The organism is Actinopolyspora mortivallis, assembly GCF_003001495.1.
In the GTDB taxonomy this organism is placed as follows: domain Bacteria; phylum Actinomycetota; class Actinomycetes; order Mycobacteriales; family Pseudonocardiaceae; genus Actinopolyspora; species Actinopolyspora mortivallis_A.
The window spans coordinates 1-95,460 of the sequence record NZ_PVSR01000010.1; the positions used below are offsets into that span (position 1 = coordinate 1).

At 69.9% G+C, this 95,460-nt stretch carries 81 protein-coding genes; 42 read left to right on the top strand and 39 right to left on the bottom strand.

Annotation, left to right across the window (positions count from 1 at the left end; all coding sequences use genetic code 11):
* Positions 1-10 precede the first annotated feature (10 nt).
* Together CEP50_RS08675 and CEP50_RS08680 are read right to left on the bottom strand one after the other, a co-directional pair.
* Positions 11-856 (bottom strand): arginase family protein, encoded by an 846-nt coding sequence (locus CEP50_RS08675; protein WP_106113428.1) that lies wholly within the window; start codon positions 854-856, stop codon positions 11-13.
* A gap of 76 nt (positions 857-932) precedes the next feature.
* Entirely contained in the window at positions 933-1,610 is a 678-nt protein-coding gene (locus CEP50_RS08680; protein ID WP_106113429.1) for a haloacid dehalogenase type II, read from the bottom strand.
* Between the two features lie 94 nt (positions 1,611-1,704).
* On the opposite strand from CEP50_RS08680, the gene CEP50_RS08685 reads away from it, so the two are divergent.
* Entirely contained in the window at positions 1,705-2,286 is a 582-nt protein-coding gene (locus tag CEP50_RS08685) for a TetR/AcrR family transcriptional regulator (protein WP_106113430.1), read from the top strand.
* 120 nt (positions 2,287-2,406) lie between these two features.
* On the opposite strand, the gene CEP50_RS08690 is transcribed toward CEP50_RS08685, so the two are convergent.
* Positions 2,407-3,090, bottom strand: coding sequence for a FadR/GntR family transcriptional regulator (locus tag CEP50_RS08690; RefSeq protein ID WP_106113431.1), 684 nt, complete (start codon positions 3,088-3,090; stop codon positions 2,407-2,409).
* Positions 3,091-3,321: 231 nt separating this feature from the next.
* Here CEP50_RS08690 and CEP50_RS08695 point away from each other — a divergent pair, with 231 nt between their 5' ends.
* Both CEP50_RS08695 and CEP50_RS08700 read left to right on the top strand, forming a co-directional pair.
* Positions 3,322-4,545 (top strand): MFS transporter, encoded by a 1,224-nt coding sequence (locus tag CEP50_RS08695; protein ID WP_374957090.1) that lies wholly within the window; start codon positions 3,322-3,324, stop codon positions 4,543-4,545.
* Positions 4,546-4,908: 363 nt separating this feature from the next.
* Positions 4,909-7,791, top strand: a complete 2,883-nt coding sequence (locus tag CEP50_RS08700) for an ATP-binding protein (RefSeq protein ID WP_106113433.1) — start codon at positions 4,909-4,911, stop codon at positions 7,789-7,791.
* Between the two features lie 76 nt (positions 7,792-7,867).
* Here CEP50_RS08700 and CEP50_RS08705 read toward each other — a convergent pair whose 3' ends face one another.
* From CEP50_RS08705 to CEP50_RS08715, 3 genes are all read right to left on the bottom strand, one after another.
* Positions 7,868-8,848, bottom strand: a complete 981-nt coding sequence (locus tag CEP50_RS08705) for an EamA family transporter (protein WP_181188288.1) — start codon at positions 8,846-8,848, stop codon at positions 7,868-7,870.
* A gap of 403 nt (positions 8,849-9,251) precedes the next feature.
* Positions 9,252-10,757, bottom strand: coding sequence for a S8 family serine peptidase (locus CEP50_RS08710; RefSeq protein WP_106113434.1), 1,506 nt, complete (start codon positions 10,755-10,757; stop codon positions 9,252-9,254).
* Positions 10,758-11,547: 790 nt separating this feature from the next.
* The gene (locus CEP50_RS08715; RefSeq protein WP_106113435.1) at positions 11,548-13,044 is read right to left on the bottom strand and encodes a potassium/proton antiporter; all 1,497 of its coding nucleotides are present in this window, start codon (positions 13,042-13,044) and stop codon (positions 11,548-11,550) included.
* 272 nt (positions 13,045-13,316) lie between these two features.
* On the opposite strand from CEP50_RS08715, the gene CEP50_RS08720 reads away from it, so the two are divergent.
* Positions 13,317-13,772: a DUF4442 domain-containing protein gene (locus CEP50_RS08720; RefSeq protein WP_106113436.1), complete on the top strand. Its 456-nt coding sequence runs from the start codon at positions 13,317-13,319 to the stop codon at positions 13,770-13,772.
* 156 nt (positions 13,773-13,928) lie between these two features.
* On the opposite strand, the gene CEP50_RS08725 is transcribed toward CEP50_RS08720, so the two are convergent.
* The 3 genes from CEP50_RS08725 to CEP50_RS08735 form a co-directional block, all read right to left on the bottom strand.
* Positions 13,929-15,542 (bottom strand): long-chain fatty acid--CoA ligase, encoded by a 1,614-nt coding sequence (locus CEP50_RS08725; RefSeq protein WP_106113437.1) that lies wholly within the window; start codon positions 15,540-15,542, stop codon positions 13,929-13,931.
* A gap of 192 nt (positions 15,543-15,734) precedes the next feature.
* Positions 15,735-16,949, bottom strand: coding sequence for a PucR family transcriptional regulator (locus CEP50_RS08730; RefSeq protein WP_106113438.1), 1,215 nt, complete (start codon positions 16,947-16,949; stop codon positions 15,735-15,737).
* A gap of 114 nt (positions 16,950-17,063) precedes the next feature.
* Positions 17,064-17,372, bottom strand: coding sequence for a YrhK family protein (locus CEP50_RS08735; protein ID WP_106113494.1), 309 nt, complete (start codon positions 17,370-17,372; stop codon positions 17,064-17,066).
* Between the two features lie 385 nt (positions 17,373-17,757).
* Here CEP50_RS08735 and CEP50_RS08740 point away from each other — a divergent pair, with 385 nt between their 5' ends.
* Positions 17,758-18,198, top strand: a complete 441-nt coding sequence (locus tag CEP50_RS08740) for a peptidase inhibitor family I36 protein (protein ID WP_258175067.1) — start codon at positions 17,758-17,760, stop codon at positions 18,196-18,198.
* 146 nt (positions 18,199-18,344) lie between these two features.
* Here CEP50_RS08740 and CEP50_RS08745 read toward each other — a convergent pair whose 3' ends face one another.
* The 4 genes from CEP50_RS08745 to CEP50_RS08760 form a co-directional block, all read right to left on the bottom strand.
* The gene (locus tag CEP50_RS08745) at positions 18,345-19,508 is read right to left on the bottom strand and encodes a glycosyltransferase family 4 protein (protein ID WP_181188289.1); all 1,164 of its coding nucleotides are present in this window, start codon (positions 19,506-19,508) and stop codon (positions 18,345-18,347) included.
* A complete protein-coding gene (locus tag CEP50_RS08750) occupies positions 19,505-20,431 on the bottom strand; it encodes an alpha/beta fold hydrolase (RefSeq protein WP_258175070.1) in 927 nt (308 codons plus the stop codon). The genes CEP50_RS08745 and CEP50_RS08750 overlap by 4 nt, the downstream gene beginning before the upstream one ends.
* A 50-nt stretch (positions 20,432-20,481) precedes the next feature.
* Entirely contained in the window at positions 20,482-21,666 is a 1,185-nt protein-coding gene (locus CEP50_RS08755; RefSeq protein ID WP_106113440.1) for a glycosyltransferase, read from the bottom strand.
* 64 nt (positions 21,667-21,730) lie between these two features.
* Positions 21,731-22,651: a hypothetical protein gene (locus tag CEP50_RS08760; RefSeq protein ID WP_106113441.1), complete on the bottom strand. Its 921-nt coding sequence runs from the start codon at positions 22,649-22,651 to the stop codon at positions 21,731-21,733.
* A gap of 778 nt (positions 22,652-23,429) precedes the next feature.
* Between CEP50_RS08760 and CEP50_RS08765 the strand changes: the two genes are divergently transcribed.
* The 11 genes from CEP50_RS08765 (at position 23,430) to CEP50_RS08815 (ending at position 34,662) form a co-directional block, all read left to right on the top strand.
* Positions 23,430-24,170, top strand: a complete 741-nt coding sequence (locus tag CEP50_RS08765; protein WP_106113442.1) for a DUF4232 domain-containing protein — start codon at positions 23,430-23,432, stop codon at positions 24,168-24,170.
* Between the two features lie 135 nt (positions 24,171-24,305).
* Positions 24,306-24,794, top strand: coding sequence for a PRC-barrel domain-containing protein (locus CEP50_RS08770; RefSeq protein ID WP_106113443.1), 489 nt, complete (start codon positions 24,306-24,308; stop codon positions 24,792-24,794).
* On the top strand, positions 24,791-25,297 hold the full coding sequence (locus CEP50_RS08775) for a hypothetical protein (protein ID WP_106113444.1): 507 nt from the start codon (positions 24,791-24,793) through the stop codon (positions 25,295-25,297). Before CEP50_RS08770 ends, CEP50_RS08775 begins: the two co-directional genes overlap by 4 nt.
* A gap of 206 nt (positions 25,298-25,503) precedes the next feature.
* Entirely contained in the window at positions 25,504-25,764 is a 261-nt protein-coding gene (locus CEP50_RS08780) for a hypothetical protein (protein WP_026152045.1), read from the top strand.
* A gap of 3 nt (positions 25,765-25,767) precedes the next feature.
* On the top strand, positions 25,768-26,019 hold the full coding sequence (locus CEP50_RS08785; RefSeq protein WP_106113445.1) for a hypothetical protein: 252 nt from the start codon (positions 25,768-25,770) through the stop codon (positions 26,017-26,019).
* Between the two features lie 175 nt (positions 26,020-26,194).
* Entirely contained in the window at positions 26,195-29,107 is a 2,913-nt protein-coding gene (locus tag CEP50_RS08790; RefSeq protein ID WP_106113446.1) for an FtsK/SpoIIIE domain-containing protein, read from the top strand.
* A complete protein-coding gene (locus CEP50_RS08795) occupies positions 29,100-29,519 on the top strand; it encodes a hypothetical protein (protein ID WP_106113447.1) in 420 nt (139 codons plus the stop codon). Before CEP50_RS08790 ends, CEP50_RS08795 begins: the two co-directional genes overlap by 8 nt.
* 137 nt (positions 29,520-29,656) lie before the next feature.
* Complete coding sequence (locus CEP50_RS08800) at positions 29,657-30,688, top strand: NADP-dependent oxidoreductase (protein ID WP_106113448.1); 1,032 nt, start codon at positions 29,657-29,659, stop codon at positions 30,686-30,688.
* A gap of 144 nt (positions 30,689-30,832) precedes the next feature.
* Positions 30,833-32,377, top strand: coding sequence for an FAD-dependent oxidoreductase (locus CEP50_RS08805; protein ID WP_106113449.1), 1,545 nt, complete (start codon positions 30,833-30,835; stop codon positions 32,375-32,377).
* A 123-nt stretch (positions 32,378-32,500) separates the two neighbouring features.
* Positions 32,501-33,412: an ABC transporter ATP-binding protein gene (locus CEP50_RS08810; RefSeq protein ID WP_106113450.1), complete on the top strand. Its 912-nt coding sequence runs from the start codon at positions 32,501-32,503 to the stop codon at positions 33,410-33,412.
* Positions 33,409-34,662, top strand: a complete 1,254-nt coding sequence (locus CEP50_RS08815; protein ID WP_106113451.1) for an ABC transporter permease — start codon at positions 33,409-33,411, stop codon at positions 34,660-34,662. The genes CEP50_RS08810 and CEP50_RS08815 overlap by 4 nt, the downstream gene beginning before the upstream one ends.
* Before the next feature lie 117 nt (positions 34,663-34,779).
* Here the strand turns inward: CEP50_RS08815 and CEP50_RS08820 are convergent, their stop codons facing one another.
* The 3 genes from CEP50_RS08820 to CEP50_RS08830 form a co-directional block, all read right to left on the bottom strand.
* On the bottom strand, positions 34,780-36,084 hold the full coding sequence (locus CEP50_RS08820; protein ID WP_106113452.1) for a citrate synthase: 1,305 nt from the start codon (positions 36,082-36,084) through the stop codon (positions 34,780-34,782).
* Between the two features lie 961 nt (positions 36,085-37,045).
* A complete protein-coding gene (locus CEP50_RS08825; RefSeq protein WP_106113453.1) occupies positions 37,046-38,008 on the bottom strand; it encodes a carbohydrate kinase family protein in 963 nt (320 codons plus the stop codon).
* Positions 38,005-38,676 carry a TetR/AcrR family transcriptional regulator gene (locus CEP50_RS08830; protein WP_106113454.1) on the bottom strand — a complete coding sequence of 224 codons (672 nt, stop codon included), beginning with the start codon at positions 38,674-38,676 and terminating at the stop codon, positions 38,005-38,007. Before CEP50_RS08830 ends, CEP50_RS08825 begins: the two co-directional genes overlap by 4 nt.
* Before the next feature lie 177 nt (positions 38,677-38,853).
* Between CEP50_RS08830 and CEP50_RS08835 the strand changes: the two genes are divergently transcribed.
* Positions 38,854-39,993, top strand: coding sequence for an acyl-CoA dehydrogenase family protein (locus CEP50_RS08835; RefSeq protein ID WP_106113455.1), 1,140 nt, complete (start codon positions 38,854-38,856; stop codon positions 39,991-39,993).
* 66 nt (positions 39,994-40,059) lie between these two features.
* Here the strand turns inward: CEP50_RS08835 and CEP50_RS08840 are convergent, their stop codons facing one another.
* Positions 40,060-40,989, bottom strand: a complete 930-nt coding sequence (locus CEP50_RS08840) for an aldose 1-epimerase family protein (protein ID WP_106113456.1) — start codon at positions 40,987-40,989, stop codon at positions 40,060-40,062.
* A 58-nt stretch (positions 40,990-41,047) separates the two neighbouring features.
* Positions 41,048-41,701: a pyridoxamine 5'-phosphate oxidase gene (pdxH, locus tag CEP50_RS08845; RefSeq protein ID WP_106113497.1), complete on the bottom strand. Its 654-nt coding sequence runs from the start codon at positions 41,699-41,701 to the stop codon at positions 41,048-41,050.
* 454 nt (positions 41,702-42,155) lie between these two features.
* On the opposite strand from pdxH, the gene CEP50_RS08850 reads away from it, so the two are divergent.
* Entirely contained in the window at positions 42,156-43,301 is a 1,146-nt protein-coding gene (locus tag CEP50_RS08850) for a citrate synthase 2 (RefSeq protein ID WP_106113457.1), read from the top strand.
* Here the strand turns inward: CEP50_RS08850 and CEP50_RS20550 are convergent.
* Positions 43,220-43,864: a hypothetical protein gene (locus CEP50_RS20550; protein WP_258175082.1), complete on the bottom strand. Its 645-nt coding sequence runs from the start codon at positions 43,862-43,864 to the stop codon at positions 43,220-43,222. The genes CEP50_RS08850 and CEP50_RS20550 overlap by 82 nt on opposite strands.
* 130 nt (positions 43,865-43,994) lie before the next feature.
* Positions 43,995-44,621: a hypothetical protein gene (locus CEP50_RS20555; RefSeq protein WP_258175084.1), complete on the bottom strand. Its 627-nt coding sequence runs from the start codon at positions 44,619-44,621 to the stop codon at positions 43,995-43,997.
* Positions 44,622-45,008: 387 nt separating this feature from the next.
* Here CEP50_RS20555 and CEP50_RS08865 point away from each other — a divergent pair, with 387 nt between their 5' ends.
* The 6 genes from CEP50_RS08865 (at position 45,009) to CEP50_RS08890 (ending at position 50,010) form a co-directional block, all read left to right on the top strand.
* Positions 45,009-45,848, top strand: coding sequence for a helix-turn-helix domain-containing protein (locus tag CEP50_RS08865; protein WP_106113458.1), 840 nt, complete (start codon positions 45,009-45,011; stop codon positions 45,846-45,848).
* Positions 45,845-46,036, top strand: a complete 192-nt coding sequence (locus tag CEP50_RS08870; protein ID WP_106113459.1) for a DUF397 domain-containing protein — start codon at positions 45,845-45,847, stop codon at positions 46,034-46,036. Before CEP50_RS08865 ends, CEP50_RS08870 begins: the two co-directional genes overlap by 4 nt.
* 139 nt (positions 46,037-46,175) lie before the next feature.
* Positions 46,176-46,385, top strand: a complete 210-nt coding sequence (locus tag CEP50_RS08875) for a DUF397 domain-containing protein (RefSeq protein ID WP_106113460.1) — start codon at positions 46,176-46,178, stop codon at positions 46,383-46,385.
* Between the two features lie 139 nt (positions 46,386-46,524).
* The gene (locus CEP50_RS08880) at positions 46,525-47,544 is read left to right on the top strand and encodes a cytochrome c oxidase assembly protein (RefSeq protein ID WP_258175086.1); all 1,020 of its coding nucleotides are present in this window, start codon (positions 46,525-46,527) and stop codon (positions 47,542-47,544) included.
* A 77-nt stretch (positions 47,545-47,621) separates the two neighbouring features.
* Complete coding sequence (locus CEP50_RS08885) at positions 47,622-49,589, top strand: cytochrome c oxidase assembly protein (RefSeq protein ID WP_106113462.1); 1,968 nt, start codon at positions 47,622-47,624, stop codon at positions 49,587-49,589.
* A gap of 127 nt (positions 49,590-49,716) precedes the next feature.
* Positions 49,717-50,010, top strand: coding sequence for a DUF2218 domain-containing protein (locus CEP50_RS08890; RefSeq protein WP_106113463.1), 294 nt, complete (start codon positions 49,717-49,719; stop codon positions 50,008-50,010).
* Between the two features lie 299 nt (positions 50,011-50,309).
* Here CEP50_RS08890 and CEP50_RS08895 read toward each other — a convergent pair whose 3' ends face one another.
* From CEP50_RS08895 to CEP50_RS08910, 4 genes are all read right to left on the bottom strand, one after another.
* On the bottom strand, positions 50,310-52,886 hold the full coding sequence (locus CEP50_RS08895) for an ABC transporter permease (RefSeq protein ID WP_106113464.1): 2,577 nt from the start codon (positions 52,884-52,886) through the stop codon (positions 50,310-50,312).
* Between the two features lie 6 nt (positions 52,887-52,892).
* A complete protein-coding gene (locus CEP50_RS08900; protein WP_181188290.1) occupies positions 52,893-53,696 on the bottom strand; it encodes an ABC transporter ATP-binding protein in 804 nt (267 codons plus the stop codon).
* Positions 53,697-54,027: 331 nt separating this feature from the next.
* Positions 54,028-56,295, bottom strand: coding sequence for a heavy metal translocating P-type ATPase (locus CEP50_RS08905; protein ID WP_106113465.1), 2,268 nt, complete (start codon positions 56,293-56,295; stop codon positions 54,028-54,030).
* Positions 56,296-56,376: 81 nt separating this feature from the next.
* The gene (locus CEP50_RS08910) at positions 56,377-57,123 is read right to left on the bottom strand and encodes a hypothetical protein (protein ID WP_146134767.1); all 747 of its coding nucleotides are present in this window, start codon (positions 57,121-57,123) and stop codon (positions 56,377-56,379) included.
* Between the two features lie 12 nt (positions 57,124-57,135).
* Between CEP50_RS08910 and CEP50_RS08915 the strand changes: the two genes are divergently transcribed.
* Positions 57,136-57,882 carry a sigma-70 family RNA polymerase sigma factor gene (locus CEP50_RS08915; protein ID WP_106113467.1) on the top strand — a complete coding sequence of 249 codons (747 nt, stop codon included), beginning with the start codon at positions 57,136-57,138 and terminating at the stop codon, positions 57,880-57,882.
* A gap of 44 nt (positions 57,883-57,926) precedes the next feature.
* Here the strand turns inward: CEP50_RS08915 and tnpB are convergent, their stop codons facing one another.
* From tnpB to CEP50_RS08935, 4 genes are all read right to left on the bottom strand, one after another.
* Positions 57,927-59,249 carry an IS607 family element RNA-guided endonuclease TnpB gene (gene tnpB, locus CEP50_RS08920; RefSeq protein WP_219905397.1) on the bottom strand — a complete coding sequence of 441 codons (1,323 nt, stop codon included), beginning with the start codon at positions 59,247-59,249 and terminating at the stop codon, positions 57,927-57,929.
* Positions 59,246-59,815, bottom strand: coding sequence for an IS607 family transposase (locus CEP50_RS08925; RefSeq protein WP_106113468.1), 570 nt, complete (start codon positions 59,813-59,815; stop codon positions 59,246-59,248). The genes tnpB and CEP50_RS08925 overlap by 4 nt, the downstream gene beginning before the upstream one ends.
* A gap of 30 nt (positions 59,816-59,845) precedes the next feature.
* Entirely contained in the window at positions 59,846-61,981 is a 2,136-nt protein-coding gene (locus CEP50_RS08930; protein ID WP_106113469.1) for an FUSC family protein, read from the bottom strand.
* A 138-nt stretch (positions 61,982-62,119) separates the two neighbouring features.
* Entirely contained in the window at positions 62,120-62,713 is a 594-nt protein-coding gene (locus tag CEP50_RS08935; RefSeq protein ID WP_106113470.1) for a TetR/AcrR family transcriptional regulator, read from the bottom strand.
* 114 nt (positions 62,714-62,827) lie between these two features.
* On the opposite strand from CEP50_RS08935, the gene egtA reads away from it, so the two are divergent.
* Genes egtA through egtD form a run of 4 tightly spaced genes read left to right on the top strand, consistent with a single transcriptional unit; the run spans position 62,828 to position 67,311 of the window.
* The gene (gene egtA / locus CEP50_RS08940) at positions 62,828-64,171 is read left to right on the top strand and encodes an ergothioneine biosynthesis glutamate--cysteine ligase EgtA (protein WP_106113471.1); all 1,344 of its coding nucleotides are present in this window, start codon (positions 62,828-62,830) and stop codon (positions 64,169-64,171) included.
* Positions 64,168-65,514: an ergothioneine biosynthesis protein EgtB gene (gene egtB, locus CEP50_RS08945; protein ID WP_106113472.1), complete on the top strand. Its 1,347-nt coding sequence runs from the start codon at positions 64,168-64,170 to the stop codon at positions 65,512-65,514. Before egtA ends, egtB begins: the two co-directional genes overlap by 4 nt.
* A gap of 14 nt (positions 65,515-65,528) precedes the next feature.
* Complete coding sequence (egtC, locus tag CEP50_RS08950; protein ID WP_106113473.1) at positions 65,529-66,335, top strand: ergothioneine biosynthesis protein EgtC; 807 nt, start codon at positions 65,529-65,531, stop codon at positions 66,333-66,335.
* 4 nt (positions 66,336-66,339) lie between these two features.
* Positions 66,340-67,311 carry an L-histidine N(alpha)-methyltransferase gene (egtD, locus tag CEP50_RS08955; protein ID WP_181188291.1) on the top strand — a complete coding sequence of 324 codons (972 nt, stop codon included), beginning with the start codon at positions 66,340-66,342 and terminating at the stop codon, positions 67,309-67,311.
* A 157-nt stretch (positions 67,312-67,468) separates the two neighbouring features.
* On the opposite strand, the gene CEP50_RS08960 is transcribed toward egtD, so the two are convergent.
* From CEP50_RS08960 to CEP50_RS08990, 7 genes are all read right to left on the bottom strand, one after another.
* A complete protein-coding gene (locus CEP50_RS08960) occupies positions 67,469-67,690 on the bottom strand; it encodes a zinc finger protein (protein ID WP_106113474.1) in 222 nt (73 codons plus the stop codon).
* A gap of 204 nt (positions 67,691-67,894) precedes the next feature.
* Positions 67,895-70,699, bottom strand: a complete 2,805-nt coding sequence (locus CEP50_RS08965) for an aconitate hydratase (protein WP_106113475.1) — start codon at positions 70,697-70,699, stop codon at positions 67,895-67,897.
* Positions 70,700-70,967: 268 nt separating this feature from the next.
* Positions 70,968-71,738: a sirohydrochlorin chelatase gene (locus CEP50_RS08970; protein ID WP_106113476.1), complete on the bottom strand. Its 771-nt coding sequence runs from the start codon at positions 71,736-71,738 to the stop codon at positions 70,968-70,970.
* Positions 71,735-72,058 (bottom strand): nitrite reductase small subunit NirD, encoded by a 324-nt coding sequence (nirD, locus tag CEP50_RS08975; protein WP_106113477.1) that lies wholly within the window; start codon positions 72,056-72,058, stop codon positions 71,735-71,737. The genes CEP50_RS08970 and nirD overlap by 4 nt, the downstream gene beginning before the upstream one ends.
* On the bottom strand, positions 72,055-74,595 hold the full coding sequence (gene nirB / locus CEP50_RS08980; RefSeq protein WP_106113478.1) for a nitrite reductase large subunit NirB: 2,541 nt from the start codon (positions 74,593-74,595) through the stop codon (positions 72,055-72,057). The genes nirD and nirB overlap by 4 nt, the downstream gene beginning before the upstream one ends.
* Positions 74,592-76,025, bottom strand: a complete 1,434-nt coding sequence (locus CEP50_RS08985) for an FAD-dependent oxidoreductase (RefSeq protein ID WP_106113479.1) — start codon at positions 76,023-76,025, stop codon at positions 74,592-74,594. The genes nirB and CEP50_RS08985 overlap by 4 nt, the downstream gene beginning before the upstream one ends.
* Positions 76,010-78,100: a molybdopterin oxidoreductase family protein gene (locus CEP50_RS08990; protein WP_258175092.1), complete on the bottom strand. Its 2,091-nt coding sequence runs from the start codon at positions 78,098-78,100 to the stop codon at positions 76,010-76,012. The genes CEP50_RS08985 and CEP50_RS08990 overlap by 16 nt, the downstream gene beginning before the upstream one ends.
* Positions 78,101-78,310: 210 nt before the next feature.
* Here CEP50_RS08990 and CEP50_RS08995 point away from each other — a divergent pair, with 210 nt between their 5' ends.
* From CEP50_RS08995 to CEP50_RS09020, 6 genes are all read left to right on the top strand, one after another.
* Complete coding sequence (locus CEP50_RS08995) at positions 78,311-79,138, top strand: SIR2 family NAD-dependent protein deacylase (protein ID WP_258175094.1); 828 nt, start codon at positions 78,311-78,313, stop codon at positions 79,136-79,138.
* Positions 79,139-79,207: 69 nt separating this feature from the next.
* Positions 79,208-79,810, top strand: a complete 603-nt coding sequence (mobA, locus tag CEP50_RS09000) for a molybdenum cofactor guanylyltransferase (RefSeq protein WP_106113480.1) — start codon at positions 79,208-79,210, stop codon at positions 79,808-79,810.
* Positions 79,811-80,083: 273 nt separating this feature from the next.
* A complete protein-coding gene (locus CEP50_RS09005; RefSeq protein ID WP_106113481.1) occupies positions 80,084-81,229 on the top strand; it encodes an AAA family ATPase in 1,146 nt (381 codons plus the stop codon).
* 71 nt (positions 81,230-81,300) lie between these two features.
* Entirely contained in the window at positions 81,301-82,182 is an 882-nt protein-coding gene (locus tag CEP50_RS09010) for a DUF58 domain-containing protein (RefSeq protein ID WP_019854450.1), read from the top strand.
* The gene (locus tag CEP50_RS09015; RefSeq protein ID WP_106113482.1) at positions 82,179-83,159 is read left to right on the top strand and encodes a VWA domain-containing protein; all 981 of its coding nucleotides are present in this window, start codon (positions 82,179-82,181) and stop codon (positions 83,157-83,159) included. Before CEP50_RS09010 ends, CEP50_RS09015 begins: the two co-directional genes overlap by 4 nt.
* Positions 83,160-83,239: 80 nt before the next feature.
* A complete protein-coding gene (locus CEP50_RS09020) occupies positions 83,240-83,959 on the top strand; it encodes an MgtC/SapB family protein (RefSeq protein ID WP_106113483.1) in 720 nt (239 codons plus the stop codon).
* Between the two features lie 33 nt (positions 83,960-83,992).
* Here CEP50_RS09020 and CEP50_RS09025 read toward each other — a convergent pair whose 3' ends face one another.
* Positions 83,993-86,896: an FAD-binding and (Fe-S)-binding domain-containing protein gene (locus tag CEP50_RS09025; RefSeq protein WP_106113484.1), complete on the bottom strand. Its 2,904-nt coding sequence runs from the start codon at positions 86,894-86,896 to the stop codon at positions 83,993-83,995.
* Between the two features lie 230 nt (positions 86,897-87,126).
* Here CEP50_RS09025 and fabG point away from each other — a divergent pair, with 230 nt between their 5' ends.
* The 3 genes from fabG to CEP50_RS09040 all read left to right on the top strand — a co-directional run bounded on the left by fabG (position 87,127) and on the right by CEP50_RS09040 (position 89,754).
* A complete protein-coding gene (gene fabG / locus CEP50_RS09030; protein ID WP_106113485.1) occupies positions 87,127-87,831 on the top strand; it encodes a 3-oxoacyl-ACP reductase FabG in 705 nt (234 codons plus the stop codon).
* 49 nt (positions 87,832-87,880) lie between these two features.
* Positions 87,881-88,648, top strand: coding sequence for an enoyl-ACP reductase FabI (gene fabI / locus CEP50_RS09035; protein WP_019854445.1), 768 nt, complete (start codon positions 87,881-87,883; stop codon positions 88,646-88,648).
* A gap of 65 nt (positions 88,649-88,713) precedes the next feature.
* Positions 88,714-89,754, top strand: a complete 1,041-nt coding sequence (locus tag CEP50_RS09040) for a ferrochelatase (protein WP_219905398.1) — start codon at positions 88,714-88,716, stop codon at positions 89,752-89,754.
* Between the two features lie 65 nt (positions 89,755-89,819).
* Here CEP50_RS09040 and CEP50_RS09045 read toward each other — a convergent pair whose 3' ends face one another.
* Complete coding sequence (locus CEP50_RS09045) at positions 89,820-90,596, bottom strand: hypothetical protein (RefSeq protein ID WP_181188296.1); 777 nt, start codon at positions 90,594-90,596, stop codon at positions 89,820-89,822.
* A 448-nt stretch (positions 90,597-91,044) separates the two neighbouring features.
* Positions 91,045-91,248 (bottom strand): cold-shock protein, encoded by a 204-nt coding sequence (locus CEP50_RS09055; RefSeq protein ID WP_106113488.1) that lies wholly within the window; start codon positions 91,246-91,248, stop codon positions 91,045-91,047.
* A 320-nt stretch (positions 91,249-91,568) separates the two neighbouring features.
* Here CEP50_RS09055 and CEP50_RS09060 point away from each other — a divergent pair, with 320 nt between their 5' ends.
* From CEP50_RS09060 to CEP50_RS20090, 4 genes are all read left to right on the top strand, one after another.
* Entirely contained in the window at positions 91,569-92,009 is a 441-nt protein-coding gene (locus CEP50_RS09060; protein ID WP_106113489.1) for an NfeD family protein, read from the top strand.
* 22 nt (positions 92,010-92,031) lie between these two features.
* Entirely contained in the window at positions 92,032-93,168 is a 1,137-nt protein-coding gene (locus tag CEP50_RS09065) for an SPFH domain-containing protein (RefSeq protein ID WP_445596575.1), read from the top strand.
* Between the two features lie 298 nt (positions 93,169-93,466).
* Complete coding sequence (locus CEP50_RS09070) at positions 93,467-94,474, top strand: TerC/Alx family metal homeostasis membrane protein (RefSeq protein ID WP_106113491.1); 1,008 nt, start codon at positions 93,467-93,469, stop codon at positions 94,472-94,474.
* A gap of 2 nt (positions 94,475-94,476) precedes the next feature.
* Positions 94,477-94,638, top strand: a complete 162-nt coding sequence (locus CEP50_RS20090) for a hypothetical protein (protein WP_181188293.1) — start codon at positions 94,477-94,479, stop codon at positions 94,636-94,638.
* A gap of 453 nt (positions 94,639-95,091) precedes the next feature.
* Here the strand turns inward: CEP50_RS20090 and CEP50_RS09080 are convergent.
* Positions 95,092-95,460, bottom strand: a 369-nt coding sequence (locus tag CEP50_RS09080; RefSeq protein ID WP_146134769.1) for an FCD domain-containing protein, incomplete at its 5' end; no start/stop codon positions are given.

The following is a 95,460-nucleotide window of genomic DNA, read 5'->3' on the forward strand; positions in this document are numbered from 1 at the left end:
GCCTCGGGGGTCACCGGGCTCCGAGCTCGCGCAGCAGCGGGGACAGCGCCTCCACCAGTTCGGCCGCCCCCGAACTCGCCTCCACAGTGGACGAGGAGCCCGGTTCCGCGACCTGGAACTCGGCCACCTCCAGGCCCACCGGTTCGCGGTCGGCGAGCAGCTCCGCGACCGCCTCCAGCTGGTCGAGGGTCATCCCGCCCGGAACCCGCTGCTCGGTGGACAGGATGCCCGGCTCCAACACGTCGCAGTCCAGGTGGAGGTAGACCGGGTGGTCCGCGAGCAGCTCCTCCAGCCGTCCCGGCATGTCCGGCCCCACCGGCACCGTGGCCACCACCCCGTCGTCGAGCAGCCGTTGTTCCGGCGGGTCGGGATCGCGGACGCCACCGAGCACCACGTTGTCGGCGGGCAGTCCCGCCCCCAGTCCCGAGTCCCACATCCCCGTGGCCCCGGCCAGCGCCATGCCTCCGAGATAGCCGGTCGCGGACGTGGCCGGGGTGTTGAGGTCGGGGTGGGCGTCCAACCACACCACCCGCACGTCGGGACGGTGGCGGACGAGCACGGGCAGGGTGGCCAGGGCGGCGGCGCACCTGTTCATCGCCGTGACCGGGGTCAGCCCCGCGTCCAGCAGTTCCTCGTAGCGGCAGGCCAACCGGCGCAGCTCGGGGGAGGCCGCGGCCAGCTCGGTCTCCCAGGAGGTGTTCAGCACCGGCCTGGACTGTCCGATAAGGACCGAGTTTTGCCCGGTGTGCCGGGCCAGTTCGGAGCCGAGCACCCGAGCTCCGAGCATTCCGCGCTCGTTGCGGTCCCCGGCTCGTCCCCGGAACACGGTCAGTGCGGACGTCGCCCCGCGCGCCATCGGCCCTCCCGACGAAAAAACGTTCGACTCCCCGACAACGCGCGGCCTGTCGCTTCCTCCGCCTCACGTCACCCGGTCACCGCGCGGGCAACCCGAGCAGCCGCTCGGTCAGGGTCACGAGATCGTCGGCGGTGGCGTCGGCCGGGGTGAACACGTCGCCGTACTCGCCTTCCAACCTACTGCACCAGCCGGCGGAACATCCGGCCCGCTTGGCCCCGTGGCAGTCCCAGGCGTGCACCGCGACCAGCGCCATGTCACGCGGCGCCACTCCCAGCCGGTACGCCGTCGCCCGGTAGATCGCCGGAGCGGGTTTCCAGAGCCCGGCCTGCTCGGCCGTGACCACCTGGTCGACATGCCGCGCCAGGCCCGCCCGCTCCAGGAAGTTCGCGGTGGCCTCCGGATCCCCCACGGTGAGGCAGCCGACGCGGACGCCCTCCTCGGACAGCCTCCGCAGGGCGGGTTCGGCGTCGGGATGGGCGGGCATCTCGGCGAAGCCGTCGAGCACGTACTCGACGTCCTGCTCGCTGGCGGTGTGTCCGGTGTCGGTGCGCAGTGCCTGGCGCGCCACGTCGCGAAACGCGCCGAAGTCCCCGCTGAGCCCCAGCGCCATCGAGTCGCGCTGGAAACGCATGAACCACGCCTGCAACAGCTCCGGGGGTTGGCCGATCTCGGAGAGCCGGGCACGTAACGGTTCGATGGTGAGCAGTGTCTCGAGGACGTCGAAGGCAACGGCGCGCGGTCGGGTGCTCGTCATGGTCTCTCCCTCTCGTGTCGGAGTCCGTACGGCGCTACACTGGGAATACTTACCGGTTTGTATAGTCGACTCGAAGGATAGCGGACCTCCTGCCATGAACACCACCACGGGTGAACGCGGCCCCACCGCGGACCGGATCCTGCACGCCGCCTCCCGGCTGTTCTACGAACACGGGATCCGCGCGACCGGGGTGAACGCCGTCGCGAAACAGGCCGGGGTCACCAAGGTGACCCTGTACGCGCACTTCGGCTCCAAGGACGGGTTGGTCACCGAACACCTGCGGGCCCGCGACCGCGCCTGGCGCGCCACCCTGGCCCGGTACCTGGTCCACCGAACCACCCCGGAACAACGGCTCTCCGGGATGTTCGAGGCCTACGAGCAGTGGACCGTGGTCGACCGGTTCCGCGGATGCGGTTTCGTCAACGCCGCCGTGGAGCTGACCGAACCACTGCACCCGGGCAGGGAGATCATCGAGGAGCACAAGGAGGGCATCCGCACGGAACTGCGGGAGATCGCCGAGGCCGCCGGATGCGCGAACGCCGACGAGGTGACCGAGGAGTGGTTCCTGCTGCTGGAGGGAGCGGTGGTGCGCTGCACCCTGCGCCACGACGTGCTGCCGCTGCGACAGGCCCACGAGGCGGCCCGGAGACTGCTGCCCACCGGAGAAACCGGCTGAGCGGAGGTTTCCCAACCACCGGAGGCGGGGCGCACACGCAACGGGCGAGGCGGCGGGAGAGGACCGGATCCGCCGATTCCGACCCGATCCCCGACACCGTCCGAGGCACGATTCACCGGCTCACTCCGCCTGCTCAAGCGCGTCGAGCGACGTCCGCAGCATGCGGTACGTCGCTTCACGCGCGCCGGTCACGTCGTGGGCGCGGATGGCGTCGACAACGTTCCGGTGTGACTCGTGACCGCAGGTGGGAAGGTCGACATCGGCGTGGACCCGGTACAGCCCCTCCCGCAGCCGAACGAGAAAGTACCGGTACAGCTCGCTCAGCACCGGATTACGAGCCACGGTGACGATGGTCAAGTGGAACTGGGAGTCCTCGAGGGCGAAGCGCTGTGAGTCGCTGTCGTTCTCGGCCGAGTCACGACGTCGCAGGGCTTGTTCCAGTTCGGCGAGATCGTCCTCGGTGCGGCGGGCGGCGGCCATCCCGGCCGCCTGCACGTCGTAGGCCATCTGGACCTCGAAGATGTCACGGATCTCGGCTTGGTCGATCCCGTTCAGCATGGCGGCCGGGCTGGCACTGCTGCGGACGAAGGTTCCCGCTCCGTGGCGCACTTCCAGCATCCCCATACGCGCCAGCTCACGGATCGCCTCGCGCACCACCGGTCGCGACACGCGCAGCTGTTCGGCCAGCATCACTTCACCGGGGATCTTCGACCCCACCGGCCACCGACCGCTGTGCAGCTCGTCGTACAGCTGAGCCGTGACCTTCTCCGACGTCGAACTGCCCCCGACGGCTTCGAGCGCCATGACTTCCTCCTCACTTCGCCGGACCCGTTCAGCGTAAGTCACCTAGTGGTCAGAGGACAGTTGTTAGACATGTGTCCTGTCGTGTGCCATCCTCCGGGGCGTCACCACGACAAGCAGGATCCCGGTTCGGGCCACCACGGGAGACGTCGGCCCCGCCCGATCGCGACGACCACGGAAACCCGGAGAGGCAGAAACCGCTGCCCCTCCCGAACGCGTGAACTGGACAGTTCGGTGAACAGCACGGGAAACGAAACAATCACGAACAGGGCGGGCTCGCCCCCGACCAGCGACCGACTCCCCGTGGGGAAACTGTTGGCGTTCACGCTGGGTGGATTTCTGGCCATCGTGACCGAGACGATGCCCGCGGGACTGCTGCCCCAGATCGCACACGGGCTCGACATTCCGGCCGAGTTGGCGGGCCAACTGATCACGGTGTACGCGATCGGTTCGGTGGTGGCCGCGGTCCCCGTCATCGCCGCGACCCGGGGGGTGTCCCGCCGCCCCCTGCTGTTGTGCGCCGTGGGTGGACTGTTCGTCTTCAACATGGTCACGGCGTTGTCGAGCGTCTACGGAGTGGTCCTGCTCGCCCGGTTCGCCGCCGGCATGGCGGCCGGTGTCGTCTGGGGGCTGCTGGCCGACTACAGCCGACGGCTGGTCTCCGAGCATCTCCAGGGCCGGGCGCTGGCGCTGGTCAGCGTTGGCCAACCAGTCGCACTCACCTGCGGAGTTCCCCTCGGTACATGGCTCGGCTCGTTGTTCGACTGGCGCGGCGTGTTCTGGATCATGTCCGGACTCGCGGCGGGGCTGTTGGTCTGGATCCGCGCACTGGTGCCCAACCTGCCCGGCCAGGCCGCTCAGAAACGCCTCCCGTTGCACAGGGTCTTCGTCACACCGGGGGTCCGTCCGGTGCTGTGTGTGGTGTTCCTGTGGATCCTGGCGCACAACATCCTCTACACCTACGTCGCTCCCTTCCTCAACAGCGCTCATCTGGGCGGACATGTCGATGTGATGCTGTTCGTCTTCGGGGCTTCGGCCATCGTCGGAATCTGGGCGACGGGCATGCTCGTCGACCCCAGACTGCGTCTGACAACGCTGGTGAGCCTGGCAGGATTCGCGTTCGCGGCCCTGGTTCTCGGGATCGCCGGTCAGGTACCTGCCGCAGTGACGGCAGGCATCGTCGTCTGGGGCGTGACTTTCGGCGGGGCCCCCACACTGCTGCAAACCGCGAACGCCGACGCGGCCGGTGACGGCGCCGACGTCGCGCAGTCGATGTTCGTCACCGTCTTCAACCTCGCCGTCGCCGGTGGCGGCGTGCTCGGCGGACTGTTGGTGAGAACGGCAGGTGCTTCCGCCCTCCCGTGGGCCTTGTTCGTGTTGGCGGCCCTGGCGCTCGCCACAACCGCGTTCGCGCGCGAGCACGGTTTCACACCCGGCCACCGCACCACGCACAGCTGAACGGCGACCAAGAACGCGTCCTGACACGGCCGACCGAGTCAGGCGTCCACAACGGACCCGTACGGTCACGACCTCCGTACGCCGTGACGGCGGTGGTGCGGACGCGACGGTTCGTCGCGCTGCTCCACCGCCCCCGTGCGGAAAACACCGTGCTCGTTCGGTCGCTCCTTCTCCGTCCGGCGAACACCGAGCCGCTTCCGGCCGGGTCCCCGGAGAATCCTGTTCGCCGACGACCGTCGAGAACGGGAAGAACGGGAAAAGAATTCACTCTTAAGTCCGACGCAGCTCACTCCTCCGAGTCATACGCTTCCCAGCACTTCGCGGGGCCAGACCCGACGTCGCGCGGACACGGAAGGGGCTCGCATGTCGATCCGTGACACCCGTTCGTCCCACTGCCCCACTCCCTCGAACCCACCACCCCCACTGGTCGGACGCGCCGAGGAACTCCACACCCTCGTCGAGTTCGCCACCGCCCCACCAGCAGTGGTGCTGCTGGAGGGGGAAGCCGGGGTCGGCAAGACCCGCCTCGTGCACGAAACGCTGCGGGCCCCGGAGATCCACCACCACAACAGGACCGTCGGCGCGTGCCGGCCGCCCCGCGAACCCTTCCCCTACGGCCCGGTCCTGGACGCCCTCCGCTCCCTCGGCCCCCTGAACCCTCCGACCCCGTTGAACCCGGTGACCGGCGCCCTGCGCCCGCTGCTTCCCGAACTCGACGCCTGGCTGCCCCCCGCCCCCGAACGACTCGGTGACCCGGCCGCGGAACGGCACCGCGTGTTCCGGGGGATACACGCCCTGCTCCAGGCACTCGGCCCGGTCGTGCTGGTGGTCGAGGACCTGCACTGGTCCGACGAGCACACCGCCGAACTGCTGCGCTTCCTCGCCCACACCCCGCCGACGAATCTCGTCCTCGTGCTGACCTACCGCGGCGAAGAACTGCACGGTCCCCCACTCGGGGTCGCCTACCGTCCTCCGTGGAACACACGCGGCACCGTGCTGAGTCTGCGACCACTCACCACCGAACAGGTCGGGGCGCTGGCCGCCCACGTGCTGGGAACCGACAGCGTCTCCCCCGAACTCGCCCGGAAGCTGCACACCCAGACCGCCGGCATTCCCTTCGTCCTGGAGGAAACCCTGCGGGAGGTCGAGGGGACGGCACCTCCCGACGCCCTCCCCCGAGACCGCCACCCCTCCGAGGGCCACGTCGAGGTCCCGGCACTGCTGCACGACTCCCTGCTGGAGCGCATGGCCCTGCTTCCCGGGGACGCCCTGCGTCTCGTCAAAGCCGCCGCCGTGCTGGACGAACCGGCCGACGCGCGCACGCTCGGACGGATGGCCGAGGTCACCACGGCCGAACGCGAACTCGTCCACGCGTTGCGGGCCAACGTGCTCTACGAAACCCCGGACGGGACCTACACGTTCCGCCACCATCTGGCCCACCGCACCGTCTACAGCGGCCTCACCGGCCCGGAACGGACCGAGCTGCACGAGAGGGCCCTGCGTCAGCTGGCCGACCGCGAGCCGCAGCCGCTGGCCCGGCTGGCCCTGCACAGCAGGGCCAGTGGACGTGTCCGGGACTGGCTGCGCTACGGCGAGGCCGCCGCCGACCGGGCCAGTTCCGAAGGGGACACGGGCACCGCCGTGGAACTGCTCACCGAGATGCTCTCCGCCACCACTCCCTCCCCGCGCACGCTGGAACGTCTCGCGGTCAAGTACGGCCACCTCGCCCCCGAGGAACCACACCGCCCCGGCACGACGGTGGTGCTGGAGAAACTGCTCGCCTCCCCGGTGTTGTCCCGATCCGCCCGGGGGCGGGTACGCCTCGGGCACGGAAAGATCCTGCTGCGCACCGGCTCCCTGCACGCGGCACGCTGCGAACTGGAACTGGCAGTGCGTGAGCTGCACGAACACCCCGAGCACGCCGTCGAGGGCATGTTCGCCCTCTCCCACGTCCACCCGTCCACCACGTGCGCCGGGGAGGGACGTCGTTGGTTGGAGCGGGCCGGACAGAGCCTCGCCGAGCTCCACGAAACTCCCGGGGTCGCCGGTGTCCCGACCGAGATGCCGGCTGCCCTGCTGTACCACGGCGAGCCGGCGGACGAGTGGATCGACCTGCTCGACAGGACCACACGCAGCACCGCCGAACACCACGCGGCGGCGCTGGCACACGCCCGGAACGCGGAGGTGCTGCTCTTCCTCGGGCAGTACCACCGCTGCGCGGAACAGCTGTGGAAGTCGCGCGCACACGCCCGGAACCACCCGAGGAGGACCTTTCTGGACAGTGTGCTGGACGCGGTCGAGATCGGACTGCGCTGGTTCACCGGACGGTGGGAGGGGCTGGCGGAACAGGCGAGCGAACTGCTGCGGGACAGCCCACGGGAACACCCCCCGGCCGCCCAGGCCTCGCTGGTTCTCGGGCTGCTCGCCACCGCCCGCGCGGACTGGAGACGGGCCGAACACTTCCTCGGCCCCGCCCGGGTGCAACCGCCGGACGGGGCCGTCACCCCCGTCATGCTCACCGCCTGTGCCGCCCGAGCGCGCATGTGGCTGTCCCGGCAAGACCTTCCGGAGGCGACACGGGAGACCGATCGCGCACTGGCCCTGGTGGAGGACAAGGAGGCATGGGTCTGGGCCTGCGACCTCCTTCCCGTGGCGGTCGAGGCCCACACCAGGGTCGGCGACCTTCGGCGGGCCCGAGCAGTGGTCGAACGCTTCCGCGCCGCGACCTCCGCCCGGTCCTCCCCGCTCTTCTCCGCCGCCGCTGCCGCCGCCGAGGCGGTGATCCACGAGGCACGCGACGAGATCCACCCGGCGGTCGAACGCTGGAGAACCGCCCATCGTCGTTACGGCGCGCTGCCCCGGCCGTACAGCGCCGCGCTCGCCGCGGAAAGGCTCGTGCGGCACTCCCCGGAGGGCCTGGGAACCCCCACCACGGGCATGGTGGAGACGGTTCGGGTCCTCGAACGGCTCGGAGCCACCGGGGACGCCGCCCGTTGCAGGCACCTGTGGCGTGCCCGGGGCAGCGGCACCCTGCCACGACGGGGGCGGAGGGGCTACGGAGACCGGCTCTCCCCTCGGGAACAGGAGATCGTCGAACTCGCGGCCCGGGGCCACACCAACCGGGAGATAGCCGCGAACCTGTTCCTGTCCCCCCGCACCGTGGAACAGCACGTGGCCAGGGCGATCCGCAAACTCGGGCTGCGGAACCGTACCGAGCTGCTGCGCGACGACGACGCCCGGACGTAGGTGGCGCACGGAGGACGAGTCCGTCGCGGAGCAGGACGGTGATCCGGAGACCCTCCGTCCGCGAGCGGACGGGCTCTCACATCGGTTCGGCCACCGGCTCGCTGACGCGTTCGTTGTTCTCCGATGTCCGGCGCTGTGCGGCGTAGGCTCCCAACAGGACGAGTACTCCGCCCACGATCTGCACGGCACCGAGGTGTTCGCTCAGCAACCACCATGCCAGCACGGTGGCCACCACGGGTTCCAGATAGGCGATCGCTCCGGCTACGGGGGCGGACAGCTTACGGACGGCCAGGATCCCGGTCAGGTACGCGAACACACAGCTGAACAGCACGATCCATCCCACGCCGAACAGGGCGGGCACCGCCTGACCGGCCAGTTCGATCCGTCCCCCGAGAACCGACCAGTCGATCGTCCACGGAGCGACGACGGCAGTGATCACCCCTGTCGCGATCAGGAGGCCGTAGGAGGCCAACGCGCGCGGATCCACCTCGCCGCCGGTGTCGGCCAGCAGGAAGAACGCGGCCTGGCAACAGGCGGCCCCGAAAGCGAGCAGTATCCCGACGGGGTCCAGGGTCAAACCGGCCCAGACCTCGACCACCGCGGCCAAACCGACCACGGCGATCACCACCCCGACAGCAGAGCTCCTGGCGACGGGTCTGCGTCGCACGAACCTGGTCCATCCCAGAACCAGCACCGGCGCCAGGAACTCGATGAGCAGGGCGACCCCGACCGGAATCTTGGCGACCGCGACGAAGTAGAACCCCTGCACCCCCGCGATGGCGATCAGACCGTACCCGAGCAGAAGCCTCGGAGCCCGGCGCGGGATGTCGAAGTGTCGGATCGCGAAAGGAAGCATCAACAGCGCCCCTCCCGCCAATCGCAGCCAGGTGACCTGCAACGGCCCCAGACCCGCGTTGATCAGCGCCTTGGCGACCGGCCCCGAGCCACCGAAGCAGAAGGCCGAGGCCACCGCCATGATCACCCCGACGGTCCTGGGACTGTAGGTCCTCGCCGGAAGGCCACCGCCCGCCGCGTGTTCGCGTGAGTCAGCCCGCACGTCCACTCTTCCTTTTCCCGTGTCCCCACACTCTCCGCCTTCGTCTGTCACCTTCCCCCGGGGGAATACACTCATAAAAAAACCAACCAAGTGGTTTGTCAAGAGTTCGGCGACTGTCGCAGCGCTTCGACCCGCTCTCGCTCGCTCCCACTACGCGAACCGTCGAAATCTCCCAAATCCAAGGGAAAGCCGAACAGCTTGACCCGAACCCCACGGACTACAGGAACCAGCGAGAACATCAAAACAAACCGAACGGTTTTTGGTGGATCAGCACCACCCTGCTACACTCCATGGCTTTCGAACACCGCCCCGAGCAGAACGGGCGCAGGCCCCACGACACGTGTGAACGGAGGGCCCTCGGGAGGGCCCTCCGTTCGTCCGGTCACTCAGTGCCCGTCAGGCTTCAGGCGAAGCAGTACACGCTGCCGAAGTCGTAGCACTGGATCTGGTGGGTGGTGGAGTCGGTGGCTCCCTCGTCGTCGGTCACCGTCAGAGTGGCGGTGTACTGACCACCGGCGTAGTCGTGGGTGACCGTGCTTCCGGTGGCGGTGGCACCGTCACCGAAGTCCCAGGCGTAGCTCGCGATCGAGCCGTCGGAGTCGGTCGACCCGCTGGCGTCGAACTCACAGCCGTAGCCGCAGTTCACGGTGAAGGAGGCCTGCGGAGCGTTGTTGCCGGGGTTCTCCGGATCGTCACCGCTTCCCTCACCGACGTACAGCAGCTTGTTCGGCGAGCCGGCACCGATACCCGAGATCTTGCCGGAGCTGGCGTTGTTCACCAACGTGTCACGTACCTGTGCCGGCGAGGCCGAGGGAGTGTCGGCCAGCACCAGCGCGGCCGCTCCGGTCACGTGCGGGGCGGCCATGGAGGTCCCGCTGATCGTGTTGGTGTCGCTGTCACTGCCGATCCAGGCCGAGGTGATGTTACTGCCGGGGGCGTAGATGTCCAGACAGCTGCCGTAGTTGGAGTAGCTCGCCTCGCCGTCCTGGCGGTTGGTGGCGCCCACGGTCACCGCTTCCTCGACCCTGGCGGGGGAGTAGTTGCAGGCGTCGGCGCTCGAATTCCCGGCGGCGATCCCGTAGGTCACCCCGGAGGAGATCGAGTTCCGCACCGCGTCGTCCACCGCGCTGCTGGTCGAACCACCGAGACTCATGTTCGCGACCGAAGGACCGTCGGCGTTCTGGGTCACCCAGTCGATACCGTCGATCACCCCGGCGTAGGAACCGCTTCCCTGGCAGTCCAACACCCGGACACCGACGAGGTCGACGTCCTTGGCCACGCCGTACTCGGCTCCGCCGACGGTGCCCGCCACGTGCGTGCCGTGGCCGTTGCAGTCGTTGGCCACGGAGTCGTTGTCGACGAAGTCGTAACCGTGGCTCGCCCTGCCCTCGAAGGTGTTGTGACTGACCCGGACACCGGTGTCGATCACATAGGCGGTCACACCGCTGCCCTCGTTCGGGTAGGTGTAGGAACCGTCCAACGGCAGGTCCCGCTGGTCGATACGGTCCAGACCGTACGACGGCGGATCCTGCTGGGTGCCGAAGGCATGGACCCGCTGGTTCTGTTCGACGTACTTCACCCGCGAGTCGGCCGCCAGCCGTTCGGCGGCGTTCTCGTTCATGGACACGGAGAAACCACGCAGTGCGGTCTCGTAGGTCCGCTCGACGCTGCCCCCGTAACGCTGGGCCAGGTCGGTCGCCGCCGCGCTCACTCCACCGGGGCCGTTGGCCGCGGCGTCCTCGAACACGACGATGTAGTTGTCGGCGATGGCCGCCTGGGCGTCGGCCTTCCGGATCTCACCCTCCGCTGCCTGCGCGGGTAGCGCGGTGGCCACACCGAAAGAGGTCGCCACGGCGGCACCGAGACACAGACTGGCGAGTCTGCTGTGCCCCCTGTTCGGGTGTTGCATCGTTCCTCCTGACGGTTACGTCACCGGGACTGGTGACGGGAACGGTTCGGTCCACCCGCGTCGGTCACCACGGGTTCTGTGACCTCGGAAAACGCGAATGAACAGTGGCCCAAACGATCCGACCGCGGGATACGGAGAACAATCCGTACACGGATAAGGGGACACACGTACGAAATGGGCCGCCCGTTCACAGAATTCCCGGACAAGGCGCCCGGAGTCACGCCGACAGCCTCGAACACCGTTCCGAACGGGAGGACGCCGCACCGGCACCGAGGACGGTGAGCTGCGAAAACCTTCCTCACGAACGTCGGAAGGAAACCACGAGAACTTCGTCCGGATCCGTTGTCAGTTTTCCCGCTCCGCGGGGCAACTGGGAAATACGGCACACGAACGACGTTCTCCGACGGAACACCGTGCGGTGGGCACCTCGCCCACCGCACAGCCTCCGCGTGGAACGCGGCGTCCAAGCTGGGGAGGAATCCACGTTCCGGGGCATGACCGGTTCACCACGGAGAGACTCCGTCAGGAATCAGTCAGTCGCCCCGGTCACCACGAGTAAAGCGAAATCACCTGCCATGCGAAAACATTTCAAATATTCTTTCGCGTACGATGCCATCAATACCTCCGTGAACGGGTTCACCGAACAGCACGAATCACCGGACACAAGAAACGAACGGTTTCAAACTAACACCACGATCAACTTTTCTCCACGGAGTTCATCCGATGGTGTCAACTAACTTCCTGAAAGAGTGAAAGCGCCCCGGAAGCGCACCGCCATCCTGGTGCGTGTTCAGAGCAGATCCCCGTATTCACCGAACCAGTAGGCCAGTTTCCCCCTCCTGCCCACGGCACGCAGCCTCCGCTCGGTCGCCTCCCGCTGGGCCGAGGTGGTCACGACCAGCAACTGGTCCCCTTCCTCCACTCTGCTCTCGGGACGGGGAACGAACACCTTCCCCCCACGGATCACCAGTGCGAGCACACTGGGTTCGGGCAACTGCAACTCCAGCACGGTGACGTAGTGCAGTCTCGATCCGGGCGGAACGGAAACCGTCAGCAACTCGGCGTCGAGCACGTCCAACGGAGCCGACTCCACCTGGACCTCCCTGGTCGCCTCCGGACGAGTGAGCCCGAGTTTCCTGGCCAGCGTCCGCAGGCTCGGTCCCTGAACCAGGGTGAGGAACAGGACGAGCACGAAGACGATGTCCACGAGGCGGTCACTGCCCCGCACCCCGGCCACCACCGGAAAGGTCGCCAACACGATCGGCACCGCCCCCCGCAGCCCCGCCCACGACAGGAAGAGCTGTTCCCGCCAGGGAAAACGGAATCCGGTCAACGAGGCGAGCACCGCCAGCGGACGGGCCACCAGCAGCAGCACCACACCGATCACGAGCGCGGACAACACCTCACGGTGCAGCTCGCTGGGGGTGACCAGCAGGCCGAGCAACACGAACAGCCCTATCTGGGCCAACCACCCCAGCCCCTCCGCGAAGGAGCGCGTCGCCGAGCGGTGGGGCAGACCGGTGTTGGCCAGCACCATCCCGGCCAGATAAGCGGCGATGAACCCGCTGGCCCCGGCTGCCCCGGCCGCCGCGAAGGACAACACCCCCAGACCGAAAATGGCGAGTGGGTACAGCCCCGAGGCCGGCAGGGCCATCCGGGGCAGTGTGAGCGAACCGATCGCCCCCACCAGCAGGCCGATCGCCGCCCCCGCCGCGAGCTGGTAGAGCAGGGAGCCGATCAGGTACCAGGGCTGCGTCTCCAGGGGAGTGGAGCTGAGCAGCACCACCAGGATGACCGTGGGAGCGTCGTTGAACCCGGACTCGGCCTCCAACAGCCCCCGGGTCCGTCGCGGGATCGGCAGCACACGCAGCACCGAGAAAACGGCAGCGGCGTCGGTGGAGGACAGGATGGCCCCCAGCAGCAGTGCCAGCTGCCAGTCGAGTCCCAGGAGCACGTGCGCTCCCAGCGCGGTCACCCCGACGCTGACACCGACCCCCAGCGTGGCCAGCACACCGGCGGGCGCGAGCAACCGCCCCACGTCGGACCACTTGGTGGTCAGTCCGCCTTCCACCAGAATGACGGCCAGCGCGGCGGTTCCCAGGTTCTGCGCGATCTGTGGGTCGTCGAGTTCCACCCCCAGCACGTCCTCGCCGAGGATCACTCCCACGGCGAGGAAGAGCAGCAGGCTGGGTAGTCCCAGTCGGGCCGCGAACCTGGTCGCGACGATGCTCGCCAGCAGAACGAGGCCGCCCGCGAACAGCGCCAGGTAGAGCTCGTCCAGGCTCATCTCGCCCCCGCTCTCGCGCGTCCCCTGTCACAGGGGCACAGCGTGCCGTCGCTCCGGACCGGGTGGGCCCCAAGTACACCAAGAGCGTCGGCCACGCGCGGACCAGAGGACGGAGGGGACCTGTCAGGACGTTACCGACTCATTTCCCGCGGGACCCCCGGGTCGGTCCTCCCGCCGAGTCCCGTGCGAGGGAACCATGAGCGAGCGGGGACGCCGGGCACTGCCCCGACTCCCCTGGCAAACACTGCTACTGATTAGTAACATCATGCGGCATGACTGCTGACTACGCCTGGGTGGCGGACGCGATGGCCCGGACCGTGCCGTGGATCTCCAAGGCGGGTATCGAGTTCCTGGAGACCGGGCCGGAAAGAATGCTGTGTGCCCTGCCCGACGTGCCGGAGCAACGCAACCACGTGGGCGGGCCGCACGCCGCCGTGATGTTCGGACTCGCCGAGACCGCCTCGGGAGCCGTCACCATGGCCGCCTTCACTCCCCTGCTGGAACGAGCCGTCCCGCTGGTGGCCAGTTCCGAGATCCGTTACAGGAAACTCGCCCGTGGCAGGCTGACGGCGGAAGCGATCCTGGGCAGGGACACCGCGGCTGTTACCGCCGAGCTGGAGTCCGGAAGCCGCCCGGAGTTCCCGGTGCACTGCACGATTCGTGACTCGGGTGAGGAGGTCACCGGGGAGGTGACCGTGAACTGGACCCTGCGCCCCCATCACGCGTGAGCCGTGTGAGCCGGGCGTTCCAGCAGTCGTGAGGACTCCGTCAGCGGCGGGATCCCCGGAGCGACCCCGTCACCTCAGCGGAGGTCACGAAGAGAGACGTACGCCCCCGGCACCGGCTGGAGCCGGACCGGGGGCGGCCCTGTCTTCGGCGTGGGTTCACGCCCCGCCGAGCAACTGTTCCCGCAGGGTCTTCTTGGAGAACTTCCCCGTGCTCGTCTTGGGCAGTTCGTCCACGAACCACACCTCGTCCGGCAGCCACCACTTGGCGACCCGTTCCCGGAGGTGGTCGTAGACCTCCTGCTCGGTCAGCCGGGCTCCCTGCTCCACGACCACACACGCCACGGGGCGCTCCGTCCAGGTGGGGTCGGGCTTGGCGATCACCGCCGCCTCGGACACCCGGGAGTCCGCCATGATGGCGTTCTCCAGCTCGACCGAGGAGATCCACTCGCCTCCGGACTTGACCAGGTCCTTCGTCCGGTCCACCAGGCTGACGAAGCCGTGCTCGTCCATCGTGGCCACGTCACCCGTGCGCAGCCATCCGTCCTCGGTGAACGCGTCCGTACCCTCGTCGCCGTAGTAGGCCGAGGCGATCCAGGGTCCGGCAGCCTGCAGCTCACCCGGGGTGGCCCCGTCCCAGGGCTGTTCCCGCCCGGTGTCCAGGTCCACGATGCGCAGCTCCACCAACGGGACCGCCTGCCCCTGGGTGGCCCGCACCCGCACCAACGACTCCGCGTCCAGTCCCTCGTGGTGGCTGCGGGGGGTGGCCGCCGAGGCCAACGGGCTGGTCTCGGTCATTCCCCAGGCCTGGGTGATGGGAATACCGATGGCCTCGCGCCAGCCCTCCGAGAGCGCGGGAGGAATCGCGGAGCCGCCGCCCACCACCACGCGCAGACTGGACAGGTCGTGGTCGCCGAGCATCGGCAGCATCCCCATCCAGATCGTGGGGACTCCCGCCGTGGAGGTCACCCGGTGTCGTTCCAGCATCCCCAGCAACGCGTCCGGCTTCATCGCCGGGCCGGGGAAGACGATCGAGGATCCGGCGAACACGGCGGCGTAGGGCAGCCCCCAGGCGTTGACGTGGAACATGGGCACCACCGGCAGGATCGTGTCCCGTTCGCTCAGGCCGACCGCGTCCACCGTCAGACTCACCAGGGAGTGCAGCACCGTGGAACGGTGCGAGTAGACCACGCCCTTCGGGTTGCCGGTGGTGCCGGAGGTGTAGCACATGGCCGCCGCCGCGTTCTCGTCGTGGACCTCGAAACGGCCCCGGAACGGCTCGGCCGCGGCCAGCAGTTCCTCGTAGTCCCGGATCCTGGGGTCGTCCGGGATCTCGGCGTCGGCGCCGTCGTCGATGACCACGAAGTAACGGACCGTGCTGAGCCTGTCCGCCAGCGGCCAGAGCATGGGCAGCAGGGAGCGATCCACGAAGATGACGTCGTCCTCGGCGTGTTCGACGATGTAGGCCACCTGGTCGGCGAACAGCCTGATGTTGAGCGTGTGCAACACCCGTCCCGTGCAGGGGACACCGAAGTACAGCTCCAGGTGGCTCTGTGTGTTCCACGCGAAGGTAGCGACCTTGGCCTCCTGCGGGATTCCGAGCTCGTCCAGCACCGTCGCGAGCCGCCGTACCCGCGCACTCCATTCGCCGAAGGTGTTGCTCACCTCACCCCGCAGGGTGGTCGTCACGATCCTCTTGTCGTGGAAGTTCCGCTCCGCCCGGTGAAAGATGTGGGGGATGGTCAGCGGACGGTCCTGCATCAATGCCTGCATATCGCGCTCTCTCGTTCTTCCGCGGTGCCAGCCGCCTGGAGTCGAACCGACACAGACCGAACCCGGAACCTGTGACGACGGACACACAACTTGTATCAACCGATCGGGGGTATTGGCACTAGGCCGCAGGTCCACTCGTACGGGGGAATCGTTGTGCACGCAACACAAGGAACAGTCCGTGCTCGCCCGTCCTCACCAACGAGTCCGCATCCGCAGGGCGTACAGCGCCAGCCGGAGCCACACGGTCTCCTCCACCCCGCTGACCGGCCTGCCCAGCAGTCCCTCCAGCCGGTGCAACCTGTTCAGCACGGTGTTGCGGTGGCAGTAGAGGCGGGCGGCCGTCCGCTTGGCCGAGCAGTCGGAGTCCAACCAGCTCTCCAACGTGTCCAGCAGCGGTTCACGTTCCGTCGCGGGCAGCCGCAGCACCGGTCCGAGAGCACGCTCCACCAGCCGCTCGGCCAGTTCGGGACACCGAACCAGCACGGCCCGGGGAAGTCTGTCGTCCAACCAGGCCGTCCCCGTGTCCCCGGGTGGGAGAGTGCGCAGCGCCAGCACGGCCAGTTCCCGCGCCCAGGGGATGGAACCACCCCGACAGACCGTGGGCGAGAGGCCCATCCCGCAGGGCAGTACCGACCGCAGCGCCCCGGGGACCTCCTCGACGCGGTGATGTTCCGTCGAGACGAGCCCCACCAGCATCCCGGCCTGGGCCTGCCACACCGACGACATGCCGCACCGCTGCAACACCTGCTCCGGGGCAGGCACCTCACTCACGTCCGCCGGGATCTCGGCGGCGACCACCAGATAGGGCCCGGACACGGAGAGCCCCAGCGTACGCAGCGCGGACTCCACCGACTCGGGATCCGTGCCGCTGCCGCGCAGCAGCCCGTCGACGAGCACCTGCCGTCGCTGCTCGTCCACCCGGAGCATCTCCAGCTCGGCGTCACGGTAGGCGTTGGACACCGCCAACGAGACGGCATCCACCACGTTCCACACCGACGTCCCGACCTCCAGGAGGGTTTCCGGAGCGAATCCCGGCTCCTTGCCCGCCGTCTCCAACGCGCTGGACCAGACCACCCGCCCGCCGAGACGGAAGGAGCGCAGCACCAGGTCCAACGCCACCCGCTGACGGGCACGTCGCTCCCCGGTACGGCGGGCGGCGTCGTAGGGGTCCTCCCCTTCCGGCACCCGCTGACCCAGCAACTGCAACACCCGACGGAGATTGGCCCGACAGGAGTCACGCAGATCGGACTCGCTGACTCGTTGTGCCTCGTAGTACTCGGGGTTCTCCACGATGATGTCGCCGACCAGACGGTCCGTGACGGATTCCAGGTCGGCGAGGGTGGCACGGGCCAGCCGGGCGGCCGCCTCCGAATCACCCGGACCGGCGCGGGAGTCACCGGCGCTCATGCGCCGGAAGCCTAGGACTCCCGACCGCCGCGGACAAGGCGGAGTCCGCACGGTCCCGCCCACGGAACCGGCCGGGTCCCCACCACGGGACTCCTCGGCCCGCCCGGACGAGGATCAGAAGTCCTGCGCCGACTCACCGGGCGAACCGGTGTGCATCCTCCGCAGGTGCAGCTGTCGGCTCAGCCGGATCACGGGACGAACGGCGAGCTCGATGCTTCCGACGAGGAACAGCCAGGTTCCCGTGGTGCTCGTGGACTCCCAGAAGAACAGCACGCTGCCCGCCGCGAACCACAGCGCCACGAGGATGTCGTTGACGATGCTGAGCGCCTCGTAACGCCTGCGGACCAGCAGTTCCTCGTGCCCGATCCGCAGCACCAGCGGGGTGGACGAGGAGGGATCGGAGTACTGGTTCATTCCTGTCATCCTCACACCGCGCGGAGGTTCCCCGCCGGTCTCGCGGCCGGTGTCCCCCCCGCTCGGACGAATCCTCCCCTGGGCTTCCCCGACCGGACCCGGCCTCGGGGTGATCCACGAGGTCTCCGTCCCCGCTCTTCCCGGAAACCGTGATCCGTACCTTTCCACCTCGCCGGAAAGTGTGGGGAACATTCCTCACCCTGTGGACACCGCGTCGTCGAAACACCCGTTCGGGTAAAACGCTGTTCGCGCCGAGCTTTCCGCGGGAACGAAAAAACACTCTTACGGGGTGAATCCGGCCGTTTCGCTGGCATCCGGGATCACGAATTCGCCAGCTTGGTGACGGATTCTTCGTCAGACACCGATCCCGGAAACGGGAGAAAGGAACCCTTCGATGTCGCTGCACGCACGAGTCCTCACCGCCGTGTCCCCCACGGTCCTCCGACGCGGAGCCCGGCCCCGACCGAGGATGCGCAGAACGTTTCCCTCGCTCGTGCTGGCGCTGCTCGCCGCCGGGGCGGGGCATCCGGCCACGGCGGACCCGGACACACCCGAACGCGCACCCTGTGAGGCGGGGGTGTTCTGCGCCTGGTCCGAGTACGAGTACGCGGGGAAAACCCACTCCGCCGACCTGCGCACGACCAACATGGAGGAATGCGTTCCGCTGGACGGCGAGCTGCGAGCACGTTCCTTCGTCAACCGCATGAACCGTCCGGTCACCGTCTACCAGGACGCCCGGTGTTCCACCACCGGTGATTTCAGCACCTACCCGGAGGGCAGTTTCGTCCCTCGGGCTCCGTTCCTCGTCCGGGCGATCAAGGTGTGGAGCCACTGAGGACACTCGCTCCGGTGGGTGCGGCGCGGATCCCTCCCGGCCAGGGAACGCACGACGGGGAATGACCGTCCGACTCCTCCCACGCTCCCGCCAGACCCCGCCGCACGCACCGGCATCCGAACACCCCGATGGCCGGGAACGATTCCTCAGGAAACCAGCCGGCGGATCGACTCGTAGAGTGCACGGGCCGAGGACTCCCAGGTGTACCGGGCGGCATGGGCGTGCGCGGATTCCACCGTCTCCGCACGCAGCTCCGACTGTTCGAGACGACGGACCGCCGAAACGAAACCGGAGCTGGACTCCGGGTCGAAGAACTGTGCGTGCCCGCCCGTCACCTCCCGGAAGATGGGGATGTCACTGCACACCACCGGGGTCCGCGCGTTCATGGCCTCGATCAACGGAAGACCGAAACCCTCGTCCCTGGAGGCGGTCACCAGAGCCGCGGCCCGCCGCAGCAGGTCCCGGTAGTCCTCCTCCGCGATCCCGTTCCAGAAGACCACGTCGCCTCCCGGGGGCACCATCGCTCGCAGCGCACGCTCCCGGGAGGGATCGATCCTGCTCAACAGGTGGAGACGGTATCCGGGAAGCTCCCCCATGGCCGAGACGAGGGTGCCGACGTTCTTGTACGGCATGAACGAGCCCATGTACACCAGAGCGGCGGGTTCCCGCACGTCCCCGGAACGAGGCTCCGTGCGCGCGGACGCGGTGCTCGCGGGGGCCGTCTCCGTGGGAGCGTTGGGCACCACGACGACCGGACGCCGGGTCAGCCGGTGTCGCGCGATCAACCGCCTGGTGGTCTCGCTCACCGTGACCACCAGATCCGCCCTGTTGAGCAGCACCCGTTGTGGCCACCAGGCCTGGTGGAACAACCACCACACGATCCGCACCGGCAGCGGCAGGAACCCCGGCGGTTCCGGATGCCGGTAGTAGATGAGGTCGTGCAGGGTGAGCAGCAGGGCGTAGCGCCGTCGGAACCCCCCTATCACCTGCATCGGACTGAACACCACGTCGGCGCCGAGGCGGTGCAGCCTGCGCGAGAGCCACAGCTCCCGGACCGAGAACGGACTGTTGATCAGCTCGTACGGAACGCCGGAGGGCAGCAGACGAAGCTGGGCGGGATCGTGGATCAGTACGGTGACCGGATGGATCCGGTGCAACCGGTCGACCAGTCCGGCGGTGTACCGGCTTATCCCGTCCGGAAAGTCGGTCCGGGTCCAACGGGCGTCGACGAAAACCCGTCCGGGAGTCCCGTCCCGTTCCCGGCGGTTCCCCCCGGAGGCCGGGACGGGCTCGTGCGGTGGTGTGCTCACGGTTCGTCCAGAAACGTTCGGATCTCGCGGGCGGCCTCGCCGGCGGCCTCGTAGTGCACCAGGTGTCCGACCTCGTCCAGGACCCGCAGTCGTCCGGAGGGAAGACGACGCACCAGCTCGCGCTGTCGACGGAGCGGGGCGATCTCGTCCGTCTCACCGGCCACCACCAGAGTCGGTGTGCTCAACCGCGCGACGTGCTCACCCACGGAGTCCGTGATCGAGGAGCGATGGGTCTCGGCGACCAGTGCCGGACTGTGGAAGCTGCTGAAGTGTCGTAGGTGACTGTCGTGCACGAAGCGGCGCACCCGGGGGTCGCGGCTGCGGAGCAGGGCACGGCTCATGGCAAGCACGATCCCCCTGTTGGCCAGCAGCCACCTGCCCCACCGTTCGGGCATCGCCGCGGCCAGTCGGTAGTAGAGGGAGGTGACCGGAACCAACAACCGCGCCGAGCCGTGGAACTCCGAACTCGCTATCGGGTTGACCAGCACCAACCTGCGCACCAGCTCCGGAGCTTCGGCGGCCACGGCCGCCGCCACCACGGATCCGAAGGAATGCCCCAGCAGGTCCACCTCTCCCACGGAGGAGCGCAGCTGACCGAGCAACTCCACCACGGCGCGGGCGTAACCGGCGGAGTCGTGCCTGTCCGAGGTCATCGGGCCCGAGTCCCCGAAGCCGGGAAGATCCGGAACGAGCACGTCGCGTTCCGGCAGGGCCCCGGCGAGCAACTCCAGGCCGTGGTGGGTGCCCCGCAACCCGTGCAGCATGAGCAGACTGGGCGAGCGGCTCGCCTCGTCCGGCGACGGCTCGCTTCCCTCGGGACCGGACTCCTGCCGCCGGGAGCCCGGCCTCGGTGCCTCGGCCGGATAGCGCCAGACTCCGACGGCGCTTCCCCGGACGGTGACCCGGAAATCCGGGGCGTCCACGGTGTCACCCCGCCGTGTCGTCCCCTCTCGACGTCCCACGCCGGAGTGCCTCAACTCGCCATCTCGGTGTGGATCCGCACCGGATCCTCCTCCCGGCCGGGGTCGATCAGATGTCGGTAGACCGATTCGAATCGGGCCAGCACCGCGTCGATGTCGTGTGCCTCGGAGATGATGTGCTCGCTGAAGGCTCCCATGCTGTCGATGACCGAACGGTCGGCCACGATCTCGTCGATGGCCTTGGCCAGCGCGTGCACGTCACCCGGCGGATAGAGCCAGCCGTTCCGTCCGGGTCGGACCAGGTGGGGAAGCGCCATCGCGTTCGCCAGTACCACGGCCGTCCGCGCCGACATCGCCTCCATCGTGGCCAGGCTCTGCAGCTCGGCGATGCTCGGCATGCAGAACACGTCGGCCCGCGCGTAGGCCGCGAGCAGCTCCTGCTCGTCCACGAACCCGGCGAAACGCACCCGGTCCGTGATCCCCAGCTCACCGGCGAGTTCCTCCAGCGCCTCCCGTCTGCTGCCGTCCCCGATGACCTCCAGGCACACCGGTTCCTCGGTGTGCAGCAGGGACACCGCGCGCAACAGGTCCTCGACGTGCTTCTCCTCGTCGAGCCTGCCCACGAACAGCACGCTGCGATGTTCGGGGCAGGGGTGCTGCTCGCGGTACTCGGCCGCCGCGCTGCGGTACCTGTTCACGTCGATGCCGCAGGAGACCGGAAGCGCCCGCTTCTCGAACCCGTTCTCGTGGAGCAGTCGCACGGCACGGGGCGTGGGAGCCGTCACCATCGCCGCCTTGCTGTAGTGCTTGATCAGGTTTCTCCAGAGCACCCTGGAGACCAGGGACTGCAACCCACGGGGAACCCGCAGGTACCCGAAGATGTTCTCGGGCATGAAGTGGTTGGTCGCCACCAGTGGAATGCCCAGGGCCCGCGCGGCGTTGATCACTCCGCGGCCGATGAAGAAGTGGGACTGGACGTGCACCACGTCCGGACGAATCTCACGCAGCAGCCTCTTCGCGGCAGCGGAGGCGCGCCACGGGGGACACACCCGGGTGGTGGGATGCACCGGCGTGCCGTAGGAGGCGACACGGTGCACGGTGACTCCGTCCTCGACCGTGGTGTGCGACTGTCGGTCAGTGGCGTGACAGATCACGTGCACTTCGTGGCCGCGTGCGGCCAGTCCCGTCGCAAGCCGGTGGCCGAACGTGGCGGCACCGTTGACGTCGGGCGGATACATGACTGCTCCGATCACGATCCGCAGCGGCCGACCGCTTGGTTGCGAAGTCACCTGGATACTCCCGTTACGAACTGTCAATCGACGTGACCCGGCGATTGCTGCCCTCGGTCACGGTAGGGGGCACCTCGTTGTGATTGTCCGGGTGGTAACGCGCAAGCGCGAAAACTCCCGCGCAGGCGACCGCGGCACAGACCGCCTCCCCGGTGGCGGTCCACGCGCCCACCGCATCGGCCTCCCCCAGCAGACCGATTCCGAACCCGACGGCCACCAACGGGTCGATCACGGTCAGACAGGCGACGACGAGGTCGGGGGGACCGCTGGCGTAGGCGTGCTGGACCAGCCAGCCTCCGACCAGCACGGCCACCCCCATGACGAGCAACAGCCACAGCTCCACCTCGGCGAGTCGTCCGGCCGTCACCTGCTGGGACACCGCGCGCAGCAACAGCGACACCAGACCGTAGGCGACCGCACAGCCGGTGGCGTAGGCGACACAGCGCACCGGGCCGCGACTGACCAGTGCCACCGCCGCGAGCAGCAGCACGATCAGCCCGACGAGTTCGACGGCGGTCCCGGCCGCCTCCGAGCTCACCGAGGTCGGGGTGGCGCTCCGCACGGCGAGGAAGACGAACGCGGCCACCCCGCCACCGCTCATCACCACCGCCAGGATCGAGGAACGCGGCAGCGTGCTCATCCCGCCGGGACGGTCGTTCGAGTTCAACAGCACCGTGATCGGCAGCGCCAGGACACCGAGGGGCTGCACCACGCTGAGCGGGGCGAAACCCAGCGCGAGCGCGTGCAGGGCGGTACCGCTGCCCAGGCAGATCAGGCCGAACAACCAACGCGTGTTGCGCACCAGGAGCAGTTGGCTGCGTATCCCCAGTCCCCGGCCGGACATCGTGTCGTGCACGGCACCGTGCTGAAGCCGGGCCCCGAACGCGTATCCGAAGGCGGCCAGGGCCGCGAGTAGCACAGCGAACACCGTCATATCGGATCTCGCCCGCTCATCGCCGCGTCATCCGGCACCACGCGCCACCGCCGTTCCCTCGTACCGCCACCGTCGGACGGCCTTCCCTTCTCGGACTACGCACAACCCACCCTTCCGCGAGAGCCCGGAAGGCTCTCGCCACGAGCCACGCTCCTGCCCCGCTGTCTCGGCTCCCCCGCTTCTCGGGTCGGAGCGCTCGCACCGCGGGCTCACCCGAACCGCCCGCCGTACTCCGCCGCCCCTCGGATCCCCCTCCTCCCGGAGAGGCCCTTCCGGCAGGTGTGGGCGTTCACCGGTGGACAACCTCGTGTCGGTCCCGGACGGCGGTGTGCCACCGTTACGACGCCCTCGGGTTCGGGTGTTCGTGCGCACGACTGTAGAACACGAACGCCGTCCCGGTGGGCGGTTCTCCGTCCGTGAACGGTACCGGAGGGCTTCCTCCGCCCCGGCCCGAATCAGGCACGCATCACTCCGGGAGGACGCCCGAAAGGACTACAACGTGTGGACACGGTGAGTAACCCCACATTCCGCCCGGCACGGCACCGGAACCGAGCCCTCCCACGGTCCCGTGCACCACGAGCCCGGCGTATCACCCGAATACCCCGTTTTCCGGGTCCGGAGCCCGCCCCGACCGAACACCCCGGACGACGATCTCGCCCGATCCGGCACTTCGGAGACAACCCCCGGGCATCCGACACGTCCTAGAGGGAAAGAACAACCGACAGCACACGAACCGACCCCGTCCGTACGGGACACGAGAAACAGGAGGTGGCCCACGATGCCCTCCCGCCGAAGGACGACCCCGGGCCAGCGCGTGTTCGCCGCGGCCACGACGCTGCTCACCGGCGCGCTGCTCGCCGGATGCGGTCAACAGCAGCCCGATCCGGTCGACCCGGTCGAGGCCGCCGGGGAACTCGCGGACGCCTCGTCCACGAGCGCGGACCACACGAGTTCGTCGGCCACGACGAGCAGAAGAACCGACCCCCCGGAACGAACCGGAAGAACCTCACGGGACTCGACGGACTCCGCCGACACGGAAGGCGGCCACGACACCGCGCCGAGCAAGGGGGAAAGCACCTCCTCCGCGAACACCGCACAACAGCGGCCCGCCGGTGCCCGCTGCGACGGCTCGGTCCTGCGGGGCTCGATGGAGCAGGGGCGGCCGGGAGCCGGACAGCGGTACGCGACGCTGACACTGCGCAACACCGGTGACACCACGTGCACGCTGCGGGGTTACCCCGAGCTGGAACTGCTGGACTCCTCGGGCGAGGCGCTTCCCACCGAGGTGAGCCGGAACCAGGACCCGCCTCCCACGACGGTCCGGCTGGCTCCCCAGCGGACGACCTCGGCCCGGCTGCACTGGGGTGTGGTTCCGACCGGCTCCGGCCCGGAGGACTGCGAACCCGTGCCCACCAGTGTCCGGGTCACACCCCCCGAGACGGGGAAGTCGTTCCGTCTGCCCTGGAACTACGGTCGGGTGTGCGGCTCGGGGCACATCGACCTCACCGCTTTCCGGTGACTCCCGGACCACCACGACGGCTCCGTGCCCGCTGAGCGAGGAGGTTGCGTTCACCCCGCGAGCCCGGCAGCGTGAGTCCCCGGAACACGCCCGGGCCGAGGTGCCTCCCCTTGTTCGGCGGGCGAGGAGGACGCCATGGACGAACCGCCGCACGCCGCGGACCTGACCGGCAGTGACGTCCACGGACGCGACGGGGAACATCTCGGTCGCGTGGCCGAGGTCTACGTCGCGGACGCCACCCACCGGCCCGAGTGGGTGCGGGTGCGCACGGGAGTGCTGGGGACGCGGAAGACCTTCGCTCCGCTGCACGCGGCCGTGCTCCGCCGGGGTCGACTGGTCCTGTGCTGCTCCGGGAACGCGGTACGCACGGCCCCGAGGGTGGGCACCGAGCACGGTCACCTCTCGAACGCGGAGGGGGCACGGCTGTGCGCGCATTACGGCCTGCGAGCCGGGGAGTTCGTTCCGCCGCGTGTCGCGGAGTCCACGGTGGCCGCCGGCGGGAACCGGCACCGGTTCCTCCCGCGCCCCTTCGGGGGTGACCGTGTCCGGTGGACGGCGGAACACGCCTCCGGGACGCGCCGCGCCTCGGGGCACGTCCGGCCGTACTGGACAATGGGGTCGTGACGGCCGACGAATTCACCGTGGAGCTGTTGACCACTCTCGTCGTCAACGCCGCCGACGAGGAGACCGCGCTGTCGTCCTGCGCCCGGTTGCCTCAGCTGACGGGAAGTCGGATCGTGCAGTCGGCGGACTGCTCGGACGAGGAGCCGGGATGCCGTTCGGTGACCCTGGCCGGAAGCGTCTCCGTGCCCGGGGAGGGCAACCACTCCGCCGTGCTGTCGCGCACGGTCCGTACCCTGCTGCGTGCGCTCGGTCCGGGGTTCACCGGAGCCAGGGTGTGCTGCGAACCCCCGAGCGCCTGGGCCGTGGTCGACGATCCGGAGGTGGTGGGGACCCTGGTCGTGGGAGGTGAGCGTGCCCTCGTGGAGGCGTGGCTGACCCGGGCGGGTACCGACCGTGCGGAGTCCGCAGCCTCACCCAGCGCCGCCGGCCCGTTGACCGTCTCCCCGCCCGGCCCCGAGGGAACGGGCCCGCCCGGTGGGGGAGGAACCCGGCCTCGCTCCTGACTCCCGTCCGGACCGGGGATGAAAAACGGGGAACTCGCCGCACACGGCATCCTTCCGGGTGTTTCGGCGAGGCACGCCGAGTGGCAACCTGAGATCGGTACCGCCTGATCGAAGCGCTAACTTGGTGATCGACATCGATGCCCGTGTGGACACGAGTCGCGTCGGACGGGCATACGAAGACGAGCACCCTGGAGGGGGACGAGTCCATGGCAGGTGTCGAAGAGGTCCGTGCGGGCATAGCACTGGCCAACCAGAAGGCCTCGGAGAGCGTGGCCGCCTTACAACAGGCCACACTGAGTCTGGAGGAGGCTCAGCAGGCGCTGGCCAACGCCACCCAGGGCAGCGGGCAGGAGGAGATCCAGCACGCCTACGGAATGCTGGCCGAGGCCGCCCAGAGCCTCAACGGCGTCCAGGGCACGATCAACGCCAGCATCACCTCCGCCGAGAACTACGCGGGACGGCTGTAACCGGTGTCGGCGATCCAGGAACTCCAGCAGGCCCTGCTGACGGTCAGCGACCAGCTCGAACAGACCCAGCGGCATCTCGCGGTCTCCCGTACCGCCCTGCACCAGGCGGAGTCCGCACTGCGCGGTGTGGACCCGGACAACCCCGAGACGGTGGTCCCCCCGGGGCTCCACCGCGCGGACGACCAGATCGAGCACACCCAGTCCACGGTGGAGCGGGTCGCCGAGACTGTCCGGCAGTTCGCCGCCGGACTGTGAGACCCACCGGAAAAGTTCCGAGCCGGTCGTCGTGGCCCGGTCCCCGGGCGCGCGGCGGCCGGTTCCACCCGACACTGTGGGCCACACGCCACGAGGAACCGGTCACACCGGCGTACGCTCGCCGTGATCAGTGGTACTTTGCTTACGGTCAGTGATGCGAGTACCGAGGTGAGGCGTGCGTAAACGCAACGAGCGGCGGGGTGCGATCCAGGCCGCCTTCGACCGGTTGAGAGCCACCGCCGCCACGGCCCTCGGGGCGGCCGAGAACGCGGTGGAACGGGCCAGGGCGGAGCAGGCCGAACAGGAGCACGCGCTGCGCATCGCACAGCACGGGGTGTCCGTTGTGGCCGCCGATCCCGACTCGTTCGAGGGCTCCGACCAGCCCGAGTTCCGGAAGGCGCTGGACCGGGCCCTGGCCGAGCGCGGGGAGATCTTCTCCGAGTGGACCGAGCACGGACCCGACCGGCTGACGGAGCTGGTGGCCGAGTCCTCTCCCGGTCCGGCGTCGGCGCCGTGGCACGAGTGGCTCGGCAGTATCGGCACGGCCACGGCGCGGAGCCCTGTCCCCCAGTTGTGGCGGATCGGGACCGGTCGCTGCCCGGACGCGCCCGAGGCGGCCGGTTTCCCCGCCGCCGTGCCGTTGCTCGACGAGTCCAATCTGCGCATCACCTGCCACGGTTCCGTCCCCGAGACCGCCACGCGGGAGGCGGCCGAGTCCCTCGTCCAGAACCTGCTGCTGCGGGTGCTCTCCTACTACGAACCCGGTCTGGTCCGGGTCCACGTGTGGGACACGGCGCGCCTGACCGGAACGCTGCCGGGGCTGTTCCCGTTGACCCGTTCGGGGCTGCTCACCGCGCACGACCCCACGCGACTGGACGACCTGCTGGAGGAACTGGCCGAACACATCAGACGGATCCACACCACGGCCCTGCTCGGCGGGCACACCTCGCTGAAGTCGCTGGCCGCCGAGACGGGCCACCGTGGTGAACCGTGGCGGATCGCGGTGCTGTTCGGCGACGGGGAGCCGCTCAGGGAGGAGCAACAACAGCAGCTGCAACGTGTCGCCCGCAACGGTCTCGCCTGCGGGATTCAGCTGATCGTGGTGGACCTGCCGATGACGGTGAACAACGCCCTGGAGTCGGTGACGTTCACCGCCCCGGACAGCGCGCGCAGCAGCATGACCGGGGCACACCTGGTGATCACCCCGGACGAGAGCCCGTCCCGGGAACGCGTGAGCCGGGCCTGTTCGGCCATCTCGGAGACTTTCCAGGCCCGGCGCTCCCGGGTGCGCACCTTCGACGACCTGCTTCCGGAACGCTTCTGGACGAACGACTCCACTTCCGGGCTGACCGCGCCCGTGGGGTTCTTCGACGGGGAGCCGGTCCGTGTCTGCCTGGGGGACACGAGTCCGCACACGCTGGTGGGAGGTCCGAGCGGTTCGGGCAAGACGAACTTCCTGTACGGGATGCTGGGGTCGCTGGCCGCCCGCTACAGCCCGGACGAGCTGGAGATGTACCTGCTGGACTTCAAGGAGGGCGTCTCCTTCGCCCAGTTCACCCCGGGAACCAGGGATCCGAGCTGGCTGCCGCACGCGCGGCTGGTGGGGGTCAACGTCAACACCGACCGGGAGTTCGGGCTGGCCCTGCTGCGTTTCCTGGCCACGGAGATGCGTCGCAGGGCCGACGCGGCCAAGGCGCACGAGGTCACCAAGCTGGAGGAGCTGCGTCAGCGCGATCCGGACGGGCGATGGCCCCGGATCGTCGCGGTGATCGACGAGTTCCAGTACCTGTTCGCCGAGCGGGACTCGGTGTCCACCCAGGCGGCGACCCTGCTTGAGGACGTCGCCCGGAGGGGGCGTTCCCAGGGCATCCACCTGGTGCTGGCCAGTCAGGACATTTCGGGGATCGAGGCGTTCTGGGGCAAGCCGGCCATCTTCGAGCAGTTCATCCTGCGGGTGGCGCTGCCGAAGGCCCGCCGGGTGCTGGTGGACAACAACACCACCGCTCTGGAGCTGCCGCGCTGGCACGCCGTGGTCAACCACGAGTCGGGGGTCAGACACGGCAACGAGGTGGCCCGGATTCCGGACGCCACCGCCTCGGAGACCTTCGACTCGTTGCAGCACAAGCTGTGGGAACGGCACCTCTGGGAAACCGGCAGACGCAACGCGCGCCCGCCGCGCCTGTTCGACGGCTCGCACCTGCCCCGGCTCTCCGAACTGGAGGACTACGAGCGACTGCGCCCGGGCGAGCGCACCCCGCCCGCTGCGCTGTTGGGCCAGGTCATCGACGTGCGGGGCACGGCGGCGACGCTTCCCTTCGGACGTTCGCCGGGGCGGAACCTGGCGGTGCTGGGCTCGGCCCAGCAGGACGCGGTGGCCGTGCTCGGTTCCGGCGCGCTCTCGCTGGCCAGGCAGTTCGCCGCCGGGGAGGTGGAGTTCACCGTGGCGGCGCTGGTGGACGACGGCGCCGCGCACGCCCGGGCGGTGGCGGGACGGTTGCGCGCGGGCGGGCACACGGTGTCGGTGCTCGGCGCGGGGGAGCTGGAGGCCGCCCTGCGGCGGTTGTCCACCCTGCTCGCCGAACGGGTCGACTCCCCCGAGGGCAACTCCACCACGGTTCGGCACTGCCTGCTGCTCTACGGGGTCGACGCGGCTCAGCCGATCCTGGAGCGCAAGGACCCGCAGACCGGGGTCAGCGGTCTGGATCAGCTGCGTCGGATCCTGAAACAGGGTCCGGAGGTGGGACTGCACGTCATGGGGTGGTGGCGCAGCGCGCAGCGTCTGCGCAACACGCTCGGCATGGGGCCGACCGACGACGTGGGTGCCTGGGTGGCCTTCGACGTGCAGGGCCAGGAGCTGGCTCCGCTGGCGGCGGGACAGCTGATCACCTGGTCCCCCCGGGCCCGGCGCGGGCTGTTCTTCGACCGTTCGACGCACTCGCATCCCGAGGTCGTGCTGCCGCTCGATCTCTCCGAGGAACTCGGCGAGCTCTCCACGGATCGGGAGGTCTCCGAGTCCTCGCAGCGTGTCCCGCGACCGCGCGACTCGGACGCGGTCGCCTCCAACGTCGGGGAGGACAGTGGTGACTGACGGTGCCGGGGAGCAGCCCGAGCGTGCCGCGGAGCGGTACAAGGAGATCACCGCGCTGGTCGCCGAGGCGGTGGACCGGTTGAACGCCCGTGAACGGGAGCGGGCCGAGCGGTTGGAGGAGGAGCTGGCCACCGGCCAGGACCGGGTCGAGTCGGCACAGCAGCAGCGGGACGAGGTGGCCGAGGGGGTGCGGATCCGCTGGAACGCCGCGAAGGAGGCGTTGTGGGAGGAGCGCTGGATGCAGGTGACCCAGCTTCCCCCGCCGGACACCTCGGCGGAGCCCGTCCCGGCCGAGGAGGCCATCCGTGCGGTGCAGAGCGCCTACATGGAGTTGCACGAGGCGGTCGGCCAGCGGCGGTGGTCCGGTATGGGGCTGTTGCTCGGGGGGTGGCGGGGCCGCCGCGAGTCCTGAGGGGGCTCGTGCGGCGGCCGTGTCCGGGTCACGGCGGACCACATGGCAGACCGACCAGTCGGTAGGATGGTCGGCACTGCTCGCCTGGCAGTCCCCTTGCCACCCGGGTAAAATTGCAATACGCAACAGTTTCGTATATGGAGGTTTCCGTGACCACCTCTTCCGTACCGGACACAGCCGTGGAGATCCGCCTGGCCTCCCGCCCCGAGGGCTGGCCGACCACGGACAACTTCGACATCGTCGAAGCCCCGGTTCCCGAACCGGGGCCGGGCCAGCTGCTGGTGCGCAACAAGGTCATGAGCGTCGACCCCTACATGCGTGGGCGCATGAGCGCCGCCAAGTCCTATGTGGCCCCCTTCGAGATCGGCCAGCCGCTCGACGGCGGAGCCGTCGGCGAAGTGGTGCGCTCCAACTCCGATGACTTCTCCCCCGGTCAGTCGGTACTGCACAGCCTCGGTTGGCGGGAGTACGCCGTCGTGGACGCCACCCAGGCCACCGCGGTCTCCAGCGAGTTCCCCCCGAGCGCCTTCCTCGGAGTACTGGGGATGCCGGGCATGACCGCCTACGTGGGACTGATGGACAAGGCCCGCTTCCAGCAGGGGGACACGGTCTTCGTCTCCGGGGCGGCCGGAGCGGTCGGCTCGCTGGTGGGCCAGCTCGCCAAACTGGGCGGAGCGGAACGCGTGATCGGCAGTGCCGGCTCCCCGGAGAAGGTACGGCTGCTCACCGAGAGGTTCGGTTTCGACGCCGCCTTCAACTACAAGGACGCCCCCGTGGGCGAACAGCTCCGCGCGGCCGCGCCGAACGGCATCGACGTCTACTTCGACAACGTCGGCGGGGACCACCTGGAGGCCGCCATCGGGTCCATGAACGACTTCGGACGCATCGCGGCCTGCGGAGCGATCTCGCAGTACAACGCCACCGAGGCGCAGCCGGGCCCCCGCAACATGTTCCAGTTCGTGACCAAGCGACTGAGCATGCAGGGCTTCATCGTCAACGACAACACCCACCTCAAGCGGGACTTCTTCGAGCACGTGGCTCCCCTGGTCCGCGAGGGCAGGATCTCCTACGAGGAGACCTCCGTGGACGGCATCCGCAAGGCGCCCGAGGCCTTCCTCGGCGTGTTGCGCGGGGACAACACCGGCAAGATGCTCGTCAACATCGCGTAGGGTCCCGGAGCGCTTCCTCACGGGTGCCCGGCCCTCCCCGACCACCGGGAGTCCGCACGGCGACACCCGTGACGGCGCCGGTGGACGGGTGGTCCCCGTCGACGGCGGGGACCTCACCCACGGCCCGGGAGGTCGGAAAACGCCATGCCCCCATCCGCTCAAGGACACGAAACGCGGAAGACCTCCCTCAACGCGGCCAGGAGGGACCGGGAGCTCGCCGAACTCGCCGAGGGTGGGCACACGGACGTGCTGGTGGTCGGCGGGGGACTCACCGGGGCGGCGGTGGCCCTCGACGCCGCCCGCCGGGGGCTGGCGGTCACCCTGGTCGAGCGGGAGGACCTCGCCGCCGAGTCCGTCCGGACGGCTCCCGGGGCCACCCGGGACCTGCCCCGGCGGCGCACGCCGGGGGAGCTGGGTCGCGCCCGTCAGCGCGCCGGTGAACTCGCCACACTGACGAACCGCACCGCCCCGCACCTGGTCCGACCCCTGCCCCTGCTGGTCCCGCTCCCCGGGGGAACCCCGCGCGGGGACCGGATCGCCCTGCGGGCCCGACTTCGCGGGGCCGACGCACTGCGGCTGGGCGCGGAGGTGGACACCGAGGTGTTCCCCCCGAGCCGCCGGGTGCCGGAACCCGCGGCGCGGGCCCTGGTGCCCGCGCTGCGCCCGGAGGGCGTGCTCGGTGGCCTGCTGGGGTTCGTCGGCCGCCCGCTCGACGAGGCCCGGCTGGTCGTGGCGCTGGCGCGGACCGCCGCCGGCCTGGGGGCACGGATCCTCACCCGGGTGCGGGCGCTGGAGACGTTCCGGGACGGGGCGAGCGTGGTGGACCACCTGGGGGAACGCGAGCTCCGGCTGCGGGCCCGGGCGGTGGTCAACGCCACCGGCAGCCACGCGGGGCGGCTGACCAGAGGGCTGCCCCTGCGCACCCGGCACAGCCGGCATCTGCTGCTGTCCCCCGAGTTCCCGGGGCTCTCCGAGACCGCCCTGGCCGCCCCGCGAGGCGGAGCGGAGCCCTGGCTCGAACTACTCCCCGGTTGGGGCGGCCCTCCGGTGCTGGGGCCGGACGAGGCGGGGGAGGACGACTCGTCCGCTCCCGCCGAACGGTTGCTGGAAGTCTGCGACCGGGTGCTGGGAGTGCGCCCGCAGCCCGGTCACGTGCTGGGAGTGCGCGGACAGCCGCGAACCGTGCCGGACACGCGGCGCACCCGTAGCGAGCTCGACTCGGACGTCGCTGCCGCCCCGCACGTCTCCCCCGACGGCGTGGTCACCGTCCTGGGGGCGGATCCGCTCGTCGTGCGTGCCACCGCCGAGTCCGCCGTGAACACCGTGGTGCGGACCACCGGACTGCGGGCCGGTCCCTGTCGGACCGCGCACACCCCGCTGGTCGGTGCGGCGGCCCGGCGGCGCCTGGCCCTGCTGGAGGCTCCCGCCGACCTCGTCGCCCGCCACGGCACCGAGGCCGAGCGGGTGGTGGCCGTGGGCGAGCTGGACCCCCGGCTGGCCGAGCCGGTGGTACCGGGGTGTTCCCTCACGGCGGGTGAGGTCGTCTGGGCGGTTCGCCACGAGGGCGCGTTGGAGGCGGCCGACGTACTGGACCGCCGGGCCGCTCCGGTGGACGCGGCACTCCGCCGGGCGGCGCTGCCCGTGGTCGAGGAACTCGTCGCGCGGGCACTGCGCGGCGTGCGGTTGTGACCCACGGAGCAGTCCGTGACGGGTAGGGTCTTTCCCGAACAAAGTTCGCATCAATGCGGGGAGGGGCGCGGCACGACCCGTCGCACCGCGCCTCCTCCCGTGCCGCCTGACTAAGGAGTACCCGTGCCCGAAGGCGCCCTGGAGATCGACCGGATCTCCAAACGCTACGGGGACGTCGTCGCTCTCGACGAGATGTCCCTCACCGTGCGCGGCGGCGAGATGCTGGGGTTCGTCGGCAGCAACGGCGCCGGAAAGACCACCACCATGCGGATCGCGCTGGGTGTGCTCGCCGCCGACTCGGGGCAGGTCCGCTACGGCGGTGCCCCGGTGGACCGGGCGGTCCGCAACCGGATCGGCTACATGCCGGAGGAACGCGGACTCTACCCGAAGATGAAGGTGCTGGAACAGCTCCAGTACCTGGGGGAACTGCACGGAATGCGCCGCACCGAAGCCGCCCGGGCGGCGAACCGGTGGACCGAACGACTGGGGTTGGCCGAACGACGTGAGGAGCAGCTGCAGAAACTCAGCCTGGGCAACCAGCAACGGGTCCAGCTCGCCGCGGCCCTGGTGCACGACCCGGAGGTGCTGATCCTCGACGAGCCCTTCTCCGGGCTGGACCCCGTGGCGGTCGAGGTGATGAGCACCGTGCTGGGCGAGAAGCGCGACCAGGGCGTGCCGGTGATCTTCTCCAGTCACCAGCTGGACCTGGTGCAGCGACTGTGCGACCGGGTGGGCATCGTGCGACGCGGCAGGATGGTCGCCGACGGCACCGTCGAGGAACTGCGCTCCAGCGGACCGGTGCTGCTGACCGTGCACGCCCCCCATGCTCCCGCCGACTGGGCGCAGGGTCTGCGGGGCGTGACCGTGGAGAGCAGCCGAGGTGGACACACCACCCTGCGGCTCGACGACACCGCCGACGACCAGGAGGTGTTGCGTGCCGCGCTGGAAACCGGACCGGTGCACGAGTTCAGCAGGGCGCGTCCGAGCCTGAACGAGCTGTTCCGCGACGTCGTAACCGAGGAGACCGACGAGTGAGATCGACACTGCACACCGTGTGGCTGGTCGCCCGACGCGAACTGCTGACCAGAGTGCGAACGCGCTCGTTCGTGCTGGGAACGCTGTTGATGGCACTGCTCGTGCTGGCCTTCCCGGTGGTGATGTTCGTCGCGGGAGGCTCGGGTGGTGACGACCGACCGGCTGTCTCGGACACCACGAGGCAGCTGGGGATCACGCCGTCGGCCGCCGGGCTCACCGAACGCCTGGAGCGGGAGGCCGGAGCGGACGTGCCCGCCGTCGAGATCCGGGAGGTTCCCGACACCGAGACGGGCAAGAGCCTGGTGCACGAGGGCGAACTCGACGGGGTGGTCGCCGGAACCCCCACGGAGCCGAAGTTCTTCGTCGAGCGGCACGTCTACCCCTACCTGGAGCGGGCGCTGACCAGGATCACCTACGACAACCAGCTCGACGCCGAGATGGCGGAGTCGGGACTGGACCCGGAGAAGGTGCGCGAGCGCGCCGGGCAGGGCCAGGTCGCCATCATCTCGATGGGCTCCTCCCCGGACGGGGAGGGAGATTCGGTCTCCGAAGCCTCCGGCGCGGAGAAGGCCCAGCGGCTGATCATCGCCATGATCTCGACCTTCCTGCTGTACATGTTCCTGATCATGTCGGGCCAGATGATCGCCCAGGGGGTCGTGGAGGAGAAGTCCAGCCGGGTGGTGGAGGTGCTGCTGTCGACCATCCGCAGTACCGAGCTGATGGCCGGCAAGATCGTCGGCATCGGGTTGACCGGCCTGATCCAGTTCGCGGTCGTCGGACTGCTCGGTTTCGCCGCGGCGACGGTCACCGCCGTGCTCACCCTGCCCACGCTCACCGTGGCGGGAATGCTCGGCTGGGCCGTGCTGTGGTTCCTGCTGGGTTTCGTGCTCTACGCGACGATGCTCGCCGCGGCGGCCTCGCTGGTCTCCCGGCAGGAGGACCTGCAGAGCGTGATCACTCCGGTGATCATGATGCTGATCCTCCCGTTCGTGGTGGGCGTGTCCGTGCTGCCGGAGAACCCGGAGGGCCCCCTGGCCACGGTGCTGTCGCTGGTTCCCGGCTTCTCCCCCATGCTGATGCCGATGCGGCTGGCGCTCGGCACGGTGCCGCTGTGGCAGGGGGCGCTGTCGGTGGTGCTGTCGCTGGCGGCCAGCGCGGCCGTGCTCTGGCTGGGCGGGCGGATCTACTCCAACGCCGTGCTGCGCACCGGGGCGCGCGTCAGGTTCCGGGAGGCGCTGCGCTCCTCCTGAGTCGGACCCGGCCGGTACCGGCCGTCGGGCCATCCGGCGCACCGACGTGAAGCGGGCCGTCCGTGCGGAGGACACGGGCGGCCCGCTTTCGGGGACACCAACGGTTCCGAGAAGGATTCAGCGCTGGTTCATCGGGACGTAGGAGCGCTGAGCGTATCCGGTGTAGACCTGACGGGGACGGCTGATCTTGCGGGCGGGGTCGTCGAGCATCTCGCGCCAGTGCGCGATCCAGCCCGGCAGCCGGCCGAGCGCGAACAGCACGGTGAAGAACTTCGTGGGAAAGCCCATCGCCTTGTAGATCAACCCGGTGTAGAAGTCCACGTTCGGGTACAGGTTGCGCTCGATGAAGTACTCGTCGGCCAGCGCGCGCTCCTCCAGCTTCAGCGCGATGTCCAACAGCGGGTCGTTCGATCCGAGCTTTTCCAGCACCTCGTCCGCGGTTTTCTTGATGATCCGGGCGCGGGGGTCGTAGTTCTTGTAGACCCGGTGCCCGAAACCCATCAGTTTGACCCCGGGCTCCTTGTTCTTGACCCGCTCCACGAAGGAGTCGACGTCGCCGCCGGCGTCGCGGATTCCCTCCAGCATCTCCAGCACGGCGCTGTTCGCCCCGCCGTGCAGCGGCCCGAACAACGCGTTGATCCCGGCGGAGATGCTGGCGAACAGGTTCGCCTCGGAGGAACCGACCATGCGCACCGTCGAGGTGGAGCAGTTCTGCTCGTGGTCGGCGTGCAGGATGAACAGCAGGTCGAGTGCCCGCGCCATCGTGGGGTCGACCTCGTAGGGTTCTGCGGGGAAGCCGAAGGTCATCCGCAGGAAGTTCTCCACCAGGCCGAGCGAGTTGTCCGGGTAGAGGAACGGCTGGCCGACGGACTTCTTGTAGGCGTAGGCGGCGATGGTCGGCAGTTTCGCCAACAGCCGGTGCGTGGACAGTTCCACCTGCTGCCGGTCGAACGGATTGAGGCTGTCCTGGTAGAAGGTGGACAATGCCGAAACCGCCGAGGACAGCACCGGCATGGGGTGCGCGTCGCGGGGAAAGCCGTCGAAGAACTTGCGCAGGTCCTCGTGCAGCAGCGTGTGCCTGCGGATCCGCTCGGCGAAGTCCTCGTACTGTTCCTGCGTGGGCAGTTCGCCGTAGATCAGCAGATAGCTGACCTCGACGAAGTTGGAGTTGTTCGCGAGTTCCTCGATCGGGTATCCCCGATACCGCAGAATCCCCGCACCACCGTCGATGTAGGTGATGTCGGAAGCACAGGCCGCGGTGTTGACGAAGCCCGGATCGAGCGTCACCAAACCGGTTTTGGCCATGAGCTTGTCCAGATCGACGCCGGGCGTCCCCTCGGTGGGGGTCGTCACGGTCATCTCGTGTTCGCCGGCGTCGTAGCGCAGCGCGACGGAGCGTTTGGCGGTCGCGTCGTCGGGCATTCTCCGAACCTCTCGCGCTCAATCGGGGGTGGGGCTGCCGCCGACCAGCGGTACGACCGACACCAGGGGTGCCGGAGTCACCTGTTCCCGATCGAGCGCACGCCGGTCGGGATCCTCCGAACCGCCGCAGCACCACCCCGTTGGGGTCCTGACGGTAGTCACGCTAGACCGCCAAAGGCCTCTCACGCAGCAACAGTGTTAGTCGAAACGGGCAGGTGGGACCACGATCACACCGGTCCGACCCTCCGGAGAGTCGCCTGGATCACCCGGAAGGTGGGAGCCGTCACAACGGGAGGCCCTCGATCGTTGGAAGGACGGACCGGTGGTCGGTCCACGGCTGCCCGCCCGGGAGAGGAGGAGTACCCGATCGAACCCCCTCCCACACCCGACCATCCACCCGGTAGGAGTGACTCGAATCACTCCCGTGCTGGAACCAGGCACTGCTCACTCTGTCGAGTGATCTCTTCATCCATTCAGGTGAATGACATCGGTTTTCGCTGCACATAACCGCACACCCCTCGAAAATCAAGCCCCCGGACGACGGAAACCCCCTCGCCTGTCCTCCACTGTGAACACACGGAGTGATCAAAACAGGGGAAAATTTCGCGACTAATTTTCACGAAAGTGTTTCGCAACTACGGAACGATCACGGGCGCTACACAATGTCGTGATCACTTCGCTCTTTCGTGTGACAGACACAGTCGCGATCCGCTACTAACTTCGGTGCTGCGGCCGCAACATGAAAAACAATCGCCAATCGAGCAAAGGAACACAAAGTGGTCATCATCCAGTCGCTGATCGACGTGCTGGTGAACATCAACGTCCTCTGAGCGAGGCGGTTCACCGGATGCCGACCCGGGTAACGACCGGGTCGGCCCACCGATTCCGAGGGGTCCCACCGGCGTGGGACCCCTCTTTCGTGTCATGTCCGCCGAACTCGGGCGCCAAGGCCCGTTTCCGCTCACTCGCCCCCGGCGAGCTCGGCGGCGTACGGCGGTTCCGCCCCCGAGCGGGAGACGGTGACCCCGGCCGCGGCCGCGGCGTGGGACAAGGCCTCCCGCCAGCGCCGCTGCGACAACCCGGCCACGGACTCCCACGCGAGCAGGTCCTCCCGCCACAACCAGGCCAGCAGCGCGGCCTGGATGGTGTCCCCCGCGCCGATGGTGTCCACCACCGACACCGCCGCGGGCGGGACCCCGAGCAACTCCTCCTGCCGGGTGAGCACGGAGATCCCTTCCGCTCCCCGTGTGAGCACCACGGCGGCGGGGCCACGACGCAGCCAGTCCCGCAGCGGCCCGGACAGCAGCCGCACATCGGCCTCGTCCGGATCGAGACCGGCCAGCCAGGCCGCGTCCTCCACCGAGAGCTTGAGCAGGCTCACGGCGGACAACCACTCCAGGAAGCGGTGCCGGTAGCCGTCCGGATCACCGATCAGATCGGCCCGGATGTTCGGGTCCAGGGCCACGAACCCGCCCTGGCGGGCGTACCGGAAGAGCATCCGCTCGTAGACCGAGGCCCCCGGTTCCAGCACCATCCCGAGCGTTCCCAGGCACAGCGCCGTGGTCCCCTCCGGTGGGTCCCCCGGGTCAGCGACCAGCGGCGCGGCGGTGCCGGTCGTGTGGAAGCCGTAGCGGGCCGCCCCGTGCTCGTCCAGGTCCACCACGGCCAGGGTGGTGGGTTCCGGTCCGATCTGGACCATCGTGCTGTCCACACCGGCCGCGTGCAGTCGTGCGAGCAGTTCCCGCCCGAAACGGTCCGTCGACAGTCGCGTGAACATCCCGGCGGGAGCGCCCAGCCTGCCCAGCGCGATGGCGGTGTTGTAGGGGCCGCCCCCGAGTCTCGGGTGCAACGGCGGCAGTCCCCCCTCGGCGGGGGGCTGTCCGGGCACGAGATCGACCAGGGCCTCTCCACCGACAATGATCACGTTTCCTCCGTTCGCTCCGGCTCGCCGGCCCGCGTCGTCCGTTCGCCGGACAGGGACAGTCCCCCCACCAGGAACTCGGAGAGCGCGTCGAAGGCCGCCGCGTCGGACAAACCGGTGCGCTCGTTGATCTCACCCCGTTGGATCGCCGAGATGGTCAACCCGACCATCTCCCCCACCAACGCGGCGTCGACCTCCCGGAACACCCCGGTGCGCACCCCCTCGTGCACGACCGAACGGATCCGGTCGGCGGCGATGGTCGCGTTGGACTCGTAGCAGGCGCGGGTGGCCGGGTTGTTCGCCATGTCGGCGATGAACCGCCTGCTCGCCGGGGCGAGCTCCGCCGCCGCGCTCTTGAGGTAGACGCGGATCACCGACCGCGCGTCGGTGACCTCGGCGACCCGACGCTCGATGCTGGCGGTGGCCCGTTTGAAGAAGTGCGCCACCACGCGGACCGCCAGCTGCTCCTTGCTCGGGGCCAGGGTGTACAGCGTCGACTTGGAACAGTGCATCCGCGCGGTCAGCTCGTCGAGGGTGAAGTGCGAGAACCCCTCGGCGAGGAAGAGGTCGCACAACCTGTCCAGCAACTCCGCCCGTCGCGCCTGCACGGCCCGGCTCGGCACCGCGTCGTGTCCACCGCGGAGATCCTCCGTCGGCCGGGAATGACTCATCGTTCGAGGCTGCCACAGAGTCCGACCGGCCGGTTGTTCGGGACCTCGCCAGGGCGAAACGGTTTCACCTCGTGCACGGACCACGTACCATGCGCATCCAACCGTACTGAAAGCGGTTCCACAGTACTGTACAGAGTACGGACAAACAGTCCGCAGGCGCACTGGAGCTACGATCCGATGCCGGTCGAACGCATGCTCGCCACGCAGGAAGCCACCGATCTGATCGCCCTCACCAGGGAGATCGCCCGCAGGGAACTGGCCCCGGCGGCCGCCGAGGCCGAGGAGAACGAGACGTTCCCCCGGGAGAAGTTCGAGCTGCTCGGGAAAGCCGGACTGCTCGGCCTGCCCTACCCCGAGGAGTACGGCGGCGCGAACCAGCCGTACGAGGTCTACCTCCAGGTCCTGGAGGAGATCAGCAGCGCCTGGATGACGGTCGGGGTGGGCCTGTCGGTGCACACCATGTCCTGCTATCCCCTCGCCGAGTTCGGCACCGCCGAGCAGCGAGAACGGTGGCTGGGCGAGATGATCGGCGGGGGAACCCTCGGCGGCTACGCCCTGTCCGAACCGCACGCCGGTTCGGACGCGGCATCGCTGCGCACCAGGGCCGAACCCGACGGGCGGGGGAACTACGCGGTCAGCGGCACCAAGTGCTGGATCACCCACGGTGGGGTCGCCGACTTCTACACCCTCATGGCCCGGACCTCCGAGGAGGGCATCGGCTGCCTGCTCGTCGACGGGCGGGCCCCCGGCCTGTCGGCGGGCGCTCCCGAACGCAAGATGGGACTCACCGCCTCCCCGACCACCGAACTGGTCCTCGACGGGGTTCCCGTGGCCGGTGACCGCCTCATCGGGGAACCCGACCGGGGGTTGAGCATCGCGCTGCGCGCCCTGGACTCGGGGCGGCTGGGCATCGCCGCGTGCGCGGTGGGACTGGCCCAGGCCGCCCTGGACCTGGCCGTGGACTACGCCAAGCAGCGCAGCCAGTTCGGCCGGCCCATCATCCGGTTCCAGGGGGTGGAGTTCCTGCTCGCCGACATGGAGGCGGCCGTGCAGTCGGCCCGGGCCACCTACCTGGACGCCGCGCGGCGCAGGGACGCGGGCAGATCGTTCGGACGCCAGGCCGCCGTGGCCAAGCTCCTCGCCACCGACGCCGCCATGAAGGTCACCACCGACGCGGTGCAGGTGCTGGGCGGGGTGGGCTACACCAGGGACTTCCCCGCCGAGCGCTACATGCGCGAGGCCAAGGTGCTACAGATCTTCGAGGGCACCAACCAGATCCAGCGCATGGTGATCGGCCGCGAGCTGGCCAAGGACTGATCCCGCTCCGGGACCACCGAACCGGGGAGCGGTCCGACCGCTCCCCACCGGACGACGCCCGGGGGCTCACCCGAGCGGTCGCAGCCCCCAGCGGGCCGACCAAGTGCCCGCCGGTTCCAGTTCGATCAGGTCCACCCCCGAGTTCAGCGCGTCGGGCGGGCAGGTCATCGGCTCCACGGCCACGGCCCTACCCCGGCCGGGGAACTCCCCGGCGGTGTAGACCTGCACCCATGTGAAGACGGGGTCGGCCCACACCTGCACCCCGTGCCCGTTCGGGTCGGTCACCGAGTGCCGGACCAGCCCCGCCGGGTCGTCCGGGGCGGGAGCGGCCCCGCCGAAGGGGGTGTCCAGCCACACGTCCCGCAGCGCCAGCCCCCCGGGAAGCTGCTGCTCGGCCCCGGCCAGTTCCCGCGGCGGGCCGGAGGGCAGCATCCGCTCCCCGTCCAGCGGCAGCACGTTCGAGGCCGCCAGCCGCAGGGTGCACTCGTCGGTGGCGGCGTGGCCCGCCCGGGGGTAGGGGTGCACGCCCAGCCCGAACGGCACCCGACGCGAACCGAGGTTCTCCACGGTGTGGCGCACGGTCAGCCCGTGCTCGTCCACCGAGTACTCCACCGAGGTCAACAGCGGAACCGGCCACCCGGGCTGCACCGGGATCATGGCGTGCAGCAGCACCGTGGAGTCGGTGTGTTCGCTGACCGTCCACGGGATGTGGCGCAGCAGACCGTGGATGGCGTTGCCCCGCTCCGGCTCCGTCAGGGCGAGCTGCTGGGGCTCGCCCTCCAGCGACCACCGCCCGTCGGCGACCCTGTTCGGCCACGGCACCAGCACGGCCCCCGCCGCGGCCGGTGCCGGCCGGTCCGCCTCGTAGGTCTCGCTGTAGGGCACACCGTCCACGTGGAAACCGCGCAGGCCCGCACCCACCTCGGTGATCACCGCGTGCGCGTCTCCGTGGGCGATCTCGAACTGTCGTCCGCTAGCCGGGATCTCGTCGGTCACGGCACCACTGTATGCCTCCGACGATCACGCGGCCCCGTGGTCGGGGCCGACAACGGCCTCAGGGGGCCAGTCGTTCCAGCTTCCAGGAGTCGTCCGTCCTCCGGAAGCGGAGCCGGTCGTGCAGGCGGTCGGGGCGGCCCTGCCAGAACTCCACGGACCGGGGTCGGATGCGCCAGCCGCCCCAGTGCGGGGGCACGGGAATGCGCTCGGACTCGGAGAACCGCCGCTCGATCCCGGCCAGCGAGGACTCCAGGTTCTCCCGTCCCGGAACCACGCTGGACTGGGGAGAGGCCCAGGCGCCGAGCTGGGACCCGCGCGGGCGCAGCGCCCAGTACTCGGCGGTCTCCTCCGGGGAGACCTTCTCCACGGTGCCGCGCACGTTCACCTGCCGTTGCAGCGCGAGCCAGGGGAAGGTGGCCGAGGCCACCCGGGTCGCGGCGAGGTCGTGGCTCTTGGCCGAGGTGTAGTTGGTGAAGAACACCAGTCCGCGCTCGTCGAAGCCCTTGCAGAGCACCGTGCGGGAGGAGGGCATCCCCTCGGCGTCGGCCGTGGCCAGCACCATGGCGTTCGGTTCGGGCACCTCGGCCCGGACCGCCTCGTCGAACCACTCCCGGAGCTGTTCGTGCCACGTGGGCTGGAGCAGGGACTCCTGAAGCGGTTCCGCGTCGTAGGACACGCGCATTCCGGGCAGCATGGCCTTCGCCTGCGACATCCGTTCCTCCTGGGTCACGTCGGCGCCGAGGGCGCCACCACTGGACTGACCGTGCTCGCGGTGAACCGCAACATGGTGCACGACGACTCGGCCGCGCGCACGGGACGCGCGGCCACGCGATCGACGGTAAACGGAACACCAACCACAGCCGAACCGCAGGGCGGACCCGATCGATTTCGCAATCGATTCAGCCCTCTGTTGGCCGAACGGAGGAACGGAGACGACCCCACCCGGCCGTACCGGTGCCGACCGCCCCCGCATCACGCGGTGTGATCTTTTTCATCACTGCCCGATTGTCGGCCGAAACGATTGCCACGACACCGCGCGCGGGTGCACCGTTACCGCTACGACAACGGCCGCGACCGTCACGGCCGTGTTCCACACCCCGCCACGTCCCCACCGTGTTCCCGTCCGGGGGACACGGCACAACCGGAACCTAAGGAGACGAGGCGAGATGCCGAACAGCACACAGCAAGGGTCCGCGCAGCCCACCGTCAGCCCGGGACTGGAAGGTGTGGTGGCGTTCGAGACCGAGATCGCCGAACCGGACCGTGACGGTGGTGCCCTGCGGTATCGCGGGGTGGACATCGAGGAGCTCGCGGGCAGGGTTTCCTTCGGCGACGTCTGGGCACTGTTGGTGGACGGCGGTTTCGGCAGGGGGCTGCGTCCCGTCGGTGACGAAACGCTGCCCGCCCGGAACGGCGACGTGCGCATCGACGTGCAGTCGGCGCTGGCCACGGTCGCCGCGAAACACGGGTTCGCCCCGTTGCTGGACGTGGACGAGGAGCAGGCCCGGCACCAGCTGGCCCTGTCCTCCGAACTGGCCCTGTCCTACGCGGCGCAGTCCGCCCGGGGCGACCGCTCCCCCGTGCCCTCCTCCGAGCTCGACAAGTGTTCGAGCGTGGCGGAACGGTTCCTGACCTGCTGGCGCGGCGAACCGGATCCGGCTCACGTCCAGGCGCTGGACGCCTACTGGGTCTCGGCCGCCGAGCACGGGCTGAACGCCTCGACGTTCACCGCCCGCGTGATCGCCTCCACCGGGGCGGACGCCGCCGCGAGCCTGTCCGGGGCGGTGGGCGCCATGTCCGGCCCCCTGCACGGCGGGGCTCCGGCGCGGGTGCTGCCCATGATCGAGGAGGTGGAACGGCGCGGGGACGCGCGGGCCGTGGTCGAGTCGATCCTGGACCGCGGCGAGCGCCTGATGGGCTTCGGCCACCGGGTCTACCGCGCCGAGGACCCCCGGGCGCGTGTGCTGCGTGCCACCTGCAAGCACCTCGGTTCCCCGCGTTTCGAGGTGGCCTGCGAGCTGGAGCAGGCCGCCCTGGAGGTGCTCGCCGAACGGCGCCCGGACCGTCAGATCGCCACCAACGTCGAGTTCTGGGCGGCGGTGGTCCTGGACTTCGCCCAGGTTCCGACGGCGATGATGCCCGCCATGTTCACCTGCGCCCGGCTGGCCGGGTGGTCGGCGCACATCATGGAGCAGAAACGCACGGGTCGGCTCGTCCGTCCCTCGGCCCGCTACGTCGGCCCCGGGGAACGCAAGCCCAGTGAGGTGGACGGCTGGGACGGCGTCACCCCGCTCGCGGCGACGGTCGGCTGACCACCCACCCCGGCCCCGTGGTTTCGCGCGGAACCCGCGCCGGATGAGACCGGCGGCGCGGAGGTCTCCGCGCGAAACCGACACGGAGGCGGTGGGGCTCCTGCCCGTCTCCGGGATTCGCTCGGTGAGCGCCGGTGTCCCGAAGCGACGACGAGAACGCGGCCTTCCGGGGCGAGTGCGCCAACGCTGTTCCTCCCGGCCGGAGGGTGACCGGTCGGAGACGGCTTCGCCGCGAAAGCGCCGGTTCGGCTCGGATGGTGCACGGCTGTTGCCGACAGGGCGATCGCGACCACGTGGACGGCGACGAGTGTCAGTCCGACGGTGGCGGCTCTCTTGGCACGCCATCCGCCCAGGAGCAGTCCGGCCACCCCGACCCACCAGGTCAGGCAGTCCAGTCCGGCCAGCAGCGCGTACTGGCCCAGCCGGATCTGCTCGGGGTGGGCGAGAGGGGCGACGAGGAGGATCACGGTGACCCAACTGCTGTAGGCGAATCCCGCCACGGCGAGACCGATCCCGGCGCATTCGCGCAGCAGGATCGTGGTCACCGGTGAGGGTCGGGGCATGGGAACTCCTTGCGGGTGGGGTGGTCCCCGGCCGGGCCGGGGGCACCCGGCCGGGGTGTGATGCCGCCGGACCCAGGAGGGGAGGGGTGCGGCGGCACCGAACTGATCCCGCGCTCGGGGCGGTGCGGGATCAGCGGCTGGCGGGCCGGTTTTGCCGAAAACCGGCGGAAGGGGGCAGATACCCCAGGGCGTGCAGGCACGGTTCGCACGGGCTACGCCCTCGCTCACACGGCGGATGTGCCGCGATCCGACCGTGGAAAGGCCCCCGGCGGCAGGTGTGTCCGCACAGCCCGGTGGGCCGGGCCCCTACAGCCCGCCGTGGTGGATGGGCGTGCCAGCGGGACTCGTGCACACTGGTCACCCACATGTGGCCCTCGTTCCCGCGCGCACCACGCGGGGACTCGGGGCCGGTGTCACGGCCCGGCCAGGAGGCGTCCGGTTCCTCCGTGTCCGGCTCGTCGACCTCCAGCCGGGCCAGTTCGGTCAGCCAGGGTTCGTAGGTGTTCAGTGGGCTGGCCAGGGGGCGGTCGTTGGCGGCGATCAGAAAGCACAGGCATTCCGGGCAGTAGTGGTGCCACCCGCCGACCACCCGCACCGGTGGACGGTCGGGCAGTCTGATCCGTGCTCCGCAGAAGCAGGCCACGAAACCGTGCCCGGCCCGGGCGCACGCCTCACGCCGTTGCACACCCGTGGCGTGGATCGTCCACGAGTCGAGCCCGATGACGAAGCGGCAGCGGGGTTCATCCGGCCACGGCACGGCCCACCCCCTTCCCCGGGAAGGGGTGGTGCCCAAACAGGAGAAGACGCGTTCGGACACGCGTTTCAGCGAGCGCTAGCATGAACAACGCTCCCTTTCACACACAGTTGGTGGAGCAAACCCCGCGTCCCAGGCCGCCAAGCACACGGACGCGGGAAGGGCTGCTCGTCCGGTGGCCTCCACCACCGGACGAGCGGTCAGAGATCCGGTTGGACACTGACTGCTCTGTGAATCGAGTCAGCGCAGGCGTATCGGTACGCACCCTCACAGCACGAGGATCGTGGGCATCTGATCGACATACTGAGAACTTCCCATCTAGATCGGGAAGTTCTCAATGCCTCTTTTGGGGGATCAACCTCGTAGCCCGGCCAGAACTACGCTGACCGCATGGCCAATGCAGCACGGGCACAAGCACTGGGTTCGGACCTCCGCACCCATCGGAAGCGGGCGGGGCTCTCTCTGGATCGAGCCGCCGAAATAGCCGGGCTGAGCAGGGCCAAAGTGAGCCGAATCGAACTGGCGGAGCAGGGAATCACCGAAGCGGACGTGTCCGCCTTGTTGGTGGCACTGGGAGTTCCCAAGGACGAGAAGGACCGCCTGCAACGCATGGCGCGGCAACTGGACGAACCGGCGTGGTGGGAAGTCCATGCCGGAGTCACTGCTCAGCTGGCAGCACTGATCCATGCCGAACAGCAGGCCACGCGTATCACGTACGTGACTCCCACCGTCGTGCCGGGATTGCTGCAAACACGGGCATACACCCGAGCTATCTACGAGGCCGAGGGGCTGGGTGACGAGCAAACCGACGAAGCGATAGCTGTCCGCCAGCATCGTCAGGGAATCCTCGAACGGTCCTCCCCCACCGAGCTGGTCGCCTATGTGGATGAATCCGTGCTGCTGCGACCCGTCGGTGGCCCGGAAACCGCCGCCGAACAGCTTCGCTACCTTCTCAAGGTCAGCGAACGCCCCAACATCTCCGTTCGGATTCTGTCGCTCGCTGTCGGTGCGCACGTCGGTCTGGACGGGATGTTCTCCGTGCTGGACATGCCGAACGGCAAGACTACGGTACACATCGAGACGCGCAACGCAGGAGCCCTACTCGACGAAGAACCCGATGTGACACCATTCAAGGACACCATCCGTAGCCTGTCGGAGGTAGCGCTGGATCACTCCGACACCTCGGAAATGTTGGCTGCTTACCTGAGGCAACACGAAAGTTCACTATGACTGAGTTCGCACATTGGCGTAAGTCAAGTCGCAGTACGGGGAGTGGCAACTGCGTCGAGGTCGGCTACGCCGCCGAGGCCGTGGGAATCCGGGACACCAAGGACCGCCACGGCGGCACACTCGCCGTGGACCATGCCACGTGGGCGTCGTTCGTCCGCACGATCAAACAGGGCCACCTCAACCGCTGACCCCCTCGTTGTGACGTCCCGCTCGGTGCTACCGGGCGGGACGTAGCCTTTCTCCACCCGATCGGACCTCGCGCGCTGCCTCTCATGCCGAGTATCTCCGAGCCAGTAACGCGGATACCCCTACCGAGGAGCGCCCATCATGCGACACCCGGACCTGTCCCGAGCCCACTGGCGCAAGTCGTCACGGTCGAACAGTGGCGGCAACTGCGTCGAGGTCGCCCAGAACCTGCCGGGGACCACCCTTCTGCGGGACAGCAAGCTCGGTGCGGACAGTCCCGTCCTCGCGGTCTCTCCTGATCGCTTCATCATCTTCCTCGACGCGATCAAAAGCGACCGCCTCGACGGCTGACCGTCCTCCCGCACGTCTCACCGGAGCTCTGTCGACCAGGCAGCCCACGGCCCCGGGGGGCCACGTCCCGAGGGTGCCGCAGCCCACTGTCCGGCATGTCCCCGACATCCCGGCGAACGGGGTGCGAGACAGTGTCGGTGTGCACCACGTCGAACCGCTGACCTTCACCAACGCGCTGCTCAGTTGGAAGTTCGCCCTCTGGTGGGACCTGCTGATCGCGGTGATCGGCGCCTGTTACGCCGTCGGGGTCGTGCGGCGGAACCGCCGGAACCCGGACGACCCCTGGCCCGCCCACCGCAGCTGGCTGTTCGCCTCCGGGCTGCTGAGCTGGGTCGTGGCCATGAACAGCTTCGTCGGGGTCTACAGCCACGCGCTGTTCACCATGCACATGGTCCAGCACCTGATGCTGATCATGGTGGTTCCCGCCCTGCTGGTCTACGGCAAACCGCTCCAGCTGTACGGCGAGCTGGACCCCTCCGGCCGACGCGAGCGCCTGCTGCGGGGCCGCACCGTCGCGCTGCTCACCCACCCCGCCTGGACGATGGTGCTGTACTCCGTGGTGCTCGTGGCCACCCACCTCACCCCGTTCATGCAGGTCATGCTGCTGAACCCGTGGCTGCACCACGCCGAGAGCGCCCTCTACCTGGTCACCGGCTACCTGACGTTCCTGCCACTACTGGGCACCGAACCGACCCGGTGGCAGCACTTCCCGTACCCGCTGCGCGTGTTCAGCGCGATGATGGGGATGGGCCCCGACACCGGCATCGGCGTGATCCTGATGATGGCCGACGACCCGCTGTTCCCCGCCTACTTCGACATGCGGGACTGGTGGTTGGACGACGGCACCCTGACCGTGCTGGCCGACCAGCGGCTCGGCGGGGGAATCATGTGGTTCTTCGGGGACGCCATCATGGCGCTGTTCGCCCTGATCCTCGTCAAGCAGTGGATTCGGTCCAAGGGCCCGGAGGCCGGGTTCGGCAACTGGCTGGAATCGGCCCGGCGCAGCGCGCTGGCCGGCACCTACGAGGACACCGACGAGCCGGAGGTCCGGAACCTGCGGGCCAGTGAGAACGTAGACGAGGACGAGCGGGCCAGACAAGCCTACAACGCCATGCTCGCCCGGCTCGCCCAGCAGGAACGCCACGGCGAGGACCGCTGAGAGCGGTTCCGCTCCAACCGCGCCCGGGCGGGACCCGCCCGGCTTCCCTCCCCTTCCCACCGAGTACGAGGTCTTCGATGTCGGCTCCCGCTCCGAACAGCGACCCGAGCGGCCCCCTCCCCCGGGACCGCCGAGGCACCGCCCTGTGGACGGCCCTGGGCGTGCTCGCCGCCGTGGTGCTCACCGTCTGGACCGTGCTCGCGGCGGGCGAGCACGCCTACCTCGTGCTCGGCTACCCCGCCCCGGGGCTGGTGACCACGCTCGGCGTCAGTCTGCTGCGGCTGGTCCTCGACCTCTCCGCCGCCGTGTGCGTGGGCTCGCTGGTGTTCTGCGCCTTCTTCACCACCCCCCGCCGGGACCGCATGGTCTCCCCCGACGGCTACGCGGCCGTGCGCGCCGCGGAAACCTCCGCCTGGGTGTGGGCGGGGGCCGGGCTGCTGCTGACCGTCTTCGACGCCGCCGACTCCTCCGGCCAGCCGGTCTCCGAGATCCTCGCCCCGACCTCGCTGCTCGAACTGCTGGGCGCCCTGGACGCCCCCGACGGCTGGCTGCTGTCGGCCGCCGTGGCGGTGGTGCTGGCCCTGTCCTGCCACTTCGTGCTGCGCTGGCGCACCACGATCGCCCTGTCCCTGGTGGGTGCGCTGGGGGTGCTGCCGCCGGTGCTGGTCGGCCACGGGGCCTCCAACGCCGGGCACGACTTCGCCTCGGACAGCCTGGGATTCCACGTGGTGGCGGCCACGCTGTGGCTGGGAACCCTGTTCGCCGTGCTGGCCCACGCGCTGCGCGGTGGGGCGCACCAGCAGCGGGTGGCCCTGCGCTACCAACGGCTGGCCGCCGGGTGCTGGGTGGTGCTGGCCGCCTCGGGCGTGGTCTCCTCCCTGGTGCTGGTTCCCCCCGACCGGCTGCTGGAGACCCGCTACGGAGCACTGGTGCTGGCCAAAGTGGGGATGCTGGTGCTGATCGCGGCGGTGTCCGTGCCGCTGCGCCGCCGGGCCTTCCGCGCGGGAACCGGAACACGCCGCGCCGTGCTCCGCCTGGCGGGACTGGAAGGGGCGCTGCTGCTGGGCACCCTGGGGATTTCCATGGGAATGGCCCACGTGCCGCCGCCGAACCTCCTGGCCCGGGACACCTCGGCCTCCGAGCTGCTGATCGGCTACGACCTGCCCGCCTTCCCCGACCCGACGCAGCTGCTCACCGCGTGGCGGTTCGACCTGCTGCTGGGCACGGCGGCGGTGCTGCTGGCCGTGGGCTACGCACTCGGAGTGCGCCGCCTGCGGGCCGCCGGTACGAGCTGGCCGGTGGGACGCACCGCGAGCTGGATGGCGGGCTGCGCCACGGTGCTGGTCGCCAGTTCCTCGGGGCTGGGCAGTTACGCACCGGCCACCTTCGGGGTGCACATGACGGCGCACCTGCTGCTGAACATGGTGGGTCCGGCGCTGCTCGTGCTCGGGCACCCCGTGCTGCTGGCGCTGAACGCCCTGCCCGGCGCCGAACGCGGGGGGCTCTTCGGACCCCGGGAATGGGTGCTGGCGGTGGTGCACTCCCCGGTGGCGCGGGCGGTGACTCACCCGGTGGTGGCCTCGGTGCTGCTGGCCGGCTCGCTGTACGGGCTCTACCTGACCGGGCTGTTCCAGTGGGTGATGCAGGAGCACTGGGCGCACACGATCATGAACGTGTACTTCCTGGTGACCGGCTACCTCTGGTTCTGGTCGGTGTTGGGCACCGACCGCACGCCGCGCAGGGTGCCGCAGCTGGCCAGGCTCGGGGTGACGCTGGGCATGATGCCGCTGCTGGCCTTCTTCGGCGTGCTCGTGCTGAGCATGGACGAGCCGATCGCGGACAACTACTACCGCACGCTGGACCTGGCGTGGAGCGTCGATCCGATGGCCGCCCAGCGGGCCGGGGCGTTGATCGGCTGGCTCGGGGGTGAGCTGCCGATGCTGCTGGTGCTGGTCGTGCTGCTGAGCCAGTGGCAGCGGGAGCAGGGAGACGACGACGCCGAGCACGAGGGCCTGTTCGAACGGCTGGAGTCCACCCGGAGCTGACCGGGAGACCGGTGTGGCACGGATCTCCGCCGACCCCGGCGGCCGGTGATCCGCTCTCGTCGCAGCACGGAGTACCGTGGGTTTGGTAAGGCATACCTTACCCATATGGTCCCGATCGGGAGGACGGATGCTGACAGCACAGGCGGAGGTGGCCACCGAACGGCCGCAGCGGTACCTGGCGCAGCTGTGCAAGCACTTCGCGCACAAGGTCACCAGCGAGTACGACGAGGAACGCGGGCGCGTCGAGTTCGACGTGGGAACGTGCGAGCTGCGCGCCGAGGGGAACACGCTGCTGCTGCGGGCACGGGCCGAGCAGCGGGAGGGGGTCGACCGGGTCACGCGGGTGATCGCCACGCACCTGGAGCGCTTCGGAGCCCGGGACGAGATCGAGGTCCGCTGGGGCGAGGTCACCGAAGGGTGATCGAGCGGCCGGGCTAGCGGGTGACGATCCCGCGAAAGCGACCCCCGCCACCCACGCAACGGACGCACCCCGGCGCGTGGACGGACACGACCGGCCGAACCGGTGACGATCCCGCGAAAGCGGCCCCGCCACCGGCACCGCCACCCACACAACGGACCCACCCCGGCGCGTGAGTCGGATGCCTCGCCAGGCAGCGGGGCACGTGGCGTAGGTCGCTACTCGATGTGCCCCGCAACGCAGCGAGGCGCCGACTCACGTGCCGGCTACGTGACCACGCACGCAGCCGGCACGGAGCCGGTCTACTCCTCCGAGAGAGCGGCTGCCGGCTGCGCCTTGGCAGCCCTGCGCGCCGGCAACACCGAGGCCAGCACACCGGCCGGTATCGCGCACAGCACCACCAGCAGCAGCCGCACCCAGGGCACGGCCAGGGAGACGGGCAGTCCTATCTGTCCGAGCATCGCCGCCACGCCACCGAAGGCGAACAGCACGCCGAGCACGGCACCCAGCACCGTTCCGACCACGGCCAGCAGCACCGCCTCCAGCGCCAGGGTTCCCCGCAGCTGCCCCCGGGTCAGCCCCAGCGCGCGCAGCAGCGCGGACTCCCTGCCGCGTTCCAGCACCGACAGGCCGAGGGTGTTGGCGATGCCGACCACCGCGATGATCACCGCGACCGCCAGCAGGCCGGAGACGATCAGCAGCAGCGTGTCGAGCACCTGGGTGTACTGTGCCCGCATCTGCACGGCTCCGCCGACGTCGATGGGGGTGGCGGCGCTCTCCCGCTCCAGCGAGTTCAGCTCGCTGGTGTAGCCGGGTATGTACCCGTCGGTGTCGGCACGGGCCCACAGGGCGGCGGTGTGGGTCTCGGCTCCCGTGGCGGCCAGGTCGGAGCGGGTGAGCAGTATCCCGGAGTCGACCAGGTTGCTGACCACCACGCGGAACGTGCCGGACCCGTCCCCGAGGGGCAGTCGGACCCGGTCACCCTCCGACCAGCCGAGCGGGGTGAGCAGGGTCCTGTCGACCAGCACCGTCCCCGAACGCAGCTGCTGGGCACCGTGCCGTGCCACCTCGGCGAGCTCGGCGGGGTCGATGCCCAGTGCCAGGAAGGTGGCGGGGGCCATCTCCTCGGCGTCGACCCCCTCGGGAAGGTTCCCCTTCGACCGTTCCACCTCGAAGGTGGTTCCCGCCAGCTCGGCGGTGGTCGCGGTGCCCTCCAGCGACTCCAGGCGCTGCCGCACGTCCGCGGGCACGGTTCCGCCGTACTCCTGGGTGGAGACCTTCACGTCCACCGGATAGCTCTGGTCGATCTCCTGGTTGGCGCTGAACCGGGTGCTGGCGGTGCCGGTGATCAGCCCCGCGATCAGCCCGACACCGATCATCAGGGCGGTGCTGGTGGAGGACGCCCGGTAGGGGTTGCGCACGGCGTTGCCCCCGGCGAGCGTGCCCGGAGGACCGAACAGCCGCAGCACGCGCCCGAAGGCCCTGGCCACGGCGGGAACGAGGGTGGGAGTGAACAGCAGCACACCCACCACGGCCAGGATTCCGCCCACCACGGCCATGACGAGGTTGGCTCCGGTCGCGGCGAACAGCAGCAACGCCCCGCCCAGCACGGTGAGCCCGGTGGCGAAGACCAGCCGGACCCGACCGACCCGACGGGAGACCTGTTCGTCCGGCACGGGGCGCAGCGCCGCCAGCGGGGAGACCCGCATCGCGCGGGCGGCGGGGGCCAACGAGGCCAGGAAGGTCACCAGCAGCCCGGCGGCCACGGGCACGGTCAGCGCCAGTGGGGTGATGCCGAGCGAGCCGAAGTCCACCGGGGAGTCGGTGAGCCCCAGCGGCCAGCTCACCACCGCCGAAGCCAGCACGCCGAAGGCGGTGCCGATCACCGAGGTGACCAGCCCGACCAGCAGGGCCTCGAACAGGGCCGAGCGCCGGATCTGTCCTCGGGTGGCGCCGACGCACCGCAGCAGGGCGTACTGCCTGCTGCGCTGGGCGTGCAGCACCGAGAAGGTGTTGACGATGACGAACCCGGCCACGAACAGCGCGATCGCACCGAAGGGCAGCAGCACGGCGTTCAGCGCGGCCGCCGTTCTTCCGCTGAACAGCTCCACCTCGTGGTCGGCCTGCTGCCGGCCGGTGCGGACGTGGGTGTATCTGTCGTTGAACATGCCGCTGAGCTCGTTCACCACGGCCGAAGCGTCGGCGCCGTCGGTCAGCAGCACGTCGACCTCGTAGTAGTCGGTGACACCGAGCGAACGCAGCAGGTCGTTCGGCGCGAAGACCGTGGCCCGGCTGCCTCCGGTGAGCATGGTGCTTCCGATGTCCACCAGACCGGAGATCCGGACCGTGCGCTCCGGGGGCGACTCGGGCATGTCCTCCCGGGTGGAGGGAAACCTTCCGAGCTGGCGCAGGGTGATCTCGTCGCCCGGCGTCAGGTTCGCCGAGTCGGCGGCCCGCTTGCTGACCACCACCTCGTCGCCGGACTCGGGGTACCTGCCCTCCGCGAGGTCGTACCAGCGCAGGGATGGTTGTTCGGGGAGACGGGCCAGTTCCACGGAGTTCCGCTCCCCGCCCCAGGAGGCGTTGGCGTAGCCCTCCACGCGCGGCACGGCCGCGGCCACGCCCTCGGTCTCGCGGATCCGGCGGAGCCGAGCCTCGGGGCTGCCCTCTTCGTGGTCGGATTCGAAGGCGGCCGTGCCGGTGACGACGACGTCGGCGGCCAGGTTGGGGGCGGCCACCATGTGCCGGACCGAGGACCGCATGGTGCCGGTGAACACCAGGGTGGCGGCGACGAATCCCACGCCCAGCACGATGGCGAGCCCGGCCGCCGAGAGCCGTCCGAGGTTGTGTCGGAGCTGGAGCAGGGTGTTGCGCAGCACGAGCTCTCACCCACCCAACCGGCGCAGCGAGTCGAGCACCGCTTCCGGGGTGGGCTGGTCGATGCGGCCCGCGATGGTGCCGTCGGCCAGCAGCACCACGCTGTCGGCGTAGGAGGCCGCGACCGGGTCGTGGGTGACCATCACCACGGTCTGGCCGAACTGGCGCACCGAACCCCGCAGGAACTCCAGCAGGTTCGCGCCGGACTTGGAGTCCAGCGCACCCGTGGGCTCGTCGGCGAAGACGACCTCGGGGCGCGTGACCAGCGCGCGGGCCACCGCGACCCGCTGTTGTTGACCACCGGAGAGTTCACTGGGCCGGTGACGCAGGCGCTGGTCGATGCCCAGGGCCTCGGTGAGGGTGTCCAGCCACTGCCGGTCGGGTTTGCGGCCGGACAGCTCCAACGGCAGCAGGATGTTCTGCTCGGCCGTCAGGGTGGGCAGCAGGTTGAACGACTGGAACAGGAAACCGATCCTGTCGCGGCGGGTCAGGGTGAGCTGCTTGTCCGAGAGCTCGGTCAGGTCGGTCTCGCCCAGCAGCACCCGGCCCGAGGTGGGGGTGTCCAACCCGGCCAGACAGTGCATCAGGGTGGACTTGCCGGAGCCGGACGGGCCCATGATCGCGCTGAACCGCCCGCCGGCGAAGCCGATGTCGACGCGGTCCAGGGCGCGGACCCCGGCCTCGCCGCTGCCGTAGACCTTCACCAGCTCGGAGGCGCTGGTCGCGTACCCGGGTGCGGGTTCGGCGGCGGTCGAGGTGGCGGTGTCCTCCCGGGGGGCCGGATCCGGCCGCGACCCGTTCGGGATGTTCACGTGAAATCCCCCATGATTCGTCGGTTGTGAGACTGTCCCTGAGGCTACGTTCCGAACACGCGCAGCATCGTGCGGTGTTCGGAGAACCCGGAGAGCACGGACGCACCCGACAGGGTCCGCGCACTCCCCGGTGAGCAATGTCACGAGAGCGCGTCTCCGGCGCCGCGCCCCTCCCGGGACGGGGAATCCCGGGGAACCGCGACCGGAGCGCACGACTCTCCGATGTGCACCGTCCTCACTCAACACCGTTTCCGGCGCGGCCACCTCGGGGACGTCCCCCGGTTTTCCCCGAGATCTCCCCCGAGAGGCCGGTCTCGGTGCGAACTCCGACTCAGGAGGGGGAGAAACGCCGCAGCCGCAGGCTGTTGGAGACCACGAAGCCCGAGGACAACGCCATGGCTCCCCCGGCGATCAGCGGGTTGAGCAGTCCCAGCACCGCCAGCGGGATGGCCGCCAGGTTGTAGCCGAAGGCCCAGACCAGGTTCCCCTTGATGGTGCCCAGGGTGCGCCGGGCGAGGCGGATCGCGTCGGGGACCGCCGTGAGGTCGTCGCGCACCAGGATCAGGTCCGCCGCCGAGATCGCCACGTCCGTGCCCGCCCCCACGGCCAGCCCCAGGTCGGCCGTGGCCAGCGCGGGAGCGTCGTTGACCCCGTCGCCGACCATCGCCACGCTGCGCCCGGAGGCGCGCAGCCGTTCGATCTCGGCGACCTTCTCACCGGGCAGCACTCCGGCCACGACCTCCTCGATGCCGACCTCGGAGGCGACGGCCCGGGCCGTGGGTTCGTTGTCGCCGGTCAGCAGCACGGTCCGCATGCCGAGTTCGGAGAGCCGTCGCACGGCGGCCTCGGCGGAGGGCTTGAGGGTGTCGGACAGCGCGAGCACCGCCACGACCGCGCCGTCGCAGCCGACCAGCACGGTCGTCCGGCCCTGCCGTTCCCACTCCGCACGCCGCCGGTCCAGCTCATCCGGCACCGACATCCCCCGGTCGGTGAACAGCTTGGCCCGGCCGACCAGGACCTCGTGGCCTTCCACCCGTCCCGTGGCTCCGAGGCCGGGTTCGTTGGTGAAGTCCTCCACCTCGGGCAGCGGGGTCTGCTCGTCGGGGAACTCGGCCCGCGCGGCGGCCACCACCGCCGCGGCCACGGCGTGCTCGGAGGCCAGTTCCACCGCCCCGGCCAGCCGCAGCACCCGGGAACGCGGGAACTCGGGCACGTGGGAGAGCTCCGCCACCGACATCCCGCCGGTGGTGACGGTGCCGGTCTTGTCCAGCACCACCGTGTCGACCTGCCTGGTGGACTCCAGGGTCTGGTAGCCCTTCAGGAAGATCCCGAGCCGGGCCCCGCGCCCCGAGGCCGCCATCAGCGCCGTCGGCGTGGCCAGCCCCAGGGCACAGGGGCAGGCGATGACCAGCACCGACAGCGCCACGGTGAACGCCCGCTCCGGGGAGGCCCCCAGCAGCAGCCACGTCAGCAGGGTCAGTGCGGCCAGCACGAGCACGGCGGGCACGAAGTAGGCCGAGATCCGGTCGGCGAGTCGCTGCACGGCGGCCTTCCCGTTCTGGGCCTGCTCCACCAGCCGCACCATGCCCGCCAGCTGCGTGTCCGCGCCGACCTTGGTGGCCTCGCTCAGCAGCCAGCCGTGGGAGACCACGGTTCCCCCGGTGACCTCCTCGCCCTCGGCGACCTCGACGGGAACGGACTCGCCGGTCATGGAGCTGCGGTCCACGGCGGCCCGGCCGCGCACCACCCGCCCGTCGGTGGCCACGGTCTCGCCGGGGCGGGTGACGAAGTGCTGGCCCACGGCCAGCTGCTCGACCGGGATCTCCCGCCGGGTGCCGTCCGGGTCCTCGACCGTGGCGGTCCTGGCGCTCAGCTCGGCCAGCGCCCGCAGCGCGTCCCCGGCGCGACGCTGGGCCCTGGCCTCGAAGTACCTGCCCGCCAGCACGAAGGTGGTGACCCCGGCGGCCACTTCGAGATAGGCAGCCCCGTCGGTGTTCAGCAGCAGCCACAGCCCCGAGGCGTCGTCGGGGGCCGCGCTCGGGGTGAACATGGCGTACAGCGACCACACGCAGGCGGCGAGGATGCCCACCGAGACCAGCGTGTCCATGGAGGAGGAGCCGTGGCGGGCGTTGACCAGGGCCGCCCGGTGGAACGGCCAGGCCGCCCAACCGGCCACCGGCAGCGCCAGCACGACCACCAGCCACTGCCATCCGGGGAAGCGGGCCTCGGGCAGCACGGTGAACAGGATCGCCAGGTCGGCCAGCGGGATGAACAGCACCACCGCGACCACGAGCCTGCGCCACAGGTCGCGCACCCGCTGCCCCGAGTCCTGTTGCCGCTGCTCGGCGGGGCGCAGCACCTCGGCCTGGTAGCCGGCCTTGGCGACCGTGTCGGTGAGCACCTCCTCGTCGGTGTCGCCGGAGACGGTCACGCTGGCCCGCGCGGTGGCGTAGTTGACGCTGGCCCGCACGCCCTCCAGCTTGTTCAGCTTGCGTTCCACCCTGGTGGCGCAGGCGGCACAGGTCATCCCGCCCACGCTCAGCTCCAGCTGCCGCCCGGTACCGCGTTCGGCCTCCACGGGATCCGCGGACATCGTCATGTGGACACCTTTCGTGTGATTCGCCGTGACGGTTCGGCCGTCGTCACGCCGCCCGACCTCCAGCCTGGGGTATGGGACCGGTCACGCACTCGCGCGGTGGGCGACCGGGGTGTCGCCGCCGTCCCCGGTGTCCCGCCGGGTGAACTCGGCCACGGTCGGCGTGCTCGTGTCCGCTTCCCCGGCGGGCGCGGCAGCCAGCGGACGTCCGGGGAATCCCTCGGGCTCGCGCAGCACGGCCAGCGCGGCGACCAGCACCAGCCCGAGCAGCACGGGGGTGTGGGACAGCACCCTGCCCACCCCCACCCGTTCGGAGAACAGGTCCAGCAGGCACAGCCCTCCGAGCACGCCGGTGAAACTGCCCAGCATCGGCAGCAGGGCCACCGCGTGGCGGGCCCGCAGCGCCACCCAGAGCAGCGCCACGGCCAGGGCCGTGTTCCAGGACCCGGTCTCGTGGTCGACGTGCGGGACGGTCTCGGCCGTCCCGCCGGGCAGCACGCGCACCCCCAGTCCGGTGAGTTGCAGCACACCCAGGCCGAGCTGGACCAGCGCCACCGCGACGAGCAGGCAGCGCAGCACGACCCGCAGCGGCTCTCCCCGCGCCCCCCGCAGCCTGTCCAGCGTACGGGGCCGCAGCGCGGGCAGTACCGCCTCGGTCACGTCCGGTCCGCTCTCGGCGGGCATGACCCGCACCGCCCTGGTGAGGGCCGTGGCCTCGCGGTACCAGTCGCGGCAGGAGGCGCACCCCCGCAGGTGCCGGTGGGCGCTGCCGCTCTCCTGCTCGGTCGCGGCGTCGTCCAGTTCGGCGGAGAGGATCTCGACACTCGTCACGCAGTCCACACGGTGCTGGTCGTCGACAACGCCCGCATGGTTCCCGCCACTGTCGGGGAAACCACGGAAACGGTCGTCGCGGGCGAGCGCGTAGAGTCCGCACCCGGCGAGCGCGACCCCGACGGGCGCTCGTCGAGGAACCGGATCGGCTCGACGGTGGAACCCCTCTCCGCCGGCGGACTCATGGGAACGGGTGTGGACGACCAGGAGCTCACACGCTGCGTGTTCGCGGCCAAGCAGGGCGACGCGGACGCCGCCGCCGCGTTCGTCCGCGGGACACAGCGGCAGGTCTGGCAGTTGCTGCGCCACCTCACCGACGGGAACTCCGCCGAAGACCTCACCCAGGAGTGCTATCTGCGGGCGTTCGGTTCCCTCGGGTCCTACCGCGGCAGGGCACCGGCGCGCACCTGGCTGCTCTCGATAGCGCGCCGGGTGGCCGCCGACCACCTGCGCCACCGCGCGCGCAGGCCCCGGCGGGCCGAACAGGCCGACTGGCAGCGGGCCGCCGAGGCGAGCCAACCGCGCACCCCCGGCCTGCTGGACGGCTACGCCCTGCGCAGCGCCCTGGACGCGCTGGACCAGCGCCGCCGCGAGGCCTTCGTGCTGACCCAGGTGCTCGGTCTCGGCTACGCGGAGACGGCCCGGGTGCTGGGCTGTCGCACGGGAACGGTGCGTTCCCGGGTGGCCCGCGCCCGCAGCGAGCTGATGGAGCAGCTGCGCGAGCGGGACCCCGGCCGGCTCGCCGAACCGGGCGACTGAACCGTTCAGGAAAGGTGTGAAAACGTTCCTGAGCCGTCGTATTGCTACGCGGCGTTGGCCCCGGCCCGTTGGGTCGGGGTCTTCCCGTGGCGATACCCGCTGCCAGCATGGCTGGTCTTACGTGGGTTTCCAGCGGGCTCGTTTTTCGTCGCCCCGCAACTCGGGGAGGACGCCAGGCCCGCGAGGGTGCGGGCCGCGTTCAGGTCGCGATCAGTGCGGTAGCCGCAGTGATCGCAGGTGAATGTCCGCTCGGACAGGCGCAGTTTGGCTTTCACCGCACCACAGTCGTTGCAGGTCTTCGAGCTGGGATACCAACGGTCGGCCACCACCAGCTGTCGGCCTGACCAGCTGGTTTTGTAGTCGAGCTGGCGACGCAGCTCGCCCATGCCGACACCGGAGATGGCGCGAGCCAACCGGCGGTTGCGCACCATCCCGGCCACGTGGAGGTCTTCCACCACGACGGTGTCGAACTCGGCTACGAGTCGGGTGGAGAGCTTGTGCAGCCCGTCGCGGCGCGCGTTCGCCACGGCGGTGTGCAGCTTGGCGATGCGTGCTTGGGTTTTGCGCCACCGGTTCGACGGTGTGCGCTTGTCCGGGCCCTGCTGGCGGGCGGCCCGACGCTGCAACCGGCGCAACTCCCGCTGTGCGGCGTCGAGGTGTTTCGGGTTGGCGATGTTTTCGCCGGTGGACAGCACCGCCAGGTGCTTCACCCCGAGGTCAACGCCGACCGTCCCGCCCTTGACCGCAGGCTCAGGTTCGGTCTTGGTGATCTCGACGGAGAACGACACGTGCCACCGGCCGCGTTGAAACGACACGGTAGCCGATCGGATGCGGGCGGTGCCGCGTTCGACGTGTCGGGCGAGTTTGCGGGTGGATTCGTGCGTGCGCACGAGCCCAATGCGGGGCAGCTGCACATGCCGCCGATCCGACTCGGACAGCCCGAACGAGCCGGTGGAGAACCGGCACGACAAGCGGTGGCGCTTGGACTTGAACCGGGGAAACCCGATCCGCTTCCCGGCGCGTTTACCGGTGCGGGACTTGTGCCAATTACCCAAAGCATCAGCCAGATTGGCCAGACCCGAGGCGTAGGCTTCCTTCGAGTTCTCGCCCCACCACGGGGCCACCTCGTCCTTCGCGGCGTTCCAGGCTTTGCGCAGGGAGTAGGCCGACCAGTTCAGGCTCGGCGTCAACGCGGATTCGGGCACGCCGTAGGAGCGTTCGGCTTCCCGCTGGTTCAGCACGGCCCTGACCTGGGCCAGGCCCCAGTTGTGGGCGAATCGTGCTGCGCCGCAGTGCGACGACAACATGGCCTGCTGCTGCCCGGTCGGGTCGAGCGCGAATTGGTACGCCTGCAACACCGTGGTCATCGCGGCGGCACCTCCGCCGCCTTCAGTGCTGCTTTCGCCCGCTTGGCCGCCGACCGGCGCCCGTACAAGCGGGCGCACATCGACGTGAGTACTTCGGTCACCTCGCGCACCAGGTCGTCTTCCACTTCGGCGTCGTCGAGCACGACAATCCGGCGGGACTGGGCGGACAGGGCGGCTTCGAGGTGTTCGACACCGAATCGGGCCAGCCGGTCGCGGTGTTCCACCACGATGGTGGTTACCTCGGGGGTAGCGAGCAACTTCCGCAGTTTCTGCCGGTTGCCGTTCAACCCGGACCCGATCTCGGTGACTGTGGAATCTAGTGCGAGACCACGGCGAGCGCACTCTTGGGCTACTCGTCCAGCTTGCCGGTCCAGGTCGTCACGCTGATCCGCGCTGGAAACCCGGCAGTACGCCACCGTCCGCCCGGTCTCAACCGTGGGCGGTTCGACCAGGATCGTGCCGGTGGACAGCTGACGAGCGGGCGCGGGCAGAGTTCCCGCGTGGAACCAGTTCAACGCGGTCCGGTAGGAAACCCCCTGTTCCCGCGCCCACTCCTTCAGCTTCATGAGAACAGTTTAGCACAGAGTGACACGTAATTACTCAAACGCCCGAACAGTTTTCGACCCCGTTGCCGTCGTCCCGCTCTCCTGCCGGGGGGCGCGGCCGAACTCGTGGGCGAGGTCGTGCAGGGTCTGCCCGATCCGGTCGAGCAGGTTGATCGTCCGGTGCAGCGAGGTGGGACCGGTGGGCAGCGCCTCGGCGATGTCGTGCAGGGATTCGAGACGAGGGCGCAGTGCCCGCGAGGTCTCCTCGAAGGGGCGGTCCCCCTCGTCGGTCAGCGCCTCGGCGCAGGCGGCCAGGGCCCACAGGGCTTCGGCGAGCCTGTGGCGGGTGTCCTCGTCGGTCATCTCCACGGTGTGTTCGAGCAGCACCGCCAGGTTGCGGACGTAGTAGGCGCAGCCGGCCCCCACGATCAGCTCGCGTTGCAGCCTGCTGCCCCGGGAACGGAACAACGCCCCCGTCAGCGGGCGTGCGCTGGTGCGCAGCTGTTGCAGCTTGCCGTCCAACTCGCGGGCGTCCTCGTGGAAGGCGGTGACCGTGCCCTGGTGGGCGGTCTCGTCCCCGGCCCGGCGCAGCAGGTCCCGCAGGGTGAGCAGGAACTCCCGCGAGCGGGCGCTCACCACGGTGCGGGTGCTCGTCGGCAGCACCAGCACCGCCGCCAACACTCCCGCCGCCGCTCCCACGGCCGTCTCCACGAGGCGGGTGCCCAGCACCGACGCGGAGAACGTGCCGAGGATGCCGTAGAGGATCCCCAGCGTGGTGGTGACGAAGAAGGTCAGGGCCGAGTAGGAGTAGCCGAGGAAGTAGAAGGCGAGGAACAGGCAGCACAGCACCAGGACGAGCTCGGTGACCGGGTGGCCGGTCACCTGGGAGGCCACCAGGATCCCGGCGAGCACCCCGAAAACGGTTCCCGCCGTGCGCTGCCAGGCCCGGACGAGCAGCTCGCCGCGGCTGTTCACGCTGATGAACACGACGAAGGCGGTGATCACCGCCCAGTACCAGCGGTTCGGGGAGACGAACTGGCCCCCCACGATGGCCAGTGCGGCCGCGCAGGTCGCCTGGGCGGCGACACGGACCTCGGGACGGCGCAGCCCGGTGTCCTCATCGGCGCGTTCCTGCTGGTCCGTCTCCTGCTGCCGGGTCGGTGGGGACTCCTCGTCGTCCCCCGCCGCACCGTCCTCGCCGAGCTCGGAGGTCGCCTGGGCCAGCTCCGTCATCGCCGAACCGAGTCTGCGCACCGTCATCGCCAGCTCGACCGAACCCTGACGTTCGAAGTCCTCGGCGACCCGGCGGCTCACCGAACGGAACTCCGCCGGGTCGGTGCGCAGCACGTCCAGCAGCGGTGCCAGGGCGGGCACCGCCCCGGTGTTCTCCGGATCGTCGAAGGACCGTGTCAGGAGGGTGAGCAGGTTCTCCGCGGCCAGCTCGACCTCCAGCAGCCGCTGGCGCAGCAGCGCGCGCCTGCGTTCGTCGAGTCCGGGCAGCTGTTCGAGCACGCCCTCCAGCATGAGAGCCGTCTCGTTCAGCCGGACGGAGTGCGTCTGTAGCGCGCGGCGGTGCCTGGCCGAGTTCGGGTTCTCGGCCAGCTCGCGGACCGCGTGCAGCAGCGAGTGCACGTGGGCGCGCATGGTGCGCCTGCCGCGTTCCAGCACTCCCTGGGGATCGTCGCGCAGCAGCACGAACCGCAGCAGGCACGCCGCCAACGCCCCGCACACGGCGGACAGGGCCATGGCGGGGATCTGTTCCAGTGTGGGGCGCAGGAACATCGCGAAGAAGTAGCCGAAGAATCCGACGAACCCCAGGGCGAAGTAGCGGACTCCGAAACGGCGGATGTAGGTGGCCACGAAGATGACCACGAGGAACAGTGCCACCTTGAGCGCGGGGAGCGGCTGGCTGACCGTGGCCACGGCCAGACTGGCCGTGGCCGGTATCGGCATGAGCAGGGTCGTCACCAGCCGCTGGCGCTGGGTGGTGTCGTTGACCGCCACCGAGGACTGGATGGCCACGACCGCACCGATCAGCGCGTTCGACGGTGACTGGCCGAGCAGGGGAAGCACGGGCAGCAGCACCAGCAGCGTCAGGGCCACCGAACAGCTCACCCGTACGGCGGTGCGGAGCCGGCGGAGAGCGGGATCCGAGGCGACGAAGCGGTTCCACCACTCGCCCCACATACGCTCCTCCGCCTGGCTGTCTTCCGGGAAGCCCCTTCCGGGGAATGTCGACGGGCCGGTGGCGAGATTACGCCGCACGTCCCGTCACGGCATCGCACACACCGCCGCCTCGGAGCCCGATGAGCCGAGGATCACGGATCACCCGTTGCGGTGGCGGCGGACGCTCTCCTCCACGAGGTCCAGTACCGGATCGAGGTCGTCGGCGGGAAAGCCCATGGCCAGGTGGGAGACCAGCCCCTCCAGCACCAGTTCGAGATAGGAGGTGAGCACGTCGACGTCCACGTCGTCCCGGAGGTTGCCGGAGCGGCGCTGGCGTCGGAGACGTTCCCGGGTGGCCGCGGTCAACTGCTCCGAACGCTGGGCCCAGCGGCTGCGGAACTCGGCGTCGGTGCGGAGTCTGCGCGAGACCTCCAGTCTGGTACCGAGCCACTCCGCCCCCGGCACCGAGCCCTGGCGACCGTGCGGATCGGAGAGCAGGTCGCGCATCACCTGGACCAGCCCCTGCTGGGCGACCACGTCGGCCATCCGTTCCGCGTCGTCCTCGGCCAAGGCGAGGAAGAGGGACTCCTTGTCCTTGAAGTGGTGGAAGATGGCGCCGCGGGAGAGCCCGGTGGCTTCCTCGAGCCTGCGCACGGTGGCGCCCTCGTAGCCGTGCCGTGCGAAGCAGGCCCGGGAGCCGTCCAGGATCTGGCGGCGTCTGGCCTGCAGATGATCCGAGCTGACACGAGGCATGGGCTGATCGTCGCAGTCCGGCGGGGCAACCGCAATCCGTACGTACGTTTTGTGAGTTCTCCCGGCGGCCCTCGGGGTCGCTCTCGTATACCAGCACCCGAAGGTGCGGTGCAAGTGGTGCGTGCCGAGCCGATCACCGGTAGCGTCAACGGACACGAGCGGACACAGGCGGTGATGAACGTGGCCGTGTCGACCCTCCGTGGAACCGACACAGAACCGGACACCCACGAGGTGCCCACCTCGCGTCTGCGGAGCCGTGCCGAGGCCGAGGCCTACGTGGCCTCGGTGTGTTTCAAGCACGGCCCCCCGCGGTTGCTGGGAACCGAACTCGAATGGACCGTGCACCACGCGTGCGACCCCCGACGACCCCTCTGCCCCGACACGCTCACCAGGGCCCTGGGCCCCTACGCCCCACCGACCCTGAACCCGGACAGTCCGCACCGCGAACTGCCCGGCGGGTCGAGGATCACCGTCGAGCCGGGAGGCCAACTCGAGATATCCAGCCCGGTACACGCGTCGATGACCGAGTTGTTCCGGGCGGTGTCCACCGACACGGCCCACGCCCGGGATCTGCTCGGCCGCGCCGGGCTCGTGCTCGGAGACCACGGTCTGGACCCGTGGCGCACTCCGCGCAGACTGCTGAACTCGCCGCGCTACGCGGCGATGGAACACTCCTTCAACCGGATCGGCAGCGCCGGTAAACGCATGATGTGCAACACCGCTGGGGTGCAGGTGTGCCTGGACGCGGGGGAGCCGGGCAGGGTGGCCGCCAGGTGGCAGGCCCTGCACGCGCTGGGACCCGTGTTCACCGCCGTGTTCGCCAACTCCCGGCTGTCCCTGGGCCGCGAGACCGGCTGGGCCTCCGCACGGGCCCGGTGTCTGCTGCACACCGATCCGCCACGGACCTCGCCCGCACCGACGGGCACCGATCCTGCCCTGGACTGGGCCCGCTACGCGCTCGACGCGCCGGTGGTGTGCCGCCGCCGCGAGAACGGGGACTGGACCCCGCCGTGCGGAGCGAGCTTCGCGGAGTGGATCGCGGGGGCCTTCGGGGACGCTCCCGACCGGCAGGACCTCGACTACCACCTGAGCACGATGTTTCCCCCCGTACGTCCGCGCGGGTACCTGGAGGTCCGCTACATCGACGCCCAACCGGGGGACCGGTGGATGGTGCCGGTGGGCGCGTTGGCGGCGTTGTTCCGTTCGGAGACGGTCGTGGACAAGGTGCTCGAGGAGACCGCGGCCGTGGCCCACAGCTGGATCCCCGCCGCGCGGGACGGCCTGCGGAACCCGGAACTCGCCCGCGCCGCCGCCGCGGTGTTCGACCTGGCCTGCCGATGTCTGGAGGCCGCGCCGGACGCGCCCGAGGGACTGGCCGAGCGGGTGGACACCTTCGTGCACGGGCGACTCGAACACGGACGGCGACGGTCGGGGGACACGGAAGGAGAACACTGGTGAGCACGCTCGGACCGGAAATCGTCGACCTCTCCGCGGAGGAGCTGCGCGAGCGCGTGGCGGTCGAACTGGACAGAACCCGCCGGCGCAGCGCGGCACTGACCGACGTGGTGGACGACGAGGAACTGGTCAAACAGCACTCCCCGCTGATGTCGCCCCTGGTGTGGGACCTCGCCCACGTCGGCAGCCAGGAGGAGCAGTGGCTGGTGCGTGACGTCGGCGGCAGGCGCGCGCTGCGTCCGGACATCGACGATCTCTACGACGCTTTCCAGCACGCCCGCGCCGAACGTCCCGAGCTGCCGCTGCTGGGGCCCGAGGAGTCCCGACAGTACGTGGCCACCGTCCGGGACAAGGTCCACGATGTGCTGGATCGGGTGCCGCTGCGGGGCCGCAGACTGGTCGACAACGCCTTCGCGTTCGGCATGATCGTGCAACACGAACAGCAGCACGACGAGACCATGCTGGCCACCCACCAGCTGCGCCGCGGGGATCCCGTGCTCCACGCTCCGGACCCACCCGCGCCGCCGGAGGGCACGGAGACCTCCGGGGAGGTGCTGATCCCGGCGGGGAGCTTCACGATGGGAACCTCCGAGGAACCCTGGGCGCTGGACAACGAACGTCCCGCCCACCGGGTGCACGTGGACGACTTCCTCATCGACGCCCACCCGGTGACCAACGCGGACTTCTTCCGCTTCGTCGACAGCGGGGGGTACCAACAACCGCGTTGGTGGAGCGAGGAGGGCTGGCGGTATCTCCGGCACGCCGGTCTGGAGGCCCCGCTGTTCTGGCGACGCAGTGGCGACGTCTGGATGCGGCGCAGGTTCGGGCGGGTGGAACCGGTCCCGGCGCGGGAACCGGTGATGCACGTCAGTTTCCACGAGGCCCTGGCGTACGCGAACTGGGCCGGGAAACGACTCCCGACCGAGGCCGAATGGGAGAAGGCCGCCCGGTTCGACCCCCGCAGCGGACGTTCGAGGCGTTACCCGTGGGGGGACGCCGCACCGGAGCCCCACCACGCCAACCTGGGGCAGCGGCACCTGCGTCCCGCCCCGGTGGGGTCCTTCCCCGAGGGACGTTCCCCCGCCGGGGTGGGGCAGCTCATCGGGGACGTCTGGGAGTGGACCGCCACGGACTTCGCCCCTTACCCCGGCTTCGAGGCCTTCCCGTACCGGGAGTACTCCGAGGTCTTCTTCGGTCCCTCCTACAAGGTGCTGCGCGGCGGCTCGTTCGGAACCGACCCGGCCGCCTGCAGGGCGACGTTCCGGAACTGGGACTTTCCCGTCCGTCGCCAGATTTTCGCCGGTTTCCGCTGCGCGCGTACCCCGTCACGCGCCGAACTGGACTGATCGGATCACGAGGAATGTGTCGTCACGTCGGTTATCTGGGACCCCGGGTGGGGCTGGACGAGCTGCTGCTGCGTCCGGCCCACTCGCTGCTCGAACAGAGCTGGGCACCGAACGACATGCGTGGGGGAGGGACGGTCAACGTGGACGGCTTCGGGGTCGGCTGGTACCAACCGGCCACCCCGGTGCCGAAGCGCTACCGGGCCGCCGGGCCCATGTGGGCCGACGACAACCTCCCCGACGTGGCCGAGAGCGTGGCCGCCGGTGCCGTGGTCGGGGCGGTTCGCTCGGCGAGCCGGTCCACGCCGGTGGTGCACACCGCGTGCGCACCGTTCACCGCCGGCCCCTGGCTGTTCAGCCACAACGGCCGGGTTCCGGGGTGGCCGCACTCACTGGTCGACCTCGTGGACAAGCTGGACAGCACCGAACTGGCCGAGCTGGAGGCACCGGTGGACTCCGCGCTGGTGTGGGCGTTGCTGCGGCACCGGCTGACGGAGGGCAGCCCTCCGGCCGACGCGGTACGCGACACCCTGGTCGACGTGGTCACCGCCGTTCCCGACGCGCGGATGAACCTGCTGCTGACCGACGGGAACACACTGATCGCCACCACCTGGACCCACTCGTTGTCCGTGTGCCGCACCGCCGAGGCGGTGCTGGTGGCCTCGGAACCCTTCGAGCTTCCCCCGGCGGTGTCGGGGGAGGCGCACGCGGGCGCGGAGCAACCCCCCTGGGAGTCCGTGCCGGACGGCTGTCTGGTGGTGGCCGACCGCGTGACGACGAGCCGTACCGCACTGTTCGAAACCCCTGAACCGGAGAGCGGGTAATCCGATGAGCCGAGTGGAACTGCGGGACTACCGCGCCGAGGTGGACACCACACGGGAACTGGTGGCCGACGCACGCGCGGGGCTCACCGCTTCCCCCAAGTGGCTGCCGCCGAAGTGGTTCTACGACGCACGTGGCAGTGACCTGTTCGAACGCATCACCGAGCTGCCGGAGTACTACCAGACCAGAGCGGAGTACCGGATCCTGGAGCGGTACGCACCCGACATCGCGGAGAGGACCGGAGTGGACTCCCTGGTGGAGCTGGGTTCCGGTTCGTCGTCCAAGACGGTTCTGCTGCTGGACGCCCTGCGCAAGAACGGCACTCTGGAGCGTTTCGTTCCCTCCGACGTCTCGCACGCCGCCCTGCGCGGGGCGCTGTCACGGCTGTCGGTGGACTATCCGGAGGTCGACCTGCACGCGGTGGTGGGGGACTTCGAGACCACGCTGGAGGTGCTTCCCCGGGCGAACACCAGGATGATCGCACTACTCGGCGGGACCATCGGCAACATGGACCCGTGGCAGCGGGATCGTTTCCTGCGGCAGGTGCGCGGGGCACTCGACGGTGGGGAGTGGCTGTTGCTGGGCACCGACCTGGTCAAGGATCCGGAGCGGTTGCGCAGGGCCTACGACGACGGGGAGGGCGTCACCGCCGAGTTCAACCGGAACGTGCTGCACGTGCTCAACCGTGGGCTGGGTGCGGACTTCCCCGTGGAGGAGTTCGTGCACTGTGCCCGTTACGACGGGAGGCGGGAGCGCGTCGAGATCTCGTTGCGTTCACCCCGTGCGATGCGGGTGTGGCTGGACGAAGCGGCCCTCGCGGTCGAGCTGTCCGCCGGCGAGGAGATCGAAACGGAGATATCGGCGAAGTTCCGGTACTCGGGGGTGCGCACGGAACTCCACGAGGCGGGCTTCGAGCTGATCGACTGGTACACCGACCGGGATCGGGACTTCGCCGTGGCCCTGGCGAGAGCGAGCTGAGCGTTTCCGGGGCCGTGGCAGCGCCCGCGGGCGTCGCCGGGATGGTGTCCGTTCCCGGCCCGGAACGGGCCGGGCCGGTGGGACGCGGGGGACGGGCGGGTCCGCCGTCGGAACCACCATCGGCCCCCCGGACGACGGCGGACGAGTGCGACAGGGCTCATGTCTTGGCCCCGACCCGTTCCTTGGCGACCTCCATGCAGTCGTCACAGGTGGGCCAGAGCCAGTTGAGCTCGTTGGACTCGGCGGCCACGACACGTCTGCCGCAGAGGGTGTCGAGGGTCTCCCCCTCGCCGTGCTGTCTGCCGCCCGGCAGCGGCCCCGCGATGGCGTGACGTTGCCGCTCGGCGGGCTGCCAGTGATGCTTGAGTTCGGTCGTCATGATCACACCTCCATGCGGGAGACGTGCGACTCGTGCGGAGGTGATGCGCGTGGACGGAAACTGTGCCCGTTCTCACCTGTCCGAGTGAGTCGTGTGGTCAACGGAGGCAAAGCCCGCCCCGGATCCTAGTCCTAAGAAATATAGTACGGCACCGTGGTCCACCACGTGGGCCACGGTGCCGTACGGACAGTCGTGAGGGAAGGGTCAGGAAGTGACCATGTTCCGCAGCACGTACTGCAGAATGCCGCCGTTGCGGTAGTACTCCGCCTCACCGGGGGTGTCCACGCGGACGTCGGCGTCGAACTCGACGGTCGAGCCGTCCTCCTTGGTGGCTGTCACCCGCACGGTGGAGGGGATCTCTCCACTGTTGAACGCGGTGATCCCGTTGATGTCGTAGTGCTCGGTGCCGTCCAACCCGAGCGAGCGGGCCGTGCTTCCGGCCGGGAACTGCAACGGGATGACACCCATACCGATCAGGTTGGACCTGTGGATGCGCTCGAAGGACTCGGCGATCACGGCGCGCACGCCGAGCAGGGCCGTCCCCTTGGCGGCCCAGTCGCGGGAGGAGCCGGAGCCGTACTCCTTGCCCGCCAGCACCACCAACGGGGTGTTCTGCGCGGCGTAGTTCTGCGCGGCGTCGTAGATGAACGCCTGCGGCCCGCCCGGCTGGGTGAAGTCGCGGGTGTAGCCGCCCTGCACGTCGTCGAGCAGCAGGTTGCGCAACCGGATGTTGGCGAAGGTACCCCGGATCATCACCTCGTGGTTGCCGCGCCGCGAGCCGTAGGAGTTGAAGTCCTTGCGCTCGATGCCGCGCTCCTGCAGGTACCGGCCCGCGGGGGAGTCCGGCTTGATGGCGCCGGCGGGGGAGATGTGGTCGGTGGTCACCGAGTCGCCGAGCAGCGCGAGCACCCTGGCCTGCGAGATGTCGGTGAGCGGCTCCGGCTCCAGTCCCATGCCCTCGAAGAAGGGAGGCTTGCGGACGTAGGTGGAGTTCTCGTCCCACTCGAAGGTCTCGCCCTCGGGAGTGGGCAGCTCCCGCCAGCGCTTGTCCCCGGTGAACACGTCGGAGTAGTCGCTGGTGAACATCTCCTGGGTGATCGCCGAGTCGATGGTCTGCTGGATCTCCTGGGGACTCGGCCAGATGTCGCTCAGGTAGACCGGATTGCCCGCCGTGTCGTGACCGAGGGGGTCGTTGGCGAAGTCGAAGTCCATCGAGCCGGCCAGCGCGTAGGCGATGACCAGCGGTGGCGAGGCGAGGTAGTTCATCTTGACGTCCGGGTTGATCCGGCCCTCGAAGTTCCGGTTTCCGGACAGCACCGAGACCACCGACAGGTCGTTGTCCTGCACCGCCTGCGAGATCTCCTGGGGCAGGGGCCCGGAGTTGCCGATGCAGGTGGTGCAGCCGTAGCCGACCAGGTGATAGCCCAGCTTCTCCAGGTAGGGCCACAGGCCGGCCTTCTCGAAGTAGTCGGTGACCACCTGCGAGCCGGGGGCCATCGAGGTCTTGACCCACGGCTTGGTCTGCAGCCCCTTGTCCACGGCGTTGCGGGCGAGCAGGGCCGCGCCCAGCATCACCGAGGGGTTGGAGGTGTTGGTGCAGGAGGTGATGGAGGCGATCACCACGGCGCCGTGGTCGAGCTCGAACTCCCCGAGCTCGGGGGAGGAGACCCGCACGGGGTTGGAGACCCGGCCGTCGGAGCCGTTGGCGGCCGAGAGCTTGGGCCTGTCACCCTCGTCGTGGTGGGTCACCGCCGGGGCGTCACTGGCGGGGAAGGACTCCTGGCCGGCCTCGTCCAGGGCGCTGTCGTCGGAGCTGACCGAGACGTACTCCTTGAGCGAGCCGCGGAAGGAGCTCTTGGCCTCGGAAACGGCGATGCGGTCCTGTGGCCGCTTCGGCCCGGCGATGGAGGGGACCACGGTGGACAGGTCCAGCTCCAGGTACTCGGAGTACTCGGGCTCGTGGTCCGGGTCGTGCCACAGGCCCTGTTCCTTGGCGTAGCTCTCCACCAGGTCGAGCTGCTCCTGGGGGCGGCCGGTGAGCCGGAGGTAGCGGACGGTCTCCTCGTCGATCGGGAAGATCGCGGCCGTGGAGCCGAACTCGGGGCTCATGTTGCCGATCGTGGCGCGGTTGGCCAGGGGGACCGAGGCCACCCCGGAACCGTAGAACTCGACGAACTTGCCGACCACGCCGTGCCTGCGCAGCATCTCGGTGATGGTCAGCACCACGTCGGTGGCGGTGGCTCCCGGGGGGATCTCGCCGGTCAGCTTGAAACCGACGACCTTCGGGATGAGCATCGAGACGGGCTGGCCCAGCATGGCGGCCTCGGCCTCGATGCCGCCGACGCCCCAGCCGAGCACGCCGAGGCCGTTGACCATGGTGGTGTGCGAGTCGGTTCCCACGCAGGTGTCCGGGTAGGCCTGCCCGTTACGGGCCATCACGCCGCGGGCGAGGTGCTCGATGTTGACCTGGTGGACGATGCCGGTTCCTGGCGGGACGACCTTGAACTCGTCGAAGGCGTTCTGGCCCCACCGCAGGAACTGGTAGCGCTCCTTGTTGCGGCCGTACTCGAACTCGACGTTGCGCTCGAACGCGTCGGGCTTGCCGAAGACGTCGATGACCACCGAGTGGTCGATGACCAGTTCGGCCGGGGCGAGCGGGTTGACGGCGGAGGCCTCACCGCCGAGTTCGACGACCGCCTCCCGCATGGTGGCCAGGTCGACCACGCAGGGGACGCCGGTGAAGTCCTGCATGATCACCCGGCCGGGAGTGAACTGGATCTCGGTGTCCGGTTCGGCCCGGGGGTCCCAGTTGCTCAGGGCGCGCACGTGGTCGGCGGTGATGTTCACCCCGTCCTCGGTGCGCAGCAGGTTCTCCAACAGGATCTTGAGGCTGTAGGGCAGCCGCTGCGCTCCGCTGACGGCGTCGAGTCGGAAGACCTCGTAGGAGGAGTCGCCGACACGCAACGTGTCGCGGGCGCCGAAGCTGTCCTTGCTCACAGGTGCAGTCACGTTTCACTCCATCTCGTGACGGGCGTGCGCAAGTTCGGGAACCGCACGGGTCCGACGAAGTCTCGCGCACGTGGTTCGTGCGCGCGGACCCTCAGTTTAAACAGTACGCTTGTCCTATATGCGCCTTCAAGGCAGGGGAGGGGGAAACGAACCCCCGTGTGTACACGTTCGCGCAAACTTCGCGGTTTTTCGCGGCGTGAACGCGAGCCCCGTTCCGGAAGAGCGATGCTCTCGGCTCCCGTCCCCGTGACCACACTTCCGGGGGAGTCTACCGGCCCCGCCACGGCAGGCGTGCCAGCGCGGCCCGGTAGCGGCGCACCACCAGCCGCGCCACCTCCCGGTCCTCCCCCAGGGGAGCGGCGACGCCGGCGCTGGGCAGCTCCGACAGCCACTGGTGGAAGAGCCCGGGCGCCAACAGGTAGGGGGCCACGAACGTGCGCGGGCCGTACCCGCCCGCCGCGCACACCGCGCTCGTCCGTGGTTCCGCCGAGGTGACGTAGGTGGGCCGCAGCGGCTCGCCCCGCGGATGAACCCGGGCACCCAGCGCCGCGGCCATGCCCCGCACGTCGGCCAGCGCTCCGGGATCGGCCGAGCCCGCCGCGGCGAACACCACCGGATCACCGGGACACCACCCGATCCGGTCGAGTCCGCGCACCATCACCCCGACCAGCTCCTCGGCCGGTCCCAGCGGTTCGGACACCGTGACCTCGGCGCGACCGTGCGCCGCCAGCTGGGCGGGCAGGTCCGTGCGTACGTGATAGCCGGAGGACAGAAAGGCGGGCACGGCCACCACGGGCCCGGGCAGTTCGTCCAGGGCCTCCGCGACGGTGGGGCCGGTCACGTCCACGTTGGCGACCCGGTGCCGCACCCGGAGGGTCTCGGCGGCGGCACCGGCCAGGCGCTCCACCGTCTCGCCCGCGCGCGGATCCCGGCTGCCGTGCGCCACCACCAGCAGGGAGGGCGGATCCGTCACGGAGGCCACCGGGGAGGTGGCCGCCCCGGCAGCGTTCTTTCCGGTGGGGACCGTGGATTCGCTCACGACAGTCCGATCTCGATCACACCCTCCCGGCGACGTACCGGGTAGGTGGGCAGTCGTCGCGCCGGTTCGTCCAGGCACTCTCCGCTGCGCAGCGAGAACACCTGTTTGTGCATGGGGGAGGCCACCGTGGGCTCTCCCGCGCGGTCGCCGACGATGCCGCGACTGATCACTCCCGCTCCGCTGAACGGGTCCACGTTGCCCACCGCGTAGAGCTCGTCCTCGGCGGTGCGGAACAACGCCACGGTGTGCCCGGCCACGAGCGCGGCCATGCCGAACTCGGTGGGCAACGCGGACTCGGCGCAGACGCGATGCCAGTTCACACCGACACCTCCTCGGAGACGAGCCCGGGCCGCTCCGTGGTGGGAACGGGGAGCATGACCGGGGCGGGACGGATCTGCCCCCGCTGTTCGGTGAACTCGATCGTCGGATCGGGTGCCTGCGGGGCGTTGACGAACGAGACGAACCGGGAGAGCTTGTCCGGGTCCCGCAGCACGGCGGCCCACTCGTCGGTGTAGTCACTGATGTGTCGACTCATGGCCTCCTCCAGGTCGGCGGCGATCCCGAGCGAGTCCCGCACCACCACCTCCCGCACGTGGTCCAGACCGTGTTCGAACGACTCGATCCAGCCCGCCGTGCGCTGCAACCGCTCGGCGGTGCGCACGTAGAACATCAGGAAACGGTCCAGGATCCTGACCAGTTCCTCGTCGTCCAGGTCGGAGGCCAACAGTTCCGCGTGACGCGGACTGAACCCCCCGTTGCCGCCGACGTAGAGGTTCCAGCCCCTCTCGGTGGCGATCACTCCGAAGTCCTTGGACCTGGCCTCGGCGCACTCCCGGGCGCAGCCGGAGACACCGGCCTTGATCTTGTGCGGGGCCCGCAGGCCGCGGTAGCGCAGTTCCAGCCGGATGGCCATGCTCACCGAGTCCTGGACGCCGAAGCGACACCAGTCGGTGCCCACGCAGGACTTCACCGTGCGCAGCGCCTTGCCGTAGGCGTGGCCCGACTCGAAACCGGCCTCGACGAGCCTGCGCCAGATCTCGGGCAGCTGCTCCACCCGGGCGCCGAACATGTCGACCCGCTGACCACCGGTGATCTTGGTGTAGAGCCCGAACTCCTCGGCCACCTCTCCCAGCACGATCAGCTTCTGCGGAGTGATCTCCCCACCGGGGACACGGGGCACCACGGAGTAGGTGCCGTTGCGTTGCATGTTGGCCAGGAAACGGTCGTTGGTGTCCTGCAAGGTGGCCTGCTCCTCCTCGAGGATGTGCGAACCACCCAGACCGGCCAGCACGGAGGCCACGGCCGGTTTGCAGATGTCACAGCCCCGTCCCGTGCCGTAGCGCGAGATCAGCTCCGAGAACGAGCCGATCCCGGTGGCCCGCACGATCTCGAACAGTTCGGAGCGGGACTGCGGGAAGTGCTCGCACAGCGCGTTCGAGGTGACCACCCCGGCCTCGTCGAGCAGGGTCTTCAGCATCGGCACGCACGAGCCGCAGCCGGTTCCCGCCTTGGTGCAGGCCTTGAGTCCGGCCACGTCCTCGACGGAACCCGCCGAGATCGCGGCGGTGATGTCGTTCTTGCTCACGTTGTGGCAGGAACACACCGTGGCCTCGCCCGGAAGGGTTCCCGCGCCGACGCCTCCCGAGGAGGAACCGGGGAACAGCAACTCCTCCGGGGCGGCGGGCAGCGGCCGACCGACCAGGGGACGCAGGGTGGTGTAGGTGCTCGCGTCGCCGACCAGCACTCCGCCCAGCAGGGTGGAGGCGTCGTCGTCGAGCACCAGCTTGGCGTAGGTGCCGGCGGCGTTGTTGGCGTAGGTCACCTCCAGCGCCCCCTCGGAGGTTCCGTGCGCGTCGCCGAAGCTGGCCACGTCCACCCCGACCAGTTTCAGTTTGGTCGCGCTGTCGGCGCCCTCGAACTCGGCTCCCCCACCACCGGTCAACTGCTCGGCGACCACGGCGGCCATCTGGTAGCCGGGAGCCACCAGACCGTGACAGCGCCCCTGCACGGCGGCGCATTCGCCGACGGCCCAGATGCCCGCCTCGCTGGTGCGGCAGCTCGGGTCCACCAGGAAACCGCCGCGCTCTCCCACCTCGATCCCGGCGGGCCCGGCCAGCTCGTCCCGGGGGCGGATACCGGCCGAGAACACCAGTGTCCCGGTGTCGATCGCGGTTCCGTCCGTCAGCGAGACTCCCGAGACCGCGCCGTGCTCGTCCTGCCGGACGTTCTCCACGGCCGTGCCGGTGTGCACCCGCAGTCCCAGTTCCTCGACGAGACGGGCGAGCACGGCTCCGCCGCCCTCGTCGACCTGGACGGGCATCAGTCGGGGAGCCACCTCGACCACGTGCGCGTGCATGCCCAGCCCCCGCAGCGCGTCGGCGGCCTCCAGACCCAGGAGTCCGCCCCCCACGACCACTCCGTTCGTGCCGGGTTCGGCGGCGGCACGGATGCCGTCCAGGTCCTCCAGGGTGCGGTACACGTGGCAGCCGGGAAGATCGCTTCCCCGCACCGGGGGGACGAAGGGACGTGATCCCGTGGCCAGCACCAACGCGTCGTAATGGAGAGTCTCGCCCTCGGTGGTGAGCACCGTGGCCTCGTCCGGGTTCACCCGAGCTGCCCCCACTCCGGTGCGTAACGAGACTCGGGGATCCGCACGTACCTCGGCTCCCGTCAGGCTCAGCTCCTCGGCCGTGGTTCCCTTCAGATAGGCGGACAACCCGACCCGGTCGTAGGCCGGGCTCGGTTCCTCCCCGAGGACCACGATCCGCCAGTGTCCGGCGTGGTCGCGTTCCCGTACTTCCTCGACCAGCCGGTGTCCGACCATTCCGTGGCCGATGACGACGAGTGTGTTGCTCATGCCGCGTCCTCCTCGGAAGGGACGTCGCTGTCCTCGGTGACTTCGGAAATCCGGTCTCGTTGCAGCGCCGCGCAGAGCCGACGCACGTCGTCGGCGCAGCTGCCGCATCCCGTGGTGGCACGCGTGGCCGCGGCCAGGGCGGCGACGTCCCGGGCCCCCTGCCGGAAAGCCGTGCGCAGTGCCGTCTCGGAGACGTTGTTGCAGTGGCACAGCACCGTTTCGGAAACCGCTCCGCCGGCGGCGGCGATGCCGAACAGCGGCGCGAAACGGTTCGAGGGAACGGGGGACCCGGCCTCGTGGACCCTGCTGAGTTCGGCACCGGCCTCCCGCAGTCCCACCAGGTTCGCCGCGAGCAGCCGGTCGCCGCTCAGGGCCAGCCGTGCGTAGCGGTGCCGACGCGGGTCGCTGAACGCCACGTGGTCGACTCCGGCGGTGTTTCCCGCGAGCAGCTCGACCGGTCCGAGCGCGACGAGATCCAGACCGTCCCCCCGGGCCCGGACGATCTCGGTGTGCCGGTACCGACGTTCGGGCGAGGTGGTGAGGATCTCGGCGAGGGTCTCGGCCTGACGACGGGCGGCGCTGAGGGTGCACCGCTCCGTTCCGCTCGCCGCAGCGCAGGAACCGATCGCGTGAACACGGGGGTCGCTGCTGCGCAGGTGCCCGTCCACCCGAACACCGGTCTCGCCGACCTCCAGGCCCGCCTCCAGGGCCAGCTCCGTGTTCGGGCGCGTCCCGGTGGACAGCAGCAGCGCCTCGGCCGGCACCGGTTCCCCCTCGCGCAGCACCAGTTGCCCCGACAGCAGTTCCACCGGTACCGCGCCGCCGCGCTGCTCCACTCCGACCTCGCGGAGCCGCCGGGCCACCGCCGCCGAGGCCCCCGGATCGAGGTCCCCGCTCATCAGGCGAGCGTCCTGGTGGACCAGGGTGACGTGGTGTCCGCGCACGGCCAGCGCGTGGGCGCTCTCCACCGCCGGCAGGTCCGCACCGAACACGGCCACCGCCGCCCCCGCGGTGAGCGCGGTGCGCACCCCCACGCAGTCCCGCGGGGAGTCCACATGCCACACACCGGCGGCGGGACGTCCCCCCACCTCGTAGACCCCCGGGACGTCGGGGTGTTCGCGGTGCGCCCCCGTGGCCAACACCACCGTGTCGTAGGGGTGCCGACCTCCGTCCTCGGTGAGGACGACCCGGTGGGCCCGGTCCAGGGAGACGGCGCGGGCGGCGACGGTGCGTACCCGCTGGTCGTGCTCAGGAAGGGCGAGCAGGTCCAGCGGGAGTTCCGTGGTCAACGCCGCCAGCCCCAGTCCGGGGTCGTAGGGGCCCTCCGGCCGTGCGCCCACCACGGTCACCCGGGTGTCCTCGGCCGTACCCAGCCGCTCGGCGAGCCGGTGTCCGGCCGGTCCGTGTCCGATGATCACGACTCGGTGCATCCGGGCACCTCCTCGGCGGTGATCGAGACGGGACAGACCTTGAACTCGGGGATGCCGCTGCTCGGATCGGTCTCCGGTCCGGTGAGCAGGTTCGCGCCCTCCCCGCCGCCGTAGTGGATCGGCAGGAACACCGTGTCCCGCCGGATCGACTCGTCCAGTTCCGCCCGGGCCCGCACCTCTCCGTGCTCCGAACGGATCACGGTTCGCTGGTCCTGGGAGACACCCGCCCGCGCCGCCACGTCCGGATGCAGCCGGACGAACCCCTCGGGAGCGGAGACGGAGAGCTCGTGCACCCGGCGCGTCTGCACCCCGGTCTGGTACTGCTCCATGATCCTGCCGGTGGTCGCCACCAGCGGGGGCTGCCGTTCGCCGACCCCCGCCGTGGGGGACCAGTCGACCGCGACGAAACGGGCCCTGCCGTCCGGGTGCGCGAAGGAGTCCAGGAACATACGCGGGGTGCCGGGGTGAGGGGACTCGCCGGTGCCGCGTGGACAGGGCCAGTGCAGGGCTTCCTCCGCGTCGAGCCGCTGGTAGTCGATCCCCGAGTAGTCCGCGGGGCCCCCGGCCGAGGCCCGGGCCAGCTCGTCGAAGACGGTCGGGGCGTGGGTCGGGAAACGCGCCGGGTCCTGGCCGAGCCGCACGGCCAGTTCGTGCAGTACCTCCAGATCCGACCTGGCCGATCCCGGAGGGGGCAGCACCTCGCGGCGCCGCAGCACCCGCCCCTCCAGGTTGGTCATGGTGCCCTCCTCCTCGGCCCACTGGGTGGTGGGCAGCACCACGTCGGCCCGCTGCGCTGTTTCCGAGGGGAGGAAGTCGGCGACCACCAGCAGGTCCAGCCGGGACAGGCACTCGTGGACGCGCACCGAGTGCGGGGCCGAGAGCACGGGGTTGGAGCCGAACACCAGCAGCGCCCGTATCCCGTCCTCCCACGCGGCCGACTCCAGCAGGCGGGTGGCGTCGAGACCGGGCCCGGGCAGTTCCTCCGGGGCGATCCCCCACACCTCGGCCACCTCGGCGCGGGCGCGCGGGTCGGTGATCAGCCGGTAGCCGGGAAGCTGGTCGGCCTTCTGCCCGTGTTCCCGGCCGCCCTGGCCGTTGCCCTGCCCGGTCAGACATCCGTACCCGTTGCCGGGTGTGCCGGGCAGTCCCAGCGCCAACGCCAGGTTGACGAAACCGGACACGGTGTCCGAACCGTTCTCGTGTTGCTCGGCTCCCCGCCCGGTGAGCACGTACCCCCGGCGTGCGCTGGCCAGCATGCGCACGGCCTCCCGCTGGTCCGCCGCGGCAACCCCGGTCACCCGTTCCACCTGTTCGGGCCACCACGCCCGGGCCCGTGCCCAGGCCCTCTCGAACCCGACGGTGCGCCGGGCGACGTAGTCCATGTCGCACCATCCCTCGGTCACCGCCACGTGCAGCAGTCCCAGCGCCAACGCCAGGTCCGTTCCCGGGCGGGGGCGCAGGTGCAGCGCGGCCCGCGCGGCCGTGGCGCTCTCCCTCGGGTCGATCACCACGAGGTCCGCGTTGGCCAGGTGCCGCATCAACGGGGGCATCGTCTCGGCCGGATTGGCCCCGGCCAGCAGAACCACCCCGGCCTCGGCCAGGTCGGTGACCGGAAACGGCAGCCCCCGGTCCAGACCGAAGGCGGCCTTGCCCGCCGTGGCCGCCGCGGCCATGCAGAACCGACCGTTGTAGTCGATCCGGCTGGTGCCGAGCGCCAGCCGGGCGAACTTGCCGAGCAGATAGGCCTTCTCGTTGGTCAGACCACCTCCGCCGAACACCCCGACGGCGTCCGGTCCGTGAGCAGCGACGAGGCGCCGCAGTTCGTCCCCGACCCGGTCGAGCGCGCTGTCCCAGTCGGACCGGACCAACACGCCCCGCGCGTTGCGCACCCACGGCTCCCGTAACCGTTCCCGGTCGTGCAGCAGCTCGGGGGCCGTCCAGCCCTTCCGGCACAGCCCTCCCTGGTTGACCGGGAAGAGCGAGGGACGCACCGAGGCCGTTCCCGCCCGTTCGGTGAGCACCGTTCCGCACTGCAACGCGCAGTACGGGCAGTGACTCGGCACTTCGTGCTCCACTGGCCACCTCCCGCGTTCGGAGCCACCCCGGCACGGAGACCTCCGCCCGTCCGGGGCAGTGCTGACACTCTGGGGCGGAGGTGTTTCCCCGGAACGCCCCACCACGTTGCCGGGACGAAAAGCGTTGTTACGCGGAACTCACGGGGAAGGGGAGGGCTGTGCGCCGGGGCTGCAACGCCGGTTCCCGAGCGGGCATGCGACGGTGGACACGTGACCGAACAGGTTGAGCACAGCGCCGAACAGTGGCGACGGGCACGCGAGCTGGTGGCCTCCGCACGGCGGATCACCGCGTTGACGGGAGCGGGGATATCCACCGGCTCCGGAATTCCCGACTACCGGGGGCCGAACGGGCTCTGGACCCGGGACCCGCGGGCACAGCGTCTCAGCGACATCGACAGCTACGTCGCCGACCCCGAGGTGCGCAGGCAGGCCTGGAGAAGCAGGGCGGAGCATCCCGCCTGGGAGGCGGCTCCCGGGCCCGCCCACCGTGCCTTCGTCGACCTCGCCGAGTCGGGGAGGCTGCGTGCGGTGCTGACCCAGAACATCGACGAACTGCACCAGCGGGCCGGGTTGGACCCCGCCGTGGTGCTGGAGCTGCACGGGTCGATGTTCGGCACGGTGTGCCTGTCGTGTTCGGCGCGGGGGAGCATGCGGGTCGCCCTGGAGCGGGTGGCCGCGGGGGAGGAGGACCCGCCCTGCACCGAGTGCGGAGGGATCCTCAAGTCGGCCACCGTCTCCTTCGGCCAGTCCCTGGACCCCGAGGTGGTCCGGCGGGGCCAACGCGCGGCGATGGACTGCGAGTTGTTCCTGGCCGCGGGAACCTCACTGAGCGTGCACCCGGCGGCCGGGTTCGCCGAACTGGCGGTGCGGGCCGGGGCCGAGCTGGTGATCTGCAACGCGGAACCGACCCCCTACGACGACCGCGCCGCCGCCGTTCTGCGGGGCGACCTCGACGAGTTGCTGCCCGAGCTGCTGTCCACCCCGCCCGCGGAGAATCCGCGTCCGTTGCGGACCTGGGCGGACCCGAGCACGTGGTGAGCGCTCCGCCGACGACGGGGACTCTCCCTCCGCGTCGTGTCCCGTCTGCGGAGCGCGTAGCGTACGGGTATGGGAGCCTCACGGGCGGGTTTCGCCGGCATCGTGCTCGCCGGGGGACGGGCCACCAGACTCGGGGGCAGGGACAAACCGGGGCTGGTCCTGTGGGGGCGGTCGTTGCTGGACCGCACACTCGACGCCGTGGCCGGAGCCGATCCGGTGGTTGTCGTCGGTCCGTCCCGACCGGTGTCCCGAGAAGTCCGTTGGACCCGCGAACACCCCGTCGGCGGAGGCCCGGTCGCCGCGTTGGCGGCGGGGCTGGAGGCGCTGACGGAGCGGGTGGAGCTGATCGCGGTGTTGGCCGCTGATCACCCGTGGTTGACGGACCGTACCCTGGCCAGACTGAGGCGGTGTCTGCGTGCCGAGGCGGGTGCCGCCGGCGCGGTGCTGGTCGACGACGACGGAGCACGACAGTGGCTGGTGGGGGTCTGGCGTGCCCGGGAGTTGCGTGCGGCCGTCCCCGTCCGCCCCGAGGGACACGCGTTGCGGAGGGTGCTGTCCCCGTTGTCCCCGGTGCCCGTGCCCGCTCGGTGGGCCGAGGTAACCGACGTCGACACCCCGGAGGACCTGGCTCGGGCGGACTCGTGGGTGTGGGGGCCTTCGTCCGGTACGTGAACCGGCTTCCCGGTCGTTCCGGGAGGTGAGAGGCACGGAAGTGCGGAACGGTATCGACACCGTCGCGACTTCGTTGTACTAAAAATACTGTTATTTCAGTGTTGAATGAAACAAACTCCGAACACGTCACTGCCGGAAAACACGACGACGAACAGATAAGCTGCCCCGGAGCAGGACCAGTACACCCACGTGCCACTATCGGCGCGAAGGATGATCACCCCGTGGGGGGATCCGCGCGCGGCAGGGGTTCGGATAGTCGGTTGGAGGTTGCCAGTGACCGAGCCGGGGCAGGGCGGTAGTGACGGTGACACGGCAGAGGTCGGATCGGCCCACTCGGCGGATCAGGTCAACACGCCCGCCAGGGACGCGCAGCTCCTGGAACGCACGGTTTTCGAGGTCAAGCGCGTGATCGTGGGACAGGACCGGCTCGTGGAACGCATCCTCGTGGGACTGCTGGCCGGAGGGCACATCCTGCTGGAGGGTATCCCCGGTGTGGCGAAGACCCTGGCGGTCGAGACCTTCTCCACCGTCGTGGGGGGGAGTTTCTCCCGGTTGCAGTTCACTCCCGACCTGGTTCCCGCCGACCTGCTGGGAACCAGGATCTACCGTCAGGGCAGTGAGCGGTTCGACGTGGAACTGGGGCCGGTGATGGCCAACTTCGTCCTCGCCGACGAGATCAACCGAGCTCCCGCCAAGGTGCAGTCCGCCCTGCTCGAGGTCATGGCCGAACAGCACGTCTCCCTGGGCGGCACGAGCTATCCCACTCCGAGGCCCTTCCAGGTGCTGGCCACCCAGAACCCGATCGAGAACGAGGGGGTCTATCCGCTGCCGGAAGCGCAGCGCGACCGCTTCCTGTTCAAACTCCTGGTCGAGTACCCCACCGCCGAGGAGGAACGCGAGATCGTCTACCGCATGGGAGTGCGGCCCCCGGCTCCCCAGCCGGTACTCAGTCCCGACGAACTGGTCCGACTCCAGCGGGTGGCCTCGAACGTGTTCGTCCACCACGCCCTCGTCGACTACGTCGTGCGTCTGGTGGTGGCCACCAGGACCCCCAACGACCACAACCTCTCCGACATCGCCGGGTGGGTCTCCTACGGAGCCTCCCCCCGGGCCACCCTCGGCGTCGTGGGGGCCGCGCGGGCGCTGGCCCTGCTGCGCGGTCGGGACTATGTGCTTCCCCAGGACGTGGTCGACGTGGTCCCGGACGTGTTCCGCCACCGGATCGTGCTGTCCTACGACGCCGTGGCCGACGGCGTGCCCGTCGACCACGTGGTCACCAGGGTGCTGCAGACGGTGCCCCTTCCGCAGGTCTCGGCCCGGCCACAGGCCCCGGGGACGCAGTACGCCGCCGTGCAGCAACCGGGCCACCCGGCGGTGGGAACCGCGCACCACGGTCAGCCGCCCGGCAACAACCAGTGAGGAGCCGATACGTCGTGTCGACCGCCGGCGAACGCCCACACTGGGCCCCACCGGCCCTGGAACAGGGGAGGATGCACGCGGCGCTGCGCTCTCTGGAACTCACGGTGCGCGGCAGACTGGACGGACTGTTGCAGGGCAACCACCTGGGTCTCGTCCCCGGCCCCGGCACCGATCCGGGTGAGGCCAGGCCGTACCAGCCCGGCGACGACGTCCGTCGCATGGACTGGGCCGTCACCGCGCGCACCACCGAACCCCACATCAGGGAGACGATCGCCGATCGCGAGCTGGAGACCTGGGTGGCCCTGGACCTCTCCGCGAGCCTGGACTTCGGCACGGCGGCGTGTACCAAGCGCGAGCTGGCCGTCGCCGGACTGGCGGCCGTGGGACACCTGACGGCCGGTGGGGGCAACCGACTCGGAGCAGTGATCTCCGACGGCCGGGAGACCACCAGGCTTCCCGCCCGAGGCGGGGGTGACTACGTACGGGCCGTGCTGCGACGCGCCGCGCGGACCCCGCACCCTCCCGAGGGGACGGAAGGCAAGCTGGCCTCTCTGGTGGAGGCACTGCGCAGACCTCCGCGCCGGAGGGGGTTGGCGGTGGTGGTGTCCGACTTCCTCGGTGAGATCGACTGGCAGCGTCCCCTGCGGGGACTGGCCGCCGGGCACTCGGTGCTCGCCGTGGAGATCGTGGATCCCCGTGACGTGGAACTTCCCGAGGTGGGCACCGTGCTGTTGAGCGACCCGGAGACCGGCAAGCAGCGCGAGGTGACCACCACACCGGTGCTGCGTCGCGAGTTCGCCGCCGCCGCCTCGGCCCATCGCGAGCGGGTGGCCGCCGAACTGCGGCGGGTCGGTGCCGCGCACCTGGTGCTGCGTACCGACTCCGACTGGGTCGCCGACATCGTGCGCTTCGTCGTCGCGCGCAAGCGGGGCTGGTCCGGGGGTGGGGCATGAGCGTGAGCGGTTTCACCTCGCCGTGGTGGTTCCTGCTGCTGGTCGTGGTGGCCGCCCTCGGGGGCGGCTACCTGTGGGCGCAACGCCGGAACAGGCGCGAGACGATGCGCTTCAGCAACCTGGCGTTGCTCGAACGGGTGACCCCCAAGCGGCAGGGGTGGCCCAAGCACGTTCCGATGGCGCTGCTGGGGGTGGCGCTGGTGCTGCTCACCGTGGGACTGGCCGGGCCCACGGCGGAACAGCGCATCCCCCGGAACCGGGCAACGGTGCTGTTGACGATGGACGTCTCGTTGTCGATGAAGGCGCGGGACGTCTCGCCGAGCAGGCTGCGCGCGGCCAAACAGGCCGCCAAGGAGTTCGCGGACAAGCTGCCCGACGGCATCAACCTGGGACTGGTCTCCTTCGCCGGCACGGCCACGGTGATGGTCATGCCCACCACGGATCGGACCAGCGTCAAGCAGGCCATCGACAGTCTCCAGCTTTCCGAGGCCACCGCGACCGGAGACGGCATCAAGGCGGCCCTGTCGGCGATCGACTCCTTCGGAAGAATGATCGGAGGTGCCCAGGGGCCGCCTCCCGCTCGGATCGTGCTGATGGCCGACGGGGGGCAGACGATCCCCCGGGAACTGGACGCCCCGAGGGGGGCCTACACCCAGGCCGAAGCGGCGAGGAAGGCCGGGGTTCCCATCTCGACGATCTCCTTCGGCACCGAACACGGAAGTATCGAGATCCAGGGGCAACGCCAACGGGTCGAGGTCGACGACGCGGCCATGCGGCAGATCGCGGACCTGTCCGGCGGGGACTTCTACAAGGCCGCCAGCGCCGAACAGCTGCGACAGGTCTACGACACCCTGCAGGAGCAGATCGGCTACGAGATCGAGCGGGACGACGCGAGCAGGCCGTGGTTCGTGCTCGGAACCCTGGTGACGATCCTCGCCGCGGGCACGGCGTTGCTGCTGGGGCGGCGACTGCCCTGAGGCCGGCCGGTGTGCCACGGTGCCGTGGGGACGAGGTCGTTCGCTCCGCGAGCACGGGCCGTTCGCGGTAGCGTCGGTGGATGACCTCCTCGATCACCGGTCTCGGCGAGCTGCCGCTGCTCGTCGAACTGGGGGCGGCGTTGCTGCTGTCCAGCCTGATCGGTCTGGAGCGCGAGGTCAGGGCGAAAAGCGCGGGGCTGCGCACCCACACTCTGGTCGGCGTGGGAGCGGCCTTGTTCATGCTCGTGTCGAAGTACGGTTTTCTCGACACCCTGGACTGGCCCCACGTGCAGCTCGGTCCGTCCAGGGTGGCTGCCCAGATCGTGTCGGGGATCGGGTTCATCGGTGGCGGACTGATCTTCGTGCGCCGGGACGCGGTGCGGGGACTGACCACGGCGGCGACCGTGTGGGTGGTCGCCGCCGTGGGCATGGCCTGCGGAAGCGGGCTGCTGCTGTTGGCGGCGGCCACCACCCTGGCGCACTTCCTGGTGGTGGTGGGCTACCAGCACCTGGTCACCCGACTGCGTCGGGTGATGCGGGAACCGCGGCTCGTGCGGGTCGGATACCTGGACGGGCACGGTGTGCTGCGGAACGCGCTGACCCTGTGCACCAGCATGGGATGGGCCGTGTTGGACCTGCAGGTGGAACGGGAGGACAGCGACGACACCAGCCAACGCACCGCCGTGGTGGCGTTGCGGCTGCGCGGCAAGCGCGACGTGACGATGTTGACCGACGAGTTGTCCGTGCTGCCCGGAGTGTTGCACGTCGCGGCGGGGGAACCGGCGGAGAACGGTTTCTGAGCGGGCCTCCGGACACGACAGTCGGCGTCGCGGTCACCGCGTCTTCCGACCGGAACCTCCCACCCCCAGGGCCTCGGCGAGCACGTTGGCCAGGTGAACAGGCCGTGTGGTCACGTCGGAGTGCCGCAGTTGCGTGCGGCAGCTGAACCCGTCGGCGACGACCCTGGAGCCTTCCGGAGCCGAGCGGACCGCGGGCAACAGGGCGTGCTCGGCGCAGGCCATGGACACCTCGTAGTGACCGCGTTCGAAACCGAAGTCGCCGGCCAGCCCGCAGCATCCCGTGTCGAGTACGTGGGCACGCAGTCCCGCCGCCTCCAGCAGTTCCCGGTCGGCGGTGAAACCGAGCTCGGCGTACTGGTGGCAGTGCACCTGAACCAGAGCCTCCTCCGAGGGACCCGCCTGCCGCGGGGAGTGCTCCCAGCGGGGGGAGAGGTGTTCGGCGAACGTGCGGGTCGCCGCTGCCAGGGCACGGACGTGGGGGTCGTTGGGGGCCAGCTCCAGCGCGTCCCCTCGCAGGAAGGCGGTGCAGCTGGGCTCCAGACCGAGCAGCGGGGTGTCGTCCCGCACCAGTGGGGCGAGATGCCGGGCGGTGCGGCGCAGCACCCTTCGGGCGGTTCCGAGCTGGCCGGTGGAGTACCAGGTCAGTCCGCAACACACTGTCGAGTCGGGAAGCAGCACACGCTGCCCCAGTGTTTCCAGCACCGCGATCGCGTCCAGACCGATGTGCGGTTCGAACTGGTTGGTGAAGGTGTCCGGGAACAGCACGACCCGTTCGGCGGCCGTGTCGGGCGCGGGCGGGTTCGGGCGTGCTTCGAGCAGGCTGTGCCGGGCCAGCGGGGGCAGTTCGCGTTCGGCGGCGATCCCTCCGAGACGTTTCAGCAGCGGAGCGGCCCGACCCCGGGCCAGCTCGTTGAACAACCCCGGCACGGGACGGGCCAGCGCCAACCACAGGGGAAGGAACCCCATCGAGTAGTGGGCGGCCGGGCGTGGGCGGCGACGATAGTGTCGGTACAGGAACTCGGCCTTGTAGGCGGCCATGTCCACGCCCACGGGGCAGTCGGTCTTGCAGCCCTTGCAGGACAGGCACAGATCCAGCGCCTGCCGGGTCTGTTCGGAGCGCCAACCTCCGCCCACGGTCCGTCCTGCCAGCATCTCGAACAACAGATGCGCCCGTCCCCGTGTGGAGTGCTTCTCCTCGCCGGTGGCCCGGTAGCTCGGGCACATCACCCCGCCCGAGGTGTTGAGGCACTTGCCCACCCCGACGCACCGGCGGGTGGCCGAGGCGAGGTCGCCGTCGTCGGCGGACAGGGCCAGCTCGGTGGCGCTCGGCACACGCGGCGGGGCGACCAGCACCCGCAGGTCCCGGTCCAGCGGCCGGGGGGAGGCGATCACGCCGGGGTTGTGCAGTCCCTCCGGATCGAAGGTGTTCTTGAACCTCTCGAAGGCCTCCAGTATCCGCGCCGGGTACATGCGGGGCAACAGTTCGGAACGGGCCTGGCCGTCCCCGTGCTCCCCGGACAGGGAACCACCGTGGGCGGCCACGAGGTCGGCGGCGGCCTCGAGGAAGGCACGGTAGTCGGCGGCGCCCGAGCGCGAACCGAGATCGAAGTCGATGCGCACGTGGATACAGCCTTCTCCGTAGTGCCCGTAGCTGGCCCCCCGGTAGCCGAACTCACCCAGCAGCGCGTCGAACTCGCGCAGATAGGACCCGAGGTTCTCCGGGGGAACCGCGGCGTCCTCCCAGCCGGACCAGCGCTGGGAGCCGTCGGTCATGCGCGTCGAGTAGCCGGATCCCTCCTCCCGGATCCGCCACAGCGCGGCCGTCTCGCGGGGCTCGGTGCGGACGACGCACTCGGCCCGGTCGGAGAACTCCTCGGCCAGCGCCCGGGCCCGCCGCAGGGCGGTCCCGGCGTCGTCCCCGCCGGTCTCGACCAGCAGCCAGCTGCGGCCCCGGGGAAGCAGCGGCAGGGCGGGTGAGGCGGGATTGCGTTCCCGGACGACCTCGACGAGGTCGGCGGTGAGTCCCTCGACGGCCAGCACGGGATGCTCCCGGATCCGGGGAACCAGGTCGGCGGCGGCGTAGACGTCGGTGAATCCGAGCACCACCATCGCCCGGAAGGCGGGGGAGGGCACCAGTTCCACCGTGGCCGACAGCACCGTGGCACAGCTTCCCTCGGAGCCGACCAGGGCTCGGGCGAGGTCGGAGCCGTGTTCGGGCAGCAGCTGGTCGAGGTTGTAGCCGGAGACGCGACGCTGCGGGCCGGGAAAGACCTCCCTGATGTCGGGGCCGTACTCGACGACCAGCTCGTGCAGCCCCTGGTAGAGCCGCCCGGTCCGGTCCCCCCGGGAACGCAGCGCCTCCCACCGTTCCCGGTCGGTCGGTCCCAGCGTCAGCCGGGTGCCGTCGGAGAGCAGCACGTCCAGCTCGCGCACGTTGTCGACCGTTTTGCCCCAGGCCACCGAGTGCGTTCCGCACGAGTTGTTGCCGACCATCCCTCCGAGGGTGCACCGGCTGTGGGTGGAGGGGTCCGGACCAAAGGTCAACCCGTACGGTTCGGCCGCGTTCCGCACCGTGTCCAGCACCACCCCCGGCTGGACCCGTGCCAGCCGCCGGTGCGGGTCCAGCCACTCGATGCGGTTCATGTGTCGGGAGAAGTCCAGCACCAGCCCCTCACCCATGGCGTTGCCGGCCACGCTCGTTCCCGCCCCCCGCGAGGTGACGGGCAGACCGTACTGCCGGGCGACGTCGAGGGTGGCCGCCACGTCGTTCTCGTCGCGGGGGAAGACCACTCCCCGGGGCACCCGCCGGTAGTTCGACGCGTCGGTGGAATACAGTGCGCGTGTTCCCGGGTCGAACCGGGCCTGACCGGTGAGCGAGTCACGCAGTGACTCCGCGAACTCGGGTTTCCACGCGGCGTTTCTGGCCGTCGTGCTCATCGCGAGGCTCCAAGATCCGGGCGGGTGTGGTCCTGTTCGGTCGGTCCGGGGGCGGTGCCGCTTCCGGATGCCAGCCCCTGCTCGTGGGGCGGTGGGACGGCTCGCCCGCGAGCGTGGCGGGATCGGAGCCGATGTCGGAGGACACCCCCGGGGTCGATAATCTCGCGCCGGGTGCGGCGGAGATCGCCGGGTGCCAGAGGAGAGGAAACGTTTCCGTAGGGAGTGTGAGAGTGGCACGGTCCGTACTGGTCACCGGAGGGAACCGGGGCATCGGGTTGGCCATCGCGAAGGCGTTTTTGGCCGCGGGGGACAGGGTGGCGGTCACCCACCGCGGCTCGGGTGCCCCGGAAGGAATGCTGGGGGTGCGGTGTGACGTGACCGACCAGGAGCAGGTGGCGTCTGCCTTCGACGAGGTCGAGGCCGCTCACGGCAGGGTCGAAGTGCTGGTGGCCAATGCGGGCATCACCGACGACGGGTTGCTGTTGCGCATGGGGGAGGAGCAGTTCCGGCGGGTGGTCGACGCCAATCTCGGCGGGGCCTACCGGGTCGCGAAACGCGCCGCCAGCAGCATGTTGCGCAACCGCCGGGGACGGATGGTGTTCATCTCCTCCGCCGTGGCGCTCTCCGGAGGACCGGGGCAGGCCAACTACGCGGCCAGCAAGGCCGGACTGATCGGGTTCGCCCGTTCGCTGGCCCGGGAACTCGGCTCGCGCGCCATCACGGCCAATGTGGTCACTCCCGGGTTCGTGACCACCGACATGACCGAGGAACTCCCGGAGGACCGCAAGAACGAGATCCTCGCACAGGTTCCGCTGGCCCGGTTCGCCGATCCCGAGGAGGTCGCCGGGGCGGTGCGCTGGCTGGCCTCGGACGAGGCGGCCTATGTCACCGGAGCCGTCGTGCCGGTCGACGGTGGCCTGGGAATGGGGCACTGACCGGTCCCTTCCGATCGAAGTCGTCGTAGCTACCACGTGGAGGATGCAAGTGAGCGGGCTGCTTGAGGGTAAACGAATTCTGGTCACCGGTGTGATCACCGACTCCTCGATCGCGTTCCACACGGCCAGAGTGGCCCAGGAACAGGGCGCCGAGGTGGTGCTGACCGGATACGGACGCATCAAACTGGTCGAACGGATAGCGGGGAGGCTGCCGCGGACGGCGCCGGTGATCGAGCTCGACGTCACCAACGAGCAGCATCTGGCCGGGCTGGCCGGCGCGGTGTCCGAGCACGTCGACGGACTCGACGGAGTGGTGCACTCGATCGGGTACGCCCCCGAGTCCTGCCTCGGCTCCGAGTTCATGCGGGCCCCCTGGGAGGACGTCTCCCAGGCGTTGCAGATCTCGGCCTACTCCCTGAACTCGCTGACACGGGCGTGCCTGCCCCTGTTGGGTGAGGGCGCTTCGGTGGTGGGAATGGACTTCGACGCCCGGGTGGCCTGGCCGGCCTACGACTGGATGGGGGTGGCCAAGGCGGCCCTGGAGTCCACCGCCCGCTACCTGGCCCGGGAACTCGGTCCCAGCGGCATCCGGGTCAACCTGGTCAGCGCCGGTCCGGTGCGCACCATGGCCGCCAAGTCGATCCCCGGTTTCGGTGAGTTGGAGGACACCTGGGGACAGCGTGCTCCGCTGGGCTGGAACGTCGAGGATCCGGAACCGGTGGGGCGCACGGTCTGCGGTGTGTTGTCCGACTGGTTGCCCAAGACCACCGGATCCATGATCATGGCCGATGGAGGGTTCCACGCCCTCGGGGCGTGAGCCCGGCGGATCCGAGCTCGCCCCCGGGTGCGCCCAAGAGCCGAGCCCGGGGGCATCATGGTCGTGTGAACGGCTCGGACGACGTGGATGCGCTGCTGTACCTGTCCTTCGGAGGCCCGGAGGGGCCCGAGGAGGTACGGCCTTTTCTGGAGAATGTGACACGCGGCAGGAACGTGCCGCCGGAACGACTCGACGAGGTCGCCGAGCACTACCATCACTTCGGCGGGGTGTCGCCGATCAACCGGCTCAACAGGGAGGTCATGGTTTCCCTGACCAGCGAACTCGCCGGACGAGGATGGGACCTGCCGGTGTACTTCGGCAACCGCAACTGGCACCCCCTGGTCGAGGACACGGTCGAACGCATGGCCGCCGACGGGGTGCGCCGGGCGCTGGTGTTCGCCACCTCGGCGTGGGGCGGCTATTCGGGCTGCCGCCAGTACCACGAGGACATCGCCCGCGCCCGGGCGGCGGTCGGGCAGGACCGTGCTCCTGATCTGGTCAAACTGCGCCAGTTCTACGACCATCCCCTGTTCGTGGCCGCCAACGCCGACGCGGTGACCAACGCCTACGCCGAGTTCGACGAGGCCACCCGCGCAGGGGCGCGGCTGGTGTTCACGGCCCACTCCGTTCCGTTGAGCGCCGAGGAGCGCCCCGGCGCGGACGGTCGTTCCTCCTGGTACTCGCGCCAGGTGCACGAGTCGGCCCGCTTGGTGGCCGAGGCGGTGGGGGTCGCGGACTACGACGTGGTCTGGCAGTCCCGTTCGGGGCCGCCGAGCGTGCCGTGGTTGGAGCCCGACATCTGCGACCACCTCGAACGCCTGCACACCGAGAAGGTGCCCGCGGTGGTCGTCAGTCCGGTGGGATTCGTCTCCGACCACCTGGAGGTGGTCTGGGACCTGGACAACGAGGCGGCGGAGAAGGCACAGGAGCTGGGGATGGGCTATGTCCGGGCGAGCACCGCCGGAACCGATCCCCGCTATGTGCGCATGATCGGTGACTTGGTGGCCGAACACGTCGAGGGACACCAGGCCCGCAAACTGTCCCCGCTGGTCCAGGCCGGCTGTGCCACCAACGGGACTCTGTGCGTGGCACAGGGCTGCTGCTGAGGACACCGCCGTCGGGGTTGCCGGAAACGCGTGGTGACGACCGGTCCCCGGCGGCGGTGTCGGTGTCAGTGCGGTTTGTCCGCGCTGTGTGCCAGCGTTCGGACCATCTCGCCCACGGCCGCGCGGCGGGCCGTACGTACCGCCGCGAACAGCGGACGCAGCGCTTGTCCGCGTGCCCGGTCCGCCGAGGCCGAGACCGCCCCGCCCGGGGCGTCCTCGGTGGCCACTCGCAGGATCGCCTCCACCTCGGTGGCCCGCTGAAGCACGCGGAGACAACGCTGCGGCACCCCCTCCGGCCACGAGGGCTGGGGGCGGGAGGCGACGTTCGCGGCGATCTCCGTGCGCACCCCCGGGCGGCTGTGGGAGACGTCCAGTTCGGTGAGGGTGCTGGCGGCTTCCCGCATCGCCGAGGACATGCCGTGTTCGGCCTCGCCCACCGGGGTGTGCTCCCGGGCCGGGGACTCGCTCACCTCGTGCACGGTCCACCGCAGGATCCCCTCGGCAACCCGTTCGGGAACCACGGCCAGTCCGGCGGTGGGGAAGACGGCGGCCTCACCGCGGCGCATCGCGTTCTTCGAGAACTCCGTGGATCCGTCGAGCCCGCGGGCGTCCCCGGCGACCGGGAGAACGAGTTCTCCGGCGTCTCCGTCGGCCCTGCGGATCGAGGCGAGCAGCAGCGCCAGGCCCGCCCCCGAGTCCCGGGGGCCGGGCAGTTCCCGTCTCAGGGCGGTTTCCTCGTCAGCGGCGTGAATCTGGTTCACTTCGGACCAGGTCCGGACCGCGTCGATCACGTCATCGGAGGCGGCCGCACCGTGCAGCCACGCTGAGGTCCACACGACCATCGTTGCGCTCGGACATGGCACGTCGGCCGAGGATACGGAACGCGAGATCCACGGACCAGCAGGGGGAGGGGGAGAGGATCACCAGTCCCGGACGGGATCGGGATCGAAGGGGGAACGCAGCCGACGCATGGTGGTTTCGCTGTGGTCGGCGCGTGGACGGGGCGGTTGTTCGGCACCGGCGTGGGTGTGAGCCGGTTCGAGGAACTGGACCGGACCGACCGTGCTCGGGCCGCGCCGATCGGGGTCGGTGGGACCGCGGTGTCGCGGACGATGCCGCGACGGTGTCGAAGTGCTGATAGTGCTCCTTGTCGGTCCACGCCGCCCGTTGTCACGGGACTGTTCGAGGCGCGGACGCTGCACGAGAGGGGGGCGGGGTCCGGTGAGGTCCCCGCCGGACACGGTGGTGGCCGTCCACCAGGACGGCCACCACCGGTTCACGAGAGTGAACTCAGACCGCGCGGACGACGTCGGCCTGCAGACCCTTGGTGCCCTGGCTGGCCTCGAAGGTGACCTGCTGGTCCTCGTCCAGGCTGCGGAAGCCCGGGGCGTCGATGGCCGAGTAGTGCACGAACACGTCCGGGCCGCCCTCGTCCGGAGCGATGAAGCCGAAGCCCTTTTCCGCGTTGAACCACTTCACGGTTCCCTGTGCCATGTCTGTCTCCTTCGGGAGCTTGGGGTATGACGGGTGGCCGGAATCCGCACGGACACCCGGGCCGCGAGATCTCAGACGGCTACTACTCCAGCTACAACCAAAGACAGAAGCTCGCCCGCATCAACATCCTGCGAGCGTGCACGAACACGAACCCAGAAATACGACGGCCAAGGGGAACTCTACACCGCTTCGCCGAACGGGTCCACCGGGGGAGGGGGGCGGTCGGAGCTTCCCCGCCACGTGCCCCGTGCGGAGGGATTCCTCCGGTCGTTTTCGTCGCTCAGGTCACAGTGGCGACACCAGTCTGTCACCATGAGTGCATGGCCGCGTTGGTGTGGTTGGTCGCCGGTGTGGTGTTGGTGGCGGCCGAGGTGACCTCCGGCGAGCTGGTGCTGTTGATGCTCGGTCTCGCCGCGCTGGGCACCGCCGGGGCCGCGGCGCTGGGCGCGCCGCTGTGGCTGGACGCGGTGATTTTCGCCGCCTTGTCCGGAGGGCTGGTTTTCCTCGCGCGTCCGATGGTCAAACGCCGTCTGATACGCGAGACCGCCGAAGGGGTCGAACCACGGACGAACGTGGACGCCCTGGTCGGCAAACGGGCGCGGGTGGAGGCCACGGTCGACGCCCACGACGGGCGGGTGAGCATCGACGGCGACGTGTGGTCGGCACGGTCCTTCGACGAGACGCAGGTACTGGAAGTCGGACGCACGGTGATGGTCATGGAGATCTCCGGGGCCGTCGCCGTGGTGTGGGCCGAGCCCTGAGGAGGCGGATGTGGCACCTGTCGTGTGGATAGTCCTGCTCGTGGTCGTGGTGCTGGTGGTGGTGCTGCTGTCCAAGACCGTTCTGGTCGTGCCCCAGGCCACCAGTGCCGTGATCGAACGGCTGGGACGGTTCCGTACCGTGGCTCTGCCCGGGCTGAACATGCTCGTTCCCTTCCTCGACCGGGTGCGGGCGAAGATCGACCTGCGTGAACAGGTGGTCTCGTTCCCGCCGCAGTCGGTGATCACCCAGGACAACCTGACCGTGTCCATCGACACCGTGGTGTACTTCCAGGTCACCGAGGCTCGTTCGGCGGTCTACGAGATCTCCAACTACATCGACGGTGTGGAGCAGTTGACCACCACGACCCTGCGCAACGTGGTCGGCGGGATGAGCCTGGAGGAGACGCTCACCTCGCGGGACCAGATCAACGGCCAGCTGCGTGGGGTGTTGGACAGCGAAACCGGGCGCTGGGGGATCCGGGTGGCCCGGGTTGAGCTGAAGGCCATCGACCCGCCTCCCTCGGTCCAGGACTCGATGGAGAAACAGATGCGGGCCGACCGGGAGAAACGCGCCATGATCCTCAACGCGGAGGGGGAGCGCGAGTCGGCCATCAAGACTGCCGAGGGGCAGAAGCAGTCCCAGATCCTCGCCGCCGAGGGGGCCAAACAGGCGGCGATCCTCAGTGCCGAGGGGGAACGCCAGTCCAGCATCCTGCGTTCTCAGGGGGAGCGGGCCAGCAAGTACCTGCGGGCCCAGGGAGAGGCCAAGGCGATCGAGAAGAGGTTCGCGGCGGTCAGACGGTCCAAACCCACCCCGGAGATGCTGGCCTACCAGTACCTGCAGACCCTGCCGGAGATGGCGCAGGGCGACGCCAACAAGGTGTGGGTGGTGCCCAGCGAGTTCAGCAGGTCGCTGGAGGGCTTCGCCCGGATGCTCGCCACCCCCGGCGAGGACGGGGTCTTCCGCTACGAGCCTCCCCAGGAGGAACCGCCGGTCACTCCTCCCGAGGAGGACGACTCCTCGGTGGCCTCCTGGTTCGACATGTCCTCCAATCCGGAGGTCGCCGAGGCCGTGCGTGCCGCCGAGGCGGTGGCGCGCAAGGAGGTGCCCACCGACATCAGCACCACGCCACGGGCCTCGTCCGAAGGGCAGGAGTAGGGCGTTCGTCTCGGGAACGGTTCACGGGCGCGGGGGCGGAAACCCGACGGGGTTCCGCCCCCGCTTTTCGTGCCGGGAGAGGAGGAACTCCCTGTATTTTTGCGTCCGCAGTTTCAGTGAAAAATGAAATAAATCATCGGACAAGTGCACCGAAAACGAAAAACACCTACAATCAGCCACCGAGAGGGGAGTACTTCACCACGTCGGACCGGTCAGTACGGACATCCGGGATGTCCCCGGCTGGCGGCCCCGCCCGGGGCGAAGGAGACCTCGAACGCGTCGTTCCGGAGGTTCTCCCGTGGTCAGTGGTGTGTCCGTGCTCGCCGCCGAGGTGCAGTCGGTGGGGTCCCCCTGGTTGTGGGGGATCAGCATCGTCGTGCTGCTCGGGCTGTTGACGATGGACTTCGCCGTCACGCACCGCCCGCACGAGGTGTCCCTGCGCGAGGCGGTCGGCTGGTCGGTGTTCTACCTCGCCCTGCCGCTGGTGTTCGGGCTCGGGCTGTGGTGGTGGATCGGCACCACGCAGGCGGTGGAGTTCTTCACCGGTTTCGTGGTGGAGAAGTCCCTGTCGGTGGACAACCTGTTCGTGTTCATGTTGCTGCTGGCGGCGTTCGCGGTTCCGAGCGCGCTGGCGCAACGGGTGCTGCTGTACGGCATCGTCGGGGCCCTGGTGCTGCGGGGAGTCTTCATCGCGCTGGGGGCGGCCCTGTTGCAGGCGGGAGCCTGGGCGTTTCTGGTTTTCGGGGGGATCCTGTTCGTCACCGCGGTCAAGATCCTGCGGGAGGCCCTGGCCGGGGAGTCCGTGGAACGGGACGTCTCCCAACTGCGTTCCGTCCGGTTGCTGCGCAGACTCATGCCGGTCACCGACGAGTACCACGGGGCCAGGCTGACGGTCCGCCAGGCGGGCAGGAGGGCGTTGACCCCCCTGAGCGTGGTGGTGGTCGCGGTCTTCGCCACCGACGTGGTTTTCGCCGTCGACTCGGTGCCTGCCGTCTACGGTGTCACCGAGGACCCTTACCTGGTGTTCGTGACCAACGCGTTCGCACTGCTGGGGCTGCGGGCGTTGTATTTCGTTCTGCGCTCCGCGCTGGGTAGACTGGTGTATCTCAACCACGGGCTGGCGCTCATCCTGGCCTTCATCGGTGTGAAGCTCATGCTGCACTGGGCCCACGGGCTCTGGCCGGCGGTTCCCGAGATCCCGACGTTCGTCTCGTTGGCGGTGATCGTGGTGATTCTCGGAGTGGTCACGGTGACCAGCCTGCGTTCCGAGCGTCGTGCCGTGGAGGAGGCTGCTGGCAGGAGCTGACCATGATCATCGAGGTGCTCGTCGAGATCGGTCTCACCGTTTTCCTGCTGTTGGCGTTGTTGGTCAGTTGTGCGGTGCTGGCCGCGGCCCGTCCGCTGCGACCCTCTCGCGGGGGTGGTGTCCGCAGGGGCGGTGGTCGTCCGTTGTTCCCGGGACGGGGCTGAAAAGGAGGGGCGTGGCCCTGTTCGGGCTGCGTAGGGTTCCTCCGTGTCCGGATCAGCCGATACTGGTCCATCCCCGTGCCGTGTCACCGCGGACGAGCTCGACCTTGCCGTGGGGCTCGCCGTGGCCGTCCTTCGTGAGGCTTCCCTCACCGCGTGGTCGGCCAAGGCGCCGGCTGCCTGGAGTGGGACTGCTGGGAGACCGTACCGGTTGTTCCCGGATGCTCCGGGCACCACGGAACCCTGGCGGACCCTGTTGTGGGCCACCGGACGCGCGGATCTTCCCGGCCACCCCCGGAGGGACACCTGGCGCTGGGACGACACACCCCGAGCATGAGGGTTCAGAGGTCAGCACCCCGGCCGCAGCCCCGGTCCGTTTCGCCGACACCGATGAGCAGGGGAGGGCTTGCGCGCTCGTGCCGGCCGTCACCGGTGCCGGGCTACGGATAGAAGCCGTCATCCTCGGTCGAGGCCGCCGGTCGGATGTGCTCCGGTGGGGAAGTCCTCGCTCAGGCCGATGGCCCGCATGGTGTGGGCGAGGTGTTCGCGCAGGCACCGTTTGGCCTCGGTGGCGTCCCCGTCGCGCAGGGCGGTGGCCAGCCGGACGTGTTGGTCGGTGACCGTACTTCGCCGTGGTGACTCGTGGGTGCGGGCGGTGGCGGTGACGCGGAGCTGTCGTTCCCGCAGCGCGCTGTAGAGGTCGGTGACCACGGGGCTGTCGGCGGCGGCGACGATGCGGGCGTGGAAGGCGCGGTCGGCCTCGTGCATCTCGGCGTCGGAGAGGTCGCTGGGGTCGCAGGCGGGGTGGGTGAGCAGTTCGTCCCC

Bases quoted from the DNA above. Each gene is read 5' to 3' on its own strand.
- CEP50_RS09025 (WP_106113484.1), bottom strand. From the start codon at position 86,896: ATGAGCACGACGGCCAGAAACGCCGCGTGGAAACCCGAGTTCGCGGAG.
- egtC (WP_106113473.1), top strand. From the start codon at position 65,529: ATGTGTCGTCACGTCGGTTATCTGGGACCCCGGGTGGGGCTGGACGAG.
- CEP50_RS09045 (WP_181188296.1), bottom strand. From the start codon at position 90,596: ATGGTCGTGTGGACCTCAGCGTGGCTGCACGGTGCGGCCGCCTCCGAT.
- CEP50_RS08770 (WP_106113443.1), top strand. From the start codon at position 24,306: ATGGACGAACCGCCGCACGCCGCGGACCTGACCGGCAGTGACGTCCAC.
- CEP50_RS08800 (WP_106113448.1), top strand. From the start codon at position 29,657: ATGGAGGTTTCCGTGACCACCTCTTCCGTACCGGACACAGCCGTGGAG.
- CEP50_RS08865 (WP_106113458.1), top strand. From the start codon at position 45,009: ATGGCCAATGCAGCACGGGCACAAGCACTGGGTTCGGACCTCCGCACC.
- CEP50_RS08890 (WP_106113463.1), top strand. From the start codon at position 49,717: ATGCTGACAGCACAGGCGGAGGTGGCCACCGAACGGCCGCAGCGGTAC.
- CEP50_RS09055 (WP_106113488.1), bottom strand. From the start codon at position 91,248: ATGGCACAGGGAACCGTGAAGTGGTTCAACGCGGAAAAGGGCTTCGGC.
- CEP50_RS08830 (WP_106113454.1), bottom strand. From the start codon at position 38,676: ATGAGTCATTCCCGGCCGACGGAGGATCTCCGCGGTGGACACGACGCG.
- CEP50_RS08700 (WP_106113433.1), top strand. From the start codon at position 4,909: ATGTCGATCCGTGACACCCGTTCGTCCCACTGCCCCACTCCCTCGAAC.
- CEP50_RS08680 (WP_106113429.1), bottom strand. From the start codon at position 1,610: ATGACGAGCACCCGACCGCGCGCCGTTGCCTTCGACGTCCTCGAGACA.
- CEP50_RS08870 (WP_106113459.1), top strand. From the start codon at position 45,845: ATGACTGAGTTCGCACATTGGCGTAAGTCAAGTCGCAGTACGGGGAGT.
- CEP50_RS09010 (WP_019854450.1), top strand. From the start codon at position 81,301: ATGCACGCGGCGCTGCGCTCTCTGGAACTCACGGTGCGCGGCAGACTG.
- CEP50_RS08675 (WP_106113428.1), bottom strand. From the start codon at position 856: ATGGCGCGCGGGGCGACGTCCGCACTGACCGTGTTCCGGGGACGAGCC.
- CEP50_RS08885 (WP_106113462.1), top strand. From the start codon at position 47,622: ATGTCGGCTCCCGCTCCGAACAGCGACCCGAGCGGCCCCCTCCCCCGG.
- CEP50_RS08820 (WP_106113452.1), bottom strand. From the start codon at position 36,084: ATGCCCGACGACGCGACCGCCAAACGCTCCGTCGCGCTGCGCTACGAC.
- CEP50_RS08725 (WP_106113437.1), bottom strand. From the start codon at position 15,542: ATGCAGGCATTGATGCAGGACCGTCCGCTGACCATCCCCCACATCTTT.
- CEP50_RS08935 (WP_106113470.1), bottom strand. From the start codon at position 62,713: ATGCCTCGTGTCAGCTCGGATCATCTGCAGGCCAGACGCCGCCAGATC.
- CEP50_RS08690 (WP_106113431.1), bottom strand. From the start codon at position 3,090: ATGGCGCTCGAAGCCGTCGGGGGCAGTTCGACGTCGGAGAAGGTCACG.
- CEP50_RS08960 (WP_106113474.1), bottom strand. From the start codon at position 67,690: ATGACGACCGAACTCAAGCATCACTGGCAGCCCGCCGAGCGGCAACGT.
- mobA (WP_106113480.1), top strand. From the start codon at position 79,208: ATGGGAGCCTCACGGGCGGGTTTCGCCGGCATCGTGCTCGCCGGGGGA.
- CEP50_RS20090 (WP_181188293.1), top strand. From the start codon at position 94,477: ATGATCATCGAGGTGCTCGTCGAGATCGGTCTCACCGTTTTCCTGCTG.
- pdxH (WP_106113497.1), bottom strand. From the start codon at position 41,701: ATGTCGCAGGCGAAGGCCATGCTGCCCGGAATGCGCGTGTCCTACGAC.
- CEP50_RS08735 (WP_106113494.1), bottom strand. From the start codon at position 17,372: ATGACAGGAATGAACCAGTACTCCGATCCCTCCTCGTCCACCCCGCTG.
- CEP50_RS08710 (WP_106113434.1), bottom strand. From the start codon at position 10,757: ATGCAACACCCGAACAGGGGGCACAGCAGACTCGCCAGTCTGTGTCTC.
- CEP50_RS20550 (WP_258175082.1), bottom strand. From the start codon at position 43,864: ATGCCCCGACCCTCACCGGTGACCACGATCCTGCTGCGCGAATGCGCC.
- CEP50_RS08925 (WP_106113468.1), bottom strand. From the start codon at position 59,815: ATGAAGCTGAAGGAGTGGGCGCGGGAACAGGGGGTTTCCTACCGGACC.
- CEP50_RS08875 (WP_106113460.1), top strand. From the start codon at position 46,176: ATGCGACACCCGGACCTGTCCCGAGCCCACTGGCGCAAGTCGTCACGG.
- CEP50_RS09015 (WP_106113482.1), top strand. From the start codon at position 82,179: ATGAGCGTGAGCGGTTTCACCTCGCCGTGGTGGTTCCTGCTGCTGGTC.
- nirB (WP_106113478.1), bottom strand. From the start codon at position 74,595: ATGAGCAACACACTCGTCGTCATCGGCCACGGAATGGTCGGACACCGG.
- CEP50_RS08905 (WP_106113465.1), bottom strand. From the start codon at position 56,295: ATGACGATGTCCGCGGATCCCGTGGAGGCCGAACGCGGTACCGGGCGG.
- CEP50_RS08850 (WP_106113457.1), top strand. From the start codon at position 42,156: ATGCCGAACAGCACACAGCAAGGGTCCGCGCAGCCCACCGTCAGCCCG.
- CEP50_RS08715 (WP_106113435.1), bottom strand. From the start codon at position 13,044: ATGAGCCTGGACGAGCTCTACCTGGCGCTGTTCGCGGGCGGCCTCGTT.
- CEP50_RS08930 (WP_106113469.1), bottom strand. From the start codon at position 61,981: ATGTGGGGCGAGTGGTGGAACCGCTTCGTCGCCTCGGATCCCGCTCTC.
- CEP50_RS08835 (WP_106113455.1), top strand. From the start codon at position 38,854: ATGCCGGTCGAACGCATGCTCGCCACGCAGGAAGCCACCGATCTGATC.
- CEP50_RS08730 (WP_106113438.1), bottom strand. From the start codon at position 16,949: ATGAGCGCCGGTGACTCCCGCGCCGGTCCGGGTGATTCGGAGGCGGCC.
- CEP50_RS08685 (WP_106113430.1), top strand. From the start codon at position 1,705: ATGAACACCACCACGGGTGAACGCGGCCCCACCGCGGACCGGATCCTG.
- CEP50_RS08805 (WP_106113449.1), top strand. From the start codon at position 30,833: ATGCCCCCATCCGCTCAAGGACACGAAACGCGGAAGACCTCCCTCAAC.
- CEP50_RS08985 (WP_106113479.1), bottom strand. From the start codon at position 76,025: ATGCACCGAGTCGTGATCATCGGACACGGACCGGCCGGACACCGGCTC.
- CEP50_RS08760 (WP_106113441.1), bottom strand. From the start codon at position 22,651: ATGACGGTGTTCGCTGTGCTACTCGCGGCCCTGGCCGCCTTCGGATAC.
- CEP50_RS09020 (WP_106113483.1), top strand. From the start codon at position 83,240: ATGACCTCCTCGATCACCGGTCTCGGCGAGCTGCCGCTGCTCGTCGAA.
- CEP50_RS08780 (WP_026152045.1), top strand. From the start codon at position 25,504: ATGGCAGGTGTCGAAGAGGTCCGTGCGGGCATAGCACTGGCCAACCAG.
- CEP50_RS08720 (WP_106113436.1), top strand. From the start codon at position 13,317: ATGACTGCTGACTACGCCTGGGTGGCGGACGCGATGGCCCGGACCGTG.
- egtD (WP_181188291.1), top strand. From the start codon at position 66,340: ATGAGCCGAGTGGAACTGCGGGACTACCGCGCCGAGGTGGACACCACA.
- CEP50_RS08740 (WP_258175067.1), top strand. From the start codon at position 17,758: ATGTCGCTGCACGCACGAGTCCTCACCGCCGTGTCCCCCACGGTCCTC.
- CEP50_RS08755 (WP_106113440.1), bottom strand. From the start codon at position 21,666: ATGTATCCGCCCGACGTCAACGGTGCCGCCACGTTCGGCCACCGGCTT.
- CEP50_RS08765 (WP_106113442.1), top strand. From the start codon at position 23,430: ATGCCCTCCCGCCGAAGGACGACCCCGGGCCAGCGCGTGTTCGCCGCG.
- CEP50_RS09060 (WP_106113489.1), top strand. From the start codon at position 91,569: ATGGCCGCGTTGGTGTGGTTGGTCGCCGGTGTGGTGTTGGTGGCGGCC.
- tnpB (WP_219905397.1), bottom strand. From the start codon at position 59,249: ATGACCACGGTGTTGCAGGCGTACCAATTCGCGCTCGACCCGACCGGG.